Origin of the sequence: Amycolatopsis sp. MEPSY49, from assembly GCF_051337345.1 — a bacterium.
GTDB lineage: Bacteria > Actinomycetota > Actinomycetes > Mycobacteriales > Pseudonocardiaceae > Amycolatopsis.
The window spans coordinates 55,449-165,173 of the sequence record NZ_JBDLYJ010000015.1; the positions used below are offsets into that span (position 1 = coordinate 55,449).

Genomic DNA, 109,725 nt, shown 5'->3' on the forward strand with positions numbered 1-109,725 from the left:
GTTCATCAGCGGCCACGCCACGTACGCGAACCTCGCCCGGGTGGACAACCAGGTCGTCGGCCCGGACGTCTTCACGGTCGACCGCCGGGCCCGTGCACGGGGCGAGGCCGCCGCGACCATCCCGGTGATCGGGACCGACCCCGGCCGGCTGGTCGGGCTGCCGACGCGGGACTCCCACGAGTGGTTCACCCGGGCACGGGAAGAGCTCGATCCCAGCTGGCCCAACGAGGTCACGCTGCGCAGCCTGGACAACTACTACTGCTACGAGCCGGCGAAGTACCTGCCGGAGGTCACGCCGACGCCGCTGTTGATGATCGTCGGCAGCGAAGACGGCCTGACCGGCGGAAACCTCGCGGCCGTCGCCTACTCCAGCGCGGCGGAACCGAAGGACATCGTCTTCCTGCCGGGTGGTCATTTCGACGCCTACACGGGCCAGGGCTTCGCCGTGGCCTCGCAGGCGGCCCGCGACTGGTTCGTGCGGCACCTGCTGACTCCGCTATTCGCGGACGATCACGGCTGACTGGAGGCGGAGCGCGTCCTGCCCCGGTGGAGCGCCGAACATCCGCCGGTACTCGCGGCTGAACTGCGACGAACTGTCGTAACCGACCGCGTGGCCGATCGCCGCGACGTCGTGCGGCGCCGCGATGAGTTCGATCCTGGCCTTCTGCAGCCGGATCTGCTTCTGGTACTGGAGCGGGCTCATCGCGGTGACGGCGCGGAAGTGCCGGTTGAGGGACGAGGTGCTGGTGCCGATGTCGGAGGCGAGCTCCTCGATGTGGATCACGCGGTCGTACCGCGCGCGCACCCATTCGATCGCGCGCGCGACGAGCGCGAGCCGGCTGTCGGCCAGGCCCGCCTGCCTCATCAACGCGGCGTGCGGACCGTTCAGCAGCCGCCAGTGGATCTCGCGCCGCACGCCGGCGCCGAGCACCTTGAGGTCGCGTGGGTCGTCGAACAGCCGCAGGAGCCGGACCAGCGAGTCGAGCAGCTGGTCATCGGCGTCGCTGATCGCCATTCCCGACCCGTCGTGCGGGCCGGCCGGGACCGGTCCGCCGTCGACCAGCAGTTGCGCGATCGTCGCGGGCCGCAGGCGCAATCCGAGGGTGAGGAACGGCTTGCGCGGGCTTGCGTCGATGATCTGGGAGATCAACGGCAGGTCGACGGTGAAGACGGCGGCCTGGCCGGGGTGGTGCTCGAAGACGCGATCGCCGAGAGCCGACCGCTTCGCCCCCTGCACGACGAGGACGAGCATCGGTTCGGTCACCGAGCTCATCGGTTCCGTGACGTGTGCGGCGGTGAACACCAGCACGTCGCCGAACCAGGCCGGACGCAGGTCGTCGCCGGCCAGTCGCGTGATGCGGCGTCCGAGCTCCGCGAGATGACTCACCGGTCGAGTGAAGCACAGCCGCGACTCGCCGGTCCATACCCACTATCGAGGCGAACTTGAGCGGATCGTGCATCGAGTCGAGCGCATCGATCTAGGTGATCGACAGCGCCGGGGGTTCACTGGCGGTGCGGGGAGATGGCCTCGCCGGTGTCTCACCGTCCAGCAACGCGGAGGTCCACAGTGTCCCTCGACGACTACGTCACCCTCGGCCGATCAGGTCTTCGGGTCAGCCCGTTCACGCTCGGCACGATGACGTTCGGAGAAGATTGGGGCTGGGGCGCGAGTCCCGACGAGTCGAAGAAGATCCTGGGGGCCTATGTGGACCGTGGCGGCAACTCGGTCGACACCGCGAACCTCTACACCAACGGCCACGCGGAACACATCATCGGCGAGTTCCTCACCGAACGGCCGGGGCTGCGCGATCGGCTCGTGCTCGCCACCAAGTTCTTCGGCAACCTGTACGAGAACGACCCGAACGGCGGCGGACCCAGCCGTAAGGCGATCGTGCAACAGCTCGAGAACTCGTTGCGCCGCCTCCGGACGGACTACGTCGACCTGTACTGGCTGCACAACTTCGACCCCGCCACGCCGGTCGAGGAGATCCTGCGCGCACTCGACGATCTCGTCAGCGCGGGCAAGATCCGCTACGTCGGGTTCTCGGACATCCCGGCTTGGGCGACTGCCGAAGCGGCGACGATCGCGCGGCTGCGTGGGTGGGCTCCGGTGATCGCCCTGCAGCTGGAGTACTCCCTGCTGGAACGGACATCGGAAGGTGAGCTGATCCCGATGGCCCAGGTCATGGGCATGGGCGTGCTGCCGTGGTCGCCGCTGCGGGGCGGGTTCCTGTCCGGCAAGTACTCGAGCGCCACGACGACCGACGTCGACACCACCCGGGCGCGGATGCCCGGCAAGGCCGAACTGGTGGTGATCGACGCGCTCAACGCCGTCGCCGCGGAAGCCGGGGTCCCGGCCGCTCAAGCCGCCCTGGCCTGGGCGCTGGGGCGGCCCGGGATCAGCTCCGTCGTGATCGGTGCGCGCCGGATGGACCAGTTCGAGACGAACCTCGGCGCCTTGACCGTCACCTTGAGCGAAGCCCACCGCGCGGCGCTGGACGAGGTGTCGGCTCCGAAGCTGAACTTCCCCGCCGAAAACAACGCGGTGCTGGCGCCGAGCCTGCAGTTCGCGGGAGCCACAGTGGACGGTCGGCCTTCGACGGTGTCCCCGTTGCTGCGCGCGTCCGACACCCGTTACTGACCGACGAGTCCGCGGTCGGAGCCGCGATCGGGGGCACCCGGCCGGCCGGACATCGCGCACCCCGACCACGACCAAGGAGATCCCATGCGCGGCGGTAGGCCACTCGGACCGATCCAGAGCCTCCTGGGTGCGGCCGCCGGACGGCAGTGGCGGCTGCCGGCCCGGCGCAACCGGGTCCGGGTGGAGCGGAAGGTCGAGGTGCGGATGCGGGACGGCGTGCTGCTGCTCGCCGATCACTACGTTCCGGTGACCACCGAGCCCGTCCCGACCATCCTGGTCCGCTGCCCGTACGGCCGCGGGTTCCCCTATGCGCTGCTGTCGGCCCAGCTCTACGCCGAACGCGGTTACCACGTCCTGCTCCAAAGCACCCGAGGCACCTTCGGCTCCGGGGGCACCTTCGTGCCGGGCGTCAGCGAACCGGACGACGCCCAGGACACCGTCGCGTGGCTGCGCACGCAGGACTGGTTCGACGGACGCCTCGCCACGGCCGGCGGCAGCTACCTGGGCTTCACGCAGTGGGCGCTGGCGACGGATCCGCCGCCCGAGCTGAAGGCGATGGTCGTCATGATCGGCGTGCACGACCTCGCCGACGCCGCCTACCAGCAGGGCCCGCTCGACCTGTTCACCATGCTCAGCTGGGCCGATCTGCTCTCCCACCAGGAGACCGCCGGCCCGGTCGCCGGTCTGATCAGGATGGTGCGCGCCGAACACCGGCTGCGCGGCGCGCTGAACCGCCTGCCGCTGCGCGGCTCGATGGACGGCCTCGGCGGGAAGGGCGCGCCCTGGTACGACGGCTGGATCGACCACCCCGACGTCCGCGATCCCTACTGGGAGCGGTTCCGCGTCACCGAAGCGCTGACCCGGACCACGGTTCCCACCCTGCTGATCGGCGGCTGGCACGACTACTTCCTCACCCAGACCCTGCAGCAGTACCGGACCTTGCGCTCACGCGACGTCGAGGTCGCGGTGACCATCGGCCCGTGGACGCACCTCACCGTCGACAACAAGGTCTCGATGCCGCAGGCGGTCTCGTGGCTGGACACCCACGTCGCGGGCCGCGCCGCCGCGACCCGCGAAGCACCGGTCCGGGTGTTCGTCGGTGGCGCCGGCGAGTGGCAGCAGCACCGGAGCTGGCCGCCGGAGGACACGACGCCGGCCACCTGGTACCTGGGGGCGGCGCGGGAGCTCACCCCGGCGCCGCCCGCGGACGGTGCCGGGACCACGCGGTTGCGCTACGACCCGGCGGATCCGACGCCGTCGGTCGGCGGACGTCTCATGGCTCCCAGCGGCGGAGCCCGGGACAACCGGAAACTGGAACGGCGTGCCGACGTGCTCACGTTCACCACCGCGCCGCTCGCCGCCTCCGTCGAAGTGCACGGGCAGCCGGTCGTGGAGCTGCACCTGGCGTCCGACAACGCCCACGCCGATCTCTTCGTCCGCGTCTGCGACGTCGACCCCGCCGGTCGCTCGATCAACGTCACCGACCGGATCACCCGGTTCGCCGAGCCGGATGCGACGCCCGGTGACGTCCGCAGGGTCGAGATCACGCTCGACCCCACGGCACACCGGTTCGGCGCCGGGCACCGCATCCGGCTGCAGATCTCGGGCGGCGCGTTCCCGCGGTTCGCCCGCAACCCCGGAACCGGAGAAGCCCCCGGGACGGCGACCGCGCTCCACCCGGTGACGCACACCGTTCACCACAACGCGGTCCACCCGTCGAACATCGCGTTGCCCGTGGCGAAGTAGCCGACGGCGGTCAGTCGCGGAGGAAATCCAGCGCCTGCCGGACGAAGAGCTCGTGGTGCTGGAAAAGCGCGCCGTGGCCGGAGTCGGGGTAGATGCTCAACCGGGCGTTCGGCAGCGCTCGGGCGAGGGTGAACGAGCTGATGGTCGGGATCATGACGTCGTTGTCTCCGTTGACCACCAGGACGGCCTGGGAGACGTTCGCGAGGCCCGCCGGTGTGCTGCTGCGCTCCCACTTGGCCAGCGCGGTGACCTGGGCACCGATGGTTTCGTCGGTGGCCGCGGGGTCGCGGTCGGCGGTGCGTTCCTCCAGCCGGCCGAGGAACGCGTCGGCGGCGGCCTGGCTGGTCGCCGTCGGCGAGAAGAACAGGAAATGCTTGGGGTGCTTGCCCGCCGCGGTCGCCTTCTCGATCGCGTCCTGCAGCACGGAGAGGACGTTGGCGGGTCCGGCGTCGCCCGCGGGTGAGGTACCGGCCAGGATCAGGCGGCGGACGAGGTCGGGCTCCTGCTGGACGACCGCCTGCGCGACCATGCCGCCGAGGGAGAAGCCCAGCAGGTCGACGGTCTCCAGGCCGAGCGCGCGGATGAACGCGACGGCGTCCGCGGCCATCGCTTCGACGCTGTCGGGTGTGCTGCCGCCGGTGGCGCCCACGCCGCGCAGGTCGACCAGGACGACCCGGCGTTCCGCGGCCAGGCCGTCGACCACGGCGGGGTCCCAGTCGTCGAGAACGGCCGTGAAGTGGTGCAGCAGGACGACCGGAACGCCGGAGCCGGTGCCGATTTCCCGGTAGGCGAAGGCGGTCCCGCCGACGTCGACCGTGCGGGTGGGGGCTTCGTTGTGGCTCGTGGACATGGAGGTTCTCGTCTCTCTCATAGAATAACGATCGCTATATAACGATCACTATCGTATGGTGACGGCAGCACGAAGGCAAGGGTGGAAAGTGAGGACCCGGAGTGCGGTACCCGAAGGACCACAAGGAGACGGCGCGCGCCGAGATCCTGGCCGCGGCGGCTCGCCCGCTGAAGGAGAAGGGTTTCGGAGGCGTCGGCGTCGACGGTCTCGCGGCGGCCGCCGACGTGACGTCCGGCGCCATCTACTCCCACTTCGGCAGCAAGGAGGCGTTCCTCGAACAGGTGGTGAACGAGCAGCTCGGGGCCGAGTTCGCGGTGGTCGACGACCTGGACCCGGACGAACGCCGCCGCCGTCTCGCCGAGTTCCTGCACTTCTACCTGAGCGACGAGCACTGCGCTGCCGTGGCGGACGGGTGCCTCATGCCGGCGCTCACCGCGGACGTCTCACGCGCGAGCGACGCGGTCCGGGAAGCCTACGAGCGCCGGATGGCGGCCCTGATCGAGCGGCTCACTCCGGCCATGCCGGGTTCGCCGGCGGAGCAGGCCGAGTCCGCGTGGGCGTTGGTGGCCTCGGTCGTGGGGGCCGTGACGATCGCCCGCGCGCTTCCGCCGGGCGAACGAAGCCGGGCGATCCGTGCGGCCACGCTTCGCTGTGTCACGGCCGTCCTCGACGGCGATGCCCGCGCCGCCGGCTGACCTCAGGCGTCATCTCGCCGAGGGGCGGATCCCGTCGAGCACGATCCCGATGGCACGCTCGCGCTGCGCGTCGTCGACGTAGATCCCCGCGGTCACCGCGAACACCAGGCGCATGACGTCGTCGGCGGTGACGTCGGCACGCACGGCCCCCGCCCGCTGCGCCTGCTCGAACAGCGGGTCGGCGACCCCGTAGATCGCTTCCCGGCTGGGCAGGTACGCCGCGGATTCCCGGGTGAGGACCGTCGTGAGCACGTGCTTGGTGGCCAGGTGCGTGACGAACCGGCTCAGCCAGCCCGACAGCGCCGCCCACGGGTCCGCCCGGTCGAGTTGCCGCCCGTACCGCACGAGTTCGTCGACCGAGGTCAGGTAGACGTACTCCATCAGATCCGCCCGCGTCGGGAAGTTGCGGTAGAGCGTGGCGATGCCGACCCCGGCGCGCCGGGCGATCTCCTCCATGGGCACGTCCGCACCGAGCTCCGTGTACGCCTCGGTGGCGGCGGCGACCAGGGCGTCGAAGTTGCGCCGGGCGTCGGCTCGGTGCGGGCGGCGTTCGGCGAGCAGCTCGGCGAGCGTCAACCGGGATACCTCCACCTCTTGAAAGTGATAACTGGACTCCGTTAAAGTGATAATTCGACTATCACTCTAGCAGGAGGTCCGGATGACTTCGAGTGTCCTCACCATCGGCGGTGACCTGCGGGTCGGCCGGATCGGTTTCGGTGCCATGCAGCTGACGGGGAAGCAGGTCTGGGGCGAGTACCCCGATCGCGACGGCGGCATCGCCGTGCTGCGCGCGGCCGTCGACGCCGGGGTCAGGTTCCTCGACACCGCCGACGTCTACGGCCCGCACACCAACGAAGCCCTCATCCGCGACGCACTGCACCCCTACCCCGACGACCTGGTCATCGCGACCAAGGGCGGATTCGTGCGCGGCGGCTTCGACTACGCCACGCTCGGCGCCGTCGGCAACCCCAGCTACCTGCGGCAAAGCGCCCACCTGAGCGCGCGCCGGCTGGGCGTGGACACGATCGACCTGTACTACCTGCACAGCGGCCGCGCCACCGACGCGCCGTTCGAAGACCAGGTCGCCACCCTCGCGGCACTGCGGGAGGAAGGACTGATCCGGCACGTCGGACTGTCCAATGTGACCCTCGACCAGCTCCGGGCCGCGCAGGAGATCGTGGAAATCGCGGCGGTCACCGCGCATTTCAACGTCAGCGCGCGCACCGGCGCGGACCTGCTGCACGCAGCCGAGAACAGTGGCGCGGTCTTCTCGCCCTGGCACCCCGTGACGCTCACCGAAGGCCCGGACCCGGACAAGGTCATGGCGGTGATCGAGCCGATCGCCGCCCGGCACGGGGTCACGGCCCGGCAGATCGCGCTCGCCTGGTTGCTGCACCGTTCGCCGGTGATGCTGCCGATCCCCGGCACCACCAGCGTCACGCACCTGGAGGACAACCTGGCGGCAGCCGAGATCCAGCTGTCCGATGAGGACGTCGCGGCGATCACCGGCCTGGCTACGGAGGCGTGACCCATGCGAACCGCACACCGCAGAACCTGGTCCGCCGCGGCGGGAATGGCGAGCATCGCATTGCTGGCCACCGCAATACCGGCGACCGCTTCAGCACAGGACGGACCCGGCGTCACCATCACCACCGTGTCCAACCCACGGCCGGACCTGGTCAGCGGCCCGGACGTGCTGGTCCGGGTGACCGCACCCGGACCGGTCGTCCTGCGGGCCGACGGCCACCCGGTGGCGGGCCTGACGCGCCAGGCGGACGGGAGCTTCCTCGGGCTCGTGCGCGGGCTCCGGCCCGGAACCCACCACCTCGTCGCGGAATCCGGTCGTCGACAGGCCGCGGTGACGGTGGTCGACCACGCCGCCTCGGGCCCGGTGTTCTCGGGACCCCAGCAGCAGCCCTTCTACTGCGAAACCACCGCGTCCGGCCTCGCCCCGGCCGCCGGCCCGTCGTGTTCCGCACCGACCGTGGTCAGCTACCGGTACCGGACCACCGGCGGCGCCTTCCGGCCATTGACCGACCCGGACGCCCGGCCCGCCGACCTGGCGACGGCCACGGTCGACGGCCGCGCCGTGCCCTACGTCGTCCGGGTCGAGACCGGCACGATCGACCGCGCCGTCTACCAGACGGCCGCGCTCCACGACGGGCACGAGCCGTCCCCGCTGCGGCCGGACACGAACTGGAACCGCAGGCTGGTCTACTCCTTCGGCGGCGGCTGCAACGGCGGGCACCACCAAGGCAGCAGCACCGGGACCGTCCTCGACGACCTGTTCCTGTCGCAGGGGTACGCGGTCGCCTCGTCCAGTCTCAACGTCCTGGAGAACAACTGCTCCACGATCATCTCGGCCGAGGCGGCGATGATGGTCAAGGAACACTTCATCACCACCTACGGACCGGTGGCGCACACCATCGGCTGGGGCGGATCGGGCGGCTCGATCCAGCAGTACGACATCGCCGACGCCTACCCCGGCATCCTGGACGGCATCGTCCCCGGCTTCTCCTTCCCCGATCCCTTCACGGTGCTCGACGTCGCCGGCGACTGCCGGCTGCTCAACCGGTACTTCGCCAAGCCCGGCATCGCGTTCACCGCCGCCGAACGGCAGGCGGTGGCCGGGTTCCTCGACTACGACAGCTGCACCTCCTGGGACACCAGCTACGCGAGCCGGCTCACCGCGGCCGGCAGCTGCAACCACGGGATCGCCACCGACGACAACACCGCGATCCCGCCGTCGGCGGTCTACGACCCCGTCACCAACCCCACGGGCGTCAAGTGCAGTGTCGCCGAACAGTACGCCAACCAGCTCGGCCGCGACCCGGAAACCGGCTTCGTCCGCGGCCTCGCCGACAACACCGGTGTCCAATATGGACTGACTGCCCTGGAGCAGGGCCGGATCAGCGCCGCGCAATTCACCGCGCTCAACGCGGGCATCGGCGGGTACGACGCGGCCGGCACACCGGTCGCCGAGCGCGGCGAGGCCGACCCCCGGGCGGTCCACGCGGCCTACCGCGACGACATCGTGCCCAGCGGCGGCAACGGCCTGCGCACGACACCGATCATCGACCAGCGCGTCCACATCGACACCGCCGGGCCGCTGCTGGACATCCACACGAGCGAGTGGTCGTTCGTCATGCGCGCGCGGCTGGAGAAAGCCAACGGCACCGCGGCCAACCAGGTCATCATCGAGAACCAGTACACGCCCGACCAGCTCGCGGCAGCCAACGCCTACGAACTATCGGCCATGGACCGGTGGCTGACCGCCATCGAGGCAGACCACTCCCCGAACAGCCGCCAGGCGAAAGTGATCTCCGGCAAGCCGGCCGACCTGACCGACGGCTGCTACCTCTCCGCGGCCGAACGCCTGAAGCAACCCCTGACCTACCCGGCCACCGGCCGGTGCGGCACCGTCTACCCGATCGGGGCCAACCCCCGGCTCCGCGCGGGCGGGCCGCTCTCCGAAGACGTCGTCGCCTGCGCACTCAAGCCCCTCGACTTCCGCGACTACCCGGCCTCATTCACGCCCACCGAACGCGCCCAACTGCGCGCCGCCTTTCCGAGCGGCGTCTGCGACTACAGCAAGCCGGGCATCGGACAACACGGAACAGCAGGCACCTGGCTCCGGTACGACAGCCCGCCCAGCGAGAAGTGAGCGGAGTGAGAAGCCGGCCCGCGGATGGGATGACCGCCTTGTTCACGGCGGACCACCTCGTCCGCGGCTCCGGACGCAGTGCCCTGGGCGCCTCCTCACGCGGGTGCGGGGAGGGTGCCGAAAACGGCCTGCGCTCGACGCGCCAGGTCCAGGAGCGCACGGTCGTGGCCGGGCGCGCCGTCGAACTCGATGCCGATCGGTAGCCCGGTTTGGGTCAACCCGAGGGGAATGCTGATGCCGGGCAAGCCTGCTCCACTGGCGGGAACGGTGTTCTTCGCGAGGAACAGATCAGTGACCTCTTCGCCCGCGACCGTGAACTTCGCCTGCCGGTCGATCAATGGAGCGGGGCAGGGCGTCGTCGGAAGGACCAGCGCGTCGAATCCCTGGCGCGCGAACACCTCTCCGAACCTGCGTTGCAGCTCCGGGCGATCTGCCGACAGTGTCGCGGCGTAATCTTCTTGTGCCAGGTAACCCGTCCCGGTCGGCAGGACCAGGTGGCCCCACACCTCTCGGAGCTCCGGTTTGAGCTCGTCGTAGATCTCCTCGAAAGAAACGGGGAAGCGGCTTTCGCGCAAGAACTGCGACACCGCGTCCCTCGTCTCGCGAAAGAAGATGTTCCACGTCGTCCGGTCCGCGAGTACGGAGAAGTCCTCGCCGAGATCGATTTCGGCGACTTCCGCGCCCGCGTCCCGCAGCCGTCGAAGTGCTTCCCTGAACCGGGCTTCCGTTTCCGGGTCGACCAGCTCGAGGTACTGCCTGGGCGCGTAGGCGAACCGCGCTCCCTTCAGATCGGTGCGATCCGCGGGAGGCGGCCCGATCTCGTTCGTGACGATCCGGTCGATCAGCGCGCAGTCTTCGACATCGCGAGCGAGGATGCCGGTGGTGTCGAGCGTGTGCGAGATCGGCGCGACCCCGCGGCCGGGCCAGCGGCCCGTCGTCGGCTTGAAGCCCACGACGCCGCACAGCGCGGCGGGCACCCTGATCGAGCCGACCGTGTCGCCGCCGAACGCGGCGGGCACGAGCCGGGCCGCGACCGCCGCTCCGGAGCCGCTCGACGATCCGCCCGGCACGCGGTCTTGGTCGTAGGGGTTCTTCACCTGACCGTAGCGCCGGTTGCTTCCGGTCAACCCGAACGACATTTCGACGAGGTTGTTCTTGCCGAAGACGATGCCGCCGGCGTCCTTGATCGCGCGGACGACGACGGCGTCCTCGCGCGGCTCGAACTCCGCGAGGGTTTCCACCCCCAGCGTCGTGCGCAGACCCCGCGTCGCGTAGCTGTCCTTCACCCCGAGCGGGACCCCGAGGAGCGGTGCGTCGGAGCCGGCGGCGCGTGCCTTGTCCGCGGCGCCGGCCGCTTCCAGGACAACGGATTCGTCGATGGTGATGAACGAGTTGAGTCCGGCGTTTTCCCGGGCACGCCGGAGAAGCGCGGACGTGTAGGACTCGGACGTGATGTCGCCGTCGCGGATCGCGGCGGCCGCCGCCGCGACGCCGAGTCCGGCCAGGTTTTCGTCTGCCATGAGTACCTCTAGTCCTGGGAAACGGTGAGAGCGGCGGGCGCCGGAACCTTCAGCACCCGCAGGAGGTCGACGACCTTGCGGTCCAGTTCGAGCCCGACGGATGTGATGTCGGGGTCGCCGAAGCTGGCGAAGCGGCTGCTCGGCTGGTCGATGGAAAATCGCGTGACGCCTTGCCGGTCTTCGTGGATCGTCGTGCGCAGGGGCGCGTAGAGCATGACGGCCGGGTCGTGCCGGTACATGCGTTCGGCGATGGTGTGGTTGCCCATCAGGTAGGTGGCACAGGAGCTGTGGTGGCCCGCGAGGCGCATGAGGTCCCCGACGTCGGTGCTCCAGAACCGCAGGAACCCGTGCGGTGCGCTCTCGGCGGCGTCGGCCAGCACGGCGTCCCAGCTCGCGTGCTCGGCGCGGAGCCGCGTCATCCGCTCGAGGTCCACCGCCGGCACGGCGGCCTCGTAGCGCTTTCGAAAGTCGTCGAAGGGCGCGCCGGTATCGATCGACCACCGGACCACCTCGTGGCGGATCTGCTGCATGGGTCGTTCTCCTTTCGTCAAGTACAACGATCGCTGTACATGAACGTAGCAGGCGTCTCCGCTGAAGTAAAACGTTCGATATACTTGGGGCATGGAGACGAGCGAAGCCACGGCCGGCGCGACCCGAGGTGGACGCGGCGCGCGCGAACGCATCCTGCGCGCGGCGGTCGAGTTGTTCACGAGCGACGGCATCCACGCCACCGGCGTCGCCAAGCTGGCCGACGTGGCGCACGTGTCGACGCGGACGCTCTACCAGCACTTCCCGAGCAAGGAAGCGCTGATCGGCGCCTATCTGCAGCGCATCGAGTCCGACGGGGCGATCCTCGGCGAAACCGTTCTGGACCGCCGTGACCTCGGCGCGCGCGAACGTCTCCTGCGGCTGTTCGCCGAACGCCCCACCTCCCCGCCGTCGGCGAAAGTGGTGCGTGGCTGCCCGATGCACAACGCCGCCGTCGAATCGGCCGGGACGCTGCCCGAGGCCTCGGCGGCGGTCGAGCGGCACAAGCGCGAGTTCGCCGCGCGCCTGGTCGAAACCGCCGCCGAAGCAGGCGCACCTCGGCCCGAAGTCCTCGGCCGGCAGCTCGCCGTACTGTTCGAGGGTGCCCGGGCGCTGGCCACCTCGCTCAACGACATGGGACCACTCCAAGACGCCGAAGGGCTGGCGAAGACGCTCATCGAGGGCGCGACCGGACCCGCCTGACGGTGACCTCCCCCACAGAAGTGTGCGTGAAATAGGCTAACGAGTCATGCTTCTTTCATGACCTGGCTCGCGACCGCGCGCTACGACCTCTCACCCGCCCCGGGCGGGCTGGGGTTCGTCCACGACCTGCTCAACACCCGGTCCGCCGGCCGCCCGCGTCAGCCGGACCTGCTCGCCGACGTCGCGTCGGCGCAGGACTGGGCCGACGCCGCGCTCGCGGCCTGGACCGGGGAAGCCGGTCAGGACATCCCCGCCGTCGTCCTCGGTGAGGGCGACCTCGACCCGCTTCGCGACCTCCGCGTCGATCTCCACGCCCAGGTCGCCGGATCGAGTACGCGCGCGGCAGAACACCAGGCCGGCGTGGTGCTCCGCCTGGCCGCGGACGGCCGGGTCCGGCCGGAACCACGCGGGACCGGCTGGCGGGCGCTGGCTTCGCTCGCGCTGATCGCGATCGCGGACGCGCAGTCCGCCGACACGTGGCGCCGGCTCAAGACCTGCCGCAACCCCCGGTGCGAAGCAGCGTTCTTCGACCGTTCGCGCAACAACAGCGGCACCTGGCACGACGTGCGCGTCTGCGGCAACCCCGCCAACCTGCGCGCCTACCGCGAGCGGCAGCGCACTGAAAGAACCAAATAACCAACACCTATTTAGAAGAAGGAACACCGTGCGCGCGATCCAGTACGACGAGTTCGGCGGCTACGACGTCCTCAGAACCGTCGATGTCCCCGCCCCGGTCCCCACCGACGGCCAGGCGCTCGTGCGGCTCACCTTCGCTGGCGTGAACCCGCTGGACGACACCGTCCGCAGCGGCAAACTTCCCGCCGCGGCCGTCAAACCGCTGCCGATCCGGCCCGGCGGGTTCGGCGTCGGCGTCCTCACCGAGCCCGGCGCGAGCGGACTGCCGTCGGGCACCCGCGTCATCCTCAGCGGCGGCCGGTACGGCGTGGGCGCCGACGGCGCGTGGGCCGAGTACATCGCCGTCGACCCGCGGCACGTCGTGGCCGTTCCGGACGGCGTCGACGACACCGCCGCGGCCGCGCTCACGGCCGCGACCGGCCACCTGACCGCGTACCTGGCGCTCACCGAACTCGCCGGGTTCCGGCCCGGGCAGTCGGTCCTCGCGCCGGGTGTCGGGGGCGGGGTCGGGCAGGGCGGCGTGGACGTCGCCCGGGTGCTCGGCGCCGGCGCGGCGATCACCACGGCCACCACCACCGCGAAGGCCGAACGCGGCCGCGCGCTCGGGTTCGAGGTGATCGACCTGTCAACCGAATCCCTGCGCGACGGCGTGCACCGGCTGACCGGCGGCAACGGCGTCGACGTCGTCCTCGACGGCGTCGGCGGCTCGGTGACCGGTGCGGCACTGGGCGCGCTGGCCGTGGACGGCACCTTGGTCAGCATCGGGTACGCGGCGAGCACCCGCACCGAAATCGACGTCACCGACCTCATCTGGAAGAACACCCACATCCACGGCTTCCGGTTCGCCCTGTTCACCCCGGAGCAGATCAACGCCGCGAACACGCGGCTGCTCGAACTGGTCGCCCGCAAGGAGATCACGCCCCTGGTCGACCGCGTGTTCCCGCTGGAGCAGGCCGCGCAGGCGCAACGCCACCTCGCCGAGGACGGCCCCTTCGGCCGCGTCCTCCTGGCGATGTAGCCGCGCCCGGCACATCGATCAAGGAGTGCCGGCGGCCGTTCTGCTTCCAGCTCATACGGTCCTGGCCAAGGCTGGGCCAGAGCTGCTGTGGCGCACCGTTGAATATGTGCTTCCCCCCGGCACAGCGGACCGGTCTACCTGAAGCGGTTCACCCGTGTGGAGCAGTCGGCTTCCCGCCCTCATCGCTGGCTATGATCCTGCGCATGCTGTCACCACGCCGGGGACCGATCTCGCGTATCGTCGGGTGACCAACCGCTTAGTAGGCTCGCGGGCACGAGCCCGCTTCTCAACGACGAGGAGGTCCCCGTGACCGATTCCCCTTCCCGTGTCGCCGTGGTCACCGGTGCCGGCCGTGGCATCGGTGCCGCCGTTGCGGCGCGGCTGGCCGATGACGGCTTCGCCGTCGGGCTGCTCGACCTGGACGAGGCCGGTGTCAAGCAGGGCGCCGAGGCCATCGTCGCCAAGGGGGGCAGGGCCGTCGGCGTTGCCCTCGATGTCAGCGATGCCGAGCAGGTCGAGGCCGCCGTCACCCGCGTTGCCGACGAGCTCGGCCCGCCGGTCGTCCTCGTCAACAACGCCGGCATCACCCGCGACAACCTGATCTTCAAGATGACCGAGCAGGACTGGGACTCCGTGCTCGGCGTGCACCTCAAGGGCTCGTTCCTGATGACCCGCGCGGTGCAGAAGTACATGACGCAGGAGAAGTACGGCCGGATCGTCAACCTCTCCAGCACCTCGGCGCTGGGCAACCGCGGCCAGGTCAACTACTCCGCCGCGAAGGCCGGCATGCAGGGCTTCACCAAGACCCTCGCCATCGAGCTGGGCAAGTTCAACGTCACCGCGAACGCGATCGCGCCGGGCTTCATCGCCACCGACATGACCGCCGCGACGGCCGAGCGGATCGGCATGGGCTTCGAGGAGTTCAAGGCCGCCGCCGCGTCGCAGATCCCCGTGCAGCGCGTCGGCACGCCCGACGACATCGCCCACCTGGCCTCCTTCCTGGTCAGCGAGGGCGCCGGGTTCATCTCCGGCCAGGTCATCTACGCCGCCGGCGGACCGAAGGACTGAGGGCGATGCGCGAGTTCGAGAACCTGGACGCCTTCGCCGCGGCGGCCGGCGAGCACCTCGGGTACAGCGAGTGGCTGAAGGTCACCCAGGACCGGGTGAACCAGTTCGCCGACGCCACCGACGACCACCAGTGGATCCACGTCGACGAGCCGATGGCGACCGCGGGCCCGTTCGGCGGCACGATCGCCCACGGCTTCCTGACGCTGTCGCTGCTCTCGGCGTTCGGCCCGAAGATCTACAAGGTCAACGGCATCAAGATGGGCATCAACTACGGCCTCAACAAGGTCCGCTTCCCGCAGCCGGTGAAGGTCGGCTCGAAGGTGCGCGCCGGGGCCGAGCTGGTCGAGGTCACCGACATCCCCGGCGGCAAGCAGGCAGTGTCCAAGTGGACGGTCGAGATCGACGGCGAAGCGAAGCCCGCTTGCGTCGCCGAATGGGTGACGCGGTTCCTCGCGTGACGCCGCCGATGCGGAGCTTTCACGTGAAAGCTCCGCATCGGCAACCGCCGCTGTACGTCATACCGACTAGTCGGTATGACGTACAGCGGCGGTTGCCGAGGCGGCGCTTTCACGTGAAAGCTCCGCATCGGCAACCGCCGCTGTACGTCATACCGACTAGTCGGTATGACGTACAGCGGCGGTTGCCGAGGCGGCGCTTTCACGTGAAAGCTCCGCATCGGCAACCGCCGCTGTACGTCATACCGACTAGTCGGTATGCTCCCCTCGACGAAGAGGAGACTGCATGAACCCGCCAGGACTCGACCTGGACCGCCTGCGCGCCCACCTGGACGCGCACCGGCCCGGCCTGGTCGCCGGACAGCTGTCCGCGGACGTCGTGGAGGGCGGCCGGTCGAACCTCACCTACGTGGTCGGCGACGGCCGCTCGCGCTGGGTGGTGCGCCGCCCGCCGCTCGGGCACGTGCTGCCCACCGCGCACGACATGACCCGCGAGTTCCGGGTTATCTCGGGCCTGCGCGACACCGCCGTGCCGGTGCCCGAAGCGATCCTGCTCTGCGAGGACGCCGACGTCATCGGGGCGCGGTTCTACGTCATGAGCTTCGTCGAGGGCACGCCCTACCGGACCGCGGACGAACTGGCGCGGCTCGGCGAGCAGCGCACCCGCGCGATCGCCGACGCACTGGTCGACACGCTCGTCGACCTGCACGCCGTCGACCCGGCCGCGGCCGGGCTCGGCGACTTCGGCCGGCCGGAGGGCTTCCTGGAGCGGCAGCTGCGGCGGTGGAAGAAGCAGCTCGACGCCTCGCGCAGCCGCGACCTCGACGGCATCGAGGAACTGCACGACCGGCTCGCCGCGGCGGTGCCGGTGTCCGGCAAGCCGTCGATCATCCACGGCGACTACCGCCTGGACAACGTCCTGGTCGACGCGAACGACGAGATCTCCGCGGTGCTCGACTGGGAGATGTCGACGCTCGGCGACCCGCTGACCGACCTCGCGCTGCTGGTGGCCTACGCCGAGCGCGACAAGGTGTCGCTGCAGTTCGTCTCCAACGCCAGCTCCGCGCCCGGCTACCCCACGACCGACGAAGTCGTGCGGCGCTACGCCGAACGTTCGGGGCGGGACGTTTCGCAGCTGAACTGGTACGTCAGCTTCGCGTTCTTCAAGCTGGCCGTGATCCTGGAAGGCATCCACTACCGCTACACGCAGGGCAAGACGGTCGGGGCGGGCTTCGAAGGCGTCGGGGCCGGTGTCCCGCTGCTCATCTCGCACGGCAACGAGATTCTCAAAGAGGAGAAGTAAATGGACTTCGCGTTCGACGAGAAGACCGAGGAGCTGCGCGGGAAGCTCCTCGAGTTCATGGACTCGCACATCTACCCCGCCGAGCCCGTGTTCGAGCGGCAGCTCGCCGAACGCGACGACCCGTGGGCCATCCCGCCGGTCATGGAGGAGCTGAAGGCCGAGGCCCGCAAACGCGGCCTGTGGAACTTCTTCCTCCCCGGCGACCACGGCGCGGGCCTGACGAACCTGCAGTACGCGCCGCTGGCGGAGATCACCGGCCGCAGCATCCGGCTGGCGCCGACCGCGCTCAACTGCGCCGCGCCCGACACCGGGAACATGGAAGTGCTGGCCATGTTCGGCAACGAGCAGCAGCAGAAGCAGTGGCTGGAACCGTTGCTCGCCGGGGAGATCCGCTCCGCCTTCGCGATGACCGAGCCGGACGTCGCCTCCTCCGACGCCCGCAACATCGAGACCGCGATCCGGCGCGACGGCGACGAGTACGTCATCAACGGCCGCAAGTGGTACATCTCCGGCGCGATGAACCCCGCGTGCCAGATCTTCATCGTGATGGGCAAGACCGACCCGGACGCCGCGCCGCACAAGCAGCAGAGCATGATCCTGGTCCCGCGCGACACGCCGGGCCTGACGGTCAAGCGCGGCATGCACGTCTTCGGCTACGACGACAGCGACCACGGCGGCCACGCCGAAGTCCTGTTCGAAGACGTCCGCGTGCCGGTGGAGAACCTCATCGCCGGCGAGGGTGACGGCTTCGCGATCGCCCAGGCCCGGCTCGGCCCGGGCCGGATCCACCACTGCATGCGCGCCATCGGCATGGCCGAGCGCGCGCTGGAACTGATGTGCCGCCGCGCGATCTCGCGCGAGGCGTTCGGCAAGCCGATCGCGCAGCAGGGCGTCGTGCAGGACTGGATCGCCGAGTCCCGCGTGAAGATCGAACAGCAGCGGCTGCTCGTGCTCAAGACCGCGTGGCTGATGGACACCGTCGGCAACCAGGGCGCGCACACCGAGATCCAGGCCATCAAGATCTCGACGCCGATCACCGTCGAGTGGATCCTCGACAAGGCCGTCCAGGTGCACGGCGCCGGCGGCGTCAGCCAGGACTTCCCGCTGGCCGCGATGTGGGCCGGGAACCGCACGCTGCGCCTTGCCGACGGGCCGGACGAGGTCCACAAGCGCTCACTCGCCCGGCGTGAGCTGAAGAAGTACCTCTCGGAGGGCGCGAAGTGACTGTCACCGCCGAAGACCTGACTCGCCAGGCGACCGAGTTCCTCGCCTCGCACGACCCGAAGACGACGGACCGGCTGGAGTTCCTGCGGGCCCGGTTCGACGCCGGTCTCGCCTGGATCCATTTCCCCGCCGGGCTCGGCGGGCAGAACGCGCCGCGCGCGCTGCAGTCCGCTGTGGACAGTGTGTTCACCGAAGCGGGCGCGCCGGACAACAACCCGCGCCGGATCGGCATCGGTCTCGGCATGGCCGCGCCGACCATCCTCGCCTTCGGCACGCCGGAGCAGCGCGAGCGCTACCTGCGTCCACTGTGGACCGGCGAGGAGGTGTGGTGCCAGCTGTTCTCCGAGCCGGGCGCCGGCTCCGACCTCGCCGCGCTGGGCACGCGGGCGGTCCGCGACGGCGACGACTGGATCGTCACCGGCCAGAAGGTGTGGACGTCGGGCGCGCACGAATCGCAGTGGGCGATCCTGGTGACGCGCACCGACCCGGACGTGCCGAAACATCAGGGTATGACGTACTTCCTGTGCGACATGACCGCGCCCGGCGTCGAGGTCCGGCCGCTGCGCCAGATCACCGGCGAGGCCGAGTTCAACGAGGTCTTCCTGACCGACGTCCGGATCCCGGACAGCCAGCGCCTCGGCGCGGTCGGCGAGGGCTGGAAGGTCGCGCAGACGACGTTGATGAACGAGCGCGTCGCGATCGGCGGGCACGTCCAGCCGCGTGAGGGCGGGCTGATCGGCATCGTCGCGAAGACCTGGCGCGAGCGGCCCGAGCTGCGCACGCCGGAGCTGCGTGACCGGCTCGTGCAGCGCTGGGTCGAGGCCGAGACGCTGCGGCTGGCGGGTACCCGGCTGCGCCAGCAGCTGACGGCGGGCGCGCCCGGCCCGGAGGGTTCGGCCATGAAGGTCGCGTTCTCCGAGCTGAACCAGGCGCTCACCGGCCTGGAGGTCGAGCTGCTGGGCGAAGAGGGCCTGGCGTATGACGACTGGACGTTCCGGCGCCCGGCGATCGTCGACTTCACCGGCCGCGAAGCCGGCTACCGCTACCTGCGCGCGAAGGGCAACTCCATCGAGGGCGGCACCTCGGAGGTCCTGCGCAACATCATCGCCGAGCGCGTGCTGGGGCTGCCCTCGGAGCCGCGCGTCGACAAGGACGTCGCCTGGAAGGACCTCCCCCGATGACCGACCTGCTGTATTCAGACGTCGAAGAGGACCTGCGTGCCTCGGTCCGGGACCTGTTGAAGGACAAGGCTTCCGCGGAGGCGCTGCTGGCGCGCGTCGAGACGGCCGAGGGCTACGACCTGAAGCTGTGGCGCACGCTGGCCGAGGAGGTCGGCGTGGCCGGGCTGGCGGTGCCCGAGGAGCTGGGCGGGCACGGCGCGTCGGCCCGCGAGGTGGCCGTGGTGGCCGAGGAGCTGGGCCGCAGCGTCGCGCCGGTGCCGTTCCTGGGCAGCGTGGTGCTGGCGACGACAGCACTGGTCCGCGCTTCGGCGGGCGACTTCGTCCGGCAGCTGGCCTCGGGTTCGGCGATCGGCGCGCTGGCCGTGCCGCTGTCGACGGCGCCGGGCGCGGGGTTCCCGTCGTCGGTGACTGTTTCCGGCGGCCGGCTCAGCGGCCGCGTCGGCACGGTGGCCGACGCGTCGGTGGCGGACCTGCTGGTCGTCCCGGCGGCGGGCCCGGACGGACCGGAGCTGTACGTCGTCTCGGCGGCCGACGCGACGGTTACGGAGCTGGCGTCGTTCGACCTGACCCGGCGCGTGGCCGACGTTTCGCTGGACAACGCGCCGGCGACGCTGGTGGCGTCCGGTCCGGACGCGGCTTCGGCGCTGGAGGAGGCGCTGCTGTCCGGGGCCGGGATCCTGGCGTCGGAGCAGACGGGCGTCGCCGAGTGGGCGCTGACGGAGACGGTCTCGTACCTGAAGGGGCGGTACCAGTTCGGGCGTCCGGTGGGCGGGTTCCAGTCGCTGAAGCACCGGCTGGCGAACCTGTACACGGACTTGGTGCTGGCCCGCGCGGCGGCCCGGTACGCGGCGGACTCGCTGGCCACGGGGACCGATGTGCCGATCGCGGTGGCGGTGGCGCAGGCGCGGGTGTCGCCGATCGCGGTGAAGGCGGCCGAGGAGGCGATCCAGCTCCACGGCGGCATCGGGATGACGTGGGAGCACCCGGCGCACCTGTACCTGAAGCGGGCGAAGGCGGACGAGATCGCGTTGGGGACGCCGGGCAAGCACCGCGCCCGGCTGGCGGAACTGGTCGACCTGCCCGCCTGAGACCCGTCCGATCGCGCGTGGCACCGCCGCGACACCCGATGTTTCGGTTGTGTCACGCGCGATCCGGTCCGTCCCGGTGATCCCTTGACGCCCCCGCTGCCGGAGTGCTGAGGTGAACACGCCTGGGGGTGGCTACCGGTTGCCCCCGCGTTTCGAGGGGGATTCACCGATGGTGCGCACTCACGTGCGGCGTTCGACGCTGCCCGGACGAAGAAGACGGTTGGTCACGCTGCTGACCACCACCCTCCTGCTCACCGGAACGGCGGCCGTGCTGCCGGCCACCGCGTCGGCCGCCGAGCCACCACCGCTGCCGGTGAAGACGCTGACGCGGTCGTCGTGGGCCTACACCGACGCCGCCGATCCCCTGCACATCAAGGTGAACGCCGCCGGCGACGCCCCGGTCGGCGCGAGCGTGGACGCCAAGGGACCGCACCTTTCCCGCGCTTACTACACGCTCGACCTGACGTCGTTGCGCGGCAAGCACGTCGTCGGCGCCGCCCTGACCATCCCGGAGAAGCGCGCCACCGACTGCGCGAGCCGCGCGGTGGAGCTGTGGTCGACCGCCCCGGTCACCGCGAAGTCGTCGTGGGCCAAGCCGCCCGCCGAGCTGACCCGGCTGGCCACCGCCGGGGCGCCTGCCGCCGGGTGCCCCGCCGACCTCGCCGGCCTCGACCTCACCGCCGCCGTCGCGAAGGCCGTGCAGGCCGGGGAGAAGACGCTCACCCTCGAGCTGCGCGTCCCGGGCGCGCACGAGCTGGACCCGCGCTACGGCCGCTGGTTCGCCAACGACCTCAGCCTGAAGGTCACCTACAACACGCCGCCGGGCATCCCGGCGAACCTGCGCACGGCCTCCCCCGACGCACCGTGCGCGACGACCGCGCCCGGCGTGTTCACCCGGGCCTACGACATCCCGATCACCGGGCACTACGCCGACGTCACGGATCCGGATCCGGGCCAGGACCTGGTCGCGCACTGGGAGATGTGGTCGGTCGACGACCCCTCGGTGCGCCGCGACCTCGACTGGCCCGTGACGAACGGGCAGGCCTACGCCCAGTTCGACAACCCCTGGCTGCCGGCGGACCACACCTACGCGTGGCGGCTGCGGGTCACCGACGGCGTCGACACCTCGGACTGGTCGCCGACCTGCTACCTCACCCCGGACAGCGTCAAGCCGGAGGTTCCGGACGTCACCTCGGAGGTCTACCTCACCGACGACCCGTGGACGCCGCGCGGCGGCATCGGCGTGCCGGGGCAGTTCACCTTCACCGCCCACGGGTCCACGGACGTCGTGCGCTACGAGTACCGGTTCACCGGTCAGTCCGAGTGGACCTCGGTGCCCGCGGAGTCGCCCGGCGGCCCGGCCACGGTGACGTTCACCCCGGCCGACTCCGGCTCGTTCTCGGTCGGCGTCCGCAGCGTGGACCGCGCGAACAACTACTCCTGGGAGCAGTACCGGGACTTCACGGTCAAGGACATCCGGCCCTACGTCTGGTCGACGCTCTACCCGCCCTACAGCACCAACCCCGGCGGCAACATCGGCGTGCCGGGCGTGTTCGACCTCTCCCCCGGGCTGCCGGACACCGTCAGCTACGACTACCACCTGGACAACGGGCCGGACCAGACCGTCGTCGCCGACGCGGACCACAACGCCCACGTCACGCTGGCGCCCACGCACGGCGGTGAGAACGTCCTCTACGTGCGCAACACCGGCGCCGACGGAACGGTTTCGCTCTACCGCGAGTACAAGTTCCAGGTCGACACGGCGCCGGACATCACCATCGAGGGCGGGCTCCAGATCGGTTCGGAGAGCACGTTCCGGCTCGCGCCCCGGCTGGCCGGCACGACGTCGTACACCTACTGGATCACCGGCTACCAGGACGAGCCGATCACCGGCCCCGTCACCGTGCCCGCGGCGGCGGACGGCACCGGGTCGTTCGCCTGGACCCCGCTCGACACCCGGGCGCAGGCCGTGCGCGTGCGCAGCACGGACGCGGCGGGCACGCAGTCCGAAGTGCGGTACCTGAGCTTGTACGTCGACGGCGCGGCACCGTACGTCACGCGCACCGGTGGCGCGGACGCGCCCGGGCAGCCGGGCACGTTCACCTTCCGCTCGTCGCTGAAGAACACCGCCGAGTTCGTCTACTGGCCGTCCACCGACCCCGCGCACAAGCTGACGGTGCCGGCCCGCCCGGACGGCACGGCGGAGGTCACCTGGACGCCCACCGAGGCCGGGAACGTCTGGTTCACCGTGCAGGCCCGCAACACCGCGGGGATCCTGTCGGCCGAGGGCTCGACGTTCTTCACCGTCTACGACAGTCCCGTCGTCACGTCGGCCGACTTCGTCCGGGAGCCCGCCGGGCCGATGCGGCCCGGGACGTTCACGCTGACCTCGCGGATGGCGGGCACGGTGGCGTTCGAATTCGCGGTGGACAGCTACACCACCACGGACGTCGCGGCGGGTCCGGACGGCACGGCGACCGCGGCGTACACCCCGACGACGTCCGGCTACCACACCGTCTACGTGCGGGCCCGGGCCGCGGACGGCCACACGTCCGGCTGGGGGTACTACTCCTTCACGGTGACCGACCAGCCGAAGGTGTCGTCGGCGGACTACCCCGCCGGCCAGGCCTCCGACGGGGCAGGCACGCCCGGGACGTTCACCTTCACCCCGAACGCGCCCGGGATGACCGGGTACGTCTACGTGGTGCACCGGAACTGGCCCGACAGCGCGGACGAACCCGAACGCACCGTGCCGGCCGGGGCGGACGGGACAGCGTCGGTCACCTGGACCCCGGAGAGCTACGGCGACTACTACTTCACGGTCCAGGGCCGGCGGGCCGACGGCAGCCTGACCGAGACGGCGTACTACTCCTTCTCCGTCCGGAGCGCGCCGGAGGTGACGGGCGACTGATCGGAAGGCGGGGCTTCCCGGACCGGGGAGCCCCGCCACTTTCGTGAATCCCGCTCGCTTTTCTTCCGAATTTTCGCTCATCTGAGCGAAAATGCTGTGAGCCACACCACTCGTGAGGCAAAAGGGTGGCAAAAGTGCCCCCGTTCCCATGGTTCTCCCCACCCGCCGGGATCTAGCCTGGGCGCCATGGAATTCGCCGTCGCACCGACGGAAGCGCTGGAGGAATTGACCGTCGCCGTCGGCGGGCATCGGCACAGCGCGCTCGCCGCCGGGCCCGAATCCGGGGAACTCGTCCTGCTGCTGCACGGCTGGCCCGAATTCGCGGAGTCCTGGACCGAGCAGCTCCACGCCCTCGGCGAAGCCGGATACCGCGCCCTCGCCGTCGACCAGCGCGGGTACGCCCGGCACGCCCGGCCGGACGGCGTCGAGCACTACTCGATCGAGCACCTGGTCGGCGACGCGCTCGCCTTCGCCGACAGCCAGGGCGCCGACCGCTTCCACCTGGTCGCGCGCGACTGGGGCGGCATGGTCGCCTGGGCGCTGGCCACCGCGCACCCCGGCCGGCTGCGGTCGCTGACCGTGCTTTCCACGCCGCACCCGTCGGCCCTGCAGCGCGCGGCCGCCACCGACGACGGGCAGTTCCACGACCTCGGCTACATCCGCTTCTTCCGCCGCGGGGTCGGCAAAGCCGAGAAATTCCTCTTACGCGACGAAGCCGCCCAATTACGCGCTGTCTACAATCGCCGGATTCCGGTCGAAATCGTCGAACGCACGGTCGCGCGCCTTTCCGAACCGGGCGCCCTGACCGCGACGCTGAATTGGTACCGCGGCGCCACGAACGACGTTTTCGACGTCCCCGCGGGCCGCATCACCGTGCCGACGCTCTACCTGTGGGGCAGCGAGGACCCGTACCTCGGCCAGAGCGCCGCGGAGCTGACCGTCCACCACATCGACGCCGAGTACCGCTTCCAGATCATCGAGGGTGCGAGCCAGTGGATGGCGATGGAGGCCCCCGACGAGGTCATCGCGGTCCTGCTGGACCACCTCCGGCAGCACTAGCCGGTCTTGCGGACCAGGCCGGTGTAGCCGACGAGCGCCAGCGTGGCCAGCGCCCAGATCGCCGCCTGGAGCAGCCAGATCGCCACCGTGAACCACTGCCCGGCGGCGATCCCGGTGTTGAGGTCGCACCGCCCGCGCACCCCGGGTGACAGCGGTAGCCCGCGGTCCAGGCCGACGCCGATGAGTTCGACGGTCGTGCAGGGCGTGCCCACCTTCGCCGTGAGGTCGGAAGTCCGCTCGGCCGCCCGATGGCCGCCGTCCCCGACGTGGCCCGCCCACAACCCGAGTCCCCCGGCCACGACCACGGCGAGCAGCAACGCGGCGGCCGTGCGCCGGGCTCGGTAGCCGTACCCGGCGAGCGCGCCCCACAGCCAGTGGAACCGCCGCGCCGGCCACCCGCCGATGGCTCGGGGCGCCCGGCGCTGCAGGTCACGCTGCTGGGCGATGAGGATCTGCCGCGCGTTCCCGTCGTGCCCGGCGGCCCGCTCGGACGCGGCCAACTGCTGGTACGGCCCGGGCCGGTACGCGGCGGTGTGGTCGCGGATCAGCCGCAGCCACTCGCGCCAGGTGACGTCGCCGAGCGAGCCGAACCGGAAGCCGTCGAGGTCGAGCAAGCCGTCGAGCCCGGCGGACAGGAAGACCGGCCCGTCGACGACGGCGTCCCGCAGGCTCACGAGCGTCCCAGGGCTGACGATCTCCGCCCCGGTGAAGGCGAGCTTGCCCCGGACCCGGCAGCGATCGGCGACCACCGCCGGGCCCGCCTCGTTCGTCAGCACGGCGTCGTCGAAGGTGCACGGGCCGTCGACGTGCAGGCCGTCGGCGTCCAGCGCCGGGCCGTCGGCCGAGGTGACCCGGGCGCCTTCGAAGTCCGCGTGGCCGCCGACGCGAGCGGCCGCGAGGTGGATCGTGCCGGTCGCCGTCACCCCGGTCAGCCGCAGGCCACCGGCCACCTGGAGCCGGTCACCGATCAGGGACGGTCCGGTGCCCCCGGCGAGTTCGGCGTCGACCAGGTAGAGGTTCCCCGTCACGTGCGCGCCGATCAGGGAGACCGCGCCGCTCGCCCGCAGGCCGCGGGCGTGGACGCTGCCCTCGATCCGGGCGCTGTCGGCGCTCAGCGCGCGGCCGGCGGGATGGGCGAACACCGCGCCGCCCAGGTTGAGCTGCCCGTCGATGCGGGCGCCGAGCAGCGAGACCGCGCCGGTCACGGTGACGCCGGTGCCGTACAGGCCGCCGGCCCGGAGGCGGTCGGCGCCGACGGCCGGGCCGCTGTCGTTGGCCACGGTGGCGTCGCCGAGGTCGAGCTGGCCGCCGACGCGGGCGCCGAGCAGGCGGAGCGCGCCTTCCTCGCCACCGCCGGTCACCGTGGCGCCGGCCAGGCTGAAGTCGCCGTCGACCACCGCGCCGTCGGCGTGCACCACCGGCCCGGACTCGTTGGCGAGCACCGCCTCGCCCAGGAAGACCTCCCCGGAAACGCGCGCGCCGAGCAGGCGGATCGCGCCGCTGTCGCCCGTGCCGGTCGCCTGCAGGCCCACGCCTTTGACGGCCCGGCACTCGAGGTCGTCGAGGAACAGCGCGGGGCCGTCGCCGCTGCGGATCTCCGCCCGGGCGAAGACGGCCAGGCCGTCGACCCGGGCGTCGCGCAGGCAGAGCACGCCGAAGTCGCCGGAGCCGGTCGCGCGCACGCCGGTGAAGTCGAGGTCGTGGCCGATCCGGACGCCGGTGCCGTCGAACCCGGCGATCCGGCTGCCGGACAGGTCGAGCCACGGCAGCGTCGCGGCCCGCGCGGAGATCGGGTTCACGAGCACGCAATCGACCAGGGCCAGCCCCACCGGCGCGGCGACGTGGTCCAGGTTCAGCGTCCCGGCGATCCGGGCGCTCCCCACGCGCACCCCGCGCGGGTCCACCGGACCGCGCAGGCCCAGCAGCAGCTCGCGCAGGACCGCGGCCCGCACCGGCGCGTCGGTCACGTAGGCGAGGCCGCGCCGGGCCGCGTCGATCAGCTCTCGTTCCGCGCCGGTCAGCTTGTCGACAACGGGCAACGTCACGCAGGTGGCCGGAGGGCGTCCAGGAGGAGGTCCGCGTAGTGGTCGCCGACCTGGCGCGCCGAGAGCGTCCCGCCGCGGCGGTACCACGAACCCAGGTGGTGGACCGAGCCGAAGAAGAAGTCGACGACCACATCGGCCGGCTTGTCCGTGCGGAACTCCCCCGACGCCTGGCCTTCCTCGATCAGGCCGCGGAAGCGCTCGTGGTACTTGCGGCGCTCGGCGCGCACCGCCTTCTGCTTGTCCGGGGAGAGCTGGTGCATCGACTGCAGGAAGATCGTGTTGTCGTCGAGGTTGTCGATGCTGGACACCACGACGTCGGACGCCGCGGCGCCGAGCCGCTCGCGCAGCGGGGCGTCCGACGACGCGACGCTCTCCAGCTGCCGGGTCTGCTCGCGCAGGACGCGCGCGTAGATCTCGTAGAGCAGGTCGTCCTTCGAGCCGAAGTAGTGGTACATCGCGCCCTTGGTGACGCCCGCGGCCTCGACGATCTCCTGGACGGACGTCCGGTCGAAGCCCTTCTTGGCGAACAGCTTCGTGGCGTGCTCCAGCAGCCGCCGGGGCACGGCGGCCTGGTCGTCGCCGGAGGCCTCGCCCGGCTTGCGGGTGCTTGCTCGGGTCACGGCAAGACCCCCTTCCACGTCACGGACGCACCAGGATAACGGCTCACGCCTGCCAGGACAGGAACCGCCGCGGGTTGTCCACCAGCATCGTCGTGATGTCCGTTTCGGACACCCCGCGCTCCCGCAGCGCGGGCAGCACGTCCCGGGTGATGTGCAGGTAGTGCCAGTTCGGCGTCAGCACGGGCAGCTGCTCCGAGGGCAGCCAGTCGATGTAGCAGGACGCGTCGTGCGAGAGCACCATGCTGCCCGCGTACCCGCGTTCGCACATCGCCGCGACCGTGTTCACCCGCTCCTCGAACGGCAGCAGCAGGTCGAGGCCGAACCGGTCCATGCCGAGCAGCGATCCGCGGTCGGCCAGCTCGGTCAGGTACCCCAGATCCGTCGAGTCGCCGGAGTGCCCGACCAGCACCTTGGCCAGGTCGACGCCTTCGTCTTCGAAGATCGCCTGCTGCTCCAAACCCCGCCGGGTGCCCGCGTGCGTGTGGGTCATGATCGGCGCGCCGGTCTCGACGTGCGCCTTCGCGACCGCGCGCAGCACGCGCTCGACGCCGGGGGTCACGCCGGGCTCGTCGGTCGCGCACTTGAGCAGCCCCGCCTTGACGCCGGTGCCCGCGATGCCCTCGCGGATGTCCCCGACGAACATCCCGACGAGCGGGTCCTCGCCCTGCAGCATCGTGCCGGGCCCGCGGAAGTGCAGGTAGTGCGGTACGTCGTTGTACGTGTAGAGCCCGGTCGCGACGACGATGTTGACCTCGACCTCGGCGGCGACCCGCTGCACGCGCGGGATGTACCGGCCGAGCCCGATGACGGTCGGGTCGACGATCGTGTCGATCCCCGCGTCCTTCAGCTCCTTGAGCCGCCGGATCGCCTCGGGGACGTGTTCGTCCTCGCGGAACCCTTCGTGCTCCGGGTAGTTGGCGACGAACTCGGGGCTCAGCACGAAGAGGTGCTCGTGCATGAGCACCCGGCCCAGCGCTTCCGGCGCGATCGCGCCCCGGACGGTCTCGACCATCAGCCCCTCGCCCGCAGCTCGCGGCGCAGGATCTTGCCGCTGGTCGTCTTCGGGAGTTCGTCGAGCACCTCGATGGTGCGCGGGTACTTGTAGGCGGCGAGCCGTTCCTTGCACCAGGCGACCAGTTCCGCGGGGTCGGCGGTCGCGCCCGGCGCCGGGCTCACGTACGCCTTGACCGTCTCGCCGCGGTACTCGTCGGCGATCCCGACGACGGCGGCTTCGCGGACCGCCGGGTGCGTGTACAGGACGTCTTCGACTTCGCGCGGCCAGACCTTGAAGCCGGACGCGTTGATCATGTCCTTCTTGCGGTCGACGACGTAGACCCAGCCGCGCTCGTCCATGAACCCGATGTCGCCGGTGAGCAGCCGCCCACCGGGCAGCGCCTCCGCCGTCGCGTCGGGGCGGTTCCAATAACCGGAGACGACCATCGGACCCTCGACGGCGATCTCGCCCGCCTGCCCGAACGGCAGCTCCTCGCCGTTCTCGCCGAGGATGCGGACGATCGTGTCCGGCACCGGCAGGCCGATCGAGATCGTGCCGGACTCCGGGTCGATCGGCGCTTCGAGCGTGCCGGGGACGACGACGCAGCCGGCCGTGGTCTCGGTGAGGCCGTAGCCGTTGTGGATGTAGTGCCCGGTCTTCGCGCGGAACGCCTCGACGACGGCGGGCGGCAGCGCGGCGCCGCCGGAGTAGAGCAGCGCGAACGACTCGAAGTGCTCGCGGCTGAAGGACGGGTGCGCCATCAGCGCCATGTAGGCCGTGGACGGCCCGACCGTGTACGACGGCCGGTGCTCGAGGAAGGCGTCGAGCACGACCCCCGGCTCGAAGCGGTAGGCGAGGGCGAGCGTGCCGCCGATGTCGATCGCGGAGCCGACTTCGCAGACCATGCCGGTGATGTGGAACAGCGGCGCGAGCCCGAACAGCGTCGAGCCGGCGGGAAGGCCGCTGAACGAGCCGAGGCCGGCGGCGTTGGTGCCGATGTTGCCGTGGGTGTTGGTGGCGCCCTTCGGCGTGCCGCTCGTGCCGGAGGTGTAGCTGATCAGCGCGGTGTCGCCGAGCGCGAAGGCGGGTTCCGGCGGCTTCGGGCCCGGCGTGGCGGCGGCCTCGAGGAGCTCGGTCGCGCCCGGCGTCTCCTCCTTTTCGACCTTGGCGAAGACGCGCTCGTCGTCGCGGGTCTGGAACTCCAGTTCGCTGGTGGTGAGCGCGATGCCGACGCCGTTCTCGGCGGCCGTCTTGCCGATGTAGGCGTTCCAGCCGCGCTGCGAGCAGACGACCGCCTTGACGCCGGCGTCGGTGAACACGTGGGTGAGCTCGCGCTCGCGGTACATCGGGTTGACCGGCACGACGATGCCGCCGGCCTTCCACGCGCCGAGCAGCGCGAGCACGAACTGCGGGATGTTCTGCAGGACCAGGGCGAGCCGGTCGCCGCGTTCGAAGCCGTTTTGCGCCAGATAGCGCGCGAAGCCGTCGGAGAGCTCGTCGACCTCGCGGTAGCTCAGCCGCGCGTCGAAGTACGCGATCGCGGCCCGCTCGGGCCATTCGTCCACGGCGCGGCGGAACGACTCCGGCAGCGTCGTCGGCTGCGCCGGTTCCGCGTCCCGCACCCGTTCGTCGTAGCTCGCGAGCCAGGGCTTCGCGTCGTACCAGCTCATCCAGTGACCTCCCTTGGACACCGACCGGTCGGTATGCCGACGCTAGGAGGCCGGGGCGGTCCGCGTCAAGACCCGGCTTCGCGGGAATCGCAGAAGCCGCCTTTCACTGCGTAATACGGACCCCGGTTCGGAATGGTTCACCATCTCTCCGATTACCGTTTTTCTCTGGACAAATCCCGGGCGGAGCAGCCACGATGGCGTCCGCGGCCCACTCGGCCGCGCCATTCGGAACAACCGCGCGCTGCCCGTGTGGACCCTCTCTGTTCACGCTAACTTGGAGTGATTCATGCCTGCTACCGGTGGACGGCACCGCCTCTCGCGGCGGACGAAGATCGCGACGGCGGCCCTCGGCCTCGCGATCGCGGCCGGCGCTCTGGTGATCGCGACGACCGTCGGCGACCCCGGCGCGGCCAACGCGGCCGGCACGGCCTCGTCCGGGCAGATCACCTGCCCCGACGTCGCCTCGCGGCTCCCGGCCATCCCGGCGTCGGCCCAGGCCGAGGTCCAGCGCAATCTCGACCTGCTGAACACGCAGATTTCCGAGGCCAACAACCGCTTGGTCAGCACCGTCGGCCAGGGCGGCCCGAACTTCGTCCAGAACGCGATCCTCGGGCCGCTGAAGGACAAACGCGTGTCGACGATCGACCGGATCGCCATCGCCATCGGCCGTCAGGGCCAGAAACCCCAGGGCCTCGACAGCCTGGCGACGTGCTCGCTGGGTGGCCAGGCGAACACCGGCGCGGGCACGGTTCCGGTCGCGCCGGCACCGGCCCAGGGCAGCGGCAACACCGGGAACACGGGGAACGCCGCCGGGCAGATCTCCTGCCCCGACGTCGCCTCGCAGCTCCCGGCCATCCCGGCGTCGGCCCAGGCCGAAGTCCAGCGCAACCTCGACCTGCTGAACACGCAGATCGCCGAAGCCAACAACCGGCTCGTCACCAGCGCGGGCGAGGGCGGCGCGAACTTCGTCCAGAACGCCATCCTCGGCCCGCTCGAGGACAAGCGCGTCGCGACGATCAACCGCATCGCGACCGCCATCGGCCGCACCGCGGCCAAACCGCAGGGCCTCGACGCGCTCGCGCCCTGCAGCCGCTGACCGGGATCAGCCGGCCGCGAGGGCGCTGATCCGCAGGAAACCCTTCGCGGTCATGGTGATCCGCACTTCGGTCGTCGTGACGGGATCGAACTCGAGCGTCGTCGGGTCGTTCGAGCCGCTCCCCCACGTGACTTTCAGGTTCCGCACCGGCACGAACCCGCTGCCCGTGCGGTGGGCGACCTCGACCGCCGACGGCAACACGTGGTTCCCGGCCACGACGAAGTTCGCCGTCACCTCACCGATCCGCCTGGCGGCGGGCCAGGCGAGCGACACCCAGTCCCGCGGACGCGGCCGGCTCACCGCGGGCAGTGTCGCGGTGGCCTGCTTGACGTAGAAGTTCGACCAGCCCGTCGCGGGGTCGCCGTCCAGCATCGCCGCCGGCAACGTGTCCGGCGCGCCCGAATAACTCGCGTCGACCGGCACGAAAGCCGGAGCCACCGGCCGGTCGACGGCCCGGGCGCCGGGACCGTTGCGCTGCCCGAGGTTCGTCCCCGGCAGCGTCGTCTTCCCCGGTGCCAGGCCGGGCGCGCTCGCCGTGACGGTGATCGGGCCCCGGCCGCCGGTCGCGGCGATGACGGCCACCGCCTGGCCGCGGAACGCCGGGATCGCCGGCTGCTGGTAGCTCTGGGCGAGTTCCTGGCGCCCGTTGTCGACACCGGCGACCCGCCCCGGCCCGCGGACGGCGAACCGCAGCACCGGTTCGGCGCCGGGCACCACGACGCCGTGGGAGTCCACAACGGACGCCGTCACGAACGCCATCGCGCCGTCGCCACGCGGCTCGGCGGTCAGCGTGACGGCGTGCGGCGGCCCGGCCGTGACCAGCCGGTCGCGCGCCACTTCGCGGCCGCCGGAGGTGGCGATCGCGGTGAGCGTGCCGGGTTCGAACGGCACGGTCCACGTCAGGTGCAGCTTGCCGGAGCCGCCGTTCGGGCTGGTGTAGCTGCCGGAGGGGTCGTTCTTGTCGTCACCGGCGGGTTCGGACGTCTCCAGGTACGGCCGTCCGTCCACAGTGGTCTTCCGGTCGAACTTCCGGACGCCGAGCGACCGTCCGTTGAGGACCAGCTCGACGGTGTCCACAGTGGAGTAGACCCACACCGCGACCGGTTCGCCGGGCCGGTGGGTCGTCCAGTCCATCGGCGTCAGGTGCACCATCGGCGCGGTCGTCCACTGGCTGCGGAAGAGGTGGAAGGCGTCCTTGGGCAGGCCCGCGCTGTCGATGGCGCCGAAGAACGACGTCTTGACCGGGAAGACGTCGTACGGCGTCGGCTCGCCGAGGTAGTCCTGCCCGGCCCAGAGGAACTGGCCCTGGCAGAACCGCCGGTCGCGGTCCTTCTTGAGCGAGTACTCGCCGCTGAACGTCCACGAGGCCAGGTTGTTGTCGTACGACGAGGTCGCGCGCTTGCCCGGCGTGTGGTTCTCGCCGGTGTTGAGCAGGTCCGGGTCCTGGTACACCCCGCGTGTCGAGGTTTCCGACGACGATTCGGACTCGAAGAAGAACTTGTCCGGGTACCGCGCGTGCAGCCCGTCGATCGACTGGGCGGTGTTGTAGTTGACGCCGAGACCGTCCAGCTGCCGGAGGATCAGGTCCTGGGGCGACCCCGGCGCGGGCACGCTGCGATAGCGGTCCGAGCCCATGATGACGGGCCGGGTGGGGTCGATCCCGCGGACCGTCTTGATGAGCTCCGCCGCGATGGCCGGGCCGCCGGCCATCGACGCGTCCGGCACCTCGTTGCCGATCGACCACAGCACGACGGCCGGCGAATTCTTGGCCGCGTGCACCATTTCCGCGATGTCGCGCCCGCTCCACGCGTCGAAGTCGCGGTGGTAGTCGAACTCGAGCTTCCCGGTCCGCCAGCAGTCGAACGCCTCGACCATCATGAGGATGCCGAGCCGTTCGCAGACGGTCACCAGCTCGGGCGCCGGCGGGTTGTGGGCGGTCCGCAGCGCGTTGGCGCCCATCGCGAGCATCAGCCGCATCTGGCGCTCCAACGCGGCGGAGTCGATCACCGCGCCGAGCGGCCCCTGCGTCGAGTGCAGGTTGACTCCGCGCAGCTTCATCGGCTCGCCGTTGAGCGAGAACCCGCGGTCCGGGTGGAACTCGGTGTACCGGAAGCCGAAGTCCGCAGTGGTCGTGTCGAGCACGCGCCCGGCCACGACGACGTCCGTGCGCACGCGGTAAAGCCGCGGTTCGCCGACCGACCAGAGCCGCGGGGCGGCGACGTTCTGCGTGGTGACCGCCGTGACGGTCTTCCCGGCGGGCACCGGCACGGTCGTTTCACCCCTCGCCACGACGTGGCCCGCGGGATCGGTGACGGTGGTGCGCACCTCGGCCGCCAGCGCCCCGGCGGAGTCGTTGACGACGTCGGTGGTCACCTTGACGGTGCCGCGCCCGGCGGCGATGGCCGGAGTCGTGACGAAGGTGCCGTGCCGGCCGACGTGCACCGGCTCGGTGACCACCAGCCGGACGCGGCGGTGGATGCCGCTGCCGGAGTACCAGCGGCTGCTGGGCAGCGGGTTGACCGCCCGTACGGCCAGGACGTTCGGCGTCCGGCCGTCGGTGTGCAGCCGGCCGGTGAGGTCGAAGGCGAAGCCGGTGTAGGCGTACGGGTGGTTGCCGAGCAGTTCGCCGTTCAGGTACACGTGGGCGTCGGAGTAGACGCCGTCGAACTCGACCGACACCCGCTTCCCGGCGAGCGACGGCGGCAGCGTGAAGGTGCGGCGGTACCAGCCGAGGCCGCCGCGGAAGAAGCCGGAGCCGCTCTGGGTGCCCCGGTCGGTGGGCGGGAGCTCGATGCTCCAGTCGTGCGGGACGTCGACGACCTGCCACTTCGAATCGTCGTAGGCGGGGTTCGGGGCGTCGGCGAAGCGGCCGCCGGGGTCGGTGACGCCGTCGGGGTTGGCGAGGGCGAACCGCCAGCCGGCGCCCAGGTCGGTGGCCCGGCCGGTGAGGTCGAGGCCCGGCCGGGTGAGGGCTTCGGCGGCCCGGGCGGCGGGCGCGACGGCGGAGGTGACGACGGCGGCGCCGAGGCCGCCCAGGACTACGCGTCTGCTCGGGGTGTTCGGCATCGGTGCAGTCCCTTCCGGCGGGCTGGTGCGGCGGAAAGCACTATTGCACAAGGGTTTCCGGGTGAACAAAGGGTTCGATAATTTCGAACGCCCGCTACCCCGTGAACGAGGTCAACGCGGCCACGACCGCGTCGGGCTGCTCGTCGGGGATGAAGTGCCCGGCCTGCGGGATGACGACGCCGGTCGCGTTGTCCGCCCACGGGCCGAGGGAAGCGGCCATGTCGGGGATCGAGCCGTGGGAGCCGGAAATCCCCAGGACCGGGACGGTCAGGTGCTGCCGGTCCAGAGCTTCGCGGTTCTTGCGCGCGGATTCCGCGGCGTCGCGGTAGTAGGCGAGAGACGCACGGAGGCCCCCGTCGGCCGCGATGGCGGCGGCGTAGTGGTCGATCTCGGCGCTGTCGAACGTGTTAGGGGACAAGGTTTTCGCCGTCAGGAACCAGTCGACGTAGTCGCGTTCGCGGCCGGCGAGGAGCGTCTCGGGGAGATCGGGCACGACGTGGAACGCGAAGTGCCAGGTCTTCCAGGCCCGGCCGGGATCGGTGGGGACGGCGTCCGGGAGGGTGATTCCGGGGATGCCGGCGTCGAGCAGAGCGACGCCGTGCAGGCGCTCTTCGTATTTCAAGGCCAGCGAGAAGGCGACCCAGGCCCCGACGTCGTGGGCGGCGAGCCAGTACTTCGGCACGTCGAGCGCGGTCACCGCGGCCTGGACGCGCGAAGCGACGGTGTGCGTGTCGTAGCTGTCGCGCGGGCGGTCGGAATGCCCTTGCCCCGGCAGGTCGATCGCGAGCACGCGGAAGCGCTCGGCGAGGCCCGGCATCGCTTTGCGCCAAGCCCACCAGGTCTGCGGGAAGCCGGCGAGCAGGACGAGCGCAGGACCGGCCGGCCGGCCGCCCGCCACGACGTGGAGCCGGACGCCTTCCGCGTCGACCCAGCGGTGGGTGAACCCCGCGAGGTCGTGCAGTGGCAACCCGGCGATCGAATTTTCGGTCATGGGACCACCCTAACTCATCTTGAACTGTTCGGTTCAAGATACGATGGACCCATGGCCGGGAAGAAGCAGTTCGATGTGGACGTCGTGCTCGACGCGGCGATGGTCCAGTTCTGGCGGGCCGGGTACGCCGACACGTCGCTCGACGACCTGTCCGGGGCGACCGGGCTGAACCGCAGCTCCATCTACTCCTCGCTCGGCGACAAGGAGTCGCTCTACCTGCGCTGCCTGGACCGCTACGCCGCGCGCTACGGGGAGCGGTACGACCAGGCGCTTTCCCGTGCGTCCGAGGAGCCGCTGCGGGCGATCCGGGAGTTCTTCGACGTCACCCTCGAGCGGATCGCCGACCCCGACCTGCCGGACGGGTGCCTGATCGCCCAGACCGCGATGACGACCCCGGTGCTGAGCCCCGCCATCGCCGCGCGCGCGATCGAAGCCTTGGACCTTCAGCGTGCGCGGCTGCGGAGCGCCTTGAAGGGCACGAAGCCGGCCGACGACTTCGCCGTTCACCTCGCGGCGGTCAACCAGTCCCTGGCCGTGATGAGCCGGGCCGGGGCGAGCCCGGAGCAGCTCCGCACGATCGTCGGCGTCAGCCTGGACGCGCTTTCTCAGGCGTTGCGCTAGGCAGTTGGGCTGGAGAACTGCCAAGCGACCGCTTAGTATGGTGTCCGACCCGAGGAGGCAACGATGTCCACTGTGGACGGAGTGCGGTACGCGGCGGACGGCCCGGTCGCCACGCTGACGTTCGACAAGCCCGACCGCAGCAACGCGATGGACGTGCCGATGCAGGCCCGCTACGGCGACCTCCTGCGGCAGGCGGACGCGGACCCCTCGGTGCGCGCGGTCGTCGTCACCGGGGCGGGCAAGGCGTTCTGCCCCGGCGCCGACCTGGGGTTGCTCGACGACCTGGCCGCCGCTCCCCCGGCTTCGGGAGGCGGGCACGAGAACTTCCGCGACGTCCTGGCGGCGTCGGCGGTCGGCGTCCCGGTGGTCGCGGCGATCAACGGCGGCTGCGCGGGCCTGGGGTTCGTGATCGCGTGCTCGGCGGACGTCCGCTTCGCCGCGGCGGGCGCGAAGTTCACCACGGCGTTCTCGCGTCGCGGGCTGATCGCGGAGTACGGGATCGCGAAGCTGCTGCCGTCGCTGGTGGGCGAGGGCCGGGCCCGTGACCTGCTCCTTTCCGGGCGGACGTTCACCGCGGAGCAGGCCGTGGCCTACGGCTTGGTCCAGGAGGTGGTCCCGGCGGAGGAGCTGGGCCTGCGCGCCCACGCGTACGCGACCGAGCTGGCGACCTACAGCGCGCCGCGTTCGATGGCGGTGATGAAGGAGCAGTTCGCCCGGGAGGCGCTGCTGCCGCTGGAGGAGGCCGCCCGCGAGGCGACGGCGCTGATGATCGAGTCGTTCGGCCGTCCTGAGCTGGCCGAGGGGCTGGCCAGCTGGAACGAACGGCGGGCGCCGGAGTTCCCGCCACACGCCGGCCGATGAGTTTTCCGGCCGCCGCCCGTCAGTACCGGAGTCCGTGAACACCGGCTCAGGGAGACACCATGGCGAAACTGCTCTACGGCTTCAGCTGCTCGCTCGACGGCTTCATCGCCGGCCCCGGCGGGGACATGTCCTGGCTGACGCCCTACCTCGGGCCCGATCCCGTCGTCGACGAGCTGATCCCCGAGATCGGTGCCCTGCTGGTCGGGCGGCGGACCTACGGGGGCGATGATCCCCACCGCGGCACCGAAGGCGAGGGCAAGGCCTTCGGCGGCGGCTGGGACGGCCCGCAGTTCGTGCTCACCCACCGGCCCGCTCCCCCGGCGCCCGGCGTCACCTTCGTCGACAACCTCGCCGAAGCCGTCGAGCAGGCGAAACAAGCCGCCGGGGACAAGTACGTCAACGTCCTCGGTGCGGACGTCGCCCGGCAGTGCCTCGATGCCGGGCTGCTCGACGAAATCCTCGCGATGCCCGTGCCCGTCCTGCTCGGTGACGGCGTCCGGATGTTCGACCGGCCCGGTGGGAAGCCCGTGGCGCTCGAAGTCGTGAAGCCCAAGTGGTACCGCGTCGGCTAGGGCCGCATGCCGAACGACGGGCGGCCCACCAGTTTCGGCAAGACGGCGTAAGCGTCCGGCACCCAGTCGCACAGCCGCGCGCGGGTCTCGCGCGGGTCGATCACGTCTTCCACCGAGAACCGCTCCGCCGTGCGGAACGGCGAGCGCACCGCGTCCAGGCGGGTGCGGATCTCCTCGATCCGCGCCGCCCGGTCGTCGGCCGCGTCCAGTTCCGCTCGGTAGGCCGCCTCGATGCCGCCCTCCACCGGGAGCGAACCCCAGTCGCCCGACGGCCACGCCCAGCGGCGGACCAGGCGGTGGCGGTTGACCTGGCCCGCGCCGCCCACGCCGAACACGCGCCGGACGATCACCTCGGCCATCGGCACCCGCGCCTGGTACACCGCCGTCACCGCGCGGGCGCCGTGCCGGATCGCGCCCGCGCGCTCGGCCGCCGCGCCGATCACCATGCCCGCCTGATCGGTCAGCGACACCAGCGGCAGGTGGAACGTCTCGCACAGGTCCACAAACCGCGTCATCACGTCGGCGCCTTCGGGGGTCAGCGTCGCGCCGCGGTACGGGTCCGTGGCCAGCACGCCGACCGGGTGCCCCTTCAGCCGCGCCAGCCCCGCGTACGCCGAGCCGCCCGACACCGCGTAGTCGAACACCGAATCCGAGTCGAACACGCCCTCCAGCAACGGCCGCAGCCGGTACGGGTGGCGGCGGTTGCGCGGCACCAGCGAGAGCAGGCCCTCGTCGGCCCGGTCCGCGGGGTCCGAAGTGGACGAAACCGGCGGCAGACCATCCACAGAGGACGGTAAGTACGACAGGAACTGTTTCGCCACCGAGAAAGCCTCGGCCTCGGACCCCACGATCCGGTCGACGGCCCCGCTGCGCCGGTGGACGTCCGCGCCGCCCAGCTCCTCCTTGGTGAGGTCCTCGCCCGTCGCGTGCTTGACGACCGGCGGCCCGGCGACGAACAGCTGCCCGGCACCCTCGACGAGGATGTTCAGGTGCGACATCACCGCCCGCGCGGCGCCGAGCCCGGCGACCGGGCCCAGGCAGAGCGCGACCACCGGCACCGCCGAAAGGTTGTCCACCACGAGGTCCCAGCCCGGGTTGACCGGGACGTAGGTGAACCCGTGCTGCTCCAGCATCTTGACGCTGCCGCCGCCCCCGGTGCCTTCGATCAGCCGCACCAGGGGCAGGCCCAGCTCGTTCGCCAGCCGCTCGGCGTAGACCTGCTTCTCCATGATCGCGGCGTCGGCGGCGCCACCGCGGACCGTGAAGTCGTCGCCGCCGATCGCGACGCGCCGGCCGTCGAGCCGGGCGGTGCCGATGACGAAGTTGGCCGGAGTGAACGCAGCCAGCGACTCGTCCACATAGGACGCGGTGCCGGCGAGCGCCCCGATCTCGTCGAAGCTGCCGGGGTCGACCAGGGCCGCGATCCGCTCCCGGACCGTCGAGCGCCCGGCGGCGTGCTGGCGGGCCACCTTCTCGGGGCCGCCCATGCGCTCGGCCAGCTCGCGCCGCCGCGCGATCTCGTCGACCTCCGGCTGCCAGTTCATCCGGCTTCGACGGCCGCTTCGACCTTGCGCTGCAGCTTGTTCATCCCGCCGAGCCACCGGTCGGTCTGCGTGGCGCGAGCCGCGTAGTAGTCCGCGACCTCCGGGTGCGGCAGCACGAGGAACTGCTTCGAGTCCATCACCGCGAACAACGCGTCCGCGACCTGCTCCGGCTCGATCGCCGACGCGCCCATCAGCAGCTGCCCGGCGGTGCCGGTGCTCTCCAGCATCGCCGTGCGCACGCCCTGCGGGCAGATCGCCTGCACGGTGATGCCGCGGTGCCGGTAGGTCGCCGACAGCCACTCGGCGAACGCGAGCGCGCCGTGCTTGGTCACCGAGTACGGCGCCGAGCCGAGGCTGGTCAGCAGGCCGGCCGCCGACACCGTCGCGATGAAGTGCCCCTGACCGCGCTCGAGCCAGTTCGGCAGCAGCAGGTTGGCCGCGCGGACGTGCGCCATGACGTTCACGTCCCAGGTGCGCGCCCAGACCTCTTCGGGGCTTTCCGCACCGCCGAAGGGCGCGATGCCCGCGTTGGCGCAGAAGACGTCGATCTCGCCCAGGGTTTCCCGCGCGCTGTCGATCAGCTTCGCGACGCCTTCGGGGCTCGCGACGTCACCGGCGAACGCCGTCCCGCCCACTTCGGCCGCGACTTCGGCGGCTTTGGCGCCGTCGAGGTCGGCCACGACGACCTGAGCACCGTCCGCGGCGAAGCGGCGGGCGAGCGCGGCGCCGATGCCCCCGCCGCCCCCGGTGACGACGACGCCGGTCACAGGCCACCGCCCAGGGTGACGCCGCCGTCGAGGACCATCGTCTGGCCGGTGATCCAGCCCGCGTCGTCCGACAGCAGGAACGCGACGGCGCCGGCGATGTCGGCCGGCACGCCGAGGCGCTTCATCGGGTAGGCCGCGGAGACCTCTTCCTCACGGCCTTCGTAGAGCGCGGTGGCGAACTTCGTCTTGACGACCGCGGGCGCGACGGCGTTGACCCGGATCTTCGGTCCCAGCTCCGCGCCGAGCTCGACGGTGAGCCGGATCAGCGCGGCCTTGCTGACGCCGTACATGCCGATGCCCGGCGACGCACCGAGGCCGGCGACGGAAGCGACGTTGACGACCGCGCCGCCATGCTCCCCCATCCACGCGTCGCGGGCGCGCTTGGTCCAGCCGAGCGGCGCGAGCACGTTGACGCCGAGGATCTTCGCCGCGGCGGCCGGGTCGATGTCCAGGGTCGGGCCGTAGACGGGGTTGATGCCGGTGTTGTTCACCAGGTAGTCGAGCCGGCCGAACGTCTCGATCGTCTTCGCGACGGCCTCGTCCTGGTGGTCGGTGTCGTCGGCCTTGCCGGGCACGAACATCGCGACGTCGGGCCCGCCGAGGGAGTTGACGGCCTCTTCGAGCGCCTCGGGCTTGCGCGCGGTGATGCACACCTTGGCCCCGCGCTCGACGAGCGTCTTCGCGATCCCGAGGCCGATGCCCCGGCTGGCCCCGGTGACGATCGCGACGCGATCCTTGAACGAGTTCACAGCGGTGTGTCTCCTTCGCGGTGTGGTACCCGGCACATGCTAAGCGGTCGGTCAGGTGCCCATTATGCGCGCCCGCGCCATCCTCTCAAGCCGACGCGCGTCACACCGGCGGCCGGCGACCGCGCCTGCCACTCCGCTCTTGCCCTTGACACCAATGTCAGGTTTTAGCGTACGACCATGACCGAAGTGCACGGAACTCACGATCCCCGCTTCGCCCCCGTCCACGACGCGCTGCGGCGGAACCTCGCCGCCGGCGAGGAGCTCGGCGCGTCCCTCGTCGTCGACCTCGACGGCGAGCTCGTCGTCGACCTCTGGGGCGGCTTCCACGACGAAGCGCGCACCACGCCGTGGGAACGGGACACCATCACGAACGTCTGGTCGACCACCAAGACCGTCGTGAGCCTGGCGGCCCTGGTGCTCGCCGACCGCGGCGACCTCGACCTCTTCACGCCGGTCGCCCGGTACTGGCCCGAGTTCGCCGAAAACGGCAAGGAGAACGTCGAAGTGCGGCACCTGCTGTCGCACACGTCCGGGGTGTCCGGCCTGGAGCAGCCCGCCGTGGTCGCGGACCTCTACGACTGGGACAAGACGACCGCCCGGCTCGCCGCGCAGGCGCCGTGGTGGGCACCGGGCACCGCCTCGGGCTACCACGCGACGAACTTCGGCCACCTGGCCGGCGAGGTGATCCGGCGGGTCAGCGGCAAGACGGTGAAGGACTTCGTCGCCGAGGAGCTCGCCGGCCCGCTGGCCGCCGACTTCCGGATCGGGGCCGCCGAGGCGGACCGGCCGCGGATCGCGCCGGTCGTGCCGCCCCCGCCGGCGCAGTTCGCCCCCGAACCCGGGAGCGTCATGGCCAGGACCTTGAGCGGCCCGGTGGTCGACGCGGCCGTCGCCAACACGCCGGCGTGGCGCCGCGCGGACCTCGGGGCGGTGAACGGCCACGGCAACGCCCGCTCGGTCGCCCGGCTGCTCTCGGCCGTCGCCCTCGGCGGCACCGTCGACGGCGTCCGCCTGCTCGGGCCGGACACGATCGACCTCGTCTTCGCCGAGCAGGCGAACGGGATCGACCTCGGCCTCGGGATCCCGCTGCGCTGGGGCATCGGCTACGCGCTCCCCCGGCCCGACGCGGTGCCGTGGATCCGGGACGGCCGCGTCTGCTTCTGGGGCGGCTGGGGTGGTTCGGTGATCATCATGGACCTCGACCGGCGCCTGACGATCTCCTACGTGATGAACAAGATGGCGCCCGGCGTGATCGGCTCCGACCGCAGCACGACCTACGTCGACGCGGTCTACGCCGCGCTCGGCTGAGGTGGGTGCGGCCGCCGGCCGGTCGGGGCACGGCCGGCGACCCGGGTTCTCAGACGCCGCTGACCTGGCGGATCCAGCTCCGGCCGGCGGCGACGCTGCCGTAGGTGGTGGTGCCGGACCGGTCGCTGGTCGAGCAGACGCCCACCTGCACGCCGTCGTCGAGCATCGGGCCGCCGGAGTCGCCGCCCGCCACCGCGCCGTCCGGGGTGTCCGCAGCACGCTCGACTGGTGGCTGCCCTCGTCGGTGGACTGGGTCGCGCCCCAGCCGTGGACGGTGACGCCGTCGCCTTCCTGCGCGTCCGACGAGCTCGACGCGAGGCGCGCGTACGTGCTGCCGCCGTTGGTGTTCAGCTTGATCAGGGCGAGGTCGCCGTCGGAGTACACGTAGGTCGACGACGCTTTCGCGTGCACGCCACCGGAAGCGCTGTTCGACCCGACGTAGAGGTCGATGTCGGACAGCCGCTGCCCGTTGTCGTCGTACATGCAGTGCTTGGCGGTCAGCACCCAGCATGCGCCGATCAGCGTGCTGGTGCAGAAGAACGTGTAACCGTTGGCGTGCCCGTCGAAGCGGGTGAGGTAGCCGGGGTTCTGGGCGGTGCTGCCACCGATGATCGACGGCTGGGCGCCGGGCGGAAGCGGCGTGACGGGCGCACTGGCCGACGCGGGGGCGGCGAGCGTGGCGAGGGCCGCGGCCGAACCGGCGAGCAGGGCGGCGGCGCGGGCGAACCGGCGGGATGACTCACGCATGGGAACTCCTCGGGGGGGGGGGAGAAGATCCGAGCCGATCAACGGAACAAGACAGTTCCTTCGACGGGTTGCCCCGCGCGCGGCCGACGTTCGTCGGGTGACAGCGGTGATCCGCGGCTGCTGAACCGAAGGCGGTCCGGCACCACCGGACACCCGTGCCGGCCGCGCGTGATCCGCCCGTCCCGGAATCCCTTGCCCCGCACCGACACCGAGGACCACCGATGCCGTTGTTCGCGGTGCCCGGCTCCGGCAGCACTTCGGTGCGGACCGGACGGCAGTAGCGCGTCGACACCAGCCGGGGCGGGTGGCCGGGCACGCAGCCGCGCAGCACCACCACCTTGGCCTGCACCGGTTCCTCGACCGCGCGGACGACTTCGCGCACCCGCAGCCGGGTCAGCGAGCGGTCGGCGCCGACGTGCAGCTCCTCGTGCAGGCTGACGGGTTCGTGCTCAGCGAGCTGGTGCCGAGCCGGTCGCCGGCGGTCGGCGAGACGGCGATCCTCGAGTACGAATTCGCCTACACGGACGGGGTTCCGGACACGAGCTACGACCGCCGGTTCCGCCACCCGGTGGCCGAGCACCTGCTGGAGGTCCACTTCGCCGCCTTGCCGGCGACCTGCCACGGCTACCGGCTGGATTCCCCGGGCGGCCCGGAACGGGACGTCACGGACGTCCCGCTGTCCCCGGCGGCGCCGGCGCACCTCTTCACCAGCGGCGGCGGGCCGGGCAGCCGGGGGATGCGGTGGAGCTGGCCGTGACGCCGCTCAGGCGTCCTTCGCGAACTCCGTGACGAGCTCCTGCAGCTTGCCGGGCGTTTCCAGCTGCGGCAGATGCCCAGCGTCTTCGATGAGGACGAACTTGGCGTCGGGAAGGGCGTCGCTGTACGCCTTTCCGTGCTCGGGCGGGACGATCCGGTCCGCGGCGCCCCACACCACCAGCGCCGGCGTGGTCGCGGCCGGCAAGCGGCCCAGCAGCGTCGGGTCGGCCATCGTCGTGCCGCCGTAGACCTGCAGGGCCGCGCGGTTGCCTGCCATCGCCGCCTGGCGCTCCGGCGGCAGCTTCGCGGGGTCGATGCGGAATGCGTCGGGATTCGCGTAGCTCAGCTCGGTGACCTGGTCCATCGTGAGGCTGAAGAAGTCCGCGATCGGCGCTTCCGGGAGGTCCAGGCCAACCGCGTCGACCAGCACCACGCCGGCGACCCGCGGCGAGCCGAGCAGGGCCAGCTCGGCGGTGATCCACCCGCCGATGGAGTTGCCTGCCACCGTGACGCCGGTCAGGTCGAGCTCGGTCAGCAGCGCGGAATAGAGCCGGGCCAGCCCGGCGATCGTCGCCAGCGGTTCGGGGCGCGGAGTGCCCTCGAAGCCGGGGTGGACCGGCACGAGCACCCGGAAGCCGTCCGCGGCGAGGCGTTCGGCGAAGCCGGTCACCGACTGGGGCCCCGCGCCGCCGTGCAGCAACAGCAGCGGGCGGCCAGTGCCGTACGCGGTGTAGGTGACGTCGACCGGACCGGATTCTCCGAGGTCGACGCGCTGGATGTTCGTCATGGGGATTCTCCTGGGATCGTCAGTCGGTGGCGGGCTCGGTGGCGTAGGCCCGCATGACCTCGGTAAGCGCTTCCGGTGTCGGCCGACGGCCGCCGGCGATCATGTCCCGCAGGTCCCGGAAGTAGTTGACGTACAGGTCCGGGGTGAAGGTGTTGAGCATGACCGCGGGCTCGTCGCCGTGGTTCGCGAAGGTGTGCGGGGCGCCCGGCGGGACCATCACGAGCGTGCCCGCCGTCGCGTGGTGCTCCTGCGTGCCGACGGTGAAGGTCACCCGGCCCGACACGACGTAGAAGCCTTCGTCGTGCTGGGCGTGGCGGTGCTGCGGTGGCCCGTCGGTGTGCGGGGCGACGACGATCTCCGCCATGCCGAGCCGGTGCTCGGTGGTGCTGCCGTCTTCCAGGATCCGCACGACGGTCGTGCCGATGGTGATCGGCTCGCCGCCCTCCGGTCCGACGACCGATACGTCCGCCATGCCGTTGCTCCTTGGTCGAGGTCTGCGACCAACCTACTTACGAGAGTCAACTCGCGCAAGTACACTCTCACGAGTACGACTGGCGGCCTGCGAGAGAATCGGCGGCGGAGATCGGACGAACAGGAGCGGGATGCCCACGACGAGCAAGCGCGAACGGGTCAGCCGGGCCGAGCAGAAGGCGCGGACCCGCGCCGCGATCGTCGACGCGTGCCGCACGCTGATCGCGTCCGGCCGGATGCTGACCATGCCCGAGGTCGCCGAGCTGGCCGGCGTCTCGGAAGCGACCGCGTACCGCCACTTTTCCGAGATCGTGGAGCTGATCAACGCCGCGCTGGTGGGCATGTGGCCGACGCCCGCCGAAGCGCTCGAGCCGGTCGCGGGCAGCACCGACCCGGCGGACCGGCTGGAGTTCGCCACGGCCGTCCTGCTGCGGCGGGTGGTCGCCTACCAGGGGTCAGTCCGCGCGGTCATCGCGGCGACGGTGGTCAACCCCCCACGCGCGCGGGCCCGCCCCGGCTTCCGGTTCGGGCTCATCGACGAGGCACTCGACCCGGTCATCCCGACGGACAGCCCGGCTGCCGCTCGCCGGCTGGCCCAGCTCAAACAGGACCTCGCGGCGGTGGTGAGCGCCGACGCGTTCTTTTCGTTGACCGACCTCTGCGGATTGGACACGGAGGCGGCGATCGCAAGCCTTCAGCGCACGGCGCGGACGCTGGTGACAGCCGCACTGCCAGAGCTCACGGCCGGCTGACCCGCCGGCGGGGCGGCGTCGCGCGCATGTGGTCGCGCACCGGTGCCAGCAGAGCGGCATACCCCGCCGCAGCCTTCAGCGCACGGACCGCACACGGGCCACAGCCGCACCACCGGAACTCACGGCCGGTTGACTTTCCGGCGGGGCGCCGCCGACCGCGGCGGCGTCGCACGCATGTGGTCGCGCACCGGCGCCAGCAACGCCGCCAAACTCTCGACGTCCTCGCGTGACAGCGGCTCGAACAGCAGGCCACTCACCACCTCGACGTGCCCCGGCAGCACCGCGGCGAGCCGCTCGCGGCCGGCTGCGGTGATCGTCACCGTGATGCCGCGCTCGTCGTCCGGCGACGGGGCTCGCTCCACCAGACCCGCCTTCTCGAGCAGACCCGCCTGGTACGTCAAGCCGCTGCGGCTGTAGACGACGCCGTCGGCCAGGTCGGTCATGCGGTGGCTGCCCGACGGCGAGTCCCCGAGCCGGGCCAGCAGCTGGAACTGGACGTAGCTCAGCTCGCCGGCCTCGCGCAGCTGCTGCTCGACCGCGTGCCGCAGCAGGCTCGTCACCTCGATGAGGTCGAAGTAGGCGCCCAGCTGCACAGGGTCGAGGGACGGCGGTGTGTCGGACATGCCCCGGAGTCTACTGCTTCGAATTCGAAGGGCCCACGTGAACGCGAACCCGGGCAAACTGGGCGCCATGTCGCTGTCCGAACTCGGCGCCGCCGTCCGCCGGCTGCGCGAGCACACCGAGCCGGCCGGCGATCGGGCCCGGCGGCGGGTACGCGGCCTGCGCCGGGAAGAGCTCGCCGAGCTGGCCGGGGTCTCCGCGGACTACGTCCGGCGACTCGAGCAGGGGCGACGCCACCCGTCGGCCGGCGTGGTGACCGCCATCGCGCGCGCGTTGCGGATCAGCCGGGCGGACTACGAACGGCTCTGCGCCCTCGCCGGGTACGCCCCGGTGGACGGCCAAGTGCCGCGCGAAGCCGGCGCGGCGGCGATGCGGCTGCTGGAGCGGTTCGGCGACACCCCCGCGTTCCTGACCGACGCCGCGTGGAACGCCATCGCCGTCAACGGCGCATGGTTGGCGCTCGGCGGCTCGACGGCGTCAAGCGCCCGGGACTGGAACGTCGCATGGCGCACGTTCTGCGACCCGCGAAGGGAAATCGCCCGCACCGACGAGCACCAGGCCGGGTTCCGGGCCGCGCTCGCCGCCCGGCTGCGCGGCACCTCCCTGCGCTACCCCACCGACGCGGCGCTCGCCGAGCTCGTCGACGAGCTGCGGAGCACCAGCCGCGCGTTCGACACCCTGTGGCGCAGCCCGGAAACCGTCGACGCCTTCGAGAACCGGGCCGTGTTCCGCACTCCGGACGGCGAAGACATCGCGCTCGACGGCAGCCTGCTCGGGGTGCCCGGGGACGACCTGATGGCGGTGGTCCTCACCGCGGCGCCGGGCTCGGCCGACGCGGCCCGCCTCGGCGAGGTCGTCCGCGCGTCCGCCGGGCCGGCCGTGCTCAGGGTGGGCCAAACCGGCCCAGGCTGACCGGGCCCGCGACCACGATCCTGGGACCCGAGTGGATCAAGGGACCCGGCGAGGGTGACCGGCCTCACTTGCTTCGAATTCGAAGCAGCAGTACCGTGCTCCTTAGTTGCTTCGAATTCGAAGCTCTTTCCGAAAGCGAGAAGTCCGATGAAGGCAGTGCGTTTCCACGACTACGGCGACCCCGACGTCCTGCGCTACGAGGACGTCGAGGTGCCCGTCCCCGCCGCCGGGCAGGTCCGCGTCCGCGTCGCCGCGACGTCGTTCAACTCCGTCGACGGCAACATCCGCGGCGGCTTCATGCGCGGCCCGATCCCGGTCGAGCTGCCGCACACCCCCGGCCTCGACGTCGCCGGCACGGTCGACGCACTCGGCGACGGTGTCGACGGCCTGGCGGTCGGCGACCGGGTCGTCGGCTTCCTGCCGATGGACAAGCCCGGCGCCGCGGCGGAGTACGTCCTCGTGCCGGCCGACGTCCTCACCACCGCACCGAAGGACGTCCCCCTGGCAGACGCCGCCGCGTTGCCACTGGTCGCGCTGACCGCCTACCAGGCGCTGTTCGACCACGGCAAGCTGACCGCCGGGCAGCGCGTGCTGATCAACGGCGCCGGCGGCGCGGTCGGCGGCTACGCCGTCCAGCTGGCCAAGGAGGCCGGGGCGCACGTCATCGCGACCGCCAGCCCGCGCAGCGCCGACGCGGTCAAGGCCGCGGGTGCCGACGAGGTCGTCGACCACACCGCCACCGGCGTGACCGCGGCGGTGGCCGAGCCGGTCGACGTCGCGCTCAACCTCGCGCCGGTCGACCCGGCGGAGCTGGCCGCGCTGGTCACCCTGGTCAAGCCGGGCGGGGTCGTGGTGAACACGACGGTGTGGATGCCCGCGCCCAGCGACGAGGACCGCGGCGTGCGCGGCGTCGACCTGTTCGTCCGCAGCGACGCCGCACAGCTGGCGAAGCTGGTGGCGCTGGTCGACGCCGGCGAGCTGCGCGTCGACGTCGCCGAGCGGGTGCCGCTGGCCGAGCTGGCGGCCCTGCACGCCCGCGCCGCCGAGGGCGCGGTGCACGGCAAGGTCGTCGTGACGGTCTAGTGCGGGTCGGCGGCGTTGAGGGCCGCGACGACCTGGTCGTAGTCGCCGCGGGCCTCGCCGTAGCGGAGGAACTTGACCCGCTCGACCTGGATCTCCCTGGCGTCCGGCTGGGTCTCGAGAATGCCCATGACCTCGGCGACGAACTCGTCGAGCGGCAGGGCGTGCGCGTTCTCGGCCTGGCCGGGCAGCAGGTCCGTCCGAACCGACGGCGGCACCAGCTCGACGACCTTCACCGAGGTGTCCGCCAGTTGCAGCCGCAGTGATTCGCTCAGCAGGTGGATCGCGGCCTTCGACGCGTTGTAGCTCGGGGTCACCTTCAGCGGGGCGAACGCCAGGCCCGAGGAAACCGTCACGATGGTGGCGTCGGGCCGGGTCTGCAGGTGCTCGACGAACGCGGCGATCAGCCGGATCGGGCCGAGCACGTTGGTCGTCACGACGTCCTCGGCGGACTCGAGGAACGTCTCGGGCCGGTGCCAGTCCTCGACGCGCATGACGCCGGCCATGGTCACGAGCACGTTGAGCTCGGGGTAGCGGGCGAGCACCTCCTTCGCCGCCGCCTGGATGCTCGCGGGGTCGGTGGTGTCGATCCGGACGGTGCCGATGCCGGGGTGTTCGGCGGCGATCTTGTCCAGCAGCTCGGTGCGGCGTCCGCCGACGACCACGGTGTTGCCGCGGTCCTTGAGGGCGAGCGCGAGGGCCAGGCCGATGCCGCTGGTGGCGCCGGGGATGAAGAGGGTGTTTCCGGTGATGTCCATGCCCCGACTTTCGCCCGGCCCGGCGGGCGGCGGCAGAGAGCACTCATCGGGGGATCGGCGATCCCTGGTTGCGGCCGCGGCGGGCGCGATACTGGGGGTATGGACCGAGCGGAACTGGCGGCTTTCCTGCGGCGGCGCCGGGAGCGGCTGCGGCCCGAGGACGTCGGCCTGCTGCCGGGCGCGCGCCGCCGGACGGCCGGGCTGCGCCGGGAAGAGGTCGCGTCGCTGGCGGCGATGTCGACGGACTACTACACGCGCCTGGAGCAGCAACGCGGTCCGCAGCCGAGCGAGCAGATGCTGGCCGCGCTGGCCCGCGCGCTGCGCCTGACCGACGACGAGCGCGACTACCTGTTCGAAGTGGCCGGCCGCACGGCCCCCTCCCCCGCGGCGACGGCCGCGCACGTGGCGCCGGCGTTGCTGCGGGTGCTGGACCGGCTGTCGGACACCCCCGCGCTCATCCTGTCCAACCTGGGCGAAGTCCTGGTGCGCAACCGCCTCGCCGAAGCGCTCTACGGCGGCAAGGCCGACCACACCGGGCTCGCGCGCAGCGAGATCTACCGGTGGTTCACCGATCCCGACGAGCGCCTGCTCTACCCCGAGGGCGACCGTGACCGCCAGAGCCGGGCCCTGGTCGCGAACCTGCGCGCCGCGCACGGCTCGATGGGTCCGCGCTCGCGGGCCGGGGAGCTGGTGCGGGCGCTGATCCGCGAAAGCGAGGAATTCGCTCGGCTGTGGGAACACCACGAAGTCGCGAAGCGGTTCGAGGACCACAAGGTGCTCGTCCACCCGCAGCTCGGCGAGATCGAGGTGGACTGCCAGGCGCTGTTCACCGAAGACCAGTCCCAGGCGTTGCTGGTGCTGACGGCACCTCCGCGCACGGAGGCGTTCGAGAAGCTGCAGCTGCTGGGCGTGCTGGGCAACGAGCGGTTCGAAGACAGCGGCAGCACCGCCTCGCCGTGACCACCGGCAAAGCCGCGTCGACCTCGACGCGCGAACCTCACAGGTTCCGGCCGAGCACCCTGGTCAACTCCGGCAGGACGGTGTCGAGGTTCTTCTTCGTCCGGAAGACCACAATGGACGCTTCGTCGTCGTCACCGGCATGGGTGAACAGGCCGACCGCCGACGCCATCGCCGTGTCGAACTCCGCCTCGGGATCGCTCGACTGGCCGCGCAGCCACCGGCGCAGCACGTGGTTGTGGGCGGTCACCACCGCGCCCGCCATGAGCTCCGCCCGCAACGCCGTGTCCGCGCCGCCGCCCAGCCAGCCGTGCAGGAAACGGTGGAACAACCGGTGGTACTGCTGGACTCCCGCGATCTCCCGGTCGCGAAGCGCCGGAACGCTGCGCGTCAAGCGGTAACGCGTCGACGCCCGCTCCCCCTCGGCGAGGTAGTGGCGCAGGACCAGCCGGGCTCCTTCGGTCACCGCGATCAGCGCCGTGCGGTCGGTGGAGCCGCGCAAGCGCTCCTCGATGGCGCCCAGCAGCACCTCGTGGTCGGGGAAGATGACGTCTTCCTTCGTCCGGAAGGCGCGGAAGAACGTCGTGCGGCCGACGCCGGCGCGCTCGGTGATGTCGTCGACCGTGGTCCGGTCGTAGCCGCGTTCGGCGAACAGCGCGAACGCCGCCTCGGTCAGGCGATCCTTGGCCGGCATCCGCTCCTCCTCGCCGCCGCCGGCCCAGCCCGGGCGTGGCGGCCGTCATACCCGCGAACCTTCAGCTACCCGTCGGTACCCAGTACCGTTCGAATGGTACTCGGTCCCGGAGAGGTGGCGGCGATGGAACGCGTGGGCGTGGTCGGATGCGGGCAGATGGGGGCCGGGATCGCCGAGGTGTGCGCCCGGGCCGGCCTCGACGTCGTGGTCGTCGAATCGACCCCCGCCGCCGCGGACGCCGGGCGCCGCCGGCTCGAATCCTCGCTGGCCCGCGCCGAAAAGAAGGGCAAGATCCCGGACGCCGCCGAGGTCCTGCGCCGGATCCGGGTCACCGAAGCACTCGACGACCTGGCCGACCGCACCTTCGTCGTGGAAGCGATCGTCGAGGACGAGACGGTCAAGACGGACCTGTTCCGGCAGCTCGACAAGATCGTGGCCGCGCCGGACGCGGTGCTGGCGTCGAACACTTCGTCCATCCCGATCATGAAGCTGGGCACCGCGACCGCGCGGCCGGCCCAGGTCGTGGGCGTGCACTTCTTCAACCCGGTGCCGGTGCTCCCGCTGGTCGAGCTGGTACCCAGCCTGCTCACCGCCGAAGCCACCGTCGACCGGGCCCGGACGTTCGCCCACGACGTGCTCGGCAAGCAGGCAATCCTCTGCCAGGACCGGGCGGGGTTCGTGGTCAACGCGCTGCTGATCCCGTTCATCCTCGCCGCGATCCGCATGTTCGAGTCGGGTTTCGCCACGCGCGAGGCCATCGACGAAGGCCTGGTGCGCGGCGCCGCGCCCCCGCAGGGGCCGCTGGCGCTGGCCGACCTGATCGGCCTCGACACGACCAAAGCGGTCGCCGAATCGCTCTACGAGGAGTTCAAGGAGCCGCTCCACGCGCCCCCGCCGCTGCTCGCCCGCATGGTCGACGCCGGCCTGCTGGGCCGCAAGACCGGCCGCGGCTTCTACACCTACGACCGGCCGTGACGACCGGGCGCCCCGGTCGGCGCCGTCCTTCAGAAGCGGAACCGCACGATGCGGGAAGACCGTTTCATGCCCGGCACCAGGTTCAGGAGGCGGTACACGCGGCGCACGTTCACGGGCGCCTTGGCCATCAGCACCGGCGAGTCGTTCATCGGTGCCTCGTCGACGTACTCCAGCCGCGGGTGCCAGCCGGCCAGTGAGGCCGGATCGTCGAAGCCGCAGCGAAACCGGGTGCCGTACCTGCGCAGCGTGGGATCCCATTTCGAGGTGCGCCACGCCCAGACCGACACCGTGTCGAGCTGTACCTGACCGGAGGGGAAGGCGTCCACGACGCCGGTCAGCAGCCGGCGGGCGTCCACTTCGGACAGGTACGGCACCAGTCCCTCGGCGACCATCAGCACCGGCCGGCCGCGCGGAACGCGGTCCAGCCAGCCCAGGTCGGTGACGCTGGAACCGATCATCGTGTAGTGCTCCCGCGGGGGCAGGATCCGCTGTCGCAGTTCGACGATGGCCGGGTAGTCCAGGTCGTACCAATCGACGGTGGCGGGCGGGTCGATCCGGTACACCCGGGCGTCCAGGCCACAGCCCAGGTGCAGCACGACCGCGTCGGGGTGATCCGCGAGGAAGCCGCGAGCCCAGTCGTCGTGGGCCTTGGCGCGCACCACGGCGGCGAGGCCCAGCTGGCTGGTGCCGAACCTGCGCTCGTCGTAGCCGGGATCGAGACGGCGCATCGCCCGCTCGGCGTACTCGTCGCCGAGGATCGGGTTCGGCAACCTGTTGTCCAGCGCCTTCGCCCTCAGGACCGGGCTGAGCGTCTTCTGCACCCCGACGAGTCCGGCGTCTTCCACACCGGCGACCTTACGCCCGTTCCGCCTCGGGCTGGGTCATCGCCGGCCGCCACCTGTGCTTCAGTTCCGGCGTTCGGGTGGCACGTACTCGAACGTCGGGCCCGCGGTCGTCTTCCCGTCACCGGTCGGCATCTTCATCAGCGCCAACGCCTGCTTGCGCAGCGCGAACATCGTGCCGACCGCGTCCATCATCCCGCCCGGACCGCCGGTGAATGCCGCCTCCAACTGATAAAGCAAGAGACTGTACGTCTGGTTGAACTCCTCCTGCGCGACCCGGATCGGACTGCCCTCCGGGTAATCGGCGGTCCGCGGATCGGGCCGCATCGGCAGCACACCCTCGAAGTCGACCGCGATCGGCTCGCCCGTCGGGCCGGACTGCGGAGTGTCGCCCGTCCGGTAGCGGCGGCCCACCTTCAGCTCCTGGAACCGGAAGTAATGCGCCACCTCCTCCCGCTCGGGGTGGAACACGTCGCGGTCGCCGTCCCACACGTCCGTGCGCGCGGCCCCTTCGCCCTGCTCGACGATCTCCGCCAGCGCGGCCGACGCGGACTTCAGATCGCGGACCGGGATCACTTCGCCACCCCCGCCGCGGAGGTGGAACTCGCCGATCTGCCGGGCCGGGTCGCCGGTGAACACCCGCTCCTCACCCAGCTCGTCGCACAGCGCGCGCAACCCGGCCTCGATCGCGGCGTAGAACTGCCCGATCGTGCGGTACTCCTCGGTCTGCGGGGGCGCGTCCGCCGACGCCGGCTGCTCGATGCGCAAGAACAGCTCCAGCGCTTCCGGACCGAACGGAGCCAAGTGCACGTGCACGGACCGGTCACCGTGCGGCAGCGGATGCGGGTACGGCGGCAACAGCTCCGGCGTGTCCAGCCTCGGCGAGCCGCCGACGGCGTTGAGCAGGTTCGCCGCCAAGGCCAGGTGGATCATCTCCTCGGCGAGCACCGTGCCCACGACCTGGGTGGCTTCGGGGTTGCGGGCCGGGTCCAGCGAGTACAGCGCGCACAGGTACGGGGGAATCGTCGCGTGCTCGAGCTCGATCGCCCACTGCAGGTGGCGGCGGAGATCGTCGATCGTGTCGATGGCGTGGGCGCCACGGGTGTCCATGCGGTACTCCGGTTCGTCGGGTCGGTGTCGCCAGCCAAGACCGGACACCACCGCGGTTTGTGACCTCGCCGATCTCGTAAAGTGGTGGGGTGGCGGATTCCGGGGTGAGCACCGAAGCGGACGACATCGAGGCGGCCGCGGCCGCCTTCACGAACGTTCGGCCGCGGCTGTTCGGGATCGCCTACCGCATGCTCGGCAGCGTCGCCGAGGCCGAGGACCTCGTGCAGGAGGTCTGGCTGCGGTGGCAGGGCTACGACCGGTCCACAGTGGCCAGTCCGGACGCCTTCCTGGCGACCACCGCCACCCGGCTGGCCATCAACGTCCTCCAGTCGGCGCGGAACCGGCGGGAGACCTACGTCGGGCCGTGGCTGCCCGAACCGGTCGACACCGGCGCGGACCCGTACCTGGGCGCCGAGCGCGGGGAAGCGCTGGAGTTCGCGGCCCTGCTGCTGATGGAGAAGCTCACCCCCGGCGAACGCGCGGCCTACGTGCTGCGGGAAGCCTTCGACTACTCCTACGCCGAGATCGCCGGCATCCTCTCCTCGACCGAAGCCGCGGTGCGCCAGCTCGTCAGCCGGGCACGCAAGCACCTCAGGAGCGAACGGCACGCGTCGGTGCCCGCGGCCGAACAGCGGGAACTGCTCACCACGTTCCTCGCCGCCGCGCGGTCCGGCGACATGGCCGAGCTGGAGCGGCTCTTCACGCCGGACGTGACCAGCCTGTCCGACGGCAACGGCCGCAAGGGCGTCGCCCGCACGCCGGTCGTGGGCGCCGCGCGGGTGGCGAAGTTCCTGCACGCGATCTCGACCTGGTTCTGGGACGACGTCGACGTGCGGTGGGCGACCACGAACGGGCAGACCTCCGCCGTGCTCCTCCAGGACGGCGTCGTGTACGGCCTGCTCACGGTCGGCGCCACCGCCGAGGGCATCGACCAGGTGCTGTGGCTGGTCAACCCGGAGAAGAACAAGGCCGTGACCTTCACGGACTGACCGGGCAGCCGCGCGATTCGTGACTCGCGCGCCGATCGTGTTCTTCGCCCGGCACCGCGTCGACAGCGGCGAGCCGGGTCAGGCCTTGAGGTCGAAGCCCGTGACGTACCAGGCGCCGGCGTGCTTCTGCACCGTGAAGCTGAGGCTGAACGAGCCGGTGTCGCCGGTGGCTCCGACGAGTTCGAGATCGCGCAGCGTCCGGCCGTCGAGCTTGACCGCCGTGTCCGGCACTGTGACCTTGTCGCCCTTCGCCGGCACGGCGGCCACCTCGACCTTTCCCTGCGGAGGGAGGTCGACGCCCGGCTTCGCCCAGGCCTCGCGCAGCGACTTGGCGCTGGCCACGGCTTTGGGACTCTTGCACAGGGACTCGGCGTCTTTACCGGCGGGCAGCAGCGGAGCACTGGAGAGACAGGCTTCGGTGTATTTCTCTTCCAGGATCTGGGTGACCCACTGCTCGACGGCGGCTCCGGGCGTCTCGGCCCCGGAGGCGGCCGGCGCCGAAGACGACGGGGCCGTGGCGCTCGCCGAGGTGGCCGGGCCGCCCGCGGCCGCGCTCGCCGACCCGGCCACCCGGGCCGGACCGCACGCCGCGAGCAGCATCATCGGCGGCACGAGCGGGAGGAGCCACCGCGTCGCCGGCCGCACCGTCGTTCCAGCAGTCACGCAAATTCCTCCTGGCTCGCCGGCGTGCCGGCTCCGAAGCTCGGTCGGGGCGGATCTTGGTGTCCGGTGCCCGGGACCGTCAACCGGCGGCGGGGAAGTTTGCCCCTTTGGTCAGTTTCCGGGTGCCGGAACGGCACCGGCCGACGTCTGCCGGCGGAATTCCGCGGGCGTCAACCCGTTCTCCCGCTTGAACACCTGCCCGAAGTGGGACGCGCCGGGAAAACCCCACCGTGCGCCGATGGCGGACGCCGGCACGTGCGCGAGTGCGGGGTCGGCCAGGTCGAGCCGGCAGCGTTCGAGCCGGCGCTCGCGGATGCGGCGGGACACCGTGGTGCCGGTCCGTTCGAACAGGCTGTGCAACGCCCGCGGCGAGAGGAAGTGCGCCGCCGCGATCCGGCCCGGGTCGAGGCCGGTGTCGGCCAGGTGGCCGTCGATGTAGGCGAGGATCCGCTCGAGCAGTTCCTCGTGCGGGGGCCGCGCGGCGACGTGGTTCCCGAGTTCGCCGCGCAGCATCGCGGCGACGAGGGTCATCAGCGACCGGATGGCGGTGGGTCCGTGCGGCCCGAGCGACTCGAGGTTGCGGTTGACGCTGAGCACCGTGCTCCACACGGTGTCGGTGAGGCCCGGCGCGCAGGCGAACGGCGTCGCCGTGATCTCGGCGAGCGGATCGTCCTGGCGGGTGGTGATCGCGGTCTTGGGGAACCGGATGCAGGTGGAGCGGTAGCCGTCACCGACGGTCAGCGTCGCCGGTTCGCCCGAGTCGTACAACGCGAACAGCCCGGGCTTCAACGCGGCCACGCGGCCGTCCTGCGCGATCCGGATCTCGCCGGCGAGCTGCAGGGTGAGCACGTAGAACCCGGCGTCGGCGGGGCGGATCGTGCGGTGGTCGCGGTAGGCCGCGTGCCGTCCGGAGGCCATGTCGACGAAGCTGACGCCGTGCAGGTGGCGGTCGCGGACCCGGCCGGTGAACTTCTCCGGCCGGTCGCAGTCGAACTCGAAGCTCAGCACGCTGCGCCGGACGGCGGCCGCCCACGACGTGAGCGTGATCGGGCGCGGCGCGACGCCTTCGAACTGTTCCGGTAGCGCTGTGAATGACGTCATCGTCGCACTCCACGGTCGGTCAGCCCACGGTACCCAGCCGCCCGGCCACGGACCAGTGCGCTGGTTCGACAGGGCCGTGCGCGCTCGCGCCACACGCCGGCCGGCCGCGTTCCTACAGTTCGCCCCGGCGGACATCTCAGTGCAGAGGAGCCACCCATGACCTACGTGCAGGGTTCGCACCACGTGACGCTCTCCGTGGCGGACGCCCAGGAAGACGTCGACTTCCACGTCAAGATCCTCGGCATGCGCTTCATCAAGCGCACCGTCCTGTTCGACGGCTCCCTGCCGATCTACCACCTGTACTACTCCAACGCCGCGGGCGACCCGTCGAGCGTGGTCACGACCTTTCCGTGGGCGCAGGCCGGGTTCTTCGGCAAGCGCGGCACCAACCAGGCGCGCGAGGTCCTGCTGTCGGTCCCGGAGCACTCGCTGGACTTCTGGCACGGCAGGCTGACTGAACACGGCGTCGAGGTCACCGACGTCGAACGGTTCGGCAAGCGCCGGCTCGCGTTCCGGCACCCCTCGGGCATCGAGTACCTGTTCGTCGGCAACAGCGGCGACGACCGGGTGGGACACGCCGGCCACGGAGTGCCGCCGGAGCACGCGATCCACGGCATCCACGGCATCGGGGTGCACATGGCCACGCCCGACCGCATGGTCGAGTTCGCCGGCGAGTCGTTCTTCGCCCAGGACGGCCTCGCCGAGGAAGGCGACGTCATCGGGCTGCAGATCGGCGACGCCAAGCACGGCAACCACCTCGAGATCACCGTCAACCGCACCGACGACCAGGGCACCTGGGGCTACGGCGCCGGCACCTACCACCACTTCGCGTGGAACGCCGCCACCCTGGAGAACCAGGACGAGCTGAAGTTCGCGATCGAAGGGCGCGGCTACACCGACATCTCGGAGCTGAAGGACCGCAAGTACTTCAAGAGCGTGTACGTGCGCACCCCGAGCGGCGCGCTGTTCGAGCTCGCCGTCACCCACGCCGACGGCGGCTGGACCTGCGACGAGTCCCCGCACGAGCTCGGCACCCGCTTCCAGCTGCCGGAACAGTTCGAGCACCGCCGCGACGAAATCCTGGGGCGGCTGGAACCGATCGACATCTGAGGGCGGGCACCGTGACGGCACCGCACCTGGCCGGCGGGCACGAAGTCACCGTCCGGCGTGGACAGTTCTGGGTACCCGGCGAGCGGGTGCGCACCGAATACGGGACAGTGCAGCGGGCGCCGCTGTTCGTGCAGTGGGAAGCGCCGCCGGGCGACGCCCGTCCGGTCCCGCTCGTGCTCGTGCACGGGGGCGGCGGCCAGGGCACCGACTGGACCGGCACTCCCGACGGCAGGCCGGGGTGGGCGACCCGGTTCGTCGAGGCGGGGTTCGCGGTCTACGTCGTCGACCGCTGCGGGCACGGACGCTCGCCGTACCACCCCGACGTCGTCGCCCCGATGGGTGCGCCGTTCCCCTACGAGGCCGCGGAAGCACTCTTCCTGCCCGGCGGAACCGACCAGACACAGTGGACATACGGGCCCGAGCACGTCGACCAGCTCCTCTGCCCGATGGGACCGCTGCCCGCCGACCTGGCCGAGTCGCAGCGCCTGGACGCGGACCGGCTGGGCAGGCTGCTCGACGTCGTGGGCGAGGCCGTGCTCGTGACCCATTCGGCGGGCGGTCCGGTCGGCTGGCTGACCGCCGACGCGCGGCCGGACCGGGTCGTCGGCATCGCGGCGATCGAACCGATGGGTCCCCCGTTCGCCCGGTTCCCCGGTCTCGGCACGCTGACCTGGGGCCTGACCAGCGCCGAGATCGCCTACGACCCGCCGGCCGGCGACCCGGCCGACGTCAGCGGGCGGCGCATCCCGGCGCTGGCGGGCAAACCGGTCGCGATCGTGACCGGTGGCGCGTCGGCGTTCGCCGGGTTCGCCCCGCAGGTCGTGGAGTTCCTGAACACCGCCGGCGCCCACGCCCGGCAGCTGCACCTGCCGGACTTCGGCATCACCGGCAACGGGCACGGCCTGATCTTCGAGGCGAACTCGGACGAGACCGTGAAACCCGTCATCGACTGGATCCTGGCCACGCTGCAGACCCGAGGACGGACATCGTGAACCAGTTGCACGTCAGCGACGAATTCGCCGCGGTCATGGCCCGGCTCGACGCGATCACGCCGGTCATCGAGGAGAACGCCGACCAGGGCGAGGTACTCGGCCGGGTGCCCGACGAGCCCGCCAAGGCCCTGCAGGGCACCGGCGCGTTCAGGATCGGCATCCCCCGCGAACTCGGCGGGTACGAGTTCTCGCCGCGCCAGGTGATCGACACGATCGCCAAACTGTCCTATGCGGACGCTTCGGTGGGCTGGGCCTTCATGGCCGTGCAGATGGTCACCGGCACGACGGCCGCCTACCTCGGCCCGGAGGCCGCCGCGGACCTGTACCCGGACGCCGGTCACGGCGGGCACGTGCTCATCGCCGGCCAGGGCACCAAGCTCGGCACGGCCGTGCGAACCGACGGCGGCTACCGGATCAGCGGGCACTGGCACTTCGCGTCCGGGATCTCGATGGCGACCCACATCCACACCGCCGCGCTCTGCGCGGAGACCGGCGAGGCGCTGGTCTTCACGCTGCCCAAGGAGCAGGCCACGGTGATCGACAACTGGGACGTCATGGGCCTGCGGGCGACCAGCAGCCACGACTACGTGTGCGAGGACGTTTTCGTGCCGGAAAGCCACGTCTACGGCATCGCGACCACCGACGTCCGGCACGGCGGCGCGATCTACCGGATGGGACTGGCGAACATGGCCGGCGTCTGCCACACCGGGTGGGCGCTCGGCGTCGGGCGCCGGATGCTCGACGAGCTGAAAGTGCTGGCGGCCAAGAAGACCGGCAGCCCGGGCGCGTCGGTGGACACGCAGCAGTTCTACGCCGAGTACGCCCAGGCCGAGGCGAAACTGCGCGCGGCGCGGGCGTGGGCGACGGAGGTCTGGGCGGACAACGAAGCCACCCTGGACCGCGGCGAGCCCCTGGGCACCGAGCAGGAGACGCTGACGCGGCTGATGCTCAACAACACCACGTGGTCGGTGCACGCCGTGGGCCAGACGGTCTACAAGTGGGCGGCGACGGCGGCCCTGCGCCACGGCGTCCTGCAGCGGTTCTTCCGCGACCTGCACGCGGGCACCCAGCACATCACCTCCAGCCCGGTCGTGCTGCAGAACTGCGGCAAGCTGCTCAGCGGCCTGGCCCCCGGCGCGCGGTGGGTGTTCCTCGATCTCCAGGAATCGCGGTGACCCCGTCGCTCACCGAATGGGGCGCCCCGGCGGACCGGGCCGCCCTGGCCGTGCTCGCCGTGCACGGCCGCGGCCAGGACCCGGCCTTCATGCGGACGACGGCTCGGCGGCTCGGCACGGCGTCGGCGCGGTTCTTCGCGCCGGAAGCCGAGGGCAACACGTGGTACCCGCTGTCGTTCCTGGAGCCCGTCGAGCGCAACCAGCCGGCGCTGGACCGGTCGGTGCGGGTGCTGGAAGCGTGCCTCGACCGGCTCGCCGAGACCGGTTTCGACCGTGACCGCGTGGTGCTGTGGGGCTTTTCCCAAGGCGCCTGCCTGTTGTCGCACCTGGTGCTGAGCGCGCCGCGGCCGCCGGCCGGGCTCGTCCTGTTCACCGGCGGCTACCTCGGCACGACGCCGCCGGCGCCGGACGAGCAGGCACTGCGCGGGGTTCCCGTGGTGCTGCGCAGCATCGAGGACGATCCGTGGGTCCCCCGGCACCGGGTCGAGGAGACGGCCGCGCTGTTGCGGCGGGCCGGAGCGGAGGTGGACCTGCGCATCGACCCGGGCACCGAGCACGTCATCACCGACGAGGCCTGCGCGACCGCCACCGAACTGCTCGAAGCGGTGGCGAAGCGCGCGTCCGGCTGAGCACCCGCGAACAGAGCCGGTGCCCGGCTAGCCTGGGCCGGTGACGATCGAGCTGGTCCTGCTGCCGCGGGTCGCCTACCGCGGCCGGGAGATCACCAGCGCCCGCCTCGGCGGGCTCCTGGCCCTGCTCGCCGACGACCTGCGCACCGGCTGCGGCACCGGCCGCCTGATCGAGGGCATCTGGCCCGAAGACCGGCCGGAGCACCCGGCGAAAGCGTTGCAGGTCCTCGTTTCCCGCGCCCGGGCCCAGCTCGGCCCCGGCGTCCTCGAAGCGACCCCGGCCGGCTACCGGCTCACGCTGGCCGAGGACCAGGTGGACGCGTCCGCGGTGCTGCTCAGCGCCGCCGCGTGCGCCCGGTTGTCCCGGGCCGGCGACCACGAAGCCGCGCTCGCCCACGCCGAAACGGGCCTCGCGCTGGGAAACCCGCGCGCGGACACCGGAAGCGACGACCCGCTGGCCGCGCTGCGGGCGGCTCGCGCGTCGACGCGCCGGTGGCTGGTGCGCGCCCGGGCGCTCTGCCACTCGCGGCTGGGGCGGCCGGCGGAGGCGCTCGACACGCTGGCCGGCCTGGCCGCCGAACGGCCGCGCGACGAAGAACTGCTCGTCGAGCTGCTGCGCAGTGAAGCGGCGATCACCGGGCCGTCCGCCGCGCTGGCCCGCTACGACAGCTACCGGCGCGCCCTGCGCGACGACCTGGGCAGTGAGCCCGGGCCCGCGCTGCGCAAGGTGTACGAACGCCTTCTGCACGGCGAAACACCCCCGGCACGCCACGGCGTCGCACAGGAACCGAACCCGCTGCTCGGCCGGGACGCGGACCTCGCCGCGGTCGCCGGGCTCGTGCGGACCTCCCGGGTGACGTCGATCGTCGGTGCGGGCGGGCTCGGCAAGACCCGGCTCGCCCACGCCGTCAGCCGCCGGGCCGAGCAGCGGATCGTGCACTTCGTCGCGCTCGCCGGCGTTTCGGCCGACGACGACGTCCTCGCCGAACTCGCCTCGGCGGTCGGCTCGGGCGAGACGCTCCGCGACGGCGCCGAGCGCGACAGCGTCCTGCACGGGATCGCCAAGGCCTTCGACCCCGGTCCCGGACTGCTCGTGCTGGACAACTGCGAGCACGTCGTCGACGGGGTCGCGGACCTGGTCCGCGCGCTCGTGGCGACGACCGCCGAGCTGCGGGTGCTGACCACCAGCCGCACGCCGCTGGGGCTGTCGTCGGAAGCGGTGTACCCGCTGCCGGAGCTGAGCCCGCTGACCGCCGCCGAGCTGTTCCGCGGCCGCGCGCGGGCGGCCCGGCCGGACGTCGAGCTGCCGGCCGACCTCGTGCTCGACCTCTGCACCCACCTCGACGGCCTGCCGCTGGCCGTCGAGCTGGCCGCGGCCCGGGTGCGCGTCATGTCCGTGGCCGAGATCGCCCGTCACCTCGACGACCGCTTCGCGCTGCTGCGCGGCGGCCCGCGCGACGCGCCGGCGCGCCACCACACCCTGCACGCGGTCATCGACTGGAGCTGGGCCCTGCTCGAGCCGCGCGGCCAGACCGCGCTGCGCACGCTGTCCATCTTCCCCGGCGGCTTCACCGCCGGGGCGGCCCGCCGGCTGCTCGGCGGCGACGTCCTCGCGGTGCTCGACCACCTCGCCGCCCACTCGCTGCTCAAGGTGCACGACACGACCACCGGCACCCGCTTCCGGATGCTCGAAACCGTGCGGGAGTTCAGCACCCGGCGCCGGGCGGACGCCGGGGAAACCGAGCTGGTCACCGAGCGCTTCCTGGCCTGGGCCCGGGACTTCGGCGTCGAGCACGGCGACGCGCTCTTCGGCAGTGAGCTCACCCCGGCGATGGCGCGGGTGCGGGCCGAACAGGACAACCTCGTCCTGGCCCTGCGCCTCGGGCTGGAGCGCGAGGACGGCGCGACCGTCGCCGCGACGTGCGCGACGCTGGCCGGGCTGTGGACCTGCGAATCGAGCTTCACGCGCATGGCGGCCCTGGCCGCCGACACCGCTTGGCTCCTCTCGCACTTCCACCCGGAACCGCCGTTGGTCGAAGCGACCCGGACGGCGTCGGTGCTGTGCGCGGTGAACAGCTTCCTGTTGCAGGGACCCAAACCGATGCGCGCGCTGGCGACGCTGCGCCGGCTCCCGCCGGCCCCGGCGGGCACCCTGGCCGGGGCCGCCGAGACCGTCCTGCGCGCGGTGACCGGCCCGGCGCCCGCGCGCTTGGCCGAGCTGTGCGACAGCGGCGACGCCGTGCTCGCCGGGATGGCCGGCGGAGTCGCCAGCCACCTGCTCGAGGGCGAAGACCTGCCCGGCGCGCTCGCGGCCGCGCGGCGGATGGTGGCGGCGTTCGAAGACCGCCGGTCGCCGTGGATGCTGGCCGTCGCGCACGCCCGGGTCGGCGAACTGTGCCTGCAGCTCGAACAGGGCGAAGACGCCCGCCGGGCGCTGACCGCCGCGCTTTCGGTGCTGGACGAGCTGGGCACGTGGTCCGGCGCGGCCCGCGTCCGCGGCGCGCTGGTGTTCGCCAACCTGCTGCTCGGCGCCACCGACGAGGCGGAGCACTGGCTGGACCAGGCGATGCTCAGCGGCGACGAGGACGGGACGTCGATGGTCGACGTCGGCGTCCGCGCGGAGATCCGGCTCGCCCGCGGCGACGTCGAGGCGGGGCTGCGCCTGTGGCGCCAGGCCGCCGGACGGCTGCGGGAGCGCCGGACCGCCGGCGCGGCGCCCGGCTCCGCGGCCTGGGCGTGGGAGATCCAGGCCGTCACGGTGATCGCCCACGCCCGCCACGGCCGGCTCGACCTGGTCGGCGACCTCGTCGCGGAGCTGCCCGCGACGCTGGCCGCCGGAACCGCGCCGCAGGCCGGTCTCGCCGGCTACGGCGCCCTTCTCCTGGCCCAGGCGACCGTCGACCTGGCCACCGGGGACCGGGTCACCGCGGTGCGGATGAGCGCGCTCGCGGACCGGCTGCGCTTCGCCCGCGGGTTCCAGCCGACGATGTCCGGTGCCGTCGCCCGGGCCGATGCCGAACGGGCCGACGGCCCGGCGTACGCCGCCGCGGTGGCGGCCTACGCCGGGCTCGACCGCGCCGGGCTTCTCGACGCCGCCCGGACGTTGCTGCGCCACCGGGTCAGCGCACGGGATCCCGCTTGAACAGGGCCCGCGACCAGAGGTAGCCGGCGACCGCGAACCCCGCGCACCACGTGACGGCGACCCCGGCGCTGCCGCCGACCGGCGTGCCCAGCAGCAGCCCGCGGACGGTGTCGATGACCGGGGTGAACGGTTCGTGGCGGGCGAACCACCGCACCGCGCCCGACATCGAGTCCGGCCGGACGAACGCGCTGCTCACGAACGGCAGCACCTGCACGACCAGGATGAACAGGTTCGCGCCCTCGGCGTTCTTCGCCAGCAACCCGACCGCGACCGCGAGCCAGGTCAGCGCGAGCGCCAGCAGGACGACCACGCCCAGTGCCGCGAACCAGCCACCCGGTCCGGCCGCGGGCCGGAACCCGAACAGGAAGGCCACCGCGACGACCAGGACGGCGCTGACGACCGTGCGGAGCACCGCGCCCAGGACGTGCCCGGTCAGCACCGAAACCCGGGCGATGGCCATCGTCCGGAACCGCGAGATGACCCCCTCGGTCATGTCCCGGTTGACCGCCAGCGCCGTCATCGACGCGCCGTAGCCCACGGTCATCAGCAGGATCCCGGACACGACGTAGTCGATGTAGGCCCCGCCTCCGACGCCGGCCTGCATCGCGCCGCCGAAGACGCCGGCGAACAGCAGCAGGAGCAGCACCGGCATGCCCAGGGACATGATCATCATGGCGGGGTAGCGGCGCAGGTGCGTGAGGTTGCGGCGCAGCATGGTCGCCGAGTCGCGCGCGGCGAGGGACAGAGTGCTCATCGGACGGATTCCTTGGTGGTCGTGAGGGCGAAGAAGACGTCGTCGAGGTCCGGCGTGTGCACCGACAGGCTGCCGACCTCGACGGCGGCGTCGTCCAGCCGCTCGAGCAGGGCCCGCAGCGACCGGATCCCGCCGTCGCCGGGCACCTGCAGGGTCAGCGCGGCCTCGTCCCGGGTGCCGTCGCCGAGCGCGCGTGCCGCCGCGTCGAGGTCTTCGGCGGCGGTGAACTGCAACCGGACGTGCCCGCCGGGAACGCGGCGCTTGAGCTCGTCGGGCGTCCCTTCGGCGACCACGCGGCCGTGGTCGAGCACGGCGACCCGGCCGGCCAGCTCGTCGGCCTCGTCCAGGTACTGCGTGGTCAGGAAGACGGTGACGCCCCCGGCGACGAGCTCGCGGATGATCCGCCACATCGTGTGCCGGCTGCGCGGGTCCAGGCCGGTGGTGGGCTCGTCGAGGAACAGCACGCGCGGCGCGCCGACGAGCGTCATCGCCAGGTCGAGCCGGCGTCGCATCCCGCCGGAGTAGGCGGAGACGAGCTTCCCGGCGGATTCGACGAGGTCGAACCGCTCCAGCAGTTCGGCCACCTTCCGCCGGCCGCCGGCGCGCCCGAGGTGGTGCAGGTCGGCCATCAGCAGCAGGTTTTCCCGGCCCGTCAGCAGGGGGTCGACGGCGGAGAACTGCCCGGTGACACCGATCGCCGCGCGAACCCCGTCCGGATCGCCGGCGAGGTCGTGCCCGGCGACCGACGCCTGCCCGCCGTCGGCGTGGATGAGGGTGGACAGGATCCGCACGACGGTGGTCTTGCCCGCGCCGTTGGGCCCGAGCAGGGCGAAGATCGTGCCTTCGGCGACGGCGAGGTCGATGCCGCCGAGCACGGTTTGCCCGCCGAAGGACTTGCGCAGCCCGGTGGCGGCGATCGCGGGGGTGGTCACGGTGCTCCTCTCGTCCGCCCTGGCCCGGACGGCCACGGCTGAGGTGAGGGTGCGCGACCCGGGTTTCACCTTGGTTTCACGGCGGTTTCCCGCCGTCCGGCCGGCGGGGCGGCGGGGCGGCGGGGCGGCGGATCACGCGCGTGCGGCGGTCGCCGCCTGCCCCTGGGCAGCTCGGTCCGGCGAGGAAGGCCCCGTGGTGACGAGCGTCCTCTGGCAGTGCGACACTAGGCGGCGCAGAATTCCTTCCGCAGCAGGCTTTGCACGACCTTCTGGTACGCCGCGGTGGGAGCCACCCCGGTGTCCACATAGGTGATGGACGCCTGCAGCGTCCGGCTGCCGTCGGGCGTGCTGTACACCAGGGTCGCGTAGCCCTGGACGCTGCCGTTGTGCGTCATCAGCGCTTCACCGCTGCAGTTCGCGTCCGCGTGCAGCTCGAAGATCCCGAGGCCGTAGTCGCTCGTCGGGTCGGGGGTCGCGTGCGGTTCCAGCATCTCGGCCAGTTGCGGGGCGGGGAGGAGCTTTCCGCCCAGCAGTGCGGAAAAGAACCGTCCGAGGTCCTCGGTCGTCGAGATCAGCTCGCCGGCGCTGGAGATCCAGGAGGGGTTCTGCCGGCTGATGTCGACCGTCTTCTCCTGGCCGCCGTCGGAGTACCGGTAGTACGCGTGGGAGTGCGGCCCCGGCAGTTCCGGCGAGGTGCCCGGCACCATCGTGTCCCGCAGCCCGAGCGGCCGCAGCACCCGCCGCCGCATCTCGTCGGCGTAGGAGTGGCCGGTGACCTTCTCGATCAGCAGCCGGGCGACGACGTAGTTGGTGTTGGCGTAGCTCCACCCCGTGCCCGGCGCGAACCGCGCCGGCCTGGCCAGCGAGTACCGCACGAGGTCCTGCGGCCGGTAGGTGTGGAACCGGTTGTCCACCCATTCCTTGCCCGACCACGGGATCCCGGGCACGACCGTGCCGTCGTCGTAGTACTCGCCGGTGTAGTTGAACAGCCCGCTCGTGTGCTGCAGCAGCATCCGCACCGTGGTCCGCGGGTCGAAGCCGAACCCGGGCAGGTACCCGGCGACCGGGGCGTCCAGCCCGATCCGGCCCTCGGCCACCAGCTGCAGCACCACCGCCGCGGTGAACGTCTTGGTGGTGCTGCCGATCCGGAACCGCCCGTCCGTCGGCGGCTTCGCGGTCCCGCCCGGCTCGCGCGCCCCGGCGCTGCCGGTCCAGTCGCCCCGCCGGTCGTGCACCCGCAGCTGCACCCCGGTGAACCCGGCGTCGACGATCTCCTGGAGCGCCGCCCGCAGCTCCGGCCGGTCCGGCCCGGCCGCGGCGACCGGCGCGGCCGCCCCGGCCAGCAGCGTCACCGCCAGCGCGGTCACTCCCACCCGGCGCCTGATCACCCTGGTCATGTCCGGATCTCCCCTTCGTCGCCCGTTCCCCGTCATGACGACCACGGTCGCGGAACGCGCTGACGCGAAGCGGACACCGCGCTGACACGCCGTCGCGTCACCGCGCTGTCCACGATCGGCGAACCGCGGCGATGGTGGGCGGCGCCGTCGCCCTGTTCGACGTGCTTGCGGCCGTCGGCGTTTTAGCGGCCGGGTTCGGGCGACCGGCCGGCGACGTGGTCGCGCAGCCGGCCGAGCACGTCGACCAGCGTGGCGCGTTCGGCGTCGGTGAGGATGCCGAACGTCACCTCCGCGTGGGCGTCGTGCAGGGCCTTGATTTCGCTCAGGTGCTCGTGGCCCTTCGCGGTGATCTCGAGCCGCGTCGACCGGCGGTCGCCCGGGTCGTCACACCGCTTGAGCAGCCCTTCGTCCTCCAGACCGTCCACAAGGGACGTGATCGAGCGACCCGTGACACCCAGCCGGTCCTTGAGCTCGCCCATCCGCGGGGTGCCGGCCTCGTCGACGGCCAGCATCAGCAGCACCCGCGACGTGGACCAGCCCCGCTGCTGGTACGGCTGTCCGGCGAACCGGCGCAACGCGTGCGTGGTGCGCATCAGCGCATCGGCCAGCTGCGCCCCGGTCGGCGGTCCCTCCGGCCGAGCAGGCCCCGGCGTCTTTTCGCTCGACACACGGTCAGGTTACACACAATCCGGATAGACGAAACGAAAGCTATCCGGGTTGTGACTGGTGCATCGGAACGCTCTCGGGTCCGCGGGCGCCGTCGTCCGGGGCGCGCTTGAGCTTCCGCACCTCGGCCGAGGCGAGGACCAGCGCGGTGGTGACGACGATGGCCCCGCTCGCGAACCACAGCGTCCGGCCGAGCCCGAACCGGTCCGCGGCCGGGCCCGCGCCGGCCGCGCCCAGCGGGGCGAGGCCGAACGAGCAGAGCGCCTCGTACGCGGCGATGCGCGAGAACTTCTCGTGCGGGATCTCCTGCCGCAGCGTGGTCATCCAGTTGACGGTGAAGATCTCCACCCCGACCCCGCCGAGCAGCGCGGCCGCGCAGATCGCCGGCAGCGGCGCGCAGGCCGCGAACGCCGCCAGCGGCAACGCGAGCAGCACGGCGCCACTGACGCCGGAGACCAGCAACCGCCGCGGTCGCAGCCGCACCATCAGCAAGCCGCCGAGGATCATGCCGGCCGCGTCGCACGAAAGAATGAAACCCCAATCGCTCACGCCGTTGAGGTGACGGCCGGAGGCCACCGCGCCGAGCACCGTGAACGCCCCGGCGCCGAGGGCGTTGACGACGCCGAACTGCACGGTCACGCTCCACAGCCATCTGCGGCCGGAGAACTCCGTCCAGCCTTCGCGCAGCTCGGTGATCATGCCTTCGCGCTTGCGCAGCTTGCCTTCGGCCTGCATCGCGAAGGCGAGCAACGACGTCAGAGCGAACGTGGCCGCGTCGATCGCCAGCACCCAGCCCGGACCGAAGGCGGACACCAGCACACCGCCGAGCGCGGCTCCGGCGACCTGGGCGCCGTTCAAGCCGGTGCGGAAGATCGCGAACGCCTTGCCGGCGTGCTCCCGGTCGACGCTGCGCAGCAGCAGGCCTTCGGTGGCCGGCATGCGAAAGGCCATCGCGAGCCCGTTGGCGGCGGAGAAGGCGATCAGCTCCCAGAGCTTGATCGAATCCAGGAACACCACCAGGGCGAACAGCCCCTGTGCGACCGTGCTGAGCAGGTTCGTGGCGACGATGACCAGGTGGCGCGGCAGCCGGTCGGCCACCACCCCGCCGATCACGAAGAACAGCACCGCGGGCACCGTGCCCGCCGCGGACACCAGGCCGACCGCGGTGCCCGAGCCGCCCGCGCCGAGGATCGCGAACGCCATCGCGACCGGCGCGGCGGACGTGCCCAGTGCCGAGACGATCGCGCCGGCCATCTGCAGCTTGTAGTTGCGGCTGAACCACGGCTTCTTCCGCATCGGAGAGACGGTCCCCGTTGCCTCCATGCAAGCACTCCCGAAATTAGTTTCAATCCGGACTGAGTTATTTGTGCTTGTCAGGATTGACGGTATGCTCGGGGGTGTCAAACGACAAACCACCGGCGGGCCTGCCGACCGGCGCAGCCGGGTGCCGCGCTCATGCGGACCACGCACGCACGCGCTGCGGCTGGTCGACCGCACGGACTTCCGGTTCTTCGCGGCACCTGCGGCGGCGTTCGGTGATTCCGTTCGGCTGAGTCTCGCGGCCGGTCGGCCCCGCCGCCGGCGCCCGACGGGCCGCTTCCTTCCGCCGCGAGGCCTTCGAGGACGGCAGCGGGCCCTCGCCCTCGGCGGCGCTCCCCCGCCGGGGCCGCCTGACAAAGGCCGGGGGGCCGCCCGCCGCCGGCGCCCGACCGGCCGCTTCCTTCCGCCGAGAGGCATTCGAGGACGGCAGCGGGCCATCGCCCTCGGCGCCGATCACCAGCCGGCGCAGCATGACAAAGGCCGGGGCGCCGCCCTCAGCAGGCGACGCCCCGGCCTTGGCCCGGACTACCGGGACTTGTGCTCGCTCTTGCCCTTGCCCGCGGCCGCGTGGCCGTTGCCGTTGGCGGTACCGCCGTTGACCGGCTTGGCCGTGGCCGGCTTCGGGGGTTCCGGCTTGGCCGGGGTCGGCGGGACCGCCTGGTCCGCCGGCGTCACCGTCTTGTCCGCCGGTACCGGAGCCGGAGCCGCCGGAGCCGGAGGAGCGGGCTTCTCCTCCACCAACGGGTTCGACCTCTTCACCTTCGTCACGGCCACGACCGCCGCCGCCAGCGCGCCCAGGGCCAGCAACCACGGCCAGCGGGCCCGGCGGCTGCGCTCCCCGCGCGCCACGCTCTTCGCTTCCTGCAGCGCCACCGCCAAGTCGCGCTTGGCCGTCGCCACCGCCTTGCGGCGCTTGCGGTTCGACTCGTTCGCCGAGCCCGCCACCGTCGCCAGCGCCTGGGCCGCCTTGCGGCCCGGGTCGCGCAGCTTCACCGCGCGGTTCAGCACCTCGTCGCGGGCCGCGACCGAGTGCTTGCGCACGTCACGGCGCGAGGACCGGGTGCTCTTGTCGAAGTCCTTGGTCGCCGAACGGCCTACCTTCGCGAGCTCGTCCGCGCCTTCGGACAGCTTCCGGTCGGTGATCTCCACCGCCCGCGCGGCCGCGGCCGCACCCACCCGCGCCGCCTCGGCCGCGAGGTCCCGTACGCCGGCCGCCGCCGTCTTCACGGATCGCCCGACCGGAGCATCGCCCTGGCTCATGTGCTCACCTCTCACTAGTCCCGCAGGCAGGGCCTGCTCAGCCTCACACCACCGGGCTACCCGCAAATCGCCGTCCGGAACCGCCGAACCACCCGTCGGTGTCGTCAGGCCCGCACGTCGGGCAGGCTCTTGCCGCGCTGCCGGCGCCACGCGTCGCCGGTTTCGGCGTCGTCGGTGGACGTGCTCAGGTGGGCCCACTTCGCGTCCGTGTCGACGCGGCGCTGCCACGCCTCGCGGCCGAACTCGTAGGCGTCGCTGCCCGCCAGCAGGCGCAGCGGCGGCTCGTCGAGGCCCGCGACCGTGAGCACCAGGTCGGCGACCTTCGCGGGGTCGCTGTTCGCGTGCTTCTCGAAGTCCGCCATCGCGCGGGCCGAAGCGCCGACCGTCGCCTCGTACGGCTCGCTGATCGGCGGCGTGGCCATCGACGCGCCACCCCAGTCGGTGCGCATCCCGCCCGGCTCGAGCACCGTGATCTTGATGCCCAGCGGCGCGACCTCGGTGGCCAGCGCCTCGCTGAACCCGCCGACGGCCCACTTCGCCGACTGGTACGCCGTCATCCCCGGGCTGCCGACGCGGCCGCCCACGGACGAGACCTGGATGATCCGGCCGCCGCCCTGCCGGCGCAGCACCGGGACCGCGGCCTTGGTGACGTACACCGTGCCGAGGAAGTTCGTCTCGAGCTGCCGCCGGAAGACGTCGAGCGTCGTGTCCTCGAGGGACACCCGGTCGCCCTGACCGGCGTTGTTGACCACGACGTCGAGCCGGCCGAACGCGGCGACCCCGGCGGCCACCGCGGCTTCGGCGGCCGCCGCGTCGGTGACGTCGAGCCGCTCGACGTGGACGCGGTCGCCGTACCGCGCCGCGAGGTCGGCCAGGGCCCGCGGGTCCCGGGCGGTCGCGACGACTCGGTGCCCGGCAGCCAGGGCCCGTTCGGCGATCTGCCGGCCGAGCCCGCGCGAAGAACCGGTCACGAAAAACACTGAACTCATGGGAAGCTCCTCAGTTAACGCAATGCCTTTGCGTTAAACTGACCGTACGCCGGGTGCGAAGTTAAGTCAAAGCGCTTGCGTTATCGTGGAGGAATGTCCCAGCCCCGCCAGCGCGCCCGCTCCGACCAGGACAAAGAGGTCCGCAAGACGGCCCTGCTGACCGCCGCGCGCGAGCTCGCGGTCGACCGCGGCGTGCGCGAGGTCACGCTCACCGAGGTCACCAGCCGCGTCGGCCTGCACCCGTCGGCGCTGCGGCGGTACTTCGAATCCCGCGAAGAACTGCTGCTCGAACTGGCCGAGCAGGGCTGGTCCGAATGGCGCGAGCGCCTGCTCACCGACCTCGGCGGCCGCCGGCTGACCGCGGTCGGGATCGCCGACGTCGTCGCCGGCTCCCTCGACGCGCTCCCCCTGTTCTGTGACCTGCAGACGCACGTCGGCCTGAGCCTGGAGGGCGCGGTCCGGCTGGAGCGGGCGCGCCGGTACAAGACCGCGGCCTCGGAGTCCTTCGACGCGATGACGGCCGCCCTCGTGGCAGCTGGGGAGGGCCTGGACACCGAGGGCGCGCGCACGATCCTGACGGCGGCGATGAGCTGCGCGGCGTACCTGTTCCAGCTGTCGCGGCCGTCGCCCACCCTGCGCCGGCTCTACGACGAGGTGCCGCGGTGGGCGCACAGCGCGCTGCGGTTCCGCGAACAGCTGACGACGCTGCTGCGCGCGGTCGCCCTCGGGGTGACGCGGGAGCCGTGAGGAGTCAGGGGCCGGTCTGGCCCTTGCCCTTCACCGGACCGTTCCCCCGCGTCTTGCCCTTGGCCTTGCCGCTCTCGGCGTTCGTGCTGTGCGCGGCGCCGGACGTGGCGGCCACGGGCGGCGGCTCGGCCGCCGGCTCCGACGTCACCGAGGACCCGCCTTGCGGCGATCCCATCAGGACGGTCGACGCGGGCAGCGTCGGGGACACCGAACCCGGGGGCTGCGCCGGGCTGCTCGGCGTGACCGAGCCGGCGTCGGGGTCCCGGCCCGCGTCGGGATCCGCGGCGTCCGGCCGCGTCAGCAGCACGCCGAGCACCACCGCCGCGGTGGCCGTCGCGAGGCCACCGGCGGCGGCCAGCCGGCGCCGGCGCCGCGCGGGCACCGGAGCCAGGAGCGGCGCGGCCGGTTCCCGCAGCAGCCGCCCCACTTCGGCGGACGTGGGACGCCGTGCGGGTTCCAGCGCGGTCATCCGCTCCAGGACGCGGGCCAGCGGGGCGGGCAGCCCGGCGGGCACGCGGGGCCGGCGGTGCAGCCGCGCCGTCGCCGACTCGGCGGGGGTGCCGGGGTACTCGCGCTCCGCGGTCAGGCACTCCAGCAGGATCAGCCCGAGCGCGTAGACGTCGGCCGCCGGGCCGACCCGCTCACCGGCCACCTGCTCCGGGGACAGGTACGCGGCCGTGCCGGTGACCAGGCCGGACCCGGTGACGTGCGTCGACTCCAGCTCGTGCGCGATGCCGAAGTCGGAGATGAGCGGGCCGTCGGCGCCGAGCAGGACGTTGGCGGGCTTGAGGTCGCGGTGCACGATCCGCCGGTCGTGGACGTGGGCCAGCGCGTCGGCCAGCTGAACGGCCAGCTCGGTCACCTCGTCGGCCGGCAGCGGCCCGGCGAGCAGGCGCTGTGCGAGGTTCTCCCCGTGCACCAGCTGCATCACCAGGTAGGGCCGGTCGCCGTCGGTGCCGCTGTCGAACAGGGCGACGACGCGCGGATGGTCGATGCTGGCCTGGATCGTCTTCTCCCGCGCCCGGCGCAGCCGCTCGACGGCCACCGCGCCGCGGTCGTACACCTTGACCGCGACGTCCCGGCGCAACCGCTGGTCGAAGGCCTGGTAGACGCGGGCGGTGCCGCCGGCGCCGATGAGGCCGCCGACCTCGTAGCGCCCGGCGATCACCTCCGGCGGCTCGTCGCGGGCCCACCACGGCCGCACACCCGTCACGTCCAAGGAAAAGCGGGGCGAGGTCGGGGCGTCGCCATCGTGCTCACCGAGCATGGGCGGCGACCTCCGCAGGCTGAGGGCGAACGCCGACCGGGGGTCGGCGCTGGACGACGGCTGCTGGTTGAACCGGGAAACGAGCCCACACCTTACGCCCAGCCCGGCCGCGGCGCCGATTCACCCGTGCCGCGGCGGATCTTGGCGGGTCAGCGGCCCAAGATCGCCCGCAGGCCGGGCTGGAGCCGGTCGCCGTGCGCGCGGACCAGGTCGTCGCACAGCTCGAAGATCCGCTCGACGGGCAACGCGGCCGCGGTGGCCGGGTCGGTCATCGCGGCGTGGCGGATGTGGCGCGGGTCGTCCTCGACGGCCGCGCGCACGACCAGGTCGTTGACGCTCAGGTACGTCCGGTTGAGCGCGGCGAGCTGCGGCGGCAGCGCGCCGATCCGGGTCGGCCGGACGCCGGTGCCGTCGGCCAGGCACGGCACCTCGACCACGCCGCCGGACGGCAGGTTCTCGATCAGGCCGCGGTTGACGACGTTGCCGTAGACCGTCCGCGGGGTGCCGGTGACCAGGCTGTGGACGATCTGCGGCGCGTACTCGTTCGTGCCTTCGACGGGCAGCGGCTCGTCGGCGGCGATCGCGCGGCGGGTCTTCTCGTACTCGGCTTCGTTCTCGGCGACGATGCCGAGGTAGGCGCCGATGGGCAGCCGCAGCCGGTCGACTTCGCTCTCGTGCCCGAGGTACCACGGGACGTACTCGGCGGAGTGCTCGCTGGTCTCGGTCGGGTAGTAGCCGAGCCGCCGGAACATGTCGAACCGGACGCGCCGGCGCAGCTGCGCGTCGGTCTCGGCCAGCTCCGCCAGCCGCGGGTACAGGTCGCTCCCCCGGTGCTCGAACCGCAGCACCCACGCCTGGTGGTTGACGCCGGCGGCGACGTAGGTGACCTCCTCGAACGGCACCCCGACCAGCTCGGCGAGCCCGTGCACGGTCCAGTACACCGAATGGCAGAGCCCGACGACCCGGGTCAGCCCGGTCGCCTCGGCCAGGTACTGGACGTTCATCGCCATCGGGTTCGTGTAGTTCAGCAACCACGCGTCCGGGCAGACGTCGGCGATGTCGCGGCCGAGCTCCGCCAGGAACGGGAACGTCCGCAGCGCGCGGAAGATCCCGCCGATGCCGAGGGTGTCGCCGATGGTCTGGCGCAGGCCGTAGCGCGCGGGGACTTCGAAGTCGGTGCGAGTCGCTTCCCCCATCCCGATTTGGACGATGTTCACGACGAAGTCCGCACCGGCCAGGGCTTCCCGGCGGTCTTCGTGCGCGGTGAGCACCGGCTTGACCCCGCGGACGGCGGCGATGCGCCGCGCCGCGGCCAGCGCGGTCGCGAGCCGGCCCGGGTCGATGTCGTGCAGGGCGACGTGGACGCCGTCCAGCTCGGGGTAGGCGAACAGGTCGGCGAGCAGCCCCTGGGTGAACACGACGCTGCCGGCGCCGACGAAGGTGATCTTGGGAGTCATGGGATCCGATCCGCTGGTCAGGCCTTGAGCCCGCTGGAGGTGATGGACTGGATGAACGTCTTCTGCGCGCCGAGGAACGCGAGCAGCACCGGCAGGACCGTGATGACGTTGCCCGCCATCACCGCGGCCCAGTTCGTGTGGTGCTGTCCCTGGAACGTCGTGAGGCCCAGCTGCAGCGTGTACACGGTGTCGTGATTGAGCGCGATCAGCGGCCAGGTCAGGTCGTTCCACGTGCTCAGGAACGTCAGCACGGCCACGGTGCTCAGCGCGGGCCGCGACAGCGGCAGCACGATCGTGAACAGCACGCGCAGGCGCGAGCAGCCGTCGATCCACGCGGCCTCCTCGAGTTCCCGGGGCAGGGACAGGAAGAACTGGCGCAGCAGGAACACCGCGAACGGCGTGACCAGCGACGGCACGATGAGCGCGCCGAGGCTGTCGATCAGGCCCAGCTTCTTCATCACCAGGAACGTCGGGATCATGGTGAGCTGGAACGGGATCGCCATCGTCGCGATCATCAGGGCGAGCAGCGTCCGCGAGCCGGTGAACCGCATCCGCGCGAACGCGTACCCGCCGAGCGCGCCGAACAGCAGGTTCGACCCGACGGTCACCGCCGACACGATCAGCGAGTTCCCGATCCAGCGCAGGAAGAGCGCGTTCTCGAGCACGTACCGGTAGCCCGCGAAGTCCACGTGGGACGGCCACAGCGAGGGCGGGAACCGGTTGATCTCCGCGTTGCTCATCACCGAGCTGAGCAGCAGCCAGACCAGCGGCGCGGCGAACACCAGCGCCAGCGGGAGCAGCAGCAGGTGCCAGGCGCTGAACGGCAGCCGCGGGCGGCGCAGCGCGGGCAGCGTCCGAGGCGCGGGCACGCTGTCGATCCGGGCGGTCACCGGAGTGCCTTCCGGGGGCGGCGCGCCAGGCGCACGAGGACCACGACGACCAGCAGGGCCAGCGCGAGGACGTAGGCCGACGCCGCGCCGTAGCCGGCGGTGAAGTTCTTGAAGGCCTGCTCCCACACGAAGTAGACGATCACCGTCGTGGCGCCGAGCGGGCCGCCCTTGGTCGTCACGTACACGAGGTCGAACACCTGCAGCGACGTGATCAGCTGCCACAGCACCAGGAACGCCGTCACCGGCAGCACCGCGGGCAGCGTCACGTGCCGCAGCACGCGCCAGGTGCCCGCGCCGTCCAGCCGCGCGGCCTCCACCAGCGACGGCGGGACGTCCTGCAGCGCGGCCAGGTACACCACGACGCAGAAGCCGGTGCCGCTCCACAACGTGATGCCGACGAGCACCAGCAGCGCCTGCGCCGGATCGGTCAGGAATCCTTGCGGCGAAACGCCGAGGTGGTGCAGCAGCGAGTTCGCCGCGCCGAACTGCGGGTCGAGGATGAAGGAGAACAGCACGCCCTGCGCCGTCGCCGACAGCACGAACGGGACGAACACGAGCGTCCGGTACACCCCGATCAGCCTGATGCGCCGGTTCAGCGCCTGGGCCAGCAGGAAGCCGAACAGGATGCTCAGCGGGACGTAGAGCACCGTGTAGAGGACGGTGTTGCCGACGGCCTGGGCGAAGTGCGGGTCCTGGGCGAGCGCGGCGTAGTTGTCGAGCCCGACGAACCGGCTCGGCGTCACGAGGTCGTCGGCCTGGAAGGACAGCAGCAGCGACCAGGCCACGGGGACCACCCCGAGGCCGAGGATGATGAGCACGGCGGGCGAGACGTAGGCCCACGCGGCCGCGGTTTCGCGGTGGCGTCTTTGCAGGGTGATGGGCTTCGGCGATCCGGGCATGGCGGCTCCCTAGCGTGGGATGATCAGGGCGGCGTTCGCGGCCGCGGCGCAGTCGCGCAGGGCGTCGGCCGGGGTCGCCTGGCCGAGCAGCACGGCGACGATCGCGGTGCCGACGGCCGCCGACACCTGGGGGTAGGCCGGGTGCACCGGCCGGACGCGGGCGTTCGCCAGCGCGTCCACGAACACCGGCAGGCCCGGCGTCTCGGCGGTTTTCTCCTGCCACGCGGGCAGGTCCTTGGTCTGCGGGCTCAGCGGGAGGCTGCCCGCGCCGTCGTCCCAGCGGACGTCCTGGGCCGGATCCGCCAGCCACGACAGGAAAGTGCGCGCCGCCTGGACGCGTTCCTCGCCGTTGTCGAAGAGCGTCCAGGTGTCCGGGCCGGAGATGGTCACCGGGCGGCCGCTGAAACTGGGCAGCGGCACGATCTCGTAGTCGATCCCGGCATCGGCGATGTCGGGCAGCTGCCACGGGCCGGTCGGGACCATGCCGATGTGGCCGGCTTCGAACGCCTGGTACATCTGCTCGCTGCCGGTTTTCGGGTCGAGGTAGACGGATTTCGCCGCGGCGAGGTCGCGGACGACCTCCAGGGCCCGCACGCCCTGGTCGGCGAAGCCGATGCCGCGCCCGCCCGCGCCGATGACGTCGCCGCCGAGGTCCCACACCATCGGCCAGATCCGCCAGACGGTGTCCTCGTCGCCGGTGGCGGGCCAGGCGGTGCCGAAGGTGCCGTCGGCCGGGTCGGTGAGTTTCCGTGCGGTGTCGACGAAATCCGCCCACGTCCAGCCCGCGGCGGGCAGCGGGAGCCCGGCTTTCTCGAACAACGCCTTGTTGCACACCACGGCCAGGGAGTCCAGCAGCGCCGGGACCGCGCGCACGCGGCCGTTGACGGTCACCGCTTCCCTGGCCGGGGCCCAAAACCCGGGGCCGGCGTCGACGAGGTCGGTGACGTCGACGACCTGCGGGCTGCGCGCGACGCTCGCGAGGTCCGAGCCGAAGACGTACGCGATGTCCGGAAAGGACCCCGACGCGAGCGCCGCGGTGACCTTCTGCAGCATCGCGTCCGCGAGCACGCCACCGCCGAGGTCGATCCGGATCCCCGGGTGGGTCCGGTGGAAGTCCGCGACGAGCGCGTCGAGGACCTTCTTGCCGGTGTCGGTCTGGCCGTGCCAGACCTCGACGGTGACCGGGCCGCCGGCGCTGCGGGCCGGGCCGCAGCCCGCGACGGCGGCGCCGAGCGTCAGCCCGGCGGCACCGCGCAGGAATCCGCGCCGGTCCATCAGCAGGTCTTGCGGACGTAGCCGGCTTCGCCCTTCGGGACGACGTCGTGGTCGCGCCGGACGATGCTGAGCTTGCTCCCCCAGCGGCTGCAGGCGTTGCGCAATCCCGCGTCGGTGTATTCGATGACGATCACGTGGTCGCCGAACGCGGGCGTGAACTCGCCGCAGTTGTCCTGCTCGCCGCACTCTTCGGCGACGGCGAAGTCGAGCCCGTTCGCCTGGCGCTGCCCGGCCAGCTCGGAGGTGTTCTTCTGCCCGATCGCCAGGCCCTTTTCGTGGGCGTGGGCGGACAGCAGGCGGATGTACGCCTGGGCGTCACTGTCGGAAAGGAGTCCCCGGGAGCGCGTGAAGCTGTCGTAGTTGTCGGGCTCGATGCCCTGGTAGCCCTTGGCCGCGCAGTTGTCGACCCAGGCGTTGACCTTCGCGGCGACCCGCTGGCGCTTGTCGGCGGTGCGCAGGTCGAGGAGGGCTTCGTCCCAGTCCTCGTCGATGACGACGTTGCCGTTCGCATCCCGTAGGAGGAGGTCGCCCCACTCCCCCTCGGCGCCGGGCTGCGCCTGGAAAGCGTTGACGTAGCAGATGTTGTAGAGCCCCGGGGCGGGCTGGGCGGTGTGGTCGCGGCTGACCACCTTGACGTCGCTCGCCGGGGTGTAGGCCCCGCCGATCTGGTAGTCGAAGCCGGCTTTGACCGGGGGTGGCGTGACGGCGGCCGTCGTCGCCGCGCCGGCCGGCGGGGTCGCTTCGGCGGAGCAGGCGGTGCCGGTCAGGACCACGGCGGCCAGAGCGGCTCCGGTCAGGAACTGAACGCGGGAAGGGGGCATCCTCGAACTCCGGATGGTGGTGGGCACGACCCCGCCTCGGACCACGAGCAGGTCCTGGCGACTCAGTCCGGGCTCGCGGCGGCGGCCGACATACCGGCTGGGCGTACCTCTGGCGTCGGGCGTCCGTTCCGACGTGTCCAGCAGTAAAGCGAGCAGGACCGGGCATGTCAAGTGCTCGATAGTGATTGATTACCGGCCTTTATGGACAGATTTGCGCGCCTGGTAGAAACAGCACGTCCGATTTCCGCAGTTCCCGGGAGTGTGATGACCGCGAGCGCGCCAGGGCCGGTCGAAGCGCAGTTCCGGGCGTCGGTCACGCGGTTCGCGGGCCCCGCGCGAGCGGTGGCGGCGACGGTCGTCGGCGTGTTCGGCGTCGTGGCCACCCCCGGCGGCGCGCTGCCACTGGCGTTCGGCCTGCTCGGGCTGAGCCTGGCGGCGGACGTCTTCGGCGGCTCGTTCGCCCTGGTGGCGGTGCGGGCCGGCGCGGTGGCGGTGTGCCAGCCGTGGATCACGTCGGTGCCGGGCGAGGCGAGCCTGTGGGCGGTGAACGTCCTGACGATCACCGCGATCACGTGGCAGTGGGAGCACTCGCCGCGGCTGACCGGGCCGGTGCTGGTGGCGTTGCTGGCGCTCGGGACGGCGTTCGGTGGCGAGGACTGGCTGCCGGTGGCGTTGCGGGTGGTGGTGGAGAGCGTCCTGGCACGGGTGGCGTTCGTGCTGCTGATCCGCTCGACGGCCCGCACGGACGCGGTGCGCGCCGAGCAGGCGGCCCTCGAGCAGGCGGCGGCGCTCGACCGGGACCGGCGCAGGCGCGAGCGCGAGTACCTGGCGCTGCTGCACGACACGGCGTCGGCGACGTTCTTGGCGGTGGCCTCGGGGACGGCGGCCGACCGGGCGTCGGTGGCCGGGTACGCGGCTCGCGACCTGGCGATCTTGACGGCCCCGGACCGGTCGGCGGACACGCCGGTCGACGTCGAGGCGGGGTTGCGGAAGGTGCTGACCGGGCGGGCGTTGCCGGTGTCGGCGGTGTGGGAGCCGGTACCGCTCGTGCCGGCGGCCGCGGCGTTGGCTTTGGTGCGCGCGGCGGAGGAGGCGTTGCGCAACGCGGAACGGCATTCGGGGGCGGATTCGGTTGCGGTGCGGTTGTTTCCGGTGCCGGGCGGGGTGGCGGTGACGATCACGGATACCGGCGTCGGCTTCGACCCTTCGTGCGTGCCGGCGGCGCGGCGCGGGGTGCGCGGGTCGGTGGTGGAGCGGATGAGCGCGGCCGGCGGGACGGCGGAGGTCAGGTCGGCTCCGGGCGAGGGGACGACGGTGACGTTGCGGTGGTCGCGTGGTTGAGCCCACGGAAGATCGCGGGCCGGCGGCCGGTGCCGGGCTACCGCCGGACGGACTCGCCAGCCAGCCCGTACCCACGCCCGCCGCCGAACCCACCAGCAAACCCGCCGCACACCGCACACCCGCCCAACCCACGAACCCCGACGCGCGCATCTCCCCCGCCGATCCCGCCATCCGGCTCGCCGCGGCCATCCGGATCGTCCTGCTCGGCGTGACCGGCACCATCCAGCTCGGCCTCAGCCTCCCGCCCCTGCTCCGCCATCAAGCCGCCTACCGCCCGCCCCTCGCGCCCGACCTCGCGTACGGCCTCCTCGCCGCGACCCTCGCCCTCTGCGCGATCTGGATCCTCCGCCGCAAGCCGCTCCCCGCCGCTGTCGCGACCGCCGGCACGCTCGTCGTCCTCCTGACCTCCATCGCCGCCACCGAAGCGCTTCCGCCCGGCTCCTTCTTCCGCGGACCGCACTGGTCGTTCGGGCTCGTCGGGTGGCACCTGCTCGTCCTCCTCGCCGACCGCACCCCCGCCCTGCTCGGCGCGCTCGGCGTGCACGTCGGGGTCAGCGTCGGCCAGTTCCTGCTCGACGGGACCCCCACCCGCACCGAGCTCGGCGACGCCGGCATCGTGCTGTTCGCCGTCACCACCTTCCAGCTCGCCATCATCGGCCTGCTGCGGCTGCTCGACCGCCGGGCCTCCGACGCCGCCGCGGCCGCCGCCGAGCGGGAGCGCCTCGCCACCCGGGCCGCCCTCGCCGCGCAGGCCGGGCGGGATCTGCGGGCCGGGTTCGCCGAACAGCTCGGGGCCACCCTGCCGCTGCTCGCCGGGCTCGCCGACGGGACCGTCGATCCCGGGACGGCCGACGCCCGCGCCCGGTGCGCGCTCGCCGCCGCGCAGCTGCGGCGGCTCTTCGCCGAGAACGACGACGTGCCCGATCCGCTGGTGCACGAGGTCACCGCCGGCCTGGACGTCGCCGAGCGGCGCGGGGTCGCCGTGACCCTCGCCGTCAGCGGGGACGTCGTCGCCGTCCCGGCCGAGGTCCGGCGCGAGCTGGCCGCGCCCGTGTTCACCGCGCTGGCCGCCGCCCGCACCCGGGCGCGCGTGAGCGTGCTGCGGACCCCCGAGCTGGTGCGCGTCGCCGTCTTCGCCGATGGTGAGGCCGAATTCACCGGAGCGGCGGCGGTCCCCGTGACGTCCCAGTCCCGGGACGGGCAGACCTGGATGGAGGCGCGGTGGCGACCCGAGTGACGGCGGTGGTGGTCGACGACCACCCGGCGGTGCGCGCCGGCGTGGCGTACTGGCTGGCGGCCGGCGACCCGCCGATCGACGTCGTCGCCGAGGGCGAGGACGTCAAAGCCGCCTGGCTCGGCGACGGCGCGGCCGCCGACGTGGTGATCTTCGACCTGCACCTGGGCGGCCCCGCGCCGGCGTTCGGCGACCTGCGGCGGCTGGCCGAGGCCGGGCGCCGGGTGGTCGTCTACTCGATGCGCGCGGACGACGACGTCGCCTTGCAGTGCCTCGAACTGGGCGCGCTCACCTACCTGACGAAGGCCGAGGGCGCCGGGCACCTGGTGGAGGCGACGCGGGCCGCGGCGCAGGACCGGCCGTACACGCCGCCCTCGCTGGCCGGGGCGCTCGCCGGGGACCGGTCGGAGACGCGGCCCGCGCTGTCGGCGCGCGAGGCCGAGGTCCTCGTCGAGTGGTTCCAGTCGGAGTCGAAGGAGTTCGTCGCGCACCGGCTGGGCATCTCGCCCAGCACGGTGAACACCCACCTCGAGCGGATCCGGGTCAAGTACGCGCGCATCGGCCGCGAGGCGCCGACGAAGGCCGCGCTGGTCGCCCGGGCCATCCAGGACGGCCTGATCGGCGTCGACGATCTGTGATCTTCGTGTGGTGCGAACGGCCCACACCACCGGCGGCGCGCCCGGGTTAGCGTCCGCTCGACGGAGCCGCGAGGGCGCCCCGTACCGGCCGCCGCGACCGTTCCTGGGGGCGGCCGCGGCGCCCGGCTCCGCCCGGCCGGAACCCGTCCGGCGAGGCTGTCCGAGGAGATCCATGAAGCACGTCCGCACCACCGCCCTGCTCGCCTGCGCCGCCGCGCTCCTGCTGTCCGCGTGCGGCGGGGAGTCCGGCCAGGCCGCGCCGGCCGCGCCGACCAGCGCCCCGACCGCCGCCGCCGAGTCTTCGACGGCCGCGGCGGCCCCGGCGGGCGACGTCACGAAACCCGGCACCGAGCTGAAGCTCGGCGAGCGCGCGGTGGTCCCGTTCAAGTACGGCACGAACAAGTCCGGCACGATCGCGATCACCGTGACCGCGATCGACAAGGGCGACAACGCCGACCTCGCGAAGTACGGCGACAAGGCGAAGGGCATCACGCCGTACTACCTGCGCGCGACGGTCGAGAACGTCGACGGCGCCGACCTGGCCTACTCGTCGGTGTCGCTGCGCGCCCTCGGTTCCGACGGCCGCTCGACGGGCGTGATCATCACCGGCAGCACCGACCAGTGCAAGTCCGGTACGGCGGGCAAGGACTTCACCACGGCGGGCGCGAAGTTCGAGACGTGCACGCTGCAGGGCGCCCGCGAAGGCGCGACGGTCGAGGCCGCGACGTTCGACAAGGGCGACGGCTACGACAAGTCCCCGGTGGTCTGGAAGAACTGATCCCCGGCCGCCGGCCCCTCCTGACCGGCCGCCCACGACGCCAGCAGGGCCAGACCGTCCGCGGTCGGCGTGCCGGCGGGCGCGGTGTAGACGTTCAGGAGCAGGCCGGGTTCGGCGGGCAGCTCCATCGACTCGACGTCCAGGTCGAGCCGGCCCACCACCGGGTGGTTCAGCCGCTTGCGTCCGGACCGGTGGAGCCGGACGTCCTGAGAGGCCCACCGCCGCCCGAACAGTTCACTGCGCGTCGACAGTTCACCGACCAGGGCGATCAGCTCCTCGTCGTGCGGATTGCGGCCGGCTTCCATGCGCAGCTTCGCGGCCACATCGCCGGCGATCCGGTCGTAGTCGACGAAGAACGTTCTCGCCGCTTCGGGATCCAGATACACGAACCGCGCGGTGTTCGCCGGCCGGCGCGGGTCGGCCAGCACGGGCGAATACAGCGCGCGGGCGAGGTGGTTCACGGCCAGGACGTCGTAACGGCCGTTGCAGATCCACGCCGGCGCGTCGGTGATGGCGTCGAGCACCTGCCGAAGCGCCGGACGCACCGTCACGGTGGGGCGCCGGCGGCGTGGACCGCCGGGCGCCCTGGACTGCCGCGCGAGGTGGAACAGGTGGTCGCGCTCGGCCTCGTCGAGGTGCAAGGCGGCGGCCACCGCGTCGAGCACCCCGTCGGAGGCGCCGGCGAGGCTGCCGCGTTCCATCCGCACGTAGTAGTCGACCGATACCCCGGCCAGGAGCGCCACCTCTTCGCGACGCAGGCCTTTGACCCGGCGGTGGCCGCCGTAGGCGGGCAGTCCGGCCCGCTCGGGCGTGATCCGCGCGCGCCGGGAGCTCAGGAACTCCTTGATCTCGGTGCGCAGGTCGATGGTGGGCACCCCTTCACCGTAGGCCCTGTCCACGGGCGAAGGGAGGTTCTGCCGGTACCCCCGACGCCTAGGTACCGGTCGCGGTCGTGGCGATGCCGCCGTCGACCGGGATGACGGTGCCCGTGAGGTAGGCCCCGGCCCGGCCGGCGAGGAACACCGCGATGCCTGCCATGTCGTCGTCGCGGCCGAGGCGGCGCAGCGGTGCCTTCGCCGCGATCTCGTCGCCGACGGCGTCGAGCGTGGCCGCCATCATCTGCGACGGGAACGGTCCCGGGGCCACCGCGTTCACCGTGATGTGCTGCGGGCCCAGTTCCCTGGCCAGCACCCTGGTGAGCTGGTGCAGTCCCGCTTTGCTGCCGGCGTAGGAGTAGTTGGGCGACGCGGCGACGTGGATGGCGGCGATACTGCCGATGTTGACGACCCGCGCGGGATCGTCGGCGGTGCCCGCCCGGCGAAGTGCCGGGAGCAGCGCCTGCACCAGCCAGAACGGCGCCTTGAGGTTGAGGTCGAGCACTTCGTCCCAGGCCTCGTCCGGGAACGTCTCCAGCGGCTCGCGCCACATCGCTCCCGCGTTGTTGACGAGGATGTCCAGGCGTTCCGAATCGCCGGTGACCAGATCGGCGAGGCGCCGGCACTCGTCGTGCCGGGACAGGTCGGCCGGGATTGCTCGGACGTCGCCGAATCCGGACAACAGCCGCTGGGCCTCCGCGCACGCGTCCGCCTTGCGGGAACTGATGGTGACGCGGGCGCCCGCCTGCAGCAGGCCGCGCGCGATCATCAGCCCGATTCCCTGGGTGCCGCCGGTGACGAGTGCGTTCTTCCCGCTCAGATCGAAGAGGTCCGCGTGCGTGGTGAACCGGTTGACCGCCATTGATGTTCGTTCCTTCTGTCGTGGAAGCCCTGAACCGAGGTTGACAGGCGTCTTCGACGTCCGGGAGATCCTGGTGATCCAGGTACCGCGAGAGCCACCCTCGCCCGCGACCCTGCCGCCGCGACAGTTCGTCCGTACAAGTATTGTGCTCCGCAAATCTTGGGCCGGGAACGACGGCCGGGTCAGCGGGAGGCGCCGATGGCGGACGACAGGGCGGACCCGCCCCCGGAGAGCCGCCCGGACGACGACGAACTCGCCCTCCGCGACCTGCACGACCGCATCGTCGCCCACCAGCGCGCCATCGCCGAACACCTCAACCGGGACCGGCCCGCCACGCGCTCGGAAGACTGAAACCCCCTGGGTCCAGGTTGCCTTTTTGACAAGTGGAGAGGTCTCCACTAACGTCGGCGACACATCCGGAGACCTCTCCGCATCTGCCTGCCAGGGAGCCACCCATGCACTACGTGAAGCTCGGCACCACCGGCCTGGACGTCTCGCCCATCGCGATCGGCGCGATGACCTACGGCGAGCCCGACCGCGGCCACCCCGTCTGGTCCCTCGGTGAAGAGGACGCCCGTCCGCTGATCAAGCACGCCCTCGACGCCGGCATCAACTTCTTCGACACCGCGAACATGTACTCCAACGGCTCCAGCGAAGAGATCCTCGGCCGCGCGCTGAAGGACTTCGCCGATCGCGACGACGTCGTGATCGCCACCAAGCTGCGCCACCCCATGCGCCCGGGTCCCAACGGAAAAGGCCTGTCCCGCAAGGCGATCATGACCGAGGTCGACCACTCCCTGCGGCGGCTGGGTACCGACTACATCGACCTCTACCAGGTGCACCGCAACGACCACGCCACCCCGCTGGAGGAGACCCTCGAAGCGCTGCACGACCTGGTCAAGGCCGGCAAGGTGCGCTACCTCGGCGCGTCCTCGATGCCCGCGTGGGAGTTCGCGAAAGCCCTGCACCTGCAACGGGAACACGGCTGGGCGCGGTTCGTGTCCATGCAGGACCACTACAACCTGCTCGCCCGCGAGGAAGAACGCGAAATGATCCCGCTGTGCCTCGACGAAGGCGTCGGCACGATCATCTGGAGCCCCCTGGCCCGCGGCCGCCTCGCCCGCGCCTGGGACGACGCCAAGTCCACCGCCCGCGCCGAGACCGACGGCGCCTTCGCGGACATGCTCTACTCCCCCGCCGAAGAGGCGTCGAACCGCGCGATCGTCGAGGCCGTCGGGAAAATCGCCGATTCCCGCGGCGTGAGCCGCGCGCAGATCGCCCTCGCGTGGCTGCGCCGCCAGCCCGTCGTGACCGCGCCGCTGGTCGGCGCCGGGTCGATCCGGCAGATCGACGACGCTGTCGCGTCGCTGGACGTGCAGCTCACCGACGACGAAGCCCGCGCGCTGGAGGCTCCCTACACGCCGCGCTACGACTGGCAGGGCGTCTCCGACGAGGCCGAGCTGGACGCGATCCGCGCCCGCGTCCCCGGGATGGCCCTGAAGTAGCGGACCGCCGGGCCGTTCCCCCGGGAACGGCCCGGCGGCCGGTCAGGCCGCGCTGGAGCGGAAACCTCGCAGCCGCAGGCTGTTGCCGACCACGAACACCGAGCTGAACGCCATCGCCGCACCCGCGATCATCGGGTTCAGCAACCCGGCCGCGGCCAGCGGCAGCGCCGCCAGGTTGTAGGCGAACGCCCAGACCAGGTTGCCCTTGATCGTCCGCAACGTCCGCCGCGACAGCCGGATCGCGTCGGCCACCGCGCGCAGGTCGCCGCGGACCAGGGTGAGGTCGCTCGCCTCGATCGCGACGTCCGTGCCGGTGCCCATGGCCAGCCCGAGATCGGCCTGGGCCAGCGCCGGCGCGTCGTTGACGCCGTCGCCGACCATGGCCACGACCTTGCCCTCGTCCTGCAGCCGCTTGACCACGTCCAGCTTGTCCGCGGACAGCACCTCGGCGACGACCTCGTCGATCCCGACCTCCGCGGCCACCGTCCGGGCGACGGCCGCGTTGTCCCCGGTCAGCAGCACCGGAGTCAGCCCGAGCGCGCGCAGCTGGGTGATCGCTTCGGCCGACGTCGGCTTGACCGTGTCGGCGACCACCAGGACGCCGCGGGCCGCGCCGTCCCAGGCCACCGCGACCGCCGTGTGCCCCCGTTGCTCCGCCGCGGTCTTCGCGGCGGCGAGGTCGCCCGGCAGCGGCTGGCTCCAGTCTTCCAGCAGCGCCGTGCGTCCGATCAGGACGGCGTGCCCGTCGACGATCCCCTGCACGCCAAGGCCTTCGACGTTCGCGAAATCCTCGACGGCCGGCAGGTCGACGCGGTCCCGGGCACCGCGGGCGATGGCCGCCGCGATCGGGTGTTCCGACGCGTCTTCCAGGGCGCCGGCCAGCCGCAGCAGCTCGGTCTCGTCGACACCCTCGGCGGTGTGCACGGCGGTCAGGGTCATCCGGCCGGCGGTGACCGTGCCGGTCTTGTCGAGCACGACCGTGTCGACGCGGCGGGTGGACTCCAGCACTTCCGGGCCCTTGATCAGGATCCCGAGTTGGGCGCCGCGGCCGGTGCCGACCAGCAGCGCCGTCGGCGTCGCGAGGCCGAGCGCGCACGGGCAGGCGATGATCAGCACCGCGACCGCCGCGGTGAACGCCGCCGCCGCGCCGACGCCAGTGCCCAGCCAGAACCCCAGCGTCGCCACGGCCAGCCCGAGCACGATCGGCACGAACACCCCGGACACCCGGTCGGCCAGCCGCTGCACGTCGGCCTTCCCGCTTTGGGCGTCTTCGACCAGCTTGGCCATCCGCGCCAGCTGCGTGTCCGCCCCGACCCGGGTGGCCCGCACGACCAGCCGGCCCCCGGCGTTGACCGTCGCCCCGGTCACGACGTCGCCTGCACCGACCTCGACGGGCACCGACTCGCCGGTGAGCATCGACGCGTCGACCGCGGACCTGCCTTCCTCGACCACGCCGTCGGTGGCGATCTTCTCCCCCGGCCGCACGACGAACCGGTCCCCCACCGCCAGCTCCGACGTCGGGATCCGAACCTCCGCACCGCCCCGCAGCACGGCGACTTCCTTCGCGCCCAGCTCCAGCAAAGCCCGCAGCGCGGCGCCGGCGCGGCGCTTGGACCGGGCCTCGAAGTAGCGGCCGGCCAGGAGGAACGTGGTGACGCCCGCGGCGACCTCGAGGTAGATGTTGCCGGCGCCGTCCGAAGGCGCGACCGTCAGCTCGAAGGGGTGCACCATGCCCGGCGTCCCGGCCGTGCCGAACAGCAGCGCCCACACCGACCACGCGAACGCCGCCAGCACGCCCATCGACACCAGGGTGTCCATGGTCGCGGCGCCGTGGCGCAGGTTCGACCACGCGGCACGGTGGAACGGCCACGCGCCCCAGGTGACCACCGGCGCGGCCAGCGTCAGCGAAATCCACTGCCAGTAGGTGAACTGCAGCGCCGGCACCATGGCGAGCACGATCACCGGCACCGCGAGGACCGCGCTGGTGATCAGGCGCTGCCGCAACGGCCGCGTCGGATCCTCTTCGTCCACTTCGGACTCCGGCTGCGCCGGCCGGGGCAGCGTCGCTTGGTACCCCGCGGCTTCGACCGTGGCCACCAGCGTGGCCGGATCGACGCCTTCGGGGGCGCGCACGCGGGCTTTCTCGGTGGCGTAGTTGACCGAAGCGGTGACGCCGTCGAGCTTGTTGAGCTTGCGCTCGATGCGGTTGGCGCAGGACGCGCAGGTCATGCCACCGATCGCGAGTTCGATCTCGGTCATGGTCGGCTCTCCTTTCGCGGTCAGTGGCCGGTGGTCAGGGTGAATTCGGCCGTCCGCACGACACCGCCGTGGCGGAAGTCGAGGAACAGCCGGTAAGTCCCCGCGCTGGGCACCTCGGCGGCGAAGTGCACCTCGGGTCCGGGCACGGGTTCGCCGTCGGGGTGGACGTGCAGGTAGGCGAGGTCCCCACCGCGCAACGCGACTAGGTGCCCGTAGGCGCCGAGGTAGGGCTGCAGGTCGGTGACCGGGACGCCGGCCCGGCTGACGGTCAGCGTCAGCGGCGACGTCTTCCCCGCGGTCAGGTCCCCGGCGAGTTCGACGCGGTAGCCGTCGACGGTCGCGACGCGGCTGGGCGCGAAGGTCGCCGGCCGGTAGTCCCCCGCGACCGGGAAGTCGACGCCGAGGGTCATCGGCTTCCCGCCGGTGGGCGCGAAGTCGGCGAACGCGCGGTAGGACCCCGCGGCGGGCAGGGTCAGCGGGACGCTCCACGTGCCGTCCGGGGCCAATTCGGGGTGGATGTGCCGGAAGCCCGCGGTGTCCCGGCGGACCACGATCAGGTGCAGCTTCTTCTCGTGCTCGACGTCGAACGCGGTGGCCGGCCTGCCGTCCGGCCCGGTGATGCGGAAGGTGAACCGCCCGGCTTCGGCGACCGGCTCGGCGAAGGTGTAACCGTCCTGACTGGACGCGAGCCCGCCCGGGAGGCCGACCTCGGTGGCCGTCTCCGCGTGGCCCCCGCCGTGCCCGGCGTCCTCGGCGGCCGCGGTCGCGACCGGGCCGGCCGTCCTGCCCACGACGAATCCGCCGGCCGCGAGCAGGGCGAGCGCCCCGCCGAACACGGCGAGCCGTGCTGTGGTGTTCATGGCACTGTTCCCTCGGTTCTGGTCGCCGGCTAGCCGGCGAGGGTGTAGCCGGCTTCTTCGACGGCGGCGCGGACGCGCGCTTCGTCGACCGGTTCGGCACTGGTGACGGTGACGGCCCCGGTGGGCAGGTCGACGGCGACGTCGGTGACACCGTCGATCGCCCCGACCTCCTCGCCGACCGAGGCCACGCAGTGCCCGCAGGTCATGCCGGTGACGGTGAACGTGGTCTGGCTCATGGTGTCCTCCAGAAGCGTGCGGTCTCGACTCGGCCGACGATACCCCTAGGGGGTACTAGTATCAAGCGGGACCCCGGGGGAGGTTCCGCAGCGATCGATGCGAAAGCGGTTTTTCCAGCAGCGCGGGGTCGTTCTGGGCGGTGACCAACCCGGACCGGCCGGAGTACCGGCTGCCGCTCGCGCTCTACTCCGCGTCCAAGGCGGCGGCCACCATGCTGACGAGAGCGCCGAGGTCGTCGTGCGGCTGGCCACCTTGGACGCCGACGGCCCCACCGGAACGCTCCGAGACGAGACCGGGGTGCTGCCCTGGTAGCGGAGGTATCTGGCGGCGGCCGGCGTGCTCTTGAGTGCTGGCGGAAGGCCGGACACCCAGGAGGACGCCATGCCGGAGCAGTTCGAATCCCGACCCAGTCTGGCCGGCGGCGTCGTCGTCGATCGTGAACGCGGTGAGCCCGTCGCCGGAGTCCGGCTCACCGTCCAGTTGAGACTCGAGAACTCCTGCGCCCACGACGTCGCGGCCGGAATCAGCGACGCCGACGGGCGGTTTTCGCTCCTGCTGCAAGAGCAGGTCGCCGACTGGCTCGTCCGGATGGTCACCTGCGGCGAAGGCGAACCGGTGACCATCCGGGGCGCCCTCGGCGACCAGCCGGCCCAGGAGTTGGGTACCACCCGGCTGGGTGAATTCCTGGAGCTCACCATCGACGTCCCCGCTGCCGACGTCGACTGGGCCGCGTTGGCCCGCGACGGCGAAGGCCGCGTCGACGAACTCCTCGCGCTCGTCCGCGATCCCGCGGTGGTGACCGACCAGGCCGTGCGCGTCCGCGCCGTCACCGAACTCGAGACCGCGTTCCTCGACCCGTCCGGCACCCTCAGCCGGTTCGGGACGCTCCCGCCGTGGCACGCGCTCGCCCACGACCTGCCCGCCTACGAAGCGAGCCTGGGCGACCACGCGGACGCCGAACCGGTCCGGCAAGCCCTGCTGGAACTGCGCTCCCGGTTGGCCAGCTTCGCCGATCTGTCCCAAGTGGACTGGCCGATCGACTTCGGCGCGCTGGGCCGGGCCGGGCTGGCGGACGTCCTCAATCGGTACGCCGACCGTTTCACCACCGATCACCTCCTCGACGGCCCGCGGATCGCCGCGCTGCTCCCGCTCGCCGGCTACCGCGACTACCTCCTTTCGGTGTGGACGAAGCTGTGCGCCTACGACGACTACTGGCTCCAGCAAGGCGGGGAAAAGCCACTGACCGCCGCGCAGGCCCGCGCCCAGCTGACCGCCCGCTTCCACCAGGACTTCACCACCCGCGACACGGCTTCCCGGCCGGCCAACGAACTCGCGATCGGCGTCGTGACGCACATCCTCACCGAGCCCGCGCCGACCGGCTACGGCCTGCCCGCCGGCGACCTGCCCGATCGCGGCGACCTCGACGCACGGTCCTACCTGGACAAGCTGATCGGGCTTTCCGGCGTCACGGCAAGAGAACTGGGCCTGCGGTTCCGGATCGACCTCGCCCGCGCCGACCAGGTGACGAGCAGCCCGGTCGCCGAGAACGTCGCCGCCCTGCTGGGTTTCTTCCGGGACGGCTTCCAGTCCCAGCCGGACCCGTTCCACACGCCACCGGACGTGCGCAACCGCACGATCATCCCGGACGTCCAGCGCGGCCGGGCGCCGTTCTTCCTGGAGTACGAGGAGTGGCTGGCCGCGACCGCGCCCTTCCACCCCGAGAACGTCTTCTCGATGAGCCGTTCCCTCCGGGCCGGCGACCTGGCCGCGACCACGCCCGCCGAAGGACCCGCGAAAGCCTGGCAGGTCAAGGCGATCGCGGTGTTCGCCGACATCGCGAAGATCGAGAAACTGCTGCTGCAGAGCGAATACCCGCAGGCGCTGAACCTGCTCGACACGACGACGAACCGCGCCCTCGAGCTGGTGAAGGAGCAGCAGAAAGCCGGGTACCCGCTGGAGCCGCCGTTGCAGGCCCGCAAACGCCGGGCCGTCACCACGAAGGCGCAGCTGGCGGCTTTCGAGCGTTACCTGGGCTCCGGATCGGCTTACGTGAGCGAGACGCCCTACGACTTCCCGTTCCCGGGCGACTGGACCGTCAAGCGGATGACCGCCGCCCTGGTGCTGCACGCGCTGTACTTCGCGTGGGTGTGGCGGTCGGACGCCCTGCTCGCCGTCGGCCGCTTCACCGAGGCCGCGAAGTGCCTCGAAGGCCTGAGCGGCGTCGCCGTCGGCGCCGCCGGCCAGGACGACCCGGCCGGGTACCGGTCGATCCAGAACGCCGGAGTGCCCGGGCTGTACACCGACGGGCCGCTGCCGTTCACCTTCGACCGCTCGGACCGGCCGCAGGTCGTGCAGCCGGACATCGAGGCACCCGACGCCGTCCCGTACGGCAGCCTCTACGACGAATACAGCCAGCTGCGCCCGCCGAAGATCGCCGGGCTGCTGCACCGCGTCGACCGCCGGTTCGTGCTGCTGCGCCTGGGAACCGTGCTGCTCGAATGGGCCGACGCCCTGTTCCGCGCCGACGACCCGGCGAGCACCGCGCGGGCGCGCGAGCTCTACAAGGCCGTACTGTGGCTGCACGGCGACGATCCGCGCGTCAGCCCGGCCTGGCAGGCCGACGTCCTCACGCTGCTGGGCGGCTACATCAGCGCGTCGGCGAACCCGGCCGTCATCGCGCAGGTCGGGCGCGCCCGGCTCGGCTTCACCCGGATCGAGGCCGGGTTGAACTACTTCGGCGCCACCGAGGAGACCGTCCCGGTGCAGCGCTACCGCACCCTCAAGGACGCCGCCGACCGGTTCGCCGCGCTGGCCAAGGCCGCCGAACGCGACTTCCTCGCCGCCACCGCGCACCTCGAAGACCTGGCGGTCGAACGGCTGCGCACGTCGAACCTGCTGGCGAAAGCCACCGCGCAGAAGGCGATCGCCGGGGAGCAGGCGCGGATCGCCGCCTACCAGGTGCAGGTCGCCCGGCAGCAGGTCACCGACGTCGAAGCGCAGATCGCGGCGAAGAAGGCCGAGATCGCCGACCACGACAGCTTCTTCGGCCAGCTGTCCGACTTCGGCTCGGGTCTGGTCAAGACGTTCACCGGGCTGCCGGGCTTCGCGACGAAGGGCATCGGCGAAGGCTTCGCCGCCGAAGCCGGGCTCGGCGACGCGTCCGCGTCCGGTCTGCTCGGGCTCGGCGCGGGCGCGTCGGTGCTCGCCGGCTTCGGCGCGTTCTACTACGCCGGCTACACCAGCATGTCCGGCATGGCCACCGCCTACGCCGGGCGCGCCGGCGAGCTGAACCGCCTCCAGGACGTCGCCCTGCCGCTGGCGCGGGGGAACGTCGAGGCCAAGCAGCGCGAGGTCACCATCGCCAAGCTGCAGGCCACCATCGCCGACGCCGACATCCGGCTGGCCGGCGACCTCCTCGCGTTCGGCACCCTGCGCCTGCTCAACGCCGAGTTCTGGACCGCCGTCACGCAGGTGCTGCGGCGGGTCCTGCGCCGCTACCTCGACCTCGGGGCCTGGGCGGGCTGGCTCGCCGAACGCGCGCTCGCGTTCGAGCAGGACCGGCGGCTGCGCGTGGTCCGGATGGACTACCTGGCCCGCGACCTCGCCGGTGTCACCGGCGCCGACCAGCTCCAGGGCGACCTCGCCGAACTCGAGGCCACCCGCGTCGCCGGGGAACGCGCACTGGTCCCCTACCGCTACGCGGTGTCGCTGGCCGAGGAGTTCCCGCTCGCCTTCGGCGCCTTGAAGGCACACGGACGATGTTCCTTCGCCACAACGGAAGCCGCGGCCCGCGCGTTCTTCCCCGGCACCTTCGGGCACCGCGTCCGGAGCGTCACCGTCGAGATCCGGATGCTCACCGCCGGCCGCCGCGTCCGCGGGACCCTGGTCAACCACGGCGTTTCCCAGGCCAGTACGGACGAAACCCTCGCCACGCGCCCGCTGCTGCGGTTCGCCGACGCGATCGCCGTCTCCGAAAGCGGCACGCCGGTGCCCGAGGGCCACGAGGTGCTCGGCCCGTTCGAAGGCATCGGCCTCGACACCGGCTGGACGCTGCACCTCGACCGCGACGCCGGCGCCACCGCGTGGGACACCATCACCGACGTCGTCCTCCGGATCGACGGGCTCGCCCGCTTCTCCGACGCCCTCCGCCGGACGCCGGCGGTTCCCGCGCCCCGCCGGCTCCTGCTGATCTCCGCGGCCCGGTTCGCCCCGGCGGCGCTGGCCGCCGTCAAGGCCAACGGCGGCGGGCAGGTCGAACTCGACTTCGCCAAGATCCCCTACCCCGCCGGGGAAGGGAACCGTCGGATCGCCAACGTCCTGCTCGCGCTGCCGGGCAGCACCGGCCCGACGGTCACCGGCGAGCTGGACCTCGCCGGCGCGACCGCGGCGTTCACGTTCGACGCCGGGACCGCGCTCTCCAACGGCGAACCCCTGCGGCTCCCCGGCAGCCCGACGCCGGACCAGCCCCTCAACGCCGTCCTCGGGGAGCCGGTCGAGCAGCCGTGGCGGTTCACGCTCACGCCCGATCCGGGCGCCGATCTGGCGGGGCTGCAGGACCTCGTCGTCGGGATCGAGTACACCGCCGACCCGGTTCAGCTCACGGCACCACCAGCCGCGCGAGGGGCACGTGGTGCTGGCCCGCGTGCATGTCGCGGTCGCGCAGCGAGCCCTGGCTGACCGGGCGGGGGAAGGAGATCTTGACGACGTTGAGCGACGGGATCCGGAAAATCCGGATCGTGTCCTGATCGACGTGGTAGAGCGACGCGATCACCCGCTCGTTCAGGAACGTCTCGTCCGCCGCGACGCGGTAGCCGTCCGCGTCGCGCAGGAACAGCTCCATCGTGACCCAGAACGGGCCCGCGTTCTTCGACCGGACCTCGTGGGCCAGGTCCGCCAACGTCGTTTCAGGCACGGGTTTTCCCTTCGACACCGAACTCGGTCCGGAACAACTCCAGCGGCGCGCAGTCCACGACGTGGTTCAGCACGAACTCGTACGCCGCGCCGCGCTCCACCTCCGCCGGCGACGACGCGAACGCGAAGCTCGGCAGGTAGTCCATCGACGGCGTCGGCAGGTGCAGCATCAGCGGGTTGGCCACTTTCGCCACCGCCGTCGCGGTCGCCTGGTCGGGCGCGTTGACCAGCAGCATCACGCCCACCTCGCGCGGCGGCCCGGTCTCGGGCTCCAGCTCGCCCAGCACCGCGTTGTGGCCGTACAGGCGGAGGTCGAACGCGTATTCGTCCTCGGCCAGGCCGAGGGTCTGGCCGACCCGCTGGGTGATCAGCGTGCGCATCAAATCCGCCCAGGTGTCGATGTCGGCGAGGACCAGCGGGTCCCGGATCGCCGAGAACGACATCGTTTCGTACCCGGTGATCCGCGCGCCCTCCAGCTTGATCGTGTGCTGGGCGGCGTGGTGGAACTTCGATCCCGTCACGCGGACGATCCGGTCGTCGACGGCGGTGTACTCGGCGTCGCGGACGTCCAAGGTGCCGTCGGGTTCGCGCATCCGATGCGGGTTCGCGGTCTCGTAGAGCATGTGCGCGGCCACCGAGATCGGCGTGCACGCCGAGGCCGGGTCGAGCGGCTCGATGGTGAAGCCGTCCGCGTCTATCGTCGCCAGTACGCCGCCGGCGCGCGGGTTGCTCGTGCACTGGCCCCCGCATTCGATGATCTTGGCGGCGTGCCAGGTCGGCCCGGCCGGCATGCCCATCATGAGCGGGTAGGCCGCCGCGACCGCCGTGTCGGTCGCGCGGCCGGCGAGCACGACTTGGGCTCCCCCGCGCAGCGCCTCGACGATCGGCTCGTGGCCCATCGCGCCGACGATGTGTGTGCAGCTTTCGAGGGTCTCCGCGTCGAGCTCGCCCAACGGCGGCAGCGGGTGGATGCGGTCCAGGTACTCCTTCAGGCCGGTGGCGTCCTGCTCGCTGTAGATCCGCGCGACCTTCAGGTCCAGGCCCTCCTCCGCCAGCACCTCGGCGGCGATCCCGGCGACCCAGTCGACGCCGGTGTCCGTTCCGCTGGTGCCGCAGGAACCCACGATCACGGGAATCCCCGCGCCGGCGGCGGCCGTGAACAGGCTGCGCAGGTCGCGCGCCACGGCTTTGGCCGTCGTCTTCGCCGTCGCGGCGCCGAGGTAGTACGGGCCAGAGTCGGTGGAGCCGCCGTCGATGCTGATGACGTCGGCGCCCAGGGCGATCCCGCGTTCGACCGTCGCGTGGTCCCAGCCGGCGCCGAGCATGCCGCTCGGTGCCAGCACGCGCACTGTGTCCATGTCCCTCATCCCTCTCCGTTCACGCTGTGCCGGGCCCGGCCTTCGAGGGCCGCGACCAGTTCTTCGGCTCCGCGCAGACCGGCGGCCCGGCGTGCTTCGGCGGTCTGCCCGGCCAAGTGCGAGTAGACGACGATCCCGGCCGCCTCCCGCAGCAGGCTGTCCGCGGGCAGCGGTTCTTCGCCCACGACGTCGAGTGCCGCGCCGGCGATCTCGCCGCCGCGCACGGCCGCGACGAGCGCGGCTTCGTCGACGATCGCGCCGCGGGCGGTGTTGATCAGCAGGGCCGTCGGCTTCATCTGCTTGAAGGCCACCGCGTCCAGCAGTCCGCGGGTCCGGTCGGTCAGTGCCGTGTGGACGGACACGTAGTCCGAAGTGGACAGAAGCTCGGGCAGCCCGACGAACCGTACGCCCGGCCCGCGCAGGCGGGAGGTGCAGACGACGGTCATCCCGAAGGCGTGGGCCAAGGGGACGACGGCCCGCGCGGAAGCGCCGTAGCCGATGAGCCCGAGCGTCGACCCGCGAAGTTCGCGCCCCTCCGCCCGTGGCCACCCGCCGGCCGCCACCCCGGCAGCGGACTGCACGAGCCGCCGGGCGCCCGCGAGCAGCAGGCCCATCGTGTACTCGGCCACGGCGTTCGCGTTGACGCCGGGCAGGTTGCTCACGCTGATGCCCCGCCGGGCCGCGGCTTCGACGTCGATCGAGTCGTAGCCGACGCCGGTCCGCACGATGACGCGCAGCCGCGGCGCGCGGGCGAGCACGCCGGCCGTCAGCGGTTCGTTGGCCACCAGGGCGGCGTCGATCCCTGCCAGCCTCGCGACCAGGTCTTCCGGGTCGCGCCGGCCGGTCTTGGGCCAGTACACGGTTTCCAGGCCGGCGGCGCGCAGGTACTCGTCGACCTCGTCTCCCGGACGCAGGTAGTCCGTGGTGATCAGGACGCGGGTCACAGGACACGTCCGTCGGTGCGGCGGCGCTGCAACACGGCGACGCGGGCGACGAGCAGCACCGCGACCGCGGTGACGACGCCGACGTCGAGCAGCATGAACCGCCACCCGGTCACGTCGACCATGCCGCCGACCAGCGCCGGCCCGGCGAACCCGCCGCCGGACCAGCCGACGGTGTAGAGGCCGGAGTAGGTGCCGAGCACCCGGGCCGACGGGGCGAGGTTCCACAGCACGACCGCGGTGTTGACCATGAAGGCCGCCGCGCCCGCGGCCGCCACGCACATCGCCACGACGACGCCGGTGGGCGTCGGCAGCGCGGTGCCCAGCACCATCGCGGCGGCGAACACCGCCATCCCGGCGAGGATCACCCGCAGCCGCCCGAAGCGCTCGGCGAGCAGGGCGACCGGGTAGGCGGCCACGATGAAGGCCAGGCCGCTGGGCAGGGTCAGCCCGCCCGCGTCGCCGCGGGACAGCCGCAGGGTTTCCATGCCGTAGTTGGTGATCAGCGACCGCGAGGCGAACCACGCGCTGCCGAAGGCGAAGACGGCGGCGATGACCAGCAGCCGGCTGCGGTCGGCGTCGCGCACGATGTCGCGCAGGACGTCCCGCATCCGCACCCGCGGCGAAGCCTCGCCGGGCTCGGCCCGGTCCTCCTCGAGCGCGGCCCGGTAGGCCGGCGACCGGCTGTCCCGCACCTTCCAGGCGAGCACGGCCACCGAGCCGGCCATCAGCACGGCGGGGATCGCGAACGACAGCTTCGGGAAGTCGTCGACGAGGAAGAGGCTGATCAGCGCGGCGACGATCACCGTGATGCTGGAGGCGATCTTGACCGCCGCGTTGGCCCGGCTGCGCCGCTCGGGGGCGATGAAGTCCGGCAGCAGCGACTCGGCGATCGGCTTGAAGGAGTTCGCGACCAGCGCGTAGCCGAACATCGTCAGGATCAGCAGCGGCAGCGAGGCCGCGGCGTGCGGGATGAGGACGAACAGCAGCGCCGCCATCGGCATGCCGACGACGAGGTACGGGATGCGCCGGCCCCACGCCGTGCGGGTGCCGTCCGAGCGGTTGCCCATCCACGGCTGGACGAAGATGCCGAGCAGGTTGTCCATCCCCATCAGCGCGCCGATGAGCGCGGCGCTGCCGAGGTGCTCGCGCAGCAGCGGCGGCACCTGCGAGTCGTACAGGTTCCACGTCGATTCCTGGGCGAAGACGGCCAGGGCCACGAAGAACGTGATGCGCCCGGTCCGGACGCGCGGGGTGGTCAACGTCATCGTCGGCCCCTTCCGTTGGTCATGGCGGCCACCGTACTTTTGCTATAGCAAGATGGTCAATAGTTGCAAATGGGTTTTGCCGTAGGCTGTGGGTCATGATGGGCGAAGCACTGCAGACCGACACGCTGGCCGACCGCGTGTACCGCGCCCTCCGCGACGCGATCACCACCGGCGAGCTGCGCCCGGGCCAGAAGGTCACCGAGCGCGGGTTCGCCGAGCAGCTGTCGGTCAGCCCGACCCCGGTGCGCGAAGCCATCCGGCGCCTGGAGCAGGACGGCCTCCTCGAACGCGCCGGGCCCCGGACGGTCAAGGTGGCGATGTTCGGCGGCGTCGCCGTGCAGGACCTCGCGGAGGTCGAGGTGGGCCTGCGCGGGATGGTGGCCCGCTTCGCGGCCCGGCACGCGGCGCCGGAGCAGCTGGACCAGCTCGACGCGATCCTCGACGAGGCCGACGACCTGCTGATCCTCATCAAGCAGCGCCACGAGTCCGGGCAGGAGGTGACCAAGCACGTCGGCCGGCTCTTCGACGCGGTGCAGCGGTTCAACGGGGTGGTCGAGTCGTGCGCGGGCAACCCGGTGCTGGTGCGATTGCTCGACCAGACGCGCGTGTTCTCCTCCCCCGAGCGGCGTTCGCGGGTGCTGGAGCGGGTGAGTGCGGACGAGACGTTCGGCTTGGACCGGTACACGACCCACCGGCAGCTGGTCCAAGCGCTGCGGGCGGGCGACTCGGCAGCGGCCGAGGCGCTGGTGCTGGCGGACGCGCGGGGCGGGCTCGGCGATCTGCTGGCCGGCCCCACTCCCCCGGCGGGTTAGGTCGAGGCGGCGCGGCGGGCGAGCGGTGGCGCCGGCCCCGGTGGGTCGGGCCGGCGACTGTCGAGGGGGTCCGGCGGCTGGTCCGACGACATGAATGAGTCATTCAGGTCGTCGGACGAGGTGAATGACTCATTCACCGCAATCGCGGCCGAGCCTGCTCCAGCGAGCCCGGCCGCTGAGCCCGGCCGGCGATCCGCTCCGCGATCGCCCTGCCGAGTCCCTCGGTCGTCCCTTGCCCACCGAGGTCCGGGGTCCGCACCTCCGGCCGCTTCGCCAACACGCCCTCGATCGCGGCCACCACGTCCGCCGCCGCGGTGGGCTCGCCCAGGTGGTCCAGCATCATCGCCCCGCTCCAGATCTGGCCGATCGGGTTGGCGATCCCGCGGCCCGCGATGTCCGGCGCCGATCCGTGGACCGGCTCGAACAGGCTCGGCCACGTGCGGTCCGGGTTGATGTTCGCGCTCGGGGCGATGCCGATCGTGCCGGTGCAGGCCGGCCCGAGGTCGGACAGGATGTCGCCGAAGAGGTTGCTCGCCACCACGACGTCGTACTTTTCCGGGCCGAGCACGAACTTCGCGGCCAGGATGTCGATGTGGTCCTTGTCCGCGGTCACCCCGGGGTAGTTCGCCGCCATCGCGGCCGCCCGCTCGTCCCAGTACGGCATCGAGATCGAGATCCCGTTGCTCTTGGTCGCCCACGTCAGGCGCCGGCGGCGGGTGAGCGCCAGCTCGAAGGCGTACCGCAGCACGCGGTCGACGCCGACGCGGGTCATCACCGTCTCCTGCAGCACGGTTTCCCGTTCGGTTCCTTCGAAAACGCGGCCGCCGACGCTCGAGTACTCGCCCTCGGTGTTCTCCCGGACGACGAGGAAGTCGATGTCGCCCGGCTCGTGGTCGCGCAGCGGCGCGCGCACACCGCGCAGCAGCCGGACCGGCCGGAGGTTGACGTACTGGTCGAAGCCGCGGCGGAACTTGAGCAGGCTGCCCCACAGCGAAACGTGGTCGGGCACCACGTCCGGCCACCCCACCGCGCCGAAGAAGATCGCGTCGAACCCGGCCAGCCGCTCGTGCCAGTCCGGCGGCAGCATTTCGCCGTGCGCCAGCCAATAGTCGGCGGAGGCGAACCCGAATTCGGTGGCGTCGAGGGCAAAGCCATGACGGTCGGCGGCGGCTCGCAGGCAGCGCAGGCCTTCCGGCACGACCTCGCGGCCGATGCCGTCGCCGGGGATGACCGCGATGCGGTAGCGGTGGGTCAACGGAGGCTCCTCGGAGTGGGGAGCCTCCACTGTGGGCGGTGGCCGGCGGGCCGGGCAAGACCGGCCGCGGCAACCTATCCTTTCCCTCATGGAAAGACTGGACGACCTCGCCTTCTTCCACGTGGTGGCCGGCCGCGAGACGCTCACCGCGGCCGCGCGCGAGCTGGACGTCTCGCTGCCCGTGGTCAGCAAGCGCCTCAAGGCCCTGGAACAACGGCTCGACGTCCGCCTGGTGCACCGCGGCACGCGCCGGCTCACGCTGACGTCCGAAGGCGAGCTGTACGCCGCCCGCGTCGCGGAAATCCTCGACCAGGTCCGCGAACTGGACGACCTCGTCAGCCACCGCACCGGCGACCTGCGCGGTTCGATCGTCGTCCAGGCGACCCTCGGGTTCGGCCGCGCCCACGTGGCGCCACTCGTCGGCGAGTTCACCGCGCGGCATCCGCAGGTGCACGTCCGGCTCCACACGTCGGCGCTGCCCCTGCGGCCACACCGGCGCGAGTTCGACCTGGCCGTGCACGTCGGCGTGCCGCCGGACTCGACGCTGCGGATGCGCCGGCTGGCGCGCAACCGCCGGGTGCCGTGCGCGGCACCGTCCTATGTGGAGCGGCGCGGCGCACCGGAGCGGGTCGAGGACCTGGCCGGCCACGACTGCATAGTGCTGCGGGAGAACGAAGGCGACTTCGCGGTGTGGCGGTTCGGCTCCGCGGCCAACCCGCGCCAGGTCCGCGTGCGCGGCAGCCTGTCGAGCAACGACGGCGACGTCGTGACCGGCTGGGCGCTGGCGGGCCACGGCATCGCGATGCGCTCGGAGTGGCAAATACGGTCCCATGTGGACAGTGGTGCGCTGGTGCGGGTGCTGCCCGGGGTACCGACCCCGCCCGCGGACGTCTACGCCCTCCTCGCCGACGACGTCCACGTGCCCCGCCGGGTCGCCGAGCTGATCGACCACCTGGCCGCGCGCCTCCCGGAGCGGCTTGCCGCCAGTTCGTAGACTGTGACGATGGACTGGGAACCGACGCGACGGTCGCTGCACGGCGTGGCCGAGCTGCTGCTGGCGGGCCCGCAGCACCGCGCGACCGGGCGCATCGACCTGGCCGTGGCCGACGGCGGGTTCGCGACGGCCGCCGAACCAGCGTTGCGCGTCGAAGGGAACGAACTCGTGGCCGGTGGCACCCGCGTGCGGCTCGCCGGGCGCACGTACGCCGAAGCGGCGGCGGAGGCGGGGATCGAGGCGGGCGAACCCGCGGGCGTCTACTCCGGCGGTCCCGGCATCCGGCCGGACGAGACGATCGTCTTCGCCGCCCACGCGCTGAAGCTGCTGCTACAGGCCTTCGCCGACGGTGACCGCGCGCTGCGCGAGTTCGCGCCGGGTTCGGTGCCGATCCTGTGGCCGGAGCACTTCGACGTCGCGATCGCCCTCGACGAAGTGAACTACGGCGTCTCCCCCGGCGACGGCCACCTCGGCGAGCCCTACGCCTACGTCGGCCCGTTCACGCCGCGCCACGGCGAGTTCTGGAACGCGCCCTTCGGCGCCGCCCGTCCGGTCGCCGAACTCGGCGGCGGTTCCGCGATCGCCGCCTTCTTCGCCGAGGGCCGCGCCCTCACCGCCGAGGGGCGCTCAAACCGTCCAGGATGAGGGCGAGCATCGACGCCGACCGGTCCTCCGGCCCCAGGGCGGCCCGCCAGAGGGCGCCGGTGAGCTGCAGGAAGTCCCGGGGGTCGGCGTCGGCGCGGATGGTGCCGTCGGCCTTGCCCGCGTCGAGCAGCCGGGTGATGGCGGCGATGACCGGGCCGTAGGTCTGCTCGGTGATCGCCTGGTGCGCGCCGGGGCTGAGCGCGTCGCCGAGGCCGTGCTTCTTCCGCATGGCGGCCACCAGGTCGACCGTCCACTCCCGCAGCGCCTCCACCGGGGGTTGCTTCGCCAGCAGTTCCTCGACCGACTCGAGGAGCCGGTCGACTTCGTGCTGGTAGATGGCCAGCACGAGCGCTTCGCGGGTCGGGAAGTTGCGGTAGAGCGTGCCGGGCCCGACGCCGGCGAGCTGCGCGATCCGGTTCATCGAGACGTCACCCCCTTCGGTGAACGCCTCGCGCGCGACCTGCAGGATGCGCGCCCGGTTCTCCCGGGCGTCCGAGCGGACCATGGGGCTCCCTGCTATCCGGAGATGTCTCCAGAACCATAGGCGAGCGCACCTCGCCGCGCCAGCTCCCCCTCCCGGCTTTGCGAGGGTTTCCCCCGGCCGGCCCGCCGTCAGCCGGCCTCGTACAGTTCGGCGTCCAGGATGGTCCGCCGGGGCACCGCGTGGCCGCGGTGCATCTTGACGAGCAGGTCGACCGCGCCCACGGCGAGGCGGTGGGTGTCCTGGACCACGGTGGCCCGCAGCGGGCTGCTGCCGGCGTCGATCAACGCCCGGGCTTCGAGGACGCCGTCGATGCCGACCACGACCGTCTCGCGGGTGGCCGCCGGCGGAGTGGCCAGGAGGGCGTCGACCGCGCCCAGCGCCATCTCGTCGTTGGTGCAGAAGATCGCGTCGAGACGGCCGTCCTCCGGCAGCTGCCGGAGGTGGGCGCGGACGGCGTTGTACGCGCGTGAACGCACGAACTCGCACCGGTCGTCGACGGTGATCTCGACGTCGGGCAACGCGGCGCGCAGCGCTTTTTCGCAGCGCTGCTGGCGGCCGTCGTGTTCCCGGCTGGCGACGATCAGCACGCGCGGGAGGGCCTTCCCGCGTAGCCGCTTGACCAGCCAGTTTCCGGCCATCTCCCCGAGTTCGCCGGTGTCGTAGCCGATGAAGGCGGTCTTGGTCGGGTATCGGGCTCGCCGGCAAAGGGATCGAGATCGGCGAAGACGACCGGCAGGCGGGATTCCCGGCAGAACGTCGCCAGGTCGTCGCGCAGCCGGAGCACTTCGCCGGCGACGACGATGCCACCGATGTAGGCGTTCTTCCGGCTGAGGACGCGGCGCAGGTGGTGCGCCTGCGCGCCGGCGTCGTAGTCCCGGTCCGGGACCCGGAGCACGAGGTCGACGTCGTTGCGGTCGAGCGCGCTGTGCACCTGCTGCACCAGGTCGGCCAGGTAGTACTTCTGCGTGAAGGCCGAGGTCATCATGAAGGCCGCGGCGGATCGCTTGCGGGTGCGCCGCAGCGCGATCCAGAAGATCCCGGCGACGACGGCGGACACCACGGCGGACCAGATCACCGTGGCGCCGGCCGAAATCCCGGCTTGCAGCGCTTTGGTGAGCGCGGCCAGGATCACGCCGCTCAGCACGGACGTCGTCACCGCGAACAACGCCGGGGTGCGGTCGCGATCCAGCCGGGCCATGGTCGGCTCCCCCTCCGTCGACGGCGCTGTCCCGGAGGGCGATGATACGGCGGAAGCGCCGCTACCGGCTCACGGGACGAGAGCCGAGGCGGCGCACAGCGCGGCCCAGGTCGCGGCGAACGCGGCGACCTTCTTGCGGGCGGACCGGTCGGGCAGGTTCATGCCGAAGACGACGGCGTCGGCGGCGTCGGACGCCACCCGGGCGGCGAGCGCGACCTGCAAGGGCTTCCCGACGGGGGCGAACACCATCGCGAGACCGATCGCCGCGTCGCGGGCGCCGATGCCCGCGGTGAGCGTCCGCACGGCGGCGGTGACCCCGCCGGTCGGGGTCGTCAGGCCGCAGGGCTTGGCCAGCACGCGCGGCGCGGCGATGATCGTGACGCTGTAGGCGGCGGTCACCGCTCCGAGAACGCGGGTCAACGCGGGCATCGGCCTCTCCTTCGGTTCGTGAGGCCTCCGCTTACCCGGTGGAAACGCTGCCAAACCGATGCGGGTCCGGCTCCGAATGCCGGGGAAACGGGATCAGGAGGGGTGCGAGTGCCGACGTGGACGAGCCGGGTGCTCGACGCCGCCGCCGTCGTGCTGCCCGGCATCGGCCGGGTCCGGGCCCAGAAGGAGCCGTTCGCGCGGGCGTGGGAGGAAGCGGGCCGGGCGGCGCTCGCCTCGGGCCGGCCACTGTGGGTGGCGCTCGGCGACTCGATGACGCAGGGCATCGGCGCGGACACCGTCGCGGGCGGCTGGGTTCCGCAGCTGAACGCCCGGCTGGGGGCGCCGTTCGCGGTGCTGAACCTGTCGGCTTCCGGGGCCCGGGTGGCGGACGTCCTCGAGGACCAGCTGCCCCGGCTGCCCGCGCAGGCGGCCTTGGTGACGGTTCTCGTGGGCGCCAACGACATGCTGACGCGGTCCCGTCGCCACGGGGTCGCGGACCGGTTCGCGCGGCTGTTGGCGGAGCTCCCGCCGGGCCGGTCGGTGGTGGCGACGCTGCCGAGGCGCACCGCGGCGGCCCGGGAGGTCAACGCACTGATCGACACCGCGGCGGCGCAGGGCCGGGTGCGGGTGGCGGATCTGCGCGGCCCGGCGCTGGGGCCGATCCGGGGGACCCTCGCGGACGACTGGTTCCACCCGAACGAGGTCGGCTACGCACGCATCGCGGGGTTGTTCGAGGCCCCGGTCCGCGCGACGGCACCCCACGGCTGCCGAGACTGACGCGGCTGCGCCCCCGACGAGCCGGACGCCGCCACGGGCGGGCGCGCGCCGGACGAGGCCGCCACGGGAGCGGCGCACGGCGGCCGGGCCCTGCCGCCCGCTCGCCCCAACAAGCCGGTCAGTGCGGGAGCGAGTCGTAGACTTTCCTTGCGCTGCCACCGAAATCCCCGGCCGGCGGGTGATCGGCCCGGTACTCGACCAGCACCCGGTCCCGTCCGGCGCGGAACAAGATCTGCCGCGGGCCGTCGGTCCCCGGGGACGCACAGCCGGAATCACCGATCGGAGCCGGCAACGCCGCCCAGCCCGCTCGGTCTCGCACAGGAACCGGGTATCGGCGGCCGCCGCGTCCGGGTCGCGGAGATCGTCTGGGTGACCGTCACCGTCTCCTTCGCCGCGGGCTCGCGGGTGCAGCCGATCTTGACGTTGGTGCCGGCCACGGAGAACGCCTCGTGCTGCGTGAACGACTCGCTCCACGTCCCGTCGGCCGTGAGCGCGGTGAACAGCTCACCCGGCAAGGCGTCACACGGCTTCGCGGTCAGGTCGTACGGCGCCGGGTACCGGTACCCGGGCGCGGGTTCCGGCCCGCCGGCGAGCCGGGCGGCGACGCCGTCGATCAGCCTGGCCGGCACGCCCTCCCCGCCAGGGATGACGGCGAAGTGGGTCAGCTGCAGCTTCGCCGCCGGGAAACCACGCCGACGTCGAGCACGCCGTCCTGCCGGTCGTACCGGATGCCGTGGCTCGTCGCCGTACCGGTCACCTTCTGCTCGCCGACGGTCAGCAGGACCACGGGTGTGGAGCTCGGGCTCGCCGGCTCGACCGGGCCCCCGCAGGAGTTCGTCCCGGGCGCCGTGGTCTTCACGACCGCGGACGCGTACTTCAGGGCCGCCGCGGCGACGACGTCCGAGCCGAGCACGGCGCAGGCGTCGAACCCGGTGGCCGCACCCGTACCGGGGACGGTCTCGATGTCCACGGCGGGCGTCGCCGGCGACGGCGCGGCACCGGGCGCGTCGAACCCCGGAGACGAGCCCGCGCACCAACGGGACCAGGACGATCGCCAGCAGCACGGCGAGCACCAGCAAGAACTTCCGGTTCCGCCCACCACGGGACAACTCGGTCATCCACCCTCCGCCAGCACGGTGATCAGCCTATCGGGCCGCCTTCAGCCGCAAGGCGGGCACAAGGAAGACGACGCCGCCGAGGGTGGCGTACCCGGCCGGCGTCGTCAGGGACGCACCGTCCTTTGTGGCCTGCAGGATGAACGAAGTCCGCGGTCGATCGCCGACGGCATCCGGTTCCGCGGCTGCGAGTTCCTCGACGCCGCCGCGGAGCACCCCGGCCCCGGACACCCCCGTGCACCAAGCCGCCCTCGGCCACCGGCAGTGGTTCCCGCAGGTCAACCGGCTACGAACCGCCGCTGAGCTGCTCCTTCCGGCGCAGGAGCGCGGCCCGGCCGCGGCGGACGGCTCGCAGCCGCAGCAGCGCCACCCCGCCGAGCACGAGCACCACGACCAGCAGCCCGGGCTCGACCCGGTGCCGCAGCGTCGTGACGACCAGCGCGCCCGCGGTGAACAGCAGCCAGGCCGCCACCCCGAGCCAGCCGGCGACGACCCGGTCGCGGGCGAACAGCGGCGCCCGGCGGGTCACCGCCCAGGCGCCGAACACCGTCCAGGCCAGCCCGATCGCGACGAGCACGCCGAACGCGACCTTCGTCCGCGGGGGCAGGCCGGGTTCGGTCGCCCACAACACCCCCACGATCCCGCTCCCGAGGAGCCCGGCCAGGGCCACCGTCACGTAGCCCACCCGCCGCCGCAGCGACAGCGGCGCCTCGAGCCGCTTGATCACCTCGTCCGGGGTCATACCTCGTACTCCTTCCGCGTCAGTTCCTCGCGCAGCAGCCGCCGGGCCCGGTTGAGCCGCGACTTCACCGTGCCGACCGGCACGTCGCAGATCTGGGCGCACGCCTCCAGCGGGAGGTCTTCGAGGTAGAACAGCAGGAGCACCTCGCGTTCCCGGACCGGCAGCGCGCCCAGGGCCTCGGCGAGCACCTCGCGGTCGACGATCGCGTCGCTCTCGTCCGGGCCGGCCGGTTCTTCCGTAGGCTCGGGGCCGGACCGGGCGTAGCTGTCGCGCAGCCGGTTCGTCACCGCCCGGCGGGCGATGGTGAACAACCACGGCGCGAACCGCTCGGGCCGGCGCAGTTTCGGCAGCCCGTGGAACACCGCCAGCCAGACTTCCTGCACGACGTCGTCGTCCGGCCCGGCGAGCATCCGCCGGACGTACCGGTCGACCGCCCCGTGCCAGCCGCGCACCAGCTCGGGGAACGCGTCGCGCTCGCCGAGCTGGCACCGGACGATCAGCAGCTCATCGCTCATCTGCCCTCCTTCCCCCGTTCAGTCGGGGAAGGAGGGCAGGGGGTTCACGGACCCTCAGCTGAGCGGGTAGTGGATCAGCTCCACGCCGCCGGAGGCGTAGTTCGGCACGTCGGCGGACACGGCCTTGCCCTCCGGCGAACCGAGCGCCGCCGCCATGGCATCGGCCGATTCGAAGTCCGCGTGGAAGACCGCGAAGTACTTGCTCTCGCCACTGAGCGAGGCCACGTCGAAGGAGTACTGCCACGACACCAGCCCCGGGAGCTTCTCGGCCAGCGGCAGGTGCGTCCGGACGTAGTACTCGCGGAAGTGGGCTTCGTCGGCGGGCGGCGGGTAGAGCACGGTGAGGCGGTGCATCGGGATCCTCTCGGCCGGGTCTGTCTCCCCCAGCCTGGCACAGGTCAGCGGCTCCCGGTGGTCCCGAACGTGTCGGCCACCCAGTCCGCGATGTACGTGCTGACGTGCGGCAGGTGGTCGAGGCCGATGTGCTCGGTCGCGCCCTCCTCCGAGGTGAACACCCGCAGCTCGCGACGCGGCGAGTTGACCGCCTGCTCGTACGACCGGTGCGCGTACTCCAGCGGGATCTGCCGGTCGTGCTCACCGTGGGCGATCAGGAACGGCACGGTGATCTTCTCGACGACGCCGTCGAGGTGGACGTCGTCGGCGAACTCGATGAACGCGTCGAGGTCGTCGTGGCCCCACACCCACAGCGCGTGCTCCCAGTAGTGCGGGACCGGCCGCTCGCCTTCGCGTTCGAGACGCCGGCGCTGCACCGCGCCCCAGTCGTGGTTCGCGCCCCAGGCGACGCAGAGCGCGAACCGCTTCTCGAACGCCGCCGCGCGGGGCGCGTAGTAGCCGCCGAGCGACCAGCCGGTGATCCCGATCCGGCCGGTGTCCACATCGGACCGTGTCTCGAGCCAGTCCACGGCCGCGCCGGCCCAGGCTTCGGCGTCGATGCGGGCCGTGAGTCCTTGCAGCCGCAACGCTTCCCCGGTGCCGGGCTGGTCGAGCATCAGGCACGAGACGCCGCGGGCGGCCAGCTCCTGCCAGTGGCCCGAGCCGTACATGTGTTCCTTGGTCGAGTCCAGGCCGTTGACCAGCACCACCACCGGCGCCGACGCGCCCGCGGAGCTGAAGTAGGCCGGCAGGGTCGTGCCCTCGTACGGGATCGCCACCCGGGAGACGCCGGGATCGCGCAAGGCGAAGGACTTCCGCGCGAGGTCGAGGACCCGGCGGTACGTGGGCAGCCGGTTCGGGTCGGCGTGGGCGAGCATGCGCTCGGCCTGGCAGAGGTAGTTGGTGGCCCGGAAGTACAGTTCGCCGGCCGTGCGGGCGTGGCCGGCTTTCTCGGCTTCTTCGGCTTGGCCGACGAGCTGGTCGGTCAGCGCGGTCCACGCGCGCAGGAAGTCCGGCGTTCCGGCGTCCGAACCCCGGGCCGCGGCCTCGCGGATGGGCCGGCAGGCGCGGTCGACCTCGTCGATCAGCCCGCCGCTGTTGAGCGCGGCGACCACGCCGAGGTTCCAGACGTAGTTGCCGGGGAAGTATTCGAACACGGGGTTCCTTTCAGGTTCGGGCGGCTTCGCTGATCGACTTGACGCCGCCGTGCGCGGTCAGGCCGCCGTCGACGGGGATGTCGGCGCCGGAGATGAAGGAGGCCGCGTCGCCGATCAGGAACGCGACGAGCGCGGCGACCTCCTCGGCGGTCCCGGTGCGGCCGAGCGGGGTCTCGGCGACGTTCGCGGTGCGGAACCCGGGCGGCGCCGAGGCGGTCATCGGGGTTTCGATGTAGCCGGGGTGCACGGCGTTGACGCGGATGCCGCGGCCGCCCAGTTCGAGGCAGGCGGCCTTGACGAAGCCGCGCAGCGCCCACTTGCTCGCGGTGTAGGCGACCGGGTAGTGCCCGGTCAGCGCGGCGGCCGAACCGGTCACGACGATCGACCCGCCGGCCGGCATCAGCGGCACCACCGCCCGCACCGCGCGCAGGACACCGCCGACGTTGACGTCGTGCACGTGCGCCAGCCCGGCGGCGTCCAGCTCGTCGAGCCGGGCCCGCCAGGTGACGCCCGCGCTCGCGACGAGCCCGTCTACCCGCTCCAGGCTCGCGGCGAGCGCGGCCCAGCCGGCGTCGTCGGTGACGTCGAACCGGTGGTGCTCGACGCCGGGCAGGCCGGGGTCTTCGGCGCGGTCGACGCCGATCACCCGCGCCCCGTCCGCGGCCAGCCGCCGCGCGGTCGCCGCGCCGATGCCCTGCGCCGCGCCGGTGACGACCACGACCTCGCCGGTCACCGCGACCGCCGCCGCGGCCGGGGGCGGGGGCGGGCCGGGCGGACCGGCGGGAGCTCGACGCCGGGGACGACCGTGTTCCGGATCGTCCCGATGCCTTCGACCGTCATCTCCACGACGTCGCCCGGCCGCAGGGGTTCACGCGTACTGCCGCGGCTCCACAACTCGGCGAGGCAGCCGCCGTTGCCGCAGGTGCCGGACCCCAGGACGTCGCCAGGCCGGGTGCGGGTGCCGCGGGCGGCGTAGGCGGCCAGTTCCTCGAACGGCCAGCCCATGTTGGACAACAGGTCGTGACCGACCTCCTCGCCGTTGACCGAGACTCGCATGTCCAGCCGGAGGAAGCCGCCGGTGTCCCGGTAGGACTCGAGTTCGTCGGCCGTCACGAGCCACGGCCCCAGCGTCGTGGCGGAGTCCTTGCCCTTGGCGGGGCCGAGGTTGACCTTCATCTCGCGCAGCTGCAGATCCCGGGCGGACCAGTCGTTGAAGATCGTGTAGCCGAAGATCCCCTCGGGGCCGAGGACCGCGGCGACCTCCAGTTCGAAGTCGAACCGCCGCGAGCCCGGCGGGATCGGCACGTCGTCGTGCGCGCCGATCAGGGCGACCGGGTTGGTGAAGTAGAACGTCGGCGCCTCGTACCACTCCGGTGGCACGGCCCCGGGCGCGACCATGGCCTCGACGTGCTCCTCGAAGGCGACGAAGTCCCGGACGGCCGGCGGGTCGAGCGGGGGAAGCAGCCGCACCTCGGCCAGCGGCACCGACGTCCCACCGGGGACGGCCGAGCCGCCGCGGACCAGGTCGAGCACGGTCACCCCGGCCGGGAACGCGTGGACGCCGTCGCCGGAGACGACGCCCGCGTGCACGGTTCCGCCGTGCTCGTAGGTCGCGAGGCGCATCAGACCGGCGGGGCCACGAACAGGCCCTGGTCCGGGTCGTTGAACGACCGCCGCGCGACGAACTCGTTCATCGCGTTCGCCGTGCCCCACTGGTCGGACACCTCGGGGTCGCTGAAGTCGTAGAGGTGCGGGTGCCAGGTGTCCTCGTCGACGTGCTCCAGCTCGGTGGTGTACTCCATCGTGTTGCCGTGCGGGTCGAGGAAGTAGCTGAAGGTGTTGTTGCCCGCCAAGTGCCGGCCGGGACCCCAGATCTTCTCGACGCCCGCGCGCAGCAGCCGCCCGGTGCCGCGCATGTACTCGTCCAATCCGCGCATTTCGAACGACACGTGGTGCAGCGACGGGTGCGGGCAGCGCGCGATGGCCATGCTGTGGTGCCACGAGTTCACCCGCAGGAACCACATCATCTCACCCATCCGCGGGTGCGTCAGGATGTCGGACAGCCGGAACCCGAGGTGCTTCTCGTAGAACGCCCGCGTGGCTTCGGGGTTCGCCGAGTTGATCACGACGTGGGAGAGCCGGACCGGCACCGGTTCGCCCGCCTCGATCCTGCGGTGTTCGCGGACCGCGACGTCCGCGCTGATCTCGATGGTGCGGCCCTCGTTGTCGAAGAACCGGAACCCGTAGCCCCCGCCGGGGGTGTGCAGGGCGCGGGGCTCGTGGACGAGGGTGACGCCGCCGGTGGCCAGCCGGGCGGCGAGGGTGTCGACGTCGGCCGCGGTGGCGACGCCGAACGCGATCAGGTCGATGCGCTTGTCGCCGGCCCGGCGCAGCCGCACGACGTACTGCTCGGGCGAGCCCTCGGCGGCGAGGAAGGCGACCCCGGAGTCGGTGTGCTCGGTCTTCAGGCCCCACGCGCCGGTGTAGAAGTCCTGCTGGCGGGCGAGGTCCGGCACGGCGAGGTCGACGTGCCGCAGGTGGGTGATCATCGTTCTCCTCAGGGGTCAGGCGGGCTGGGTGACGAGGGCGGCGATCCGGGCCATCAGCCCGGGGACGTCACCGGGTTCGCGGTCCACAAGCCACTGTCCGAGTTGGACGGACGCGGCGACGACCTCGGCCGCCCGGGCGTACCGGCGCTCGGTGAACGCGGTCCACACGTCCTCGTCCAGGGTGTCCGCGGCGAGCAGCAGCTCGGTCAGCACCGCGGCGTCTTCGAGGGCCTGGGCGCCGCCCTGGGCGAGGGTGGGCGGGCAGGAGTGCGCGGCGTCGCCGATGAGCACGACCCGGCCGCGGTGCCACGGCGCCGGCAGGACGTGCGTTTCGAACCACGTGTAGTTGACCCGCGCCGGGTCGGTCAGCGTGGCGCGGATGTCGTCCCACGGGCCGTGGTAGGCCGCCGCGAGCTCGCGCATGGTGGCGAGCTGCTCGTCCGGTGACAGGCCGCTGCGGTCT

Annotated in this window: 108 protein-coding genes and 1 pseudogene (2 of these 109 running past the window's edge); 46 read left to right on the top strand and 63 right to left on the bottom strand. The window is 72.1% G+C overall.

All coding sequences use genetic code 11. The features are described 5' to 3' along the window. A protein-coding gene (locus ABFJ78_RS42400; RefSeq protein ID WP_436393091.1) for an alpha/beta hydrolase crosses the window boundary here: on the top strand, positions 1-520 show its 3' portion. It extends 413 nt beyond the left edge of the window; 520 of the gene's 933 nt are visible here — the last part of the coding sequence; its start codon lies off the left edge, out of view; the stop codon is at positions 518-520. Here the strand turns inward: ABFJ78_RS42400 and ABFJ78_RS42405 are convergent. Then, positions 497-1,387 (bottom strand): AraC family transcriptional regulator, encoded by an 891-nt coding sequence (locus ABFJ78_RS42405; RefSeq protein ID WP_436393092.1) that lies wholly within the window; start codon positions 1,385-1,387, stop codon positions 497-499. The two genes, ABFJ78_RS42400 and ABFJ78_RS42405, sit on opposite strands and share 24 nt — an antisense overlap. A 180-nt stretch (positions 1,388-1,567) precedes the next feature. On the opposite strand from ABFJ78_RS42405, the gene ABFJ78_RS42410 reads away from it, so the two are divergent. After that, positions 1,568-2,641 carry an aldo/keto reductase gene (locus tag ABFJ78_RS42410; RefSeq protein WP_436393093.1) on the top strand — a complete coding sequence of 358 codons (1,074 nt, stop codon included), beginning with the start codon at positions 1,568-1,570 and terminating at the stop codon, positions 2,639-2,641. An 84-nt stretch (positions 2,642-2,725) separates the two neighbouring features. After that, positions 2,726-4,387 (top strand): CocE/NonD family hydrolase, encoded by a 1,662-nt coding sequence (locus ABFJ78_RS42415; RefSeq protein ID WP_436393094.1) that lies wholly within the window; start codon positions 2,726-2,728, stop codon positions 4,385-4,387. A 10-nt stretch (positions 4,388-4,397) separates the two neighbouring features. Here ABFJ78_RS42415 and ABFJ78_RS42420 read toward each other — a convergent pair whose 3' ends face one another. Next, positions 4,398-5,237: an alpha/beta fold hydrolase gene (locus ABFJ78_RS42420; RefSeq protein WP_436393095.1), complete on the bottom strand. Its 840-nt coding sequence runs from the start codon at positions 5,235-5,237 to the stop codon at positions 4,398-4,400. A 101-nt stretch (positions 5,238-5,338) separates the two neighbouring features. On the opposite strand from ABFJ78_RS42420, the gene ABFJ78_RS42425 reads away from it, so the two are divergent. Continuing rightward, on the top strand, positions 5,339-5,932 hold the full coding sequence (locus tag ABFJ78_RS42425; RefSeq protein ID WP_436393096.1) for a TetR/AcrR family transcriptional regulator: 594 nt from the start codon (positions 5,339-5,341) through the stop codon (positions 5,930-5,932). A 9-nt stretch (positions 5,933-5,941) separates the two neighbouring features. Here the strand turns inward: ABFJ78_RS42425 and ABFJ78_RS42430 are convergent, their stop codons facing one another. After that, the gene (locus tag ABFJ78_RS42430; protein ID WP_436393097.1) at positions 5,942-6,523 is read right to left on the bottom strand and encodes a TetR/AcrR family transcriptional regulator; all 582 of its coding nucleotides are present in this window, start codon (positions 6,521-6,523) and stop codon (positions 5,942-5,944) included. A 67-nt stretch (positions 6,524-6,590) separates the two neighbouring features. Here ABFJ78_RS42430 and ABFJ78_RS42435 point away from each other — a divergent pair, with 67 nt between their 5' ends. Next, a complete protein-coding gene (locus ABFJ78_RS42435; protein WP_436393098.1) occupies positions 6,591-7,460 on the top strand; it encodes an aldo/keto reductase in 870 nt (289 codons plus the stop codon). Positions 7,461-7,586: 126 nt separating this feature from the next. Beyond that, complete coding sequence (locus ABFJ78_RS42440) at positions 7,587-9,596, top strand: DUF6351 family protein (RefSeq protein ID WP_436393099.1); 2,010 nt, start codon at positions 7,587-7,589, stop codon at positions 9,594-9,596. Between the two features lie 95 nt (positions 9,597-9,691). On the opposite strand, the gene ABFJ78_RS42445 is transcribed toward ABFJ78_RS42440, so the two are convergent. Both ABFJ78_RS42445 and ABFJ78_RS42450 read right to left on the bottom strand, forming a co-directional pair. After that, positions 9,692-11,116 (bottom strand): amidase family protein, encoded by a 1,425-nt coding sequence (locus tag ABFJ78_RS42445; protein WP_436393100.1) that lies wholly within the window; start codon positions 11,114-11,116, stop codon positions 9,692-9,694. A gap of 8 nt (positions 11,117-11,124) precedes the next feature. After that, entirely contained in the window at positions 11,125-11,646 is a 522-nt protein-coding gene (locus ABFJ78_RS42450; protein WP_436393101.1) for a DUF302 domain-containing protein, read from the bottom strand. Positions 11,647-11,737: 91 nt separating this feature from the next. Here ABFJ78_RS42450 and ABFJ78_RS42455 point away from each other — a divergent pair, with 91 nt between their 5' ends. The 11 genes from ABFJ78_RS42455 to ABFJ78_RS42505 all read left to right on the top strand — a co-directional run bounded on the left by ABFJ78_RS42455 (position 11,738) and on the right by ABFJ78_RS42505 (position 24,289). Further along, a complete protein-coding gene (locus tag ABFJ78_RS42455) occupies positions 11,738-12,346 on the top strand; it encodes a TetR/AcrR family transcriptional regulator (protein ID WP_436393102.1) in 609 nt (202 codons plus the stop codon). A 57-nt stretch (positions 12,347-12,403) separates the two neighbouring features. Continuing rightward, positions 12,404-12,982 carry a CGNR zinc finger domain-containing protein gene (locus ABFJ78_RS42460; protein ID WP_436393103.1) on the top strand — a complete coding sequence of 193 codons (579 nt, stop codon included), beginning with the start codon at positions 12,404-12,406 and terminating at the stop codon, positions 12,980-12,982. 28 nt (positions 12,983-13,010) lie between these two features. After that, positions 13,011-14,000: a quinone oxidoreductase family protein gene (locus ABFJ78_RS42465; protein WP_436393104.1), complete on the top strand. Its 990-nt coding sequence runs from the start codon at positions 13,011-13,013 to the stop codon at positions 13,998-14,000. A 306-nt stretch (positions 14,001-14,306) separates the two neighbouring features. Then, positions 14,307-15,068, top strand: a complete 762-nt coding sequence (fabG, locus tag ABFJ78_RS42470) for a 3-oxoacyl-ACP reductase FabG (RefSeq protein WP_436393105.1) — start codon at positions 14,307-14,309, stop codon at positions 15,066-15,068. A 5-nt stretch (positions 15,069-15,073) separates the two neighbouring features. After that, positions 15,074-15,526: a MaoC family dehydratase gene (locus ABFJ78_RS42475; RefSeq protein WP_436393106.1), complete on the top strand. Its 453-nt coding sequence runs from the start codon at positions 15,074-15,076 to the stop codon at positions 15,524-15,526. 283 nt (positions 15,527-15,809) lie between these two features. Further along, positions 15,810-16,826, top strand: coding sequence for a phosphotransferase family protein (locus tag ABFJ78_RS42480; RefSeq protein ID WP_436393107.1), 1,017 nt, complete (start codon positions 15,810-15,812; stop codon positions 16,824-16,826). Continuing rightward, positions 16,827-18,050, top strand: coding sequence for an acyl-CoA dehydrogenase family protein (locus tag ABFJ78_RS42485; RefSeq protein ID WP_436393108.1), 1,224 nt, complete (start codon positions 16,827-16,829; stop codon positions 18,048-18,050). Further along, complete coding sequence (locus tag ABFJ78_RS42490; RefSeq protein ID WP_436393109.1) at positions 18,047-19,231, top strand: acyl-CoA dehydrogenase family protein; 1,185 nt, start codon at positions 18,047-18,049, stop codon at positions 19,229-19,231. The genes ABFJ78_RS42485 and ABFJ78_RS42490 overlap by 4 nt, the downstream gene beginning before the upstream one ends. Beyond that, a complete protein-coding gene (locus ABFJ78_RS42495; RefSeq protein ID WP_436393110.1) occupies positions 19,228-20,319 on the top strand; it encodes an acyl-CoA dehydrogenase family protein in 1,092 nt (363 codons plus the stop codon). The genes ABFJ78_RS42490 and ABFJ78_RS42495 overlap by 4 nt, the downstream gene beginning before the upstream one ends. A gap of 169 nt (positions 20,320-20,488) precedes the next feature. Continuing rightward, a complete protein-coding gene (locus tag ABFJ78_RS42500) occupies positions 20,489-23,230 on the top strand; it encodes a hypothetical protein (protein WP_436393111.1) in 2,742 nt (913 codons plus the stop codon). A 186-nt stretch (positions 23,231-23,416) separates the two neighbouring features. Then, a complete protein-coding gene (locus ABFJ78_RS42505; protein WP_436393112.1) occupies positions 23,417-24,289 on the top strand; it encodes an alpha/beta fold hydrolase in 873 nt (290 codons plus the stop codon). Here ABFJ78_RS42505 and ABFJ78_RS42510 read toward each other — a convergent pair. The 4 genes from ABFJ78_RS42510 to ABFJ78_RS42525 are packed head-to-tail and all read right to left on the bottom strand — an operon-like array spanning position 24,286 to position 29,618. Beyond that, positions 24,286-26,334 carry a hypothetical protein gene (locus tag ABFJ78_RS42510; RefSeq protein WP_436393113.1) on the bottom strand — a complete coding sequence of 683 codons (2,049 nt, stop codon included), beginning with the start codon at positions 26,332-26,334 and terminating at the stop codon, positions 24,286-24,288. The genes ABFJ78_RS42505 and ABFJ78_RS42510 overlap by 4 nt on opposite strands. Then, on the bottom strand, positions 26,331-26,954 hold the full coding sequence (locus ABFJ78_RS42515) for a TetR/AcrR family transcriptional regulator (RefSeq protein WP_436393114.1): 624 nt from the start codon (positions 26,952-26,954) through the stop codon (positions 26,331-26,333). The genes ABFJ78_RS42510 and ABFJ78_RS42515 overlap by 4 nt, the downstream gene beginning before the upstream one ends. 43 nt (positions 26,955-26,997) lie before the next feature. Further along, positions 26,998-27,966 (bottom strand): phosphotriesterase family protein, encoded by a 969-nt coding sequence (locus ABFJ78_RS42520; protein ID WP_436393115.1) that lies wholly within the window; start codon positions 27,964-27,966, stop codon positions 26,998-27,000. Beyond that, positions 27,966-29,618 (bottom strand): AMP-binding protein, encoded by a 1,653-nt coding sequence (locus tag ABFJ78_RS42525; RefSeq protein WP_436393116.1) that lies wholly within the window; start codon positions 29,616-29,618, stop codon positions 27,966-27,968. Before ABFJ78_RS42525 ends, ABFJ78_RS42520 begins: the two co-directional genes overlap by 1 nt. 286 nt (positions 29,619-29,904) lie before the next feature. Between ABFJ78_RS42525 and ABFJ78_RS42530 the strand changes: the two genes are divergently transcribed. Further along, positions 29,905-30,714, top strand: coding sequence for a hypothetical protein (locus ABFJ78_RS42530; RefSeq protein ID WP_436393117.1), 810 nt, complete (start codon positions 29,905-29,907; stop codon positions 30,712-30,714). 6 nt (positions 30,715-30,720) lie between these two features. On the opposite strand, the gene ABFJ78_RS42535 is transcribed toward ABFJ78_RS42530, so the two are convergent. Next, on the bottom strand, positions 30,721-33,780 hold the full coding sequence (locus ABFJ78_RS42535) for a glycoside hydrolase family 2 TIM barrel-domain containing protein (RefSeq protein ID WP_436393118.1): 3,060 nt from the start codon (positions 33,778-33,780) through the stop codon (positions 30,721-30,723). 94 nt (positions 33,781-33,874) lie between these two features. Then, positions 33,875-34,771 carry an alpha/beta fold hydrolase gene (locus tag ABFJ78_RS42540; protein ID WP_436393119.1) on the bottom strand — a complete coding sequence of 299 codons (897 nt, stop codon included), beginning with the start codon at positions 34,769-34,771 and terminating at the stop codon, positions 33,875-33,877. 51 nt (positions 34,772-34,822) lie between these two features. Between ABFJ78_RS42540 and ABFJ78_RS42545 the strand changes: the two genes are divergently transcribed. From ABFJ78_RS42545 to ABFJ78_RS42555, 3 genes are all read left to right on the top strand, one after another. Then, positions 34,823-35,392: a TetR/AcrR family transcriptional regulator gene (locus ABFJ78_RS42545; RefSeq protein ID WP_436393120.1), complete on the top strand. Its 570-nt coding sequence runs from the start codon at positions 34,823-34,825 to the stop codon at positions 35,390-35,392. Between the two features lie 63 nt (positions 35,393-35,455). After that, positions 35,456-36,253, top strand: a complete 798-nt coding sequence (locus ABFJ78_RS42550; RefSeq protein ID WP_436393121.1) for an enoyl-CoA hydratase-related protein — start codon at positions 35,456-35,458, stop codon at positions 36,251-36,253. Positions 36,254-36,312: 59 nt separating this feature from the next. Continuing rightward, on the top strand, positions 36,313-36,825 hold the full coding sequence (locus ABFJ78_RS42555) for a dihydrofolate reductase family protein (RefSeq protein WP_436393122.1): 513 nt from the start codon (positions 36,313-36,315) through the stop codon (positions 36,823-36,825). On the opposite strand, the gene ABFJ78_RS42560 is transcribed toward ABFJ78_RS42555, so the two are convergent. Genes ABFJ78_RS42560 through ABFJ78_RS42570 form a run of 3 tightly spaced genes read right to left on the bottom strand, consistent with a single transcriptional unit; the run spans position 36,822 to position 39,885 of the window. Beyond that, positions 36,822-38,369, bottom strand: coding sequence for an acyl-CoA carboxylase subunit beta (locus tag ABFJ78_RS42560; RefSeq protein WP_436393123.1), 1,548 nt, complete (start codon positions 38,367-38,369; stop codon positions 36,822-36,824). The two genes, ABFJ78_RS42555 and ABFJ78_RS42560, sit on opposite strands and share 4 nt — an antisense overlap. Next, positions 38,366-39,136 (bottom strand): SDR family oxidoreductase, encoded by a 771-nt coding sequence (locus ABFJ78_RS42565; protein WP_436393124.1) that lies wholly within the window; start codon positions 39,134-39,136, stop codon positions 38,366-38,368. Before ABFJ78_RS42565 ends, ABFJ78_RS42560 begins: the two co-directional genes overlap by 4 nt. After that, positions 39,133-39,885 carry an SDR family oxidoreductase gene (locus tag ABFJ78_RS42570; protein WP_329049027.1) on the bottom strand — a complete coding sequence of 251 codons (753 nt, stop codon included), beginning with the start codon at positions 39,883-39,885 and terminating at the stop codon, positions 39,133-39,135. Before ABFJ78_RS42570 ends, ABFJ78_RS42565 begins: the two co-directional genes overlap by 4 nt. Before the next feature lie 177 nt (positions 39,886-40,062). Here ABFJ78_RS42570 and ABFJ78_RS42575 point away from each other — a divergent pair, with 177 nt between their 5' ends. Beyond that, positions 40,063-41,193 carry a serine hydrolase domain-containing protein gene (locus tag ABFJ78_RS42575; RefSeq protein ID WP_436393125.1) on the top strand — a complete coding sequence of 377 codons (1,131 nt, stop codon included), beginning with the start codon at positions 40,063-40,065 and terminating at the stop codon, positions 41,191-41,193. 49 nt (positions 41,194-41,242) lie between these two features. Here the strand turns inward: ABFJ78_RS42575 and ABFJ78_RS42580 are convergent, their stop codons facing one another. Then, on the bottom strand, positions 41,243-41,386 hold the full coding sequence (locus ABFJ78_RS42580) for a hypothetical protein (protein ID WP_436393126.1): 144 nt from the start codon (positions 41,384-41,386) through the stop codon (positions 41,243-41,245). 83 nt (positions 41,387-41,469) lie between these two features. Further along, positions 41,470-41,940 (bottom strand): annotated as a pseudogene (locus ABFJ78_RS42585) (trypsin-like serine protease); the annotation flags it as partial. Positions 41,941-42,244: 304 nt separating this feature from the next. Here ABFJ78_RS42585 and ABFJ78_RS42590 point away from each other — a divergent pair. Then, positions 42,245-42,697, top strand: coding sequence for a hypothetical protein (locus ABFJ78_RS42590; RefSeq protein WP_436393127.1), 453 nt, complete (start codon positions 42,245-42,247; stop codon positions 42,695-42,697). A 6-nt stretch (positions 42,698-42,703) separates the two neighbouring features. Here the strand turns inward: ABFJ78_RS42590 and ABFJ78_RS42595 are convergent, their stop codons facing one another. Beyond that, positions 42,704-43,483 carry an alpha/beta fold hydrolase gene (locus tag ABFJ78_RS42595; RefSeq protein ID WP_436393128.1) on the bottom strand — a complete coding sequence of 260 codons (780 nt, stop codon included), beginning with the start codon at positions 43,481-43,483 and terminating at the stop codon, positions 42,704-42,706. 19 nt (positions 43,484-43,502) lie between these two features. After that, on the bottom strand, positions 43,503-43,955 hold the full coding sequence (locus ABFJ78_RS42600) for a cupin domain-containing protein (protein ID WP_436393129.1): 453 nt from the start codon (positions 43,953-43,955) through the stop codon (positions 43,503-43,505). A 130-nt stretch (positions 43,956-44,085) separates the two neighbouring features. Here ABFJ78_RS42600 and ABFJ78_RS42605 point away from each other — a divergent pair, with 130 nt between their 5' ends. Continuing rightward, positions 44,086-44,706, top strand: a complete 621-nt coding sequence (locus ABFJ78_RS42605; protein WP_436393130.1) for a TetR/AcrR family transcriptional regulator — start codon at positions 44,086-44,088, stop codon at positions 44,704-44,706. A 119-nt stretch (positions 44,707-44,825) separates the two neighbouring features. On the opposite strand, the gene ABFJ78_RS42610 is transcribed toward ABFJ78_RS42605, so the two are convergent. Beyond that, on the bottom strand, positions 44,826-45,329 hold the full coding sequence (locus ABFJ78_RS42610) for a MarR family winged helix-turn-helix transcriptional regulator (protein WP_436393131.1): 504 nt from the start codon (positions 45,327-45,329) through the stop codon (positions 44,826-44,828). Between the two features lie 67 nt (positions 45,330-45,396). Between ABFJ78_RS42610 and ABFJ78_RS42615 the strand changes: the two genes are divergently transcribed. Together ABFJ78_RS42615 and ABFJ78_RS42620 are read left to right on the top strand one after the other, a co-directional pair. Beyond that, positions 45,397-46,239: a helix-turn-helix domain-containing protein gene (locus ABFJ78_RS42615; protein ID WP_436393132.1), complete on the top strand. Its 843-nt coding sequence runs from the start codon at positions 45,397-45,399 to the stop codon at positions 46,237-46,239. A 147-nt stretch (positions 46,240-46,386) separates the two neighbouring features. Then, entirely contained in the window at positions 46,387-47,322 is a 936-nt protein-coding gene (locus tag ABFJ78_RS42620; RefSeq protein ID WP_436393133.1) for an NADP-dependent oxidoreductase, read from the top strand. Here ABFJ78_RS42620 and ABFJ78_RS42625 read toward each other — a convergent pair. After that, positions 47,319-48,077, bottom strand: coding sequence for an SDR family oxidoreductase (locus ABFJ78_RS42625; protein WP_436393134.1), 759 nt, complete (start codon positions 48,075-48,077; stop codon positions 47,319-47,321). The genes ABFJ78_RS42620 and ABFJ78_RS42625 overlap by 4 nt on opposite strands. A gap of 99 nt (positions 48,078-48,176) precedes the next feature. On the opposite strand from ABFJ78_RS42625, the gene ABFJ78_RS42630 reads away from it, so the two are divergent. Beyond that, the gene (locus ABFJ78_RS42630; protein WP_436393135.1) at positions 48,177-49,037 is read left to right on the top strand and encodes a helix-turn-helix transcriptional regulator; all 861 of its coding nucleotides are present in this window, start codon (positions 48,177-48,179) and stop codon (positions 49,035-49,037) included. A gap of 37 nt (positions 49,038-49,074) precedes the next feature. Here the strand turns inward: ABFJ78_RS42630 and ABFJ78_RS42635 are convergent, their stop codons facing one another. Beyond that, positions 49,075-49,728, bottom strand: a complete 654-nt coding sequence (locus ABFJ78_RS42635; protein WP_436393136.1) for a TetR/AcrR family transcriptional regulator — start codon at positions 49,726-49,728, stop codon at positions 49,075-49,077. Between the two features lie 123 nt (positions 49,729-49,851). Between ABFJ78_RS42635 and ABFJ78_RS42640 the strand changes: the two genes are divergently transcribed. Next, positions 49,852-50,703: a 3-hydroxybutyryl-CoA dehydrogenase gene (locus tag ABFJ78_RS42640; protein ID WP_436393137.1), complete on the top strand. Its 852-nt coding sequence runs from the start codon at positions 49,852-49,854 to the stop codon at positions 50,701-50,703. Positions 50,704-50,732: 29 nt separating this feature from the next. Here the strand turns inward: ABFJ78_RS42640 and ABFJ78_RS42645 are convergent, their stop codons facing one another. Both ABFJ78_RS42645 and ABFJ78_RS42650 read right to left on the bottom strand, forming a co-directional pair. After that, positions 50,733-51,548 (bottom strand): class I SAM-dependent methyltransferase, encoded by an 816-nt coding sequence (locus tag ABFJ78_RS42645; protein ID WP_436393138.1) that lies wholly within the window; start codon positions 51,546-51,548, stop codon positions 50,733-50,735. Positions 51,549-51,608: 60 nt separating this feature from the next. Beyond that, positions 51,609-52,655: a ferritin-like domain-containing protein gene (locus tag ABFJ78_RS42650; RefSeq protein ID WP_436393139.1), complete on the bottom strand. Its 1,047-nt coding sequence runs from the start codon at positions 52,653-52,655 to the stop codon at positions 51,609-51,611. 89 nt (positions 52,656-52,744) lie between these two features. Between ABFJ78_RS42650 and ABFJ78_RS42655 the strand changes: the two genes are divergently transcribed. Beyond that, positions 52,745-53,644, top strand: coding sequence for an RNA polymerase sigma-70 factor (locus ABFJ78_RS42655; RefSeq protein WP_436393140.1), 900 nt, complete (start codon positions 52,745-52,747; stop codon positions 53,642-53,644). 78 nt (positions 53,645-53,722) lie between these two features. Here the strand turns inward: ABFJ78_RS42655 and ABFJ78_RS42660 are convergent, their stop codons facing one another. Together ABFJ78_RS42660 and ABFJ78_RS42665 are read right to left on the bottom strand one after the other, a co-directional pair. After that, positions 53,723-54,307, bottom strand: coding sequence for a hypothetical protein (locus tag ABFJ78_RS42660; RefSeq protein ID WP_436393141.1), 585 nt, complete (start codon positions 54,305-54,307; stop codon positions 53,723-53,725). Between the two features lie 111 nt (positions 54,308-54,418). Continuing rightward, positions 54,419-55,408, bottom strand: a complete 990-nt coding sequence (locus ABFJ78_RS42665; protein WP_436393142.1) for a helix-turn-helix domain-containing protein — start codon at positions 55,406-55,408, stop codon at positions 54,419-54,421. A gap of 156 nt (positions 55,409-55,564) precedes the next feature. Here ABFJ78_RS42665 and ABFJ78_RS42670 point away from each other — a divergent pair, with 156 nt between their 5' ends. From ABFJ78_RS42670 to ABFJ78_RS42690, 5 genes are read left to right on the top strand one after another with little or no spacing between them, the layout of a single operon-like run. Further along, positions 55,565-56,518 carry a VOC family protein gene (locus ABFJ78_RS42670; RefSeq protein ID WP_436393143.1) on the top strand — a complete coding sequence of 318 codons (954 nt, stop codon included), beginning with the start codon at positions 55,565-55,567 and terminating at the stop codon, positions 56,516-56,518. An 11-nt stretch (positions 56,519-56,529) separates the two neighbouring features. Continuing rightward, positions 56,530-57,510 (top strand): alpha/beta fold hydrolase, encoded by a 981-nt coding sequence (locus ABFJ78_RS42675; protein ID WP_436393144.1) that lies wholly within the window; start codon positions 56,530-56,532, stop codon positions 57,508-57,510. Continuing rightward, positions 57,507-58,685, top strand: a complete 1,179-nt coding sequence (locus ABFJ78_RS42680) for an acyl-CoA dehydrogenase (protein ID WP_436393145.1) — start codon at positions 57,507-57,509, stop codon at positions 58,683-58,685. Before ABFJ78_RS42675 ends, ABFJ78_RS42680 begins: the two co-directional genes overlap by 4 nt. After that, complete coding sequence (locus tag ABFJ78_RS42685; protein WP_436393146.1) at positions 58,682-59,314, top strand: alpha/beta hydrolase; 633 nt, start codon at positions 58,682-58,684, stop codon at positions 59,312-59,314. The genes ABFJ78_RS42680 and ABFJ78_RS42685 overlap by 4 nt, the downstream gene beginning before the upstream one ends. 40 nt (positions 59,315-59,354) lie before the next feature. After that, positions 59,355-62,456, top strand: a complete 3,102-nt coding sequence (locus tag ABFJ78_RS42690; protein WP_436393147.1) for an ATP-binding protein — start codon at positions 59,355-59,357, stop codon at positions 62,454-62,456. On the opposite strand, the gene ABFJ78_RS42695 is transcribed toward ABFJ78_RS42690, so the two are convergent. From ABFJ78_RS42695 to ABFJ78_RS42725, 7 genes are all read right to left on the bottom strand, one after another. Continuing rightward, positions 62,434-63,210 (bottom strand): ABC transporter permease, encoded by a 777-nt coding sequence (locus tag ABFJ78_RS42695; protein ID WP_436393148.1) that lies wholly within the window; start codon positions 63,208-63,210, stop codon positions 62,434-62,436. The genes ABFJ78_RS42690 and ABFJ78_RS42695 overlap by 23 nt on opposite strands. Next, complete coding sequence (locus tag ABFJ78_RS42700; RefSeq protein ID WP_436393149.1) at positions 63,207-64,142, bottom strand: ATP-binding cassette domain-containing protein; 936 nt, start codon at positions 64,140-64,142, stop codon at positions 63,207-63,209. Before ABFJ78_RS42700 ends, ABFJ78_RS42695 begins: the two co-directional genes overlap by 4 nt. 224 nt (positions 64,143-64,366) lie before the next feature. After that, positions 64,367-65,539, bottom strand: a complete 1,173-nt coding sequence (locus tag ABFJ78_RS42705; RefSeq protein WP_436393150.1) for a serine hydrolase domain-containing protein — start codon at positions 65,537-65,539, stop codon at positions 64,367-64,369. A gap of 182 nt (positions 65,540-65,721) precedes the next feature. Beyond that, complete coding sequence (locus ABFJ78_RS42710) at positions 65,722-66,207, bottom strand: MarR family winged helix-turn-helix transcriptional regulator (RefSeq protein ID WP_436393151.1); 486 nt, start codon at positions 66,205-66,207, stop codon at positions 65,722-65,724. Between the two features lie 40 nt (positions 66,208-66,247). After that, positions 66,248-67,501, bottom strand: coding sequence for an MFS transporter (locus ABFJ78_RS42715; RefSeq protein WP_436393152.1), 1,254 nt, complete (start codon positions 67,499-67,501; stop codon positions 66,248-66,250). A gap of 549 nt (positions 67,502-68,050) precedes the next feature. Next, positions 68,051-68,785 (bottom strand): hypothetical protein, encoded by a 735-nt coding sequence (locus ABFJ78_RS42720; RefSeq protein WP_436393153.1) that lies wholly within the window; start codon positions 68,783-68,785, stop codon positions 68,051-68,053. A 104-nt stretch (positions 68,786-68,889) separates the two neighbouring features. Next, a complete protein-coding gene (locus ABFJ78_RS42725) occupies positions 68,890-69,774 on the bottom strand; it encodes an SDR family NAD(P)-dependent oxidoreductase (RefSeq protein WP_436393154.1) in 885 nt (294 codons plus the stop codon). 93 nt (positions 69,775-69,867) lie between these two features. Here ABFJ78_RS42725 and ABFJ78_RS42730 point away from each other — a divergent pair, with 93 nt between their 5' ends. Beyond that, the gene (locus tag ABFJ78_RS42730) at positions 69,868-70,521 is read left to right on the top strand and encodes a TetR family transcriptional regulator (protein ID WP_436393155.1); all 654 of its coding nucleotides are present in this window, start codon (positions 69,868-69,870) and stop codon (positions 70,519-70,521) included. 4 nt (positions 70,522-70,525) lie between these two features. On the opposite strand, the gene ABFJ78_RS42735 is transcribed toward ABFJ78_RS42730, so the two are convergent. The 6 genes from ABFJ78_RS42735 to ABFJ78_RS42760 all read right to left on the bottom strand — a co-directional run bounded on the left by ABFJ78_RS42735 (position 70,526) and on the right by ABFJ78_RS42760 (position 77,130). Further along, positions 70,526-71,788, bottom strand: coding sequence for a protein kinase domain-containing protein (locus tag ABFJ78_RS42735; protein WP_436393156.1), 1,263 nt, complete (start codon positions 71,786-71,788; stop codon positions 70,526-70,528). 149 nt (positions 71,789-71,937) lie between these two features. Beyond that, a complete protein-coding gene (locus ABFJ78_RS42740; protein WP_436393157.1) occupies positions 71,938-73,245 on the bottom strand; it encodes an alpha-glucosidase/alpha-galactosidase in 1,308 nt (435 codons plus the stop codon). A gap of 17 nt (positions 73,246-73,262) precedes the next feature. Further along, positions 73,263-74,135, bottom strand: coding sequence for a carbohydrate ABC transporter permease (locus tag ABFJ78_RS42745; protein ID WP_436393158.1), 873 nt, complete (start codon positions 74,133-74,135; stop codon positions 73,263-73,265). After that, the gene (locus ABFJ78_RS42750) at positions 74,132-75,034 is read right to left on the bottom strand and encodes a carbohydrate ABC transporter permease (RefSeq protein ID WP_436393159.1); all 903 of its coding nucleotides are present in this window, start codon (positions 75,032-75,034) and stop codon (positions 74,132-74,134) included. Before ABFJ78_RS42750 ends, ABFJ78_RS42745 begins: the two co-directional genes overlap by 4 nt. Before the next feature lie 9 nt (positions 75,035-75,043). Then, on the bottom strand, positions 75,044-76,309 hold the full coding sequence (locus tag ABFJ78_RS42755) for an ABC transporter substrate-binding protein (protein WP_436393160.1): 1,266 nt from the start codon (positions 76,307-76,309) through the stop codon (positions 75,044-75,046). Continuing rightward, the gene (locus ABFJ78_RS42760; RefSeq protein WP_436393161.1) at positions 76,309-77,130 is read right to left on the bottom strand and encodes an endo alpha-1,4 polygalactosaminidase; all 822 of its coding nucleotides are present in this window, start codon (positions 77,128-77,130) and stop codon (positions 76,309-76,311) included. Before ABFJ78_RS42760 ends, ABFJ78_RS42755 begins: the two co-directional genes overlap by 1 nt. Positions 77,131-77,394: 264 nt before the next feature. On the opposite strand from ABFJ78_RS42760, the gene ABFJ78_RS42765 reads away from it, so the two are divergent. The 4 genes from ABFJ78_RS42765 (at position 77,395) to ABFJ78_RS42780 (ending at position 81,121) form a co-directional block, all read left to right on the top strand. After that, positions 77,395-78,471: a sensor histidine kinase gene (locus ABFJ78_RS42765; protein ID WP_436393162.1), complete on the top strand. Its 1,077-nt coding sequence runs from the start codon at positions 77,395-77,397 to the stop codon at positions 78,469-78,471. Next, positions 78,464-79,708, top strand: coding sequence for a hypothetical protein (locus ABFJ78_RS42770; RefSeq protein ID WP_436393163.1), 1,245 nt, complete (start codon positions 78,464-78,466; stop codon positions 79,706-79,708). The genes ABFJ78_RS42765 and ABFJ78_RS42770 overlap by 8 nt, the downstream gene beginning before the upstream one ends. Then, positions 79,693-80,343, top strand: a complete 651-nt coding sequence (locus tag ABFJ78_RS42775; protein ID WP_436393164.1) for a response regulator transcription factor — start codon at positions 79,693-79,695, stop codon at positions 80,341-80,343. Before ABFJ78_RS42770 ends, ABFJ78_RS42775 begins: the two co-directional genes overlap by 16 nt. A 172-nt stretch (positions 80,344-80,515) precedes the next feature. Continuing rightward, complete coding sequence (locus ABFJ78_RS42780) at positions 80,516-81,121, top strand: hypothetical protein (protein WP_436393165.1); 606 nt, start codon at positions 80,516-80,518, stop codon at positions 81,119-81,121. Here ABFJ78_RS42780 and ABFJ78_RS42785 read toward each other — a convergent pair. Both ABFJ78_RS42785 and ABFJ78_RS42790 read right to left on the bottom strand, forming a co-directional pair. Beyond that, positions 81,088-81,996 (bottom strand): helix-turn-helix transcriptional regulator, encoded by a 909-nt coding sequence (locus ABFJ78_RS42785; RefSeq protein WP_436393166.1) that lies wholly within the window; start codon positions 81,994-81,996, stop codon positions 81,088-81,090. The two genes, ABFJ78_RS42780 and ABFJ78_RS42785, sit on opposite strands and share 34 nt — an antisense overlap. A 58-nt stretch (positions 81,997-82,054) precedes the next feature. Further along, on the bottom strand, positions 82,055-82,858 hold the full coding sequence (locus tag ABFJ78_RS42790; RefSeq protein ID WP_436393167.1) for an SDR family oxidoreductase: 804 nt from the start codon (positions 82,856-82,858) through the stop codon (positions 82,055-82,057). A gap of 198 nt (positions 82,859-83,056) precedes the next feature. On the opposite strand from ABFJ78_RS42790, the gene ABFJ78_RS42795 reads away from it, so the two are divergent. Continuing rightward, positions 83,057-83,209 carry a hypothetical protein gene (locus tag ABFJ78_RS42795; protein WP_436393168.1) on the top strand — a complete coding sequence of 51 codons (153 nt, stop codon included), beginning with the start codon at positions 83,057-83,059 and terminating at the stop codon, positions 83,207-83,209. Between the two features lie 104 nt (positions 83,210-83,313). Next, positions 83,314-84,363: an aldo/keto reductase gene (locus tag ABFJ78_RS42800; protein WP_436393169.1), complete on the top strand. Its 1,050-nt coding sequence runs from the start codon at positions 83,314-83,316 to the stop codon at positions 84,361-84,363. A 42-nt stretch (positions 84,364-84,405) separates the two neighbouring features. On the opposite strand, the gene ABFJ78_RS42805 is transcribed toward ABFJ78_RS42800, so the two are convergent. From ABFJ78_RS42805 to ABFJ78_RS42815, 3 genes are read right to left on the bottom strand one after another with little or no spacing between them, the layout of a single operon-like run. Next, positions 84,406-86,622 (bottom strand): heavy metal translocating P-type ATPase, encoded by a 2,217-nt coding sequence (locus tag ABFJ78_RS42805; RefSeq protein WP_436393170.1) that lies wholly within the window; start codon positions 86,620-86,622, stop codon positions 84,406-84,408. 20 nt (positions 86,623-86,642) lie between these two features. Then, positions 86,643-87,482 carry a hypothetical protein gene (locus ABFJ78_RS42810; RefSeq protein ID WP_436393171.1) on the bottom strand — a complete coding sequence of 280 codons (840 nt, stop codon included), beginning with the start codon at positions 87,480-87,482 and terminating at the stop codon, positions 86,643-86,645. A gap of 29 nt (positions 87,483-87,511) precedes the next feature. Beyond that, the gene (locus tag ABFJ78_RS42815) at positions 87,512-87,718 is read right to left on the bottom strand and encodes a heavy-metal-associated domain-containing protein (RefSeq protein WP_436393172.1); all 207 of its coding nucleotides are present in this window, start codon (positions 87,716-87,718) and stop codon (positions 87,512-87,514) included. 382 nt (positions 87,719-88,100) lie between these two features. Here ABFJ78_RS42815 and ABFJ78_RS42820 point away from each other — a divergent pair, with 382 nt between their 5' ends. Beyond that, complete coding sequence (locus ABFJ78_RS42820) at positions 88,101-92,396, top strand: hypothetical protein (protein ID WP_436393173.1); 4,296 nt, start codon at positions 88,101-88,103, stop codon at positions 92,394-92,396. On the opposite strand, the gene ABFJ78_RS42825 is transcribed toward ABFJ78_RS42820, so the two are convergent. Genes ABFJ78_RS42825 through ABFJ78_RS42840 form a run of 4 tightly spaced genes read right to left on the bottom strand, consistent with a single transcriptional unit; the run spans position 92,317 to position 96,197 of the window. Next, positions 92,317-92,631 carry a DUF4387 domain-containing protein gene (locus ABFJ78_RS42825; protein WP_436393174.1) on the bottom strand — a complete coding sequence of 105 codons (315 nt, stop codon included), beginning with the start codon at positions 92,629-92,631 and terminating at the stop codon, positions 92,317-92,319. The genes ABFJ78_RS42820 and ABFJ78_RS42825 overlap by 80 nt on opposite strands. Next, the gene (locus tag ABFJ78_RS42830) at positions 92,624-93,988 is read right to left on the bottom strand and encodes an acyclic terpene utilization AtuA family protein (RefSeq protein ID WP_436393175.1); all 1,365 of its coding nucleotides are present in this window, start codon (positions 93,986-93,988) and stop codon (positions 92,624-92,626) included. The genes ABFJ78_RS42825 and ABFJ78_RS42830 overlap by 8 nt, the downstream gene beginning before the upstream one ends. Positions 93,989-93,993: 5 nt before the next feature. Beyond that, positions 93,994-94,932 (bottom strand): phosphoglycerate dehydrogenase, encoded by a 939-nt coding sequence (locus ABFJ78_RS42835; protein WP_436393176.1) that lies wholly within the window; start codon positions 94,930-94,932, stop codon positions 93,994-93,996. Further along, positions 94,929-96,197: an MFS transporter gene (locus ABFJ78_RS42840; RefSeq protein ID WP_436393177.1), complete on the bottom strand. Its 1,269-nt coding sequence runs from the start codon at positions 96,195-96,197 to the stop codon at positions 94,929-94,931. The genes ABFJ78_RS42835 and ABFJ78_RS42840 overlap by 4 nt, the downstream gene beginning before the upstream one ends. A gap of 95 nt (positions 96,198-96,292) precedes the next feature. Between ABFJ78_RS42840 and ABFJ78_RS42845 the strand changes: the two genes are divergently transcribed. After that, the gene (locus tag ABFJ78_RS42845) at positions 96,293-97,009 is read left to right on the top strand and encodes a GntR family transcriptional regulator (protein ID WP_436393178.1); all 717 of its coding nucleotides are present in this window, start codon (positions 96,293-96,295) and stop codon (positions 97,007-97,009) included. 133 nt (positions 97,010-97,142) lie between these two features. On the opposite strand, the gene ABFJ78_RS42850 is transcribed toward ABFJ78_RS42845, so the two are convergent. Further along, positions 97,143-98,264 (bottom strand): tartrate dehydrogenase, encoded by a 1,122-nt coding sequence (locus ABFJ78_RS42850; protein WP_436393179.1) that lies wholly within the window; start codon positions 98,262-98,264, stop codon positions 97,143-97,145. An 88-nt stretch (positions 98,265-98,352) separates the two neighbouring features. On the opposite strand from ABFJ78_RS42850, the gene ABFJ78_RS42855 reads away from it, so the two are divergent. After that, positions 98,353-99,258: a LysR substrate-binding domain-containing protein gene (locus ABFJ78_RS42855; protein ID WP_436393180.1), complete on the top strand. Its 906-nt coding sequence runs from the start codon at positions 98,353-98,355 to the stop codon at positions 99,256-99,258. 9 nt (positions 99,259-99,267) lie between these two features. After that, complete coding sequence (locus ABFJ78_RS42860; RefSeq protein ID WP_436393181.1) at positions 99,268-99,903, top strand: hypothetical protein; 636 nt, start codon at positions 99,268-99,270, stop codon at positions 99,901-99,903. Here ABFJ78_RS42860 and ABFJ78_RS42865 read toward each other — a convergent pair. From ABFJ78_RS42865 to ABFJ78_RS42880, 4 genes are all read right to left on the bottom strand, one after another. Next, positions 99,869-100,408 (bottom strand): TetR/AcrR family transcriptional regulator, encoded by a 540-nt coding sequence (locus ABFJ78_RS42865; RefSeq protein WP_436393182.1) that lies wholly within the window; start codon positions 100,406-100,408, stop codon positions 99,869-99,871. The genes ABFJ78_RS42860 and ABFJ78_RS42865 overlap by 35 nt on opposite strands. 107 nt (positions 100,409-100,515) lie before the next feature. Then, a complete protein-coding gene (locus ABFJ78_RS42870) occupies positions 100,516-101,025 on the bottom strand; it encodes a substrate-binding domain-containing protein (RefSeq protein WP_436393183.1) in 510 nt (169 codons plus the stop codon). Further along, positions 100,968-101,585, bottom strand: a complete 618-nt coding sequence (locus ABFJ78_RS42875; protein WP_436393184.1) for a hypothetical protein — start codon at positions 101,583-101,585, stop codon at positions 100,968-100,970. Before ABFJ78_RS42875 ends, ABFJ78_RS42870 begins: the two co-directional genes overlap by 58 nt. A 69-nt stretch (positions 101,586-101,654) precedes the next feature. Then, positions 101,655-102,014 (bottom strand): hypothetical protein, encoded by a 360-nt coding sequence (locus tag ABFJ78_RS42880; protein WP_436393185.1) that lies wholly within the window; start codon positions 102,012-102,014, stop codon positions 101,655-101,657. A gap of 108 nt (positions 102,015-102,122) precedes the next feature. On the opposite strand from ABFJ78_RS42880, the gene ABFJ78_RS42885 reads away from it, so the two are divergent. Next, a complete protein-coding gene (locus tag ABFJ78_RS42885; RefSeq protein ID WP_436393186.1) occupies positions 102,123-102,791 on the top strand; it encodes an SGNH/GDSL hydrolase family protein in 669 nt (222 codons plus the stop codon). 272 nt (positions 102,792-103,063) lie between these two features. Here ABFJ78_RS42885 and ABFJ78_RS42890 read toward each other — a convergent pair whose 3' ends face one another. The 11 genes from ABFJ78_RS42890 to ABFJ78_RS42940 form a co-directional block, all read right to left on the bottom strand. Then, the gene (locus tag ABFJ78_RS42890) at positions 103,064-103,420 is read right to left on the bottom strand and encodes a hypothetical protein (protein WP_436393187.1); all 357 of its coding nucleotides are present in this window, start codon (positions 103,418-103,420) and stop codon (positions 103,064-103,066) included. 32 nt (positions 103,421-103,452) lie between these two features. Then, complete coding sequence (locus ABFJ78_RS42895) at positions 103,453-103,761, bottom strand: hypothetical protein (protein WP_436393188.1); 309 nt, start codon at positions 103,759-103,761, stop codon at positions 103,453-103,455. A 175-nt stretch (positions 103,762-103,936) separates the two neighbouring features. Continuing rightward, positions 103,937-104,137: a hypothetical protein gene (locus ABFJ78_RS42900; RefSeq protein ID WP_436393189.1), complete on the bottom strand. Its 201-nt coding sequence runs from the start codon at positions 104,135-104,137 to the stop codon at positions 103,937-103,939. A 55-nt stretch (positions 104,138-104,192) separates the two neighbouring features. Continuing rightward, a complete protein-coding gene (locus tag ABFJ78_RS42905; RefSeq protein WP_436393190.1) occupies positions 104,193-104,648 on the bottom strand; it encodes a hypothetical protein in 456 nt (151 codons plus the stop codon). Then, positions 104,645-105,163, bottom strand: coding sequence for an RNA polymerase sigma factor (locus tag ABFJ78_RS42910; protein WP_436393191.1), 519 nt, complete (start codon positions 105,161-105,163; stop codon positions 104,645-104,647). The genes ABFJ78_RS42905 and ABFJ78_RS42910 overlap by 4 nt, the downstream gene beginning before the upstream one ends. Positions 105,164-105,217: 54 nt before the next feature. Further along, positions 105,218-105,517: an EthD family reductase gene (locus ABFJ78_RS42915; RefSeq protein ID WP_436393192.1), complete on the bottom strand. Its 300-nt coding sequence runs from the start codon at positions 105,515-105,517 to the stop codon at positions 105,218-105,220. A gap of 44 nt (positions 105,518-105,561) precedes the next feature. Then, a complete protein-coding gene (locus ABFJ78_RS42920) occupies positions 105,562-106,713 on the bottom strand; it encodes an alpha/beta hydrolase family protein (RefSeq protein ID WP_436393193.1) in 1,152 nt (383 codons plus the stop codon). A 10-nt stretch (positions 106,714-106,723) separates the two neighbouring features. After that, complete coding sequence (locus ABFJ78_RS42925) at positions 106,724-107,446, bottom strand: SDR family NAD(P)-dependent oxidoreductase (protein WP_436393194.1); 723 nt, start codon at positions 107,444-107,446, stop codon at positions 106,724-106,726. Further along, on the bottom strand, positions 107,443-108,336 hold the full coding sequence (locus ABFJ78_RS42930; protein ID WP_436393195.1) for a fumarylacetoacetate hydrolase family protein: 894 nt from the start codon (positions 108,334-108,336) through the stop codon (positions 107,443-107,445). Before ABFJ78_RS42930 ends, ABFJ78_RS42925 begins: the two co-directional genes overlap by 4 nt. Continuing rightward, positions 108,336-109,262, bottom strand: a complete 927-nt coding sequence (locus ABFJ78_RS42935; protein ID WP_436393196.1) for a VOC family protein — start codon at positions 109,260-109,262, stop codon at positions 108,336-108,338. The genes ABFJ78_RS42930 and ABFJ78_RS42935 overlap by 1 nt, the downstream gene beginning before the upstream one ends. Positions 109,263-109,277: 15 nt before the next feature. Beyond that, positions 109,278-109,725 carry the end of an FAD-dependent oxidoreductase gene (locus ABFJ78_RS42940; protein WP_436393197.1) on the bottom strand. The gene runs 677 nt beyond the window's last position, so the window shows 448 of its 1,125 coding nt (coding positions 678-1,125); its start codon lies off the right edge, out of view; the stop codon is at positions 109,278-109,280.

What these genes read in the sequence shown, in the direction of transcription:
- ABFJ78_RS42695 (WP_436393148.1), bottom strand. Translation starts at nt 63,210, where the DNA reads ATGAGCACTCTGTCCCTCGCCGCGCGCGACTCGGCGACCATGCTGCGC.
- ABFJ78_RS42530 (WP_436393117.1), top strand. Translation starts at nt 29,905, where the DNA reads ATGCCTGCTACCGGTGGACGGCACCGCCTCTCGCGGCGGACGAAGATC.
- ABFJ78_RS42830 (WP_436393175.1), bottom strand. Translation starts at nt 93,988, where the DNA reads ATGGACACAGTGCGCGTGCTGGCACCGAGCGGCATGCTCGGCGCCGGC.
- ABFJ78_RS42910 (WP_436393191.1), bottom strand. Translation starts at nt 105,163, where the DNA reads ATGAGCGATGAGCTGCTGATCGTCCGGTGCCAGCTCGGCGAGCGCGAC.
- ABFJ78_RS42735 (WP_436393156.1), bottom strand. Translation starts at nt 71,788, where the DNA reads ATGCTCGGTGAGCACGATGGCGACGCCCCGACCTCGCCCCGCTTTTCC.
- ABFJ78_RS42715 (WP_436393152.1), bottom strand. Translation starts at nt 67,501, where the DNA reads ATGCGGAAGAAGCCGTGGTTCAGCCGCAACTACAAGCTGCAGATGGCC.
- ABFJ78_RS42550 (WP_436393121.1), top strand. Translation starts at nt 35,456, where the DNA reads ATGTCCACTGTGGACGGAGTGCGGTACGCGGCGGACGGCCCGGTCGCC.
- ABFJ78_RS42635 (WP_436393136.1), bottom strand. Translation starts at nt 49,728, where the DNA reads ATGCCGGCCAAGGATCGCCTGACCGAGGCGGCGTTCGCGCTGTTCGCC.
- ABFJ78_RS42845 (WP_436393178.1), top strand. Translation starts at nt 96,293, where the DNA reads ATGATGGGCGAAGCACTGCAGACCGACACGCTGGCCGACCGCGTGTAC.
- ABFJ78_RS42620 (WP_436393133.1), top strand. Translation starts at nt 46,387, where the DNA reads ATGAAGGCAGTGCGTTTCCACGACTACGGCGACCCCGACGTCCTGCGC.
- ABFJ78_RS42535 (WP_436393118.1), bottom strand. Translation starts at nt 33,780, where the DNA reads ATGCCGAACACCCCGAGCAGACGCGTAGTCCTGGGCGGCCTCGGCGCC.
- ABFJ78_RS42435 (WP_436393098.1), top strand. Translation starts at nt 6,591, where the DNA reads ATGACTTCGAGTGTCCTCACCATCGGCGGTGACCTGCGGGTCGGCCGG.
- ABFJ78_RS42560 (WP_436393123.1), bottom strand. Translation starts at nt 38,369, where the DNA reads ATGAACTGGCAGCCGGAGGTCGACGAGATCGCGCGGCGGCGCGAGCTG.
- ABFJ78_RS42840 (WP_436393177.1), bottom strand. Translation starts at nt 96,197, where the DNA reads ATGACGTTGACCACCCCGCGCGTCCGGACCGGGCGCATCACGTTCTTC.
- ABFJ78_RS42805 (WP_436393170.1), bottom strand. Translation starts at nt 86,622, where the DNA reads ATGACCGAGATCGAACTCGCGATCGGTGGCATGACCTGCGCGTCCTGC.
- ABFJ78_RS42625 (WP_436393134.1), bottom strand. Translation starts at nt 48,077, where the DNA reads ATGGACATCACCGGAAACACCCTCTTCATCCCCGGCGCCACCAGCGGC.
- ABFJ78_RS42800 (WP_436393169.1), top strand. Translation starts at nt 83,314, where the DNA reads ATGCACTACGTGAAGCTCGGCACCACCGGCCTGGACGTCTCGCCCATC.
- ABFJ78_RS42870 (WP_436393183.1), bottom strand. Translation starts at nt 101,025, where the DNA reads ATGGCCGGAAACTGGCTGGTCAAGCGGCTACGCGGGAAGGCCCTCCCG.
- ABFJ78_RS42575 (WP_436393125.1), top strand. Translation starts at nt 40,063, where the DNA reads ATGACCGAAGTGCACGGAACTCACGATCCCCGCTTCGCCCCCGTCCAC.
- ABFJ78_RS42500 (WP_436393111.1), top strand. Translation starts at nt 20,489, where the DNA reads ATGGTGCGCACTCACGTGCGGCGTTCGACGCTGCCCGGACGAAGAAGA.
- ABFJ78_RS42820 (WP_436393173.1), top strand. Translation starts at nt 88,101, where the DNA reads ATGCCGGAGCAGTTCGAATCCCGACCCAGTCTGGCCGGCGGCGTCGTC.
- ABFJ78_RS42480 (WP_436393107.1), top strand. Translation starts at nt 15,810, where the DNA reads ATGAACCCGCCAGGACTCGACCTGGACCGCCTGCGCGCCCACCTGGAC.
- ABFJ78_RS42605 (WP_436393130.1), top strand. Translation starts at nt 44,086, where the DNA reads ATGCCCACGACGAGCAAGCGCGAACGGGTCAGCCGGGCCGAGCAGAAG.
- ABFJ78_RS42600 (WP_436393129.1), bottom strand. Translation starts at nt 43,955, where the DNA reads ATGGCGGACGTATCGGTCGTCGGACCGGAGGGCGGCGAGCCGATCACC.
- ABFJ78_RS42650 (WP_436393139.1), bottom strand. Translation starts at nt 52,655, where the DNA reads ATGGACACCCGTGGCGCCCACGCCATCGACACGATCGACGATCTCCGC.
- ABFJ78_RS42720 (WP_436393153.1), bottom strand. Translation starts at nt 68,785, where the DNA reads ATGAGCCAGGGCGATGCTCCGGTCGGGCGATCCGTGAAGACGGCGGCG.
- ABFJ78_RS42595 (WP_436393128.1), bottom strand. Translation starts at nt 43,483, where the DNA reads ATGACGAACATCCAGCGCGTCGACCTCGGAGAATCCGGTCCGGTCGAC.
- ABFJ78_RS42475 (WP_436393106.1), top strand. Translation starts at nt 15,074, where the DNA reads ATGCGCGAGTTCGAGAACCTGGACGCCTTCGCCGCGGCGGCCGGCGAG.
- ABFJ78_RS42750 (WP_436393159.1), bottom strand. Translation starts at nt 75,034, where the DNA reads ATGCCCGGATCGCCGAAGCCCATCACCCTGCAAAGACGCCACCGCGAA.
- ABFJ78_RS42740 (WP_436393157.1), bottom strand. Translation starts at nt 73,245, where the DNA reads ATGACTCCCAAGATCACCTTCGTCGGCGCCGGCAGCGTCGTGTTCACC.
- ABFJ78_RS42790 (WP_436393167.1), bottom strand. Translation starts at nt 82,858, where the DNA reads ATGGCGGTCAACCGGTTCACCACGCACGCGGACCTCTTCGATCTGAGC.
- ABFJ78_RS42525 (WP_436393116.1), bottom strand. Translation starts at nt 29,618, where the DNA reads ATGAGCTGGTACGACGCGAAGCCCTGGCTCGCGAGCTACGACGAACGG.
- ABFJ78_RS42615 (WP_436393132.1), top strand. Translation starts at nt 45,397, where the DNA reads ATGTCGCTGTCCGAACTCGGCGCCGCCGTCCGCCGGCTGCGCGAGCAC.
- ABFJ78_RS42915 (WP_436393192.1), bottom strand. Translation starts at nt 105,517, where the DNA reads ATGCACCGCCTCACCGTGCTCTACCCGCCGCCCGCCGACGAAGCCCAC.
- ABFJ78_RS42610 (WP_436393131.1), bottom strand. Translation starts at nt 45,329, where the DNA reads ATGTCCGACACACCGCCGTCCCTCGACCCTGTGCAGCTGGGCGCCTAC.
- ABFJ78_RS42860 (WP_436393181.1), top strand. Translation starts at nt 99,268, where the DNA reads ATGGACTGGGAACCGACGCGACGGTCGCTGCACGGCGTGGCCGAGCTG.
- ABFJ78_RS42445 (WP_436393100.1), bottom strand. Translation starts at nt 11,116, where the DNA reads ATGGCAGACGAAAACCTGGCCGGACTCGGCGTCGCGGCGGCGGCCGCC.
- ABFJ78_RS42455 (WP_436393102.1), top strand. Translation starts at nt 11,738, where the DNA reads ATGGAGACGAGCGAAGCCACGGCCGGCGCGACCCGAGGTGGACGCGGC.
- ABFJ78_RS42810 (WP_436393171.1), bottom strand. Translation starts at nt 87,482, where the DNA reads ATGAACACCACAGCACGGCTCGCCGTGTTCGGCGGGGCGCTCGCCCTG.
- ABFJ78_RS42495 (WP_436393110.1), top strand. Translation starts at nt 19,228, where the DNA reads ATGACCGACCTGCTGTATTCAGACGTCGAAGAGGACCTGCGTGCCTCG.
- ABFJ78_RS42760 (WP_436393161.1), bottom strand. Translation starts at nt 77,130, where the DNA reads ATGCCCCCTTCCCGCGTTCAGTTCCTGACCGGAGCCGCTCTGGCCGCC.
- ABFJ78_RS42855 (WP_436393180.1), top strand. Translation starts at nt 98,353, where the DNA reads ATGGAAAGACTGGACGACCTCGCCTTCTTCCACGTGGTGGCCGGCCGC.
- ABFJ78_RS42765 (WP_436393162.1), top strand. Translation starts at nt 77,395, where the DNA reads ATGACCGCGAGCGCGCCAGGGCCGGTCGAAGCGCAGTTCCGGGCGTCG.
- ABFJ78_RS42505 (WP_436393112.1), top strand. Translation starts at nt 23,417, where the DNA reads ATGGAATTCGCCGTCGCACCGACGGAAGCGCTGGAGGAATTGACCGTC.
- ABFJ78_RS42640 (WP_436393137.1), top strand. Translation starts at nt 49,852, where the DNA reads ATGGAACGCGTGGGCGTGGTCGGATGCGGGCAGATGGGGGCCGGGATC.
- ABFJ78_RS42545 (WP_436393120.1), top strand. Translation starts at nt 34,823, where the DNA reads ATGGCCGGGAAGAAGCAGTTCGATGTGGACGTCGTGCTCGACGCGGCG.
- ABFJ78_RS42460 (WP_436393103.1), top strand. Translation starts at nt 12,404, where the DNA reads ATGACCTGGCTCGCGACCGCGCGCTACGACCTCTCACCCGCCCCGGGC.
- ABFJ78_RS42865 (WP_436393182.1), bottom strand. Translation starts at nt 100,408, where the DNA reads ATGGTCCGCTCGGACGCCCGGGAGAACCGGGCGCGCATCCTGCAGGTC.
- ABFJ78_RS42905 (WP_436393190.1), bottom strand. Translation starts at nt 104,648, where the DNA reads ATGACCCCGGACGAGGTGATCAAGCGGCTCGAGGCGCCGCTGTCGCTG.
- ABFJ78_RS42755 (WP_436393160.1), bottom strand. Translation starts at nt 76,309, where the DNA reads ATGGACCGGCGCGGATTCCTGCGCGGTGCCGCCGGGCTGACGCTCGGC.
- ABFJ78_RS42450 (WP_436393101.1), bottom strand. Translation starts at nt 11,646, where the DNA reads ATGCAGCAGATCCGCCACGAGGTGGTCCGGTGGTCGATCGATACCGGC.
- ABFJ78_RS42880 (WP_436393185.1), bottom strand. Translation starts at nt 102,014, where the DNA reads ATGCCCGCGTTGACCCGCGTTCTCGGAGCGGTGACCGCCGCCTACAGC.
- ABFJ78_RS42725 (WP_436393154.1), bottom strand. Translation starts at nt 69,774, where the DNA reads ATGAGTTCAGTGTTTTTCGTGACCGGTTCTTCGCGCGGGCTCGGCCGG.
- ABFJ78_RS42540 (WP_436393119.1), bottom strand. Translation starts at nt 34,771, where the DNA reads ATGACCGAAAATTCGATCGCCGGGTTGCCACTGCACGACCTCGCGGGG.
- ABFJ78_RS42795 (WP_436393168.1), top strand. Translation starts at nt 83,057, where the DNA reads ATGGCGGACGACAGGGCGGACCCGCCCCCGGAGAGCCGCCCGGACGAC.
- ABFJ78_RS42875 (WP_436393184.1), bottom strand. Translation starts at nt 101,585, where the DNA reads ATGGCCCGGCTGGATCGCGACCGCACCCCGGCGTTGTTCGCGGTGACG.
- ABFJ78_RS42935 (WP_436393196.1), bottom strand. Translation starts at nt 109,262, where the DNA reads ATGATCACCCACCTGCGGCACGTCGACCTCGCCGTGCCGGACCTCGCC.
- ABFJ78_RS42930 (WP_436393195.1), bottom strand. Translation starts at nt 108,336, where the DNA reads ATGCGCCTCGCGACCTACGAGCACGGCGGAACCGTGCACGCGGGCGTC.
- ABFJ78_RS42815 (WP_436393172.1), bottom strand. Translation starts at nt 87,718, where the DNA reads ATGAGCCAGACCACGTTCACCGTCACCGGCATGACCTGCGGGCACTGC.
- ABFJ78_RS42705 (WP_436393150.1), bottom strand. Translation starts at nt 65,539, where the DNA reads ATGACCAGGGTGATCAGGCGCCGGGTGGGAGTGACCGCGCTGGCGGTG.
- ABFJ78_RS42730 (WP_436393155.1), top strand. Translation starts at nt 69,868, where the DNA reads ATGTCCCAGCCCCGCCAGCGCGCCCGCTCCGACCAGGACAAAGAGGTC.
- ABFJ78_RS42485 (WP_436393108.1), top strand. Translation starts at nt 16,827, where the DNA reads ATGGACTTCGCGTTCGACGAGAAGACCGAGGAGCTGCGCGGGAAGCTC.
- ABFJ78_RS42420 (WP_436393095.1), bottom strand. Translation starts at nt 5,237, where the DNA reads ATGTCCACGAGCCACAACGAAGCCCCCACCCGCACGGTCGACGTCGGC.
- ABFJ78_RS42780 (WP_436393165.1), top strand. Translation starts at nt 80,516, where the DNA reads ATGAAGCACGTCCGCACCACCGCCCTGCTCGCCTGCGCCGCCGCGCTC.
- ABFJ78_RS42555 (WP_436393122.1), top strand. Translation starts at nt 36,313, where the DNA reads ATGGCGAAACTGCTCTACGGCTTCAGCTGCTCGCTCGACGGCTTCATC.
- ABFJ78_RS42665 (WP_436393142.1), bottom strand. Translation starts at nt 55,408, where the DNA reads ATGACGTCATTCACAGCGCTACCGGAACAGTTCGAAGGCGTCGCGCCG.
- ABFJ78_RS42630 (WP_436393135.1), top strand. Translation starts at nt 48,177, where the DNA reads ATGGACCGAGCGGAACTGGCGGCTTTCCTGCGGCGGCGCCGGGAGCGG.
- ABFJ78_RS42670 (WP_436393143.1), top strand. Translation starts at nt 55,565, where the DNA reads ATGACCTACGTGCAGGGTTCGCACCACGTGACGCTCTCCGTGGCGGAC.
- ABFJ78_RS42415 (WP_436393094.1), top strand. Translation starts at nt 2,726, where the DNA reads ATGCGCGGCGGTAGGCCACTCGGACCGATCCAGAGCCTCCTGGGTGCG.
- ABFJ78_RS42520 (WP_436393115.1), bottom strand. Translation starts at nt 27,966, where the DNA reads ATGGTCGAGACCGTCCGGGGCGCGATCGCGCCGGAAGCGCTGGGCCGG.